The organism is Candidatus Methanogranum gryphiswaldense (assembly GCA_019262145.1).
In the GTDB taxonomy this organism is placed as follows: domain Archaea; phylum Thermoplasmatota; class Thermoplasmata; order Methanomassiliicoccales; family Methanomethylophilaceae; genus Methanogranum; species Methanogranum gryphiswaldense.
Genome location: CP076745.1, coordinates 976711 through 1092053 on the forward strand (window position 1 = coordinate 976711; position 115343 = coordinate 1092053).

Here is a 115343-nt window from a genome sequence, read left to right on the forward strand (position 1 = left end):
TATGAGGTCCAGGTCCTTTTGCGGTATCACTCCCGGTTTGTACTTTCTTATACTCCTGCGCTCCCTTATTGCAGTTCCTACATCCATCATATCACCTCAGAGACATTCCTTGAACATTTTCATGAACATGGCGACATGTTCTTGTTTCAATATAAGAGGTGGGATTAGACGAATGACCTTTCCGTGACACACATTGATGAGGATGCCGTTGTCGAGCATGTACTTCTGAATGCCGACCGCGGTCTCCGGACTGTCCATTTCCACGCCGATCAAGAATCCCTTTCCGCGTACATCCTTTATCTTCGGACTGTTTATGGCCTTGAGTTCTTTCATCCATGCATCTCCGACGGTATTCACGTTATCGAGGATGTGTTCCTTCTTCATGATATCGATCACAGCACTTCCTGCCGTGCATACCAAAGGATTACCGCCGAATGTGGTTCCATGTGTACCTGGTGTCATGACTGAAGAAAGTTCGTTGGTGGTCACTACGGCCCCTATCGGTACTCCTCCGCCGAGCCCCTTTGCCATCGTTATTATGTCCGGTATGACATTGTAATTCTGTGTGCCGAACCATTTTCCGGTGCGGCCCATTCCTGTCTGCACCTCGTCAACGATCATTATCGCACCAGTATCGTTACAGACATCTCTCACCGCCTTGTAGAACGCTGGTTTTGCCACGACAACGCCGCCCTCTCCTTGTATGGGTTCAATCATCACTGCGGCCGTATCCTTGTCCACTATGGATTTGAGTGATTCCTCATCGTCATACTCGTAATAGTGATAAGCGTGACTGATTAGAGGCTCGAAAGACTTCTGATACTTGGTCTGTCCCGTGGCTCCCAGCGATGCTGCTGTACGTCCGTGGAAACCATTCAACGCAGATGCCACCTTCGAACGTCCGGTGTAACGGACAGCTACTTTGAGGGCGCCTTCGTTTGCCTCCGCCCCGCTGTTGACGAACAGACTGCGGTTAAGATTGCCGGGAGTGATACTTGCGATCTTCTCGGCCAGTATCACCTGCTCCTCAACATTGTAAAGATTGGATACGTGGATCAGTTTACCTACCTGGTCCTGTACTCTCGCCACCCATTCCGGGTGCGAATACCCAATAGCATTCACTGCGATACCAGCTACCAGATCCAGATATTTTTTTCCGGTGGTGTCGTAGAGATATACGCCTTCACCGTGTGTGAACGAAATATCGATGCGTCCGTAGTTCTGGAAAAGATACTTCTGACCTTCATTCTTTATCTCTTCGAATTTCATTATTGTCACTTCAATATTATTGTTCCGTGAGGGACATTTTTCATTATGTCCGTCACTATGCTTCTTTTATCCTTACCGTTGACCATGCGGACGACCTGTACTCCTGCGTTCAAAGCATTGCGACAGGCCTCCACCTTCGGTATCATTCCGCCCGAGATCACTCCCGAGGCTATGAGTTCATCCACTTCCTTCAGAGTGAGTTTGTCTATCTTTGATGACGGGTCATTGATGTCTGTGAGTATTCCAGGGACGTCGGTGATCGTTATCATCTCTTTGCATTTCACCCCGGCGGCAATACCAGATGCCATTGTATCGGCATTGACGTTCAGTTTATTTCCCAACGCATCCTTGCCGATCGGGTATATGACGGGGGTTATGCCGGCCTTCAGCAGGTCGAATATCGAATCGACATCGACATCGCTGACCTCTCCGACGAGCCCCAGATCGACTGTGACCTCCTGTCCGCCCTCCATCACAGTATACGGTGCCTTCTTCTCACAAAGAGTGAACGTGTATCCTGCACAACCCAGTGCCTGGATGGATGCCTCGATAAGGCATTCGACCACGTCCGCATTGAGTTTACGGAGCACATCTTCTGCAACGTCGAGAGCATCTGCATCAGTGACCCTCACACCGCCGACCTTCTTAGGGGTCATGCCTCTCCTCTCCATCTCCTCGGAGATCTCGGGACCTCCTCCGTGAACGAGGATTATCTTGGCACCGTCATGTATGAGCTGGGCGATCTCGTTGGAGAGGCGCATCATGTCCTCCTTGCCACGTATCGCATTGCCACCGAACTTTAGGACGTAGATGTTCTTCATTCCTGACCCTCAGGTTGCATATTCCGCATTGATACGGACATAATCATAAGTGAGGTCACAGCCCCATCCAGTAGCTGATTCCTTTCCTATTCCCAGATCCAACAAGATGCATACTTCCTTGTTGTCCATGGCCATACGGACCACTTCGACCGAACGCTCTTCTTGGAACACCGGTGCGCCACTATCGAGGATCGGGACCTCCATGTCCCCTCCCTTGATCGTCAGATGCACATCCTCCAATTTGAAATTGCAACCACTGTTTCCCAGAGCCATCATGATACGACCGTAATTCGGATCGGACCCGAATATGGCAGACTTCACCAAGGGGGAGTTGATGATCTTCTTTACCGCCATGCGGGCGTCTTCCTTTGTCTCTGCTCCAGTAACCTGAACCTCAATGAGCTTCGTTGCACCTTCTCCGTCCATCGCGATCGTCTTTGCGATCTTTGTCATTATGAGCTGAAGTGCCTCTATGAAGGCTGGATCGGTATCAGCATCCTTTCCTTTTGCCATTCCGTTGGCCAAAAGGATACATGTATCGTTGGTGGACTGGTCACCGTCTACCGACACCATGTTCATACTGTCATCCAGGATCGTTTGCCAGGTCTTCTTGAACTTGGGCGAGAGCTTAGCATCTGTTGTGACCAATGACAACGTTGTACCGTGAAGCACCTTAAGATGGGGCGCGATCATTCCGCTACCCTTTGAAATGGCAGATATGTAGACCAATGTACCGTCGCCTAGACGTACGCGGGCCGATGCTTCCTTCTTTATCGTATCAGTGGTCATTATTGCTTCTGTGATCAGACTGTCCGCCTCGCGGCCCTCGTCAAGCTCATGGCAGGCACGGCTGATACCATAACGGATCTTGTGCATGTCCATGAAACGTCCGATGAGACCTGTGGACATTATGCCGACCTGTTTCTGGTCGATATTCAACTCTGCGGCGACCGCCTTCTGCATTGACATCGCATCCTCTATTCCGCGGCGTCCGGTGAGGGCATTCGCATTACCGCTGTTTATGACAACAGCGGATAATATTGGTGAGTTGTCACTCATCATCACCTGTACTGGTGCAGCTTTGACTTGATTCGATGTATATGCAGCGAAAGCTGTAGCCGGTACTTCCGAATACAGCAAACCCATGTCCAACGCACGGTATTTTACACCGCTGTGAACTCCGGCCGCTTTAAATCCCTGGGGAGTCGTTATTCCTCCGTCGATAAATTCTACCATTTCATACCCCCAATCCTGGAAGGTTGAGACCCGAGGTCTCTTTCAGCCCTAGCATGAGATTCATGCATTGGACCGCTTGCCCTGAAGCACCCTTGACAAGATTGTCAATGACACCAAAGACCACTACCTTGTCCCCGATGACCTTTGAGGCCACATGGGCATGGTTGGAACCGACCACCGCGCGGATGGATGGCTCCTCTACATAATGTACGAAGGGTTCTCCGTCGTACTGTTTCTTAAATATCTCTCCGACCTGGGCATCGTCCAGGTCCGTGTTGAGTTTGAAATAACATGATGATAGGATGCCACGCACGATCGGGATCAGCTGAGGCACGAACATCACGTTCACATGGGACCCCGAGAACATATCAACCGCCATCTCTATCTCTGGAGTGTGACGGTGGGTCCCCACGCTATACGGTATTATTGACTCGCCGCACGTTGGATGGTGCAAGCGAGGCGATGGCACCATTCCCGCTCCCGAAGTTCCACTTTTGGCATCGATGATTATATCCTGTTCCACGAACCCAGACTTCATAAGGGGAGCACAGGCTAATATTGCGGATGTCGCATAACATCCTGGATTGGCAACTATGTCCGCATTCTTGATCTTATCACGGAACAACTCTGGAAGTCCGTAAACGGCCTTCTCAAGGTGCTCCAGGTCCGTGTGCTGATGCCCATACCACTCTTCGTATGTTTTGACATCGTGCATACGATAATCGCCAGAAAGGTCGATCACCTTCACACCAGAATCGGCCAAAGCGGGAAGTTCCTGCATGGCGACACCATGAGGCGTTGCCACAAAAACAAGGTCCAGATCCTTTGTGTCCGAGATCTTCTCTGTGAACTCAAGGTCTAGATACCCTTTGAGGAACGTGTGTACGTCGGAGACCTTCTTGCCGACATTCTGACGGGACGTCAGTGCTGCAAGCTCTACCTCCGGGTGTACACACAAGATGCGTGAAAGTTCACTTCCTGTATAGCCCGTGCCTCCGATAACTCCTACTTTGGTCATATCATCACCATATCATGAGGTGTGAGTTTACCGACAAACCGATTAAAAATCTATTGTTTCATTTCAGACATGAACTTTTCAATACGTTGCAAATGATACACTTATGGCCCATCCTGTACTCAATGAGGTCACAGAGACAAAACAGACACCAGATGTAATGACGTCCAACTGTGTCCACGACAACGCACGATTTGTGTATGTTCTGTGGCCTTAGCGCTTTATAAAGAACCTCCGAAACTCTAGACGAGCATTATCCGACAACACATACAGATACTCACCTTCGCAACACCTGTTTGTCCATAGTAAAACATGTATTCAGGACAATAATATAAACATTGAAAGAATATCAAACACCGATAAACATGGCATGCAAACCAAAATGCACAACAAAAGAAGAGACCAAGGAAAAGGTAGTCCTTGCTTACTCCGGAGGATTGGACACGTCAGTGGCCATCCGCTGGCTTCAGGAAAAGTATAATCTCGACGTGATCGCTGTCGCAATAAATGTCGGACAGCCTCCGAGCAGCGATGATATTGTCGCACGTGCACTCAGAAACGGAGCTGTCAAAGCTGATTTCGTCGATGTTCAGGACGAATTCGTCAATGATTTTGTATGGCCTGCACTCAAGGCAAATGCCGAGTATCAGAACATATACCCCCTCAGTACCGCCATCGCAAGACCGATGATCGTCAAGAAACTTGTCGAGGTAGCAAAGAAAGAAGGGGCAAAATACATAGCGCACGGATGCACGGCCAAAGGTAACGACCAAGTAAGATTCGATGTGGGCATAGTATCCCTGGATCCAGACCTGAAGATCATCGCACCGATGAGAGAATGGGTCATGACACGTGAAGAGGAGATCGACTATGCACAGAAGAATGGCATCGAGATCATTGTCAAGAAGGAGAATCCCTACTCCAGAGACGAGAACCTTTGGGGAGCATCATGCGAATGCGGACTCCTGGAAGACGCATGGGCAGAACCCCCTGCAGGCGTATGGATCCATACTGTCGACCCTGAGAAAGCCCCTGACACACCCAGATACATAGAGATCGAGTTCAAGGAAGGAATCCCCGTCGCTCTCGACGGTAAGAAGATGAAAGGTGTCGACCTCATCAATGAATTGGACAAGATCGCTGGAGAGAACGGTGTCGGACGCATCGATCATGTCGAGGACCGTCTGGTAGGTATCAAGAGCAGAGAAACATACGAGTGCCCCGCAGCGGTCACATTAATCAAAGCGCACCGTGCGATGGAATCACTCACGGTCCCCAGAGATGTCATCGAATACAAAAGAGGACTGGAGCACAAATTCTCCGAAATAGTCTACTACGGCCTATGGTTCGGCGGACTACGCAAACCCATAAACGCATTCATCGATGAAACACAGAAATTCGTTACCGGTACTGTCCGTGTCAAGCTCTACAGAGGTAACTGCACGGTCGTCGGAAGAAAATCAAAATATTCTCTGTACGACACAGGCCTTGCAACATACGCCAAGGGAGATCAGTTCGACCACACTTCCGCTGTTGGGTTCATCTATTGTTGGGGACTTCCTGACCAGACCGCAGCCAGAGCACAGAAGAAGTGATCAATATGGAAAAACAGGCACTTTGGTCTGGAAGATTCGACAAAGAAATGGATGATTCCACTCTTCTTTTCACATCCTCTCTGGATGTGGACTCCGCACTTGCATTCTATGACATAATGGGCTCATTGGCCCATGTCAGGATGCTGAAGAAGTGTAAGATCATCCCGGCCAAGGATGCCGACCTTATCATCGATGGTCTGAAAAAGATCGAAATGATGCTTGAGAACGAAGAACTGGAGATGGACGGGGACCTGGAGGACATCCATACCAACATAGAGGTCAAACTCACGGCCATGATCGGTCAGGCTGGCGGAGAACTTCATACAGGAAGAAGCAGGAACGACCAGGTCGCCACTGACTTCAGGATGTACCTGAGGGATTGCGCACTTGAAGCTGCGGACAAGATCGACGACCTCATCATGAGCCTCATAAGGATGGCGGAAGAGAATGGGGCCACGATCATGCCCGGCTTCACCCATATGCAGCATGCGCAGCCGATAACCCTCGCCCAACATTTCCTCGCCCATGCATTCAGACTCGGGAGGAGTGCTGACAGGTTCATGGATGCTGTCGCAAGGATGGACAAATGTCCGCTGGGCGCAGCAGCATTGGCAGGTACCACATACCCCATCGACAGAAAGATGACCGCCGAGGCCCTTGGATTCAAAGAACCAACAGAGAACTCGATAGACACCGTTGCCTCGAGGGACAACGTGTCCGAACTTGCATTCTGTGCCGCCATGGCGGCTGTCGACATGTCATCGATATGTGAAGAACTTGTAATTTGGTCCTCCCCGGAATTCGGTTTCATCGAGATGGCCGACAAATACACCACAGGATCATCGATAATGCCCCAGAAGAAAAATCCTGATATCGCGGAACTCATCAGAGGCAGAACAGGTTCGACGGTCGGAGGATTGGTGTCCATGCTCGTAATGACCAAAGGACTCCCTCTTTCCTACAACCGCGACCTGCAGGAGGACAAAGGTGCGGTCATGGATGCACTCCAGAGCGTCACCGACTCCGCTGAGATGCTCTCCAAGGTCATACTCACCACGAACTACCACAAAGATAGGATGCTGGAGGTCACTCAGAAGGGTTTCATCAACGCCACCGACCTTGCAGACTATCTCGTGACCAAAGGTGTCCCGTTCCGTGAGGCACATGGCATAGTGGGAGAATCTGTGAGATATTGCATTGAAAATAACAAACGCCTAGAAGATCTGACCATCGAAGAATTCAAGAAATTCTGTCCAAAGATAGACAAGGATGTTTACGAATTCCTCACGGTCGAAGCATGTGTCGAAAGACGCAGGTCCTACGGAGGTACATCCTTGGCATCCACAGATGCTCAGATCTCCCTGGTTATAGGACAACTGATGAAAAGGGACGATGCGATAAGAGAGGACATGCAGTTCATCGAAAAATGCTGGGAAAAACTTCTTGAGTAAATTATTTTCTGGTCCCCTCGTGGGGACCACACTTTATCTTCAAAGGACCAACTCCATATCCAAGACCACTGTGTTGTATCCTGACCAGAATCTGACCTCTTTGAAACCTTTGCGTTTGTAGATGCGTATGCCGCCATCATTCAATTTGTTTACGTGAAGGAAAATGCGCTTAAGTTTCAGATTGCGTGCTATTGAGATCACCTGGTCCAGCACCATGGAACCTATGCCTTGTCCCCTGTGCCCATCCAAGATGTAGTACTTGCTGAACTCCATCTCGTCCCCCTCGACCACATACGAGATGTAACCTATGCGCTCACCGCCATCGATGATGAAAGCGTACTTGTAGCCGTCCGATATCTGCTTCCTTATGATATCAGGCGTTTGATTCTTGTCATAAAATCTCTGAATTCCCTCTACAGAAACGTATGTGTATACCTCGAACAAAACCTCGTGCGCCATTGCGGAAAGATTCTCCGCTTCATCGGACCCTACCCACTCCAATATCTCTGACATATTTTCAAAAAAAGATGGTCCCTCCTGTGAAGAAGGGACCGTTGGATCATAATTTATCGAACGCCTGATCGAAATCCGCAAGGATGTCTGGGATCGATTCACAGCCTATGGATAGTCTTATCGTTGTCTGCTTTATGCCTGCGGCCTCAAGGTCCTCCGGACTTAGCTGCGAATGAGTGGTGCTTGCAGGGTGTATCACCAAGGATTTCATGTCTGCGACATTCGCAAGGAATGAGAACAATTTCAGACTCTCACAGAATTTTTGAGCGTCCTCTTTTGTCCCCTTGATCTCAAACGTGAATATCGAACCAGCACCTTTAGGGAAATATTTCTGATACAAAGCATGGTTGGGATGATTCTTCAGCGAAGGATGGTTTACCTTTGCGACCTTCGGATGTTTGCTTAGATACTCTACGACTGCTAACGAGTTCTGTACATGGCGTTCTACACGCAAAGAAAGGGTCTCCAACCCCTCAAGGAGAACAAATGCCGCTATCGGCGATATGCAGGCTCCTGTATCACGGAGAAGCACGGCTCTGACCCACATGGTGAATGCGCACGGTCCAAAGGTCTTGTAGAACGGAAGGCCGTGATAACTTGGATCGGGATCGACGATCTTGTGGAACTTGCCAGCCGCTTTCCAATCGAATTTCCCACTCTCGATTATGACCCCGCCTAACACCAGTCCGTGTCCGCCAATGAACTTGGTCGCAGACTCGACACATATGTCCGCACCGTGTTCCAACGGCCTGAAAAGATACGGGGTGGCGAATGTGTTGTCCACTATCAGCGGGATATTGTGCTTGTGAACGATCTTCGCCAGTTTGTCGATATCGTACAATGTTGCATTAGGGTTACCGAACGTTTCGATCAGCACTGCCTTTGTATTTTCCTGGATCGCATTCTCGAAATTATCAAGATTGTCTGGATTGACGAATGTCGTCTTTATCCCGAACGCAGGAAGGGTGTTTGCCAGAGTGTTGTACGTACCTCCGTAGATATTATTGGAGGATACAATGTGATCGCCTGCATCCGCAAGTGCCTGGAATGTGTATGTAAGTGCTGCCGCGCCAGATGCCACGGCGAGTGCGGATGATCCGCCTTCCAACGCCGCTATGCGCTTCTCAAAAGCGAGTTGCGTATCATTTGTCAAACGACCGTATATGTTACCCCCTTCCTTGAGTGCGAACCTGTCCGCGGCCTGTTTCGCATCCTTGAAAACATAGGATGTCGACAGATAGATGGGGACCGCCCTTGCACCTGTGGTGGGATCTGGTTGTTCCTGTCCGGCATGCAGCTGAAGTGTTTCAAAACCAAGCTTATCCGTATTGTTCGGACCGCCAGGCACATTATTGAATGAAGATTCATTTGACATATGTTCGCCTCTCGCAGAATGAACTGCCGATATAACCGACATTGATTGAAGGTATTTACGGACTACTGGTGATACTATTCCGATAAGAATACCAAGGCGAACGGAGAGAGACCTGATGACAGAGATGCATAAAGAAGTATGATCAGCTGAAATCTATGTCGTTATCGGAGCTGATCTCGAACTTTATGTTAGCTGCATTCAAATAGCCGATGATGACCTGAGTTATCTTTGACATGTCCGTGGCCTTGCTGAAGCACTTTATGTAGAACTCCTTGCGGTCCATCGGGAAAACCATCCTGATCTTTCCTTTTCTGTTGTAACCTTCAGGCTTACGGTTCTGCCTGAGATCGATCATGTTCAATTCTACGAACATCTGGAAGATCTCTTCCTCATCGGGCATCTGGCCGATCTCTTGAAGGAAGGCCCTAAGGATATCGGGAAAAACTGGAACGAGGTCCTTATAGTCGGACTTCCCCTTTAGGATAAAATGATTGCTATAGACCTTCATCGATTTCCGACATACATCGCAATTATTTAATTGGTTCTGATGATCTGTTCCAAAATGGTCATTGTGCAGGCTGGATTCTCTTACATTTTAAATACGTAGTATAGAATGACCAAATATGAGGACCGCTCTGTCCATTGCAGGCTCCGATTCTATCGGTGGAGCAGGCATACAGGCCGATATAAAAGCAATGACCGCAGTGGGCGTTCACGCTACCACTGTCGTTACTGCTATTACAGCGCAGAATACCTGCAAGGTCAAAGCTATCTACCCAATACCTCCTGAGATGATACAGGAACAATTGAAGGCCGTCCTGGAAGATTGCGATGTCAAAGCGATAAAGACGGGGATGCTCTATAATGCGGAGACCGTCAAGATCATTGTCGATGTATTGGAAGAACACGAGGTCCCGCTTATTGTGGACCCTGTGATGATGGCAACGGTCGGAGACACCCTCTCAGATCAAAGCCTCGTACGTGCCCTGAAGGAACAACTCCTTCCAATATGCGAACTTGTGACCCCGAACAAACATGAGGCCGAGGTCCTGGCAAAAATGAAGATCCTCAACGAGGACGATGCCATGTTCGCATGCGAGATAATCGGCAAACAAGGTTCGTCCGTATTGTTGAAGGGGGGGCATATGGACACTAAGATGATCGTGGACTACCTTTACCTCTCTTCAGAATTCACAGAGATAAAGAATCCAAAATTGAACAAAGCAGGACACGGTAGCGGTTGCACACTGTCTGCCTACATCACAGCACACATGGCAAACGGTAACGACCTGGTCAATTCAGTGATGAAGTCCAGGGAACTCATGCAAGAGGCGATAGCTTCACAGTATGAGATCGGAAAAGGCGAAGCCGTCGTCAATCCCAATGTAAGGGGCGGCAATGACAAGGTCAAATATTCCGTCCTTGAAGCTGTGGATGAAGCCGCAAGAAGGCTTGCGGATATGATCCCGCAAGAACTTGTCCTGAGGAACGGGATCAACATCGCCTATGCGATGCCTAACGCCGCTGGACCTGAACAAATCGCTGCGGTCGATAAAAGGATGACATTCCACAACGGAATGCTCGTCAAAAATGGTGAAGCAAAACTCGGTGCGGCAGAACAGCTGTCCTATGTCCTTCTTGAGATCATGAAGGAAAATCCGGATAGCAGATGCATCATGAACATCCTCTACACGAAGGATACTGAAGATATCATGGAAGAGGTCGGATTCTCCGTCTCTAGATTCAATCGGAAGAAAAACAGTTCGATCGCCGATATGACCAAAGATGCCATCGCTCAAAAGAACAAAAAGGTCCCTGATGCAATAATCGACAGAGAAGAGAAGATGATCAGGATAATTGGAAAGGATCCAGAAGATGTCCTGAATAAACTTGAATCCGTTCTCTGATGTGACCTTGAAGGCCTATCATCCCCTAAAAAAAGAATTTTAAATCGAAAACAGCACATCATTACAAAATGATAACTGCTGAACAATTATTCCGAAAATGAAAAACAATAACTCCCGGGTTTGAACCCGGGATGAAAATTTAGTTTTATTCTATCGAGACAATCACGATCTTGAAATAAAGTACCTGGTTGTACTTCTCACCGACAGTCTTGTAGTCGAATGTGTCTGCTACACCTTCACTACTGGGATCGGTCACAGATGTGATGTAGAAACAGCTTGTTCCGAAATCGACCTTGATCATCTGGATCTCAATGTTGCCTGCAGCGTCCTCTCCAACCTTCACATAGTCAGTCACATTGTATGTGAACGTGATGGTGGATGCTGTTGTGCTAGAGACTTCAAGAGTCACTTTACCGTAATCTCCTTCATAGTTGACATAACTGCTTCCTGCCTCAGGAGAGTAATAGACGGTGACCATTCCGGTCGAAACATCATAGGAAGATGTCGCTAACCATCCGTACACGGACGTGAAGCTCATGTTGCTTCCAGTTCCGTCAAGGTCCTCGTATATTGCTTCGAATTCGGTAACCGTCATGGTCTCCGATCTTGCGACTGTTATTGCATTAGAGCAGTCTACGGTACCTGTAGTATCAGGCGCGACGTACCCTTCGCCTACGACTACTGTAACCCAAACAGTATCCCCGACCTTATGTCCAACGATTGCGTTCTGGAACGCCGCAAGGACATCATCGTCTCCGACCGTGAACTCAAGAACAGCATAGCTCGTCTTGGAATAGTCGTTTGACTTCTCGATGTTATCATCGTTTCCAATCGACGAGTAGGTGGTATCAAAAACAACAGAGTTTTCTTCTCCGTAGTAGCTGTAGAACGTTCCAACATAGTTCACTGTAACAGTGCTACCGTTGTTGACCAAGGAATCATCCTTGACCAAATATTTATCGTAAACACCCGCCCCAATCACGGCACATACGGCCAAAATGAAGACGACAAAACACACCTTCATTATTGGGTCTCTGTCCTTCTTGACCTTCCCTTCGTTACCAGTCATTGATACCAAGACTCGCAATGTATGTTTAGTATATAATTTTGTGCGACTAGCAGGCACCGATATCGCGCACATACAAGGGTTAATCTACTGACATAACTCTTCACTGGGTATGACGATGAAGGATGCTGGTCACAGAACTGCCGTCGAGGCAGCACTGAACCACGAGAGATACGAAAGAACACCGGTGAATAATTTCGCCTTAGTGACCGCCGCGAGGAGCGCCGGTATCAAAGTGGATGATGCCAGATGGCATCCTGAAGTGTCAGCTAGGGTCGCCATTGAATACTCACTGAAGACTCATTCCGATTTCGTGAAACCTGTCCTTGATTCTCAAATACCTTTTGCCGACCTTGGCATGAAGGTAAGATTTCCTGAAGATGACTACGGGTCGGTAAAATCAGAACTTGTAAAAAATGCTGAGGATATCGACGGTCTTGCATTTTTCGATCCTACCAAAGCATCGGAATGCCCCAATTTTACAAACGTCATTGTAAAAGGCATCGAAGAGACTGTGAAACAACTCAGGGAAGACCTTCATGTCTGCGGACTATCATGGGGGCCCATCAGCACTGCTGGATATCTCATGGGAACTGAGAACATGCTCATGATGACAATGATGGGTGAAGATGAAACCGTGAAAAAACTCATCAACAAGACAGCGGATTTTGTCTTGGCACAACAACTAAAGATGATCGACGCAGGTGCCACCTTGATGTGGATGGCCGACCCTACCTCTTCTGAGGACTTAATCTCTCCAGATATGTTCACCGATCTTTCCTTCGGACCCATCAAGAAGGTCATAAGCAAGACCAAAGACCAATACGACGTCAGTGCCTTCCTGCATATTTGTGGAAATACCACTGACATCTTGAAGACCCTTCCGGACACTGGATGCGATTGTTTCAGTTTCGACCACGCCGTGGACATCGGCAAGGCCAAGAAAATAGCAGGGGAAAACATCGCTCTGATGGGTAACATAGACCCCGTGGGCATGATATTGCAGGGAACGCCAGAACAGATAACCAAGAGATGCTATGAGATGATAGATGTCGCAGGACAGAACGGAGGATACATCATAGCTCCTGGATGCGAGACACCGCAGGCTAGTCCTGACGAGAATGTTGCCGCAATGGGCCTGGCAGGCATCAACTATTGGAAATACCAATAAGCAACCGTTATACGTTCACACCCCCATGCACTGTGCCATGTTCGACATATACGTGATAACTGACAGAGGCCTGTCGCACGGCCGTTCCGAAGCAGAGGTAGCGAGACTTGCCTACGAGGGCGGAGCCGATATCGTTCAACTGAGGATGAAGACAGAAGGCGGAAAGGAAATGCTCGAACAGGCCAAAGCCATAAAGGAATTGGCCGACGAATATGCCAAATTCTTCATTGTCAATGACAGGGTGGACATAGCCATGCTTTCAGATGCGGACGGCGTACATCTTGGACAGAATGATCTTCCAATACAGGAAGCAAGGAAACTTTTGGGCGACGATAAACTGATAGGGGTCTCGGTAAGGAACGTGGATCAAGCAATAGAGGCGTTCGAGGCCGGTGCCGATTATATTGGGGTCGGTTCAATATTCCAGACTAATACAAAACCCGATGCTTTACAATCCTTGGGACTTGATGCATTGTTCGAGATAAGAAACGCTGTGGACATCCCGATCGTTGCCATAGGCGGCATCAACAGAGGGAATATCAAGGATGTCATCAGATCTGGCGCTGATGCCGCTGCAGTAATTTCAGCCGTCGTAGGTCAGGATGACATATCCGGATCTGTCCATGAATTAAGGGACATGGTCCTAAAGGCGAAGAACAACATGTGACCCTGGAAGTTTGAGATATGAAGGTCAATAGCAGATCAATTCAGATAATGGGAGATATGACACTGGCAGAGATACTCGCTTCACAGGGATATGTGACATCCAGAATAGCAGTGGAGCTAAATGGCAGGATCATACCGAGATCAGAATATGAAACGACCATTGTATGCGACGACGATTCCATGGAGGTCGTCAGCATCGTTGGTGGTGGATGATGAGAATAACCGTCAACGGAACATCGATTGAGATCGAACCGTGCACCGTATTCCAACTGAGGGATGGGTCGCACAAAGGTACCGTCACGATAGTTAACGGATTCGCAACCTCCGAGGACGTGGAGATGAAAGATGGGGATTCCATATTTTTCCTTGACAAAAGAACGGTCCCGAATGAAATAGAAGCCGAGATGCTCATGCGCGCAAGGAACTCGCCGGAGATCTATGACAAGCTGAAAAGAACGACCGTCGGAATAGCTGGGCTCGGAGGATTGGGCTCCAACATAGCATCGATGCTTACAAGGACAGGTATAGGACATCTCATCCTGGCAGATATGGATATTGTGGATGCCACCAACCTCAACAGACAGAATTATTTCCAAAACGACCTAGGTTCTCCGAAGACCGACGCCACGGAAAGAATATTGCACCAGATAAATCCGCATGCGGACATAGAATGCCACACCTGCAGGGTCACACCGTGTAATGCCGAACGGATATTCTCCGGATGTGACATAGTGTGCGAAGCGTTCGATGTAGCAGAAGAAAAAGCAATGCTCATAAATACGATACTGGAAAAATGCCCCGGTACATTCGTCATATCTGGTTCCGGTATGGCTGGATATGAGGACTCCAATATCATAAGGACCGAAAGGAAGTTCAACGATCTGTGCCTATGCGGAGACGGTTTCAACGAGGCCCGTATCGGAATGGGACTTATGGCGCCCCGCGTCAACATCTGCGCCGGACACATGGCCAATGCAGTCATAAGGCACGCAATGGGTCTCGACATTTGAGAGGCGAATCAATGGAAGATATATTGAATATCGGTGGAAAGGAATTCAGATCTAGATTCATCCTCGGCTCAGGAAAATTCTCACTTGAGATGACGAATGATGTGATACGCAACGGCGGTGTTGAGATGGCCACATTGGCAATAAGACGCGCCAATGCAGGTGGAGAAGAGAATATTTTGGATTACATGCCGAAAGGCATAACACTTCTACCGAATACCTCCGGGGCAAGGAATGCAGAAGAAGCATTAAGGATCGCAAGATTGGCAAGAGAACTCGGATGCGGAGACATGGTCAAAGTGGAGATAATCAAAGATTCCAGATATCTCCTCCCTGATAATTGTGAGACGATAAGGGCGACGAAGATGCTTTCCAAAGAAGGATTCATCGTCATGCCTTACATGATGCCGGACCTTTCAGCTGCGAGGTCCATGCAAGAAGCAGGAGCATCTGCCATAATGCCATTAGGAGCTCCCATTGGCAGCAACAAAGGTCTTCTGACCAGAGATTTCATCAAGATACTTGTCGAGGAGATCGACCTCCCGATAATAGTCGACGCTGGAATAGGACGTCCGTCACAGGCATGCGAGGCGATGGAAATAGGTTGCGCTGCAGTGATGGCGAACACGGCCATTGCAACAGCCAGAGATGTGCCCGCGATGGCCACTTCATTCAAGATGGCAATAGAGGCTGGTAGGCTCGCATATCTCTCAGGACCCGGAAGGGTGCTTGACAACAAAGCGGAGGCATCCAGTCCGTTGACTGGATTCCTCGAGAGGCTCTAAAATGTCAAAAGAACAGATCGATGTGGAAGAATATCACACCACCATGGAACACATAGAATCTGGAATAATGGATGAGGTACTTTCATCCGTTGAGAGATTCGATCCGTCATCATATGTTTCCGAGGACGTTATGAAAGCACTTTCCAAGGACCATATCGATATGAATGATTTTGCTGCACTGCTATCTCCTGCGGCCGACAATTTCCTTGAACCGATGGCCATCAGGGCCAGAGAGGATACTAGAAAACATTTCGGCAACTCCGTCTGCATGTTCACTCCGATATACACCTCGAATTACTGCACCAACCAATGCACATACTGCGGTTTCAACTGCAAGAATGATATCCATCGAGCCAAACTGTCCCTGGAAGAGGTGGACGGCGAGATGAAAACGATCGCATCCACCGGACTTACAGAGATCCTCATCCTTACCGGAGAATCCCGCACAATGTCCGATGTCGAGTACATCGGTGACTGCGTGAAGATCGCTACGAGGTACTTCTCAAGCATAGGTGTTGAAGTCTATCCTATGAACAGCGACGAGTACAGATATCTACATGATTGCGGAGTGGACTATGTCACCGTTTTCCAAGAAACATATGATCCGAAAAGATATGCTGATCTGCACCTTGGAGGCCCAAAAAGAGTGTTCTCTTACAGGTTCGATGCCCAGGAACGCGCCCTTATCGGTGGCATGAGAGGCGTCGCTTTCGGTGCGCTTCTGGGACTTGGTGACTTCAGAGCTGACGCATTTGCTTGCGGGATACATGCATACCTGATCCAAAGAAAATACCCACACGCGGAGATATCATTCTCACTCCCCAGACTCAGGCCATGTATCGGCAACGGTGATGACACCAACCCGGTACATGAGAGACAGCTTCTACAAGTGGCCCTTGCTTATAGGATATTCATGCCTTTCGCAGGTGAGACCATCTCTACAAGAGAGTGCAAGGAATTCCGTGACAACATTGTTGGACTGTGCGCTACCAAGATCTCTGCTGGCGTATGCGTCGGGATCGGCGGACACAGCGGAGAGGAGAAGGGAGATGAACAATTCACGATCTCCGACCCCAGAACCGTCGAGGAGGTCCGTAAGGCACTTAAGGAACGCGGTCTGCAACCGGTATTCAACGATTATGTGAGAGTATGATAATCGCGGTCACTGATAGAAATAAAAGCTTACGTCCGTTCATGGAACAGTTCGAACTCATAGCATCCGCAAGACCCGATATGATAATACTAAGGGAGAAGGACCTGACGGAGAATGAATATCTGGAACTTGCAAAGGAATGTCAGATAATCTGCTCTAAGAACGATGTTCGCATGTGCGTGAATACCTTCTTCAAAACCGCAAAGAAACTCGGTATCAAAGACATCCAATTGCAGATGGACACATTGAGAACTTATTCCGATTCTTTTAAAGAGTATTCAGTAGGTGCTTCTGTTCACAGTGCCAGCGAAGCATATGAAGCAGAGAGTTTAGGGGCAGAGCGTCTTATTTTCGGTAATGTGTTCGAGACCGCGTGCAAACCCGGTAGGTCTGCTGCAGGGTTAGATTTATTGCATGATGTGTGCGAATGTACAAAACTTCCTGTCTGGGCAATAGGCGGTATATCGACAGACAATATCGACAGTATTATGAAAACGGGAGCATCGGGCGTCTGTATCATGTCCTCCATCATGATGGCAAATGACCCTGCAGAGATCATATCCACACTTCGTTCCAGTATCTTCATTTAATATCTCTTCAAACAAAAAACGAAACATTGAGACCTAAAAAAACGATCTCAATGACACAAATTCATCACTTCACGTTATTTATCCGCCTGTAAAACCTTAATTCTGTATGAATAAAATAGTACCAATTGCATTCCACTGTATGCAGGTACAGATTGCCGAAATGATGGATTCAGTCAAGAAAAAAAGACCATTGGTTCACCATATAACCAACTATGTAACGGTGAACGATTGTGCCAACATATGTATCTGCTCCGGCGGAGCGCCTGTTATGACCGATGAGGCCAAAGACATACCTGAGATGGTAAGGATCTCGTCGGCTGTCGTCCTGAACATCGGAACACTAAATGAGAATACCGTTGATTCCATGTTCCTTGCAGGAAAGACCGCGAAAAGATTCGGCATACCAGTCATATTAGATCCTGTGGGCGTAGGCGCCACAGAATACAGGACGGATGTGGCTTGGAAATTGATCAAGAGGGGAGAGATCACCGTGATCAAAGGAAACGGAGGAGAGATCTCCGTACTTGCCGGGATGGGGGGTATTGTCAAAGGGGTCGACTCGATATCCGGCCCCAGGGATGAGAATGCGGCCATCTCCCTTGCCAGCATGACGGGGGCGATAGTTGCCGCCACCGGAAAGACCGATTATGTATCGGACGGAAAGACGACATATATCCTGAACAATGGTTGCGACATGATGGAAAACGTATCAGGCACGGGATGCATGGCGTGTTCGGTCGTTGGTGCATATGTCGGTGCATGCGGTGCGTCCGCAGAATCGGTAGCTGCCGCAATATCCGCATTTTCCATTGCCGGAGAGATCTCAGGTGAAAAGGCATTCGGGCCTGGTTCTTTCAAAACGAAACTATTCGATTCGTTGTATAATCTGACACCTGAAGAAGCGAAAAAGAGGGCCAAGATCTCTGAAGCTTGATATCTACATCGTTCAGGGATGGCGGGATCACAATTCCCTGGAGTAGATATATACTCCAACCTCACCGAAATGCCCTGTATCGATGGATGTTTTGAAGACCAGATCGAACCCTACGTGCAGATAGAAATCGTGGTCGCTGAAACCACTCGTGAAGAGGAACGTGTTGTTTGCGCCTTTATCCTTCAAAACATATCCGATCTCTTCGAGAAGTGAACGACCGATCCCTCTGCCGTGAAATTCCGGGTCAACGGTCAAAAGGACTATTTCTGAATCATATTCCATTCCCGAATCCATAACTGCCTTTCTGTACAGATCGAACACCATACTATAGTAATCCAAATAATCCCTGCAACGGCAATCTTCATTCAATCTGTCTGCAGAAGATGCCCTGTCTCTATGCGCATCTGCTGAACCTGACCAAAGTTGTTCGGAGAAAATATGTCCGAAGATGAAACCGACAGGTATGCTATCGATCACGGCGACCCTTGAACAATTTGATTCTTCAAGGAACATCGAAAGAAAATTGAGAACCACATCATCATCTACGATCGGGTCCCCTACAAAAAACGAATGTCCCCAACAACCTGCGACAGCCTTTTTCAAGAATCTGATATCCGAAGAACGATAATCCCTGAATCTCAGCTCATTCATATGTGTGCCTCAAAGCATCTTCAGGTCGCCAGTTATCTTGTCTATCTGCGAGACTGCCGCAGGACCTATCCCCAGGCATGTATATGTGCCAGGAGCTATCTCCGTTCTTCCGGCATCGCATATTATGGATGTTGTGAATCCCTGGGCCTCTGCCATGACCTTGAACTCGAAAAGCTCCTTTTCGGAATCCACTTTAAGGACAACCTTGGCCTGCCCTGCAGCAATCCAAGCATCGAAATTCTTCTTATCATGTTTCTGTGCAGCGAGAGCACAGTTTACCGCGGCATGTCCGGCCTGAGCAGCGGCCTTGCCTTTGCTCATCTTGAGATCGTTCCTCATGAGGATGACAACCTTGCGCTCCTCGTTCTCACCGACTGCACGGCATATCATGATATTCTCAATTGTAGGTCTAATATTTCAATTCGACGAAGGATCATTACTGAACAGATACCATTCCAGGATATCCATGCCCTGGTACCTGAAGGTCTCCTCGCATACGAGCCTATACCCAGAATGTGTATAGAATCCGACGTTACAGTTACCTGTCGTGTAGAAGTAGTACCTTCCGGCCATGCCGCCTTTGAACCCCAGTTCCTTCAATAATTTCTTACCCACACCATTTCCCTGCATCGACGGAGAGACGGCAAATAACACCAATTCGGAATCAAAAGAACCACCGGCCATATTCTTGGCCTTGTCGCACATGACATCCACCCAATCATAGAAGTAGAATGCAGGTTCACACGACCCTTCCTCCTCCAAACGAGAACGTATGTTGTTCTGTTCAACGATCGCGTCCTTTGCCATCTGACCCATTGGTTCTGCAAAGATGTGCCCTCCGACAAATCCTACGATCTTTCCATCCATCAGAGCTACCTTGGCGGCGTTGGTCTGACCCAAGTAATGGTATACGAAATGCCAAACGAGGTCCTCCTCATGCTCAGGTCCGAATCCAGCTAGAACACTTGACCATATCTCCGAAACAAGGTCCTTCAGACCATTGAGGTCAGATGGCCTATATTCCCTGTATTCCAAATCACTCATGGGACGAAATAACAATGTCAGATACATATATTATCTCAGCAGACAAAACCGACCTTTTTTTCTATGTGTAACAACATTCGGTAAGCATGGCGATGATCGACATAGAGTACAGGCATTCGGCACAACCTCCCCACAGGGCGGGAGAGCTGAGAAGGACCTCCATAGGCCAGATGCACGATTACCTCAACGAGATTGTCTGCGAGATGCAGATGGCCGATATATCCTCAAAACTCATCGATACCGAAGATACTGGACCGAATATGGTCTACATTAACGGAAAGACGGTCTTCCAGATCCTTGAAGGATTGGATATAAAAATGCCGGATGCCGAAGAGTCATGCGACCACGGCAATGTCACCATAATAAAATTCGACCGCCCAACATTGGATTGGAAGAAGGACATCATAGAGGACATCCCCGACATCTTGATGAAGAACGCCATCGCAAAGGTGTTCGCAGACATTAACAAGAACAGAATCCTTTAAATCAGGATTGTCCTTGTTCTCAATTGATGTTCGAGATAGTGAAAAGGGACGGATTGGCAAGGATCGGTAAATTCGAGACAAAACATGGGATATTGGAAACACCGGCATTGTTGCCTGTAGTGAATCCAAAGATCTATACCGTCACTCCCAGAGAACTCTACGATGAGTTCGGTTTTAAGGCACTGATTACAAACTCTTACATCATAAAGAACTCACCTGAACTAAAAGCCAAGGCGCAGGAGATGGGACTTCACCAGATGTTAGATTTCCCCGGGATCATAATGACAGACTCCGGTACATTCCAGAGCCATATGTACGGGGAAGTGGAGGTCACCAACGAGGAAATGGTGGAATTCCAAAAAAGCATAGGCACCGACATAGGTACTGTATTGGACATCTTCACAGAACCATATTGGAGCAAAGAAAAGACCGCCGAATCCATTGAAGTGACCCTCGAAAGAACACAGAAAGCCTGTGAGATGAAAGGTGACATGCTGCTCAACGGTGTCGGACAAGGTTCCATCTTCACAGATCTGAGAGAAGATTGCGCCAGGAAGATGTCCACAATGGATATCGACGTTCATCCTATTGGTGGGATCGTACCGTTGATGGAACAATACCGCTATACAGATCTGGTCAATGTTGTACTTTCCTCGAAGAAAGGACTGAACCCTAACCGTCCCGTGCATCTTTTCGGCGCCGGACACCCAATGTTACTTGCACTGGCCACATTGATGGGATGCGATCTTTTCGATTCTGCTTCCTATGCCAAATTCGCAAGGGACGACAGAATGATGTTCATTGACGGAACATTCCGTCTGCAGGACATGCAATCTTTGGACTGCAACTGCCCCGCGTGCCGTGGCCACACACTCCAAACACTTAGAAAGCTTCCAGACAAAGAAAGGACCAAGGTCATCGCAAAACACAACCTTTACCAAATAACAGGAGAACTCGCACTTGTAAAGAGATACCTTTCAGAAGGCCGTCTCTGGGAACTTGCAGAAATGAGATGCAGAGCGCATCCCGCACTTTTGGATGCTTTAAGAAAACTGGAAGAATACCAAGACTTCTTGGAAAAGACAGAACCGATAAGCAGAACTGGTGCGATGTTCTACACCGGTTCCGAGACCAGAGGACGCCCGGTATTCAAGAGATATATCGAAAGGGTTAACGAAAGATATATCCCGCCGACCGACAAAGCGGTATTGTTCATCGACGAGGGTTCCAAACCATACAGCAGAGCATACGCAGAAGATTTCGATAAGGCTAGAAAGGCAGGATATACCCCGGTCGTACTGTCGCCATTCGGACCTGTACCTGCAGACCTGGATGAAATGTACCCTCTGGCACAATCGGTGTTCCCTTACAACATGGACATAGACACCGAGATCGAATCCGGAGCGACGACGAGAGAATTCCTGAAATCCAAATTCAAGAGCTTCATCAAATGCACCGAGATCCCTGAAGATGGAGAATTGGAATACGACGCAGACCTCTTGAGGGCCAAAGCGGTTTCAAGATATCAGTTCGGGATCGAAGCCACTGAGGCATTGTTCCGTGGAAAGATCGAACTTGTCGTGAGTAGGAAGACAGGAAAGATCAGAAACGTCATATCCGACGGCGAACATGTTCTTTCGATGAGGGCTCCCGACGGAATGTATTCACTGAAAGTGGAAGGTGCGAATCGTATCGTCAAGGCCGTTCCAGCACCTCACATGAGAGTGGTTCTCATGGATGACGCCGTACCTTTCGTATCGCAGGGAAGGAATGCTTTCTGTCAATTCATATTATCATGCGACGAAGCACTCGTACCGATGGACGAGGCGATACTCGTTGACGGGAAGGATAACGTGGTCGCCACAGGACGCCTCCAAGCCATCGCAGGAGAGATAGCCTCATTCAAAAAGGGTGTCGCTGTCAAGGTCCGCAGCGGATCTGGGGACGACGAGTCCTGAGGATTCCTCTGCTGTTTTTATACATGCTAGAAGGTCGTCGGCGGTGTTCTTCATCGTACCCGCCGACTCGGCCTTCATGAAAAGGATAAGGGTGTTTTCACGGAGTTCCACCTGAACATAGTCCCCATTATCGGGGACTATCGCCTTGCAGACCGCTTCCGCGATCTTCTTATCGGGATAGTTCAGGCGGAGCTCCAGTGTGATCATACTTTCACTTCTTTTGGTTGAGAACGTACTCAACGATGGCCTTTCCGACCTGTTGGGTGTTCATCTTTCCGCCGAGGTCTGGTGTTGTCTTCCCATTGTCCAGACAGTGCCTGACAGCATCATGCAGCATCTTTCCTTCTTTGGGATAGCCCTGATTCTCGAGAAGCATCTGAGCTGCGAGAACGGCCGCTATTGGATTGGCCTTGCCCTGCCCGGCGATGTCCGGTGCAGATCCGTGTATTGGCTCGAACATGCTGACACCGTTAGGGTTGATGTTACCGCTTCCGCCCATTCCGAGTCCGCCCTGGAGCTGTGCTCCCAGATCCGTCAGGATATCACCGAACAGATTGGGTACGGCTACGGTCCCGAATGTCTCCGGACGTACGATCATGGCCATTGCCATGGCATCGACGAACATGAAATCCAATTTCATGCCGTACTCGTCGGCCTTCTGCTGGAAGATCTCCCTCTGCATCCCATAGATATGGGTGCAAACATTCGCCTTATCGACGAGCGTGACCTTCTTCTCTCCCCTTGCCTCGGCATACCTGAAGGAATACTCTGCGAATCTGGTGATACCCTTCTTGGAAAGGAATCCGATCTCGAATGCGAAATCATCCGCAGGCTCGGCCTTCACATCGAGTGTGATGTCGAGATTGTACATCTCCCTCTTGACGTTGAGCTTGGACACTGTCTTTGAGTGGCCGAACTCTCCGCCCGCGCCCATGTAGAAATCCTCGGTGTTCTCTCTGAGGAAGTGTATGTCGAAGGGGACCTCCCTCTTCAGAGGCACCAATGGAAACCATGATATGACCGGCCTGAGATTGATGTACTGGTCGAAGACCGCCCTCATCTTGAGAAGGATGCCCTGTTCAAGTATCCCCGGTTTGACCTTGGGGTCTCCAATCGCTCCGAAATAGATCGCATCTTTCTTCTTAAGATCATGGATGTCCTCATCTGTCAGAAGCTCGCCGGTCTTCAGATATCTGTCTGAACCGATGTCGAAGAGCTCTCCGTCGTAATTGAACGAGGATATCTCCGATACTGCATCCAGAACATCCAATCCTACGGCTATGACCTCTTTCCCGATACCGTCACCGGGGATTATCGCCAAGTGCTTCACAGTTTACCCTCCTTTACCATATTGATGAGTCCGCCGCATTTGACCAGCTCATTGATGAACGGAGGATACTTCTGGAATGTGTATTCTTTCTTGGTGGTGATGTTCTTCACGACACCTTTTTCGATATCCACTGATATCTTGTCGCCTTCGGAGGCCTCGACCTTGCACTCTATCAGCAGGAGACCTATGTTCATGGAGTTCCTGTAGAATATACGTGCGAACGACTCTGCGATTATGCATGAGAATCCCGCCTGCATCAATGAAAGAGGGGCGTGCTCTCTGGATGACCCACATCCAAAGTTCTTTCCGGCAACGAGAATGTCACCTTTCTTGACCTGCTGTCCGAATCCTGGTCTGACCTTCTCGAATATGAAATCGTTCAGGTGGGTCAGATTCATTGACAGCAGACGCTCAGCTGGGATTATCTGATCGGTATCTACGTTGTCGCCAAACTTCCATGCCTTTGCTTCGATCTTGGACATCAGCATCCCCCCTTGTGATCTGGAGTGACTATCTTGCCTGCGATGGCGGATGCCGCTACGACCTGGGGGCCTGCGAGATAGACCTCAGAGTCCTTGTCTCCCATCCTTCCGATGAAGTTCCTGTTGGTGGAGGACACTGCCCTCTCCCCTGATGCCAGGATACCCATGTATCCGCCGAGGCATGCTCCGCAGGTAGGTCCTGATATGAACGCCCCTGCGTCCAGGAATATCTGCATGAGCCCTTCGTCCAACATCTGACGGTACACCCTCTGGGATGCGGGAACCACGAGGAACCTGACATCTGGATGGACCTTTTTGCCTTTGACTATCTTGGCTGCGATACGCATGTCCTCGATACGTCCGTTAGTACAGGACCCGAGGTATGCCTGGTCGATCTTCACATCTGTGTCCTTCACTGCATGTCCATTGCTGGGCAGGTGGGGGAAGGCCACCATGGATTCGATCTTGGAGAGGTCATATTTCAGGACGCAACAGTATTTTGCATCTGGATCGGCCTCTACGGACTTGTATTTGCCTTTCACGGTGTCCTTTATGTATTCCTTTGTGAGGTCGTCACACGGGAATATGCCTGCCTTACCTCCGGCCTCGATGGCCATGTTGGAAACTGCGAGCCTGTCGGAGACCGTTATGTTGGCTATTCCCGGCCCGTGGAACTCGAATACCTTGTAATTGGCTCCATCCACACCGATATCAGTTATAATCTTGATGATCAGGTCCTTTCCACCAACGTTCTCCTTGAACTTGCCGGTGAGTTCGACCTTTATGGTCTCAGGCACTTTGAACCAGAGGTGCCCGGTCGCAAAGGCCGCTGCGGCCTCTGTTGAACCGATACCCGTGGAGAATGCGTTGATGCCTCCATAGGTGCATGTGTGCGAATCCGCTCCAACGATGAGTCTTCCTGGTGCCGCGAATCCTTCTTCGATCATCAACTGGTGGCATACTCCGCCCCTTCCTACTTCGTAGTAGTTCTTGATGTCGTGCTTCTTCGCGAAATCCCTCATCTCCTTGGCCTGCTCGGCCGAGGCCACATCCTTGTTGGGGACGTAGTGATCAGGAATCAGAACCATGCGGTCCTTCTGAATGTTGTTCGTACCAATCTTGTCGTACTCTCTGAACGCTATAGGTCCGGTGACATCGTTCACCATGACGTAATCAACGTTAGCGACAACGATCTGTCCAGCTACCGCATCGGTCCCGGATTTCTCCGAGAGAATCTTCTCTGCAATTGTCTTTCCCATTACGCATTCCTCTGTCTAGCGAAATCCCTATTGATAGCGGCCATTGTCGCATCAACTGAAGTCTCCACGATATCCAATCCGACTGCCTTTCCGACAGACAGACCGCCATCGTTCTGAACGTTCTTCACCATTACCGTCACTTCACAGATCGAGTCGCTCTTGCCGGTTATAGCGCTGAGCTTGTACTCCTCCATCGTGATGTTCTCGTTGACCGCCTTTCTTATTGCATTTATGGCGGCATCGACGGGACCGACCCCTATGCTTGCAACGGTCCTCTTTTCCGTTCCACCTATTGTCACCGTGACGGTCGCAGTGGATGTGGTGTTCTTTCCGGTCAACACTGTCAGCTGATCCAAGGACACCTTCTTATCTGCCATTCCCTTCTTATACATCAGGTTATCGACTATTGCCATCAGTTCGGCATCGTCGATCTCTTTGCCTCCGATGGCGATATTCTTTATCATCTCCATCAGTTCAGACATGTGGTCCTCCGGGAACTTTATCCCCAGCACGTCCAGCCTTCCCTGCACGGAATGTGCGCCGGAATGCTTTCCGATCACTATGTGCCTGTCCACACCGACCAATTCCGGCAGGAACGGCTCATAGGTAGCAGTATTGTTCATGATCCCATGAACATGTATACCGGACTCATGAGCGAACGCGTTCCTTCCAACGATCGGCTTATTGTATGCCATGTTGAATCCAGTGACCCTTTCGACCACTCTGGAGGTGTTCCCTATCTTGCTGAGGTCCACTGTTTTGACGCCATAGTTGGCGAACAGGTTCAATGCGACCTCTTCCAACGCGGCGTTACCGGTCCTCTCACCTATGCCGTTCATGCACACATGACATATCGTCGCACCTGATTCTACGGCGGCGATCGTGTTGGCCACTGCCAGACCCATATCGTTGTGGCAATGGACGGCGATCGGGACCTTGATCGATTTCTTCAATTCGCCAATGAGGTATCTCATCGCTGTAGGTATGATCACACCCACGGTATCCGGGACATTGATAGCATACGCTCCTGCCTCCTCGACACCTTTGTAAACGGAGGTCATGAAGGTCAGATCGGATCTTGTGGCGTCCTCACAGGAGAACTGGACCTTCAATCCATGTGCCCTTGCATATTCCACTGAATCTATCGCTCTTGCTCTGACATCCTCAGGCTTCATCTTCAGCTTGTACTTCATATGCAATTCTGAAGTTGCGAGGAATATGTGCACATAATCCACGCCCGTGTCGACTACCGCATCTATATCTGAATGAACAGAACGGGCCAGGCTGCAAATGGTTGCATCCATGTTCGAGTCCTTGATCTTCCTTATCGTTTCCTTCTCGGTCTCTCCTGAAGCTGCAAATCCGACCTCCATTATGTCGACTCCGAGATCATCGAGGGCGATCGCTATACGAACCTTGTCATCCTGGCTCAACGCGATGCCAGGTGCTTGCTCACCGTCCCTCAGTGTAGTATCGAAGATCTTTACATCTTTAATGGGGCCCACACCGGAGAGCGCAAGCTGGTTGTATGGACTTATTGCGAGCATATCTTCCAAATTCTTAGCGCTTTCACTGGTTTGTTGCTTTTTCATAAAAACCACCAAACCGTCATAGCTACCACTGCTTACTTAAGAAGTAAAAGTCCGGTGGTTGTGCTGAAGATCATTTTAATCCTCTTTGACGGTGCTTCTCAATTAATTATGAATTATATAAAGATTAGGGACTCCAACGAGCGTACAGCACATTATCACCATTTACTAAATAACTCTGAGTATATCTTTCATTATCGATTGTATACCATCCAAGAAAACTAGTTGCTGGCATCTCTTCAAATAAACCTACTAGTTCGTTTGAGCCCGGCTGGTATAATAAAATACTTGTTCCCTCTGAATAGTAAAAAGAGATTTCATCTTCATTATCAGAATAAATTAGTCTAAATACCGTTTTAAACTCATAATCTGAAGTAACATGATACACTGTGCCCATTCCTCTATTCTCAGAAACTAAAAAACTACTTTGCAAATAATTTACAGGTAATTCATAACCAAAATTAGGAACTATCGCAATAGAATCTTCTATTGTGAGTTGTTTATTTGCTATTCCATTAAATGTTGAACCATTTATTGTATACGTGATATGTTCACCAAATTCAACATTATATTGTGTTGGAACCCAAATCGAATTGATACCCATATCATCCATAACTGTAGATGAATGACTTTCCCATCCATCAAATTCATAATAATTTCTAGAGGGAACTGATGTAGCAGATGGAACATTTTCGCCAACTATTACACAAAAAGTTTGAACAAACGAAGAATACCCCAAATACGTCACCTTATACACTGATGGTAATGAAATGTCCTCACTGAAGGTATATCTATCATTGAAGACAGATACTCCGTTCATGGAAGAGACCACAGATGAGTAATTTGAAGGCATAGAATAACCGCTGACCGCACTTATCGTCACCTTCTCACTCGAACAAACAAAGAATGATGCTCTACTGCCTCCAGAACCTACAATGATGTTCTCTCCCACTGTTATCTTGGATACCCCTGGAAATACCGAATCGTCCGATACTTTATATCCAGAACCAGAGACATGAACGGTCACGGGAAGATATGCGCCATAGTTCGAAGGTAGGACATATCCATCATACGTAAGGATACTGATCACGTCCTTGCATGTAGCGGTAGAGGCCTCGTATCCATTGACGATCAGCCTGACGTGCCCACCGGCCGTTATGTCATATGTCTTAAGTTGGACTCCGGTCACTGTGATGTTCTGTGTTGCCGTCACACCATAGACCTTGACAGTTCCGGACGAAATGTCTAGAAGATCATCGCCATTGACACGGATCTTGAAATTAGAACCCTTCTCATAATCTGTAAGTAGTGCAAATCTGAGTTCGTATGACATTCCGTAACTGACCTTTTCACTTGAAGCTGTTATGGTATACCCGACCGTGTCGTTTGGAAGTACGATATCAAAGGACCTGATATCATATACGCCGGATAAAGTTACGATCTGATCTGAACTGATATCTTCGATGCATATGCGAGACATTCCATCCAATTCCACTGCATCTCCGTTCACTTTTATGATCAATTCGTCATCCACGTATCCTGTCTTGATAGTGTAACTCAGTATGCACCTTTCTCCGTCAGATACCTCTGAAGGATCGGCGGTTAACGTGTATCCTATCTGTTCGTCGGGCAATATTATCCTATGTTTCTGAACGCCAGCCAATATATCTACAAATATCTTTGAATTCCCAGAGACGGTATATGTTGAATCACTACCCAGAACTGCTCCTTTTACATCGTAATAGAATCCGGCCTTTGCATCAGAGATGGAAAAAACATCTTCCTTGGCGAACATACCCCATGTCTTGAAACTCATGGAATATGTGGTTATGTCTGGATAATCAGAATGACCCTCACTGAGTACCAGACCTTTTCCATCACGCACCTCAAGACCGAACAAATAGATCATTCTGTATCCGAGTTCATTCGAATGGAATGTTATCTTTCCTTCAGAAATGATAAAATCAAATGTATTGCCCTCACCGACCGAGGGTCCGAACACCCTCATGTCATGATTTGACGATACTCTCACAGGTATCGTCATCCTTATCTTCCCAGAGATATCTGATAATTCTTCATCGGAGGAGTATATCTGGAAGTCCATGCCGTTATAGAATTCCTCGAACATTATATTCAAAGGTTCATCGGAAACGATATCGGTAATATCTGACACTGTACTCGCATCGAATTCTATCTCTTTCCCATCATGCAGCAATATACGAACGGTCTTTCCAGACTCTTCCATTGCATCCACGGTATCGACCGAGACCACTATTTGTTTAACATAAGAAAACGACCTGAGATCTATTACCATGCCTTCACTGATGTCGGCATTGCCGATATCAAAACTAACTATCCCATCATCAGATGTTGATATCTTGCCATCCACCATGACGGCGTACAATCTCATTTCCCCGGATACATCCACTGTATCTCCTGGAAGCATCAACTCTCCTGCGTAGGTTGACGAAAAGGACCAACCTATGAACGTCCTATCAGTACACAAGGATGAATCTATGTCCTCCAAAACTGCAACGTTACTGCAGTTCTGTTCTTGGATCAGAATATCTCCATCGTAATACAGCACCTTTGTGCCAGATGAACTTTCTTCGTCCATCATTAGGTATATCCCGCCTGCCGATGCGGCAATAAGGATGACTGCGAGTATCGCAATTACATTGGTCGACATGGTAATCTCTCAGGTTGCCACGCAGACTGTTCGCAGACCGCGGACGAAAGGAATATGAATCACACTATTTATCGCTTTGTAACAAATAACAAAAGGAAATTTTAAGAGGTTTGATGAATGGCATCTCAGTTCTTTTTATTTTTAGGTACTGAAGATTTCTTTGGCTCCTCGGAAGGAACTGCATCTGCGTCCTTCGGGACTGCCTCAACCGTGGATTCCTCTGCTGGAACCTCTTTGGAATTTTTAGAGGTCTTGTTCTTTGTGTCCGTGTCCTTCTCGGCCAGATCCTTCTTGGTCTTGGCTCTGGAAGCTTTCTTATCCTCTTTTTCGGACTCCTCTTCCTCCTCAGCCTCTATCCTTACCCTCTCAGCTGCCACATCTGCCTTGTATTTCTCTTTGGCCTCTTTGTGTGCGGCCTTTCTCCTTACAATATCCTCTTTCAGCTGAGTCTTAGCGGGACCCCTCTCTTCCTTAGGCATATCCTTGATGGCTTTTCTGCGACGCGCCTCAGCCTTCTTGGCCATGTATCTGTCGTTCGCGATCTTCTCTTTGGCAGATAATAGCTCATCCTTTCTGGACTTGGCGATCTTATCGTGCCTGACCGTCGCTTTCGGCTGATACTTATCACTCTTGATTTCTTTTGAATTTGCCTTCTGTTTTGACATTACGTTCACCTATTCGACACAGACACGTCCGTTCAATGCAAAGGTCATTATCATTATCCGATTTAAATATAGCTTGAAAAAGAAAAATTTTGATCTTAAAAGGTTTGAATTGGACGACCCGATGTTTCGTCAGCTGGATTTCCACAAATTGTGGATATTGCATAATTCCCAGGCGACTATTTTCTTCGCATCTGTCTTGAAGAACGCCTCGGGAGCATCCCCTGGTTTGAGATATTTCCTCATCAGGATGCCGTCCGCACAGATCTCAATATATACGATATAGTGCTCAGGCGTCATGGGATGCGCTGCATCCCTTCCAACCTTTACAAGTACTCCGCCGGCCTTCTTCTCGATGAATGGGACGTGTTTCTCTGTAGGTTCTCCTGTCTTGGGAACAAGTTCTTCCATTTCCTCTCCGCAACATATGGTGACGGGTGCACCTGCATAAACGATCTCGATGACCTTCTTGCACTCGTTGCATTTGAATACTGCTCTAGCTTTTGCTGCCATAACGATCACCCGGTAGTTATCGATGTCACGACTATTAATAATGTCTGCACCAAGATATTTGCTGGAATAATAATAAATGTGGGAACATAGTACCCGCTTTCAATGATAAGGACATTTTACGTCCAATCCAACAACGATGTGATATTCACTGGCCCCGTTACCATAAATAACGGAATACCTTACTTTTCAGGCGATATGGTGCCCTTAAAAGAGGCATACAACAGAGACTCTGAAAGAGGGATCACGTTGGTGGTAGACGTCATCGGCATGCAACAGAGAAATATGAACGATGAAGCGATCAAGACAAAGGTTCCTGGTTCGGATATCTGGTACATGACCTGTATAGAATCTGAGGATGATGTTTTTGACGGTTTCCTTTCCAACGGAGAGGCCTTGCTCATGCCCTATCATTTCATTATATCTGACGCTGTGCTAAGTCAAGCCTATGATCTCTCAGACAATTGCATACCTGTGCTGTTCATATCAAAAGGAAAAGTACTTGCTAAGAATGGGACTAAGGATCTTGAAGAACTTCTGAATAAGATAGAAAATCTTGGATTTGTGAACATCATCGTCTTCGATACTGATGATTCGTTATCAAAAGAAGATTGGACGACCATCCATTCGAAACACACAAATGCGATCCCTTACGTCAGAATGGATGTTATCGGGTTGGAAGATGTGGGCTTCAAGGACCTGATAATCGATGATCAATTCTTTGAATGATCTGCTATCATCTTTCCCCATTCCACACATTTACCTCTGTAGGACTCCTTGTCTGCCGTATCCGTCGAAGCTATTCTCAATTCCCCTGACCATTTACGACCCATCGTTATACTCAAGGATTTGAACTCGTGTATAACGTTATCGAAATTAGGATTATGCGAGCCCCCGCATATTATACCGGCCATGCGTCCAAATGGTTTGACATTGCTCATGTGCCAGTATGGTTGAAAACGCTCCATGAACTTCTTCGTCATAGAAGATGTTCCACTGAACCTTATCGGTGTTGCCAAAATGAAAAGGTCCGAAGTGGACATCTTTTCCATCAGACGATCCATATCGTCCTTGATGTAGCATTTGCCTGTCTCTCTGCATCTGTTGCATCCTGTACAAAATCCTATGTTGCACTGGGTCAGGTCTACGAATGTGACCGTGGCCCCCGAAGATTTCAATCCTTCGATGACCATTTCGCAGATTTGAGCCGTTATACCCTTGCTGTTACCGCCGCCACTGACGATCAGAACCTTCATATTCACTTATCGTTGAAAGCATCTTTATATCTTTTTAGAAGAATATACTCAAAGGTCGAGAATTATGAATTCGTTCAATAAAGCTAAAAATATGGAGTTTCCAAGAAGCGTAAGAATCGGCCACGACAAGATCCTTGAGTCAGGGGACATCTGCAAGGACCTTCAATTCGGCAAGAACGGAACCATAATCACCGGTGACATAACGTACAAAGCTGCTGGAAAGACGGTGGAAGACCTTATTACCGAGAAGAAATTCAATGTACAGGTAATCATAACAGATAACGCGACGCCTGAGAATGTAGAAACGGCCGTAGCCATCTGTAAAGAGAACAAATCCAAGTTCATAGTCGCCGTTGGCGGAGGAAGCAAAATTGACATTTCCAAAATAGTGGCCAGCAGACTCAACATACCTTTTGTAAGCATACCCACATCCGTCGCACATGACGGCATTGCTTCCGACAGGGCATCACTCAAGATGGATAAAGGTGCCAAATCTATTGCTGCCGTCTCGCCGATGGGCATAATAGCAGATTCGTCCATAATCAATCAGGCACCATATCGCTATCTGGCAGCGGGGTGCGCAGACGTGATATCGAATCTCACTGCGTTGAAGGACTGGGACTTTGCCGTAAAGATGAGAAATGTCGAATTCAGCAGTTCAGGTTATTATATTTCAAAATTTGCGGCTGAGAATCTGATTGATAATGCTCAGCTTATCAAACCCCACTTTGAAGAAAGTGTTTGGATGGTGATGAGGCCCATCATCGCATCTGGTGTATCCATGTGCATAGCAGGAAGTTCGAGACCCACCAGCGGTTCTGAACACATGTTCTCACATGCATTGGACCTCCTTCACCCAAGCAGTGCCCTGCATGGAGAACAATGCGGAATAGGTACAATAATGATGATGAAACTTCATGGAGACAACTGGCATAGGATAAGGGATGCTTTAGCGACCATCGGTGCACCTACGACCGCCAAACAGCTCGGCATTCCTGAACAGCACATCATCGATGCTCTTGTTGCCGCCAAAGATATCAGGAAGGACAGGTTCACCATACTCGGAGACTGGGGACTCACAGAGGAAGCTGCGGAAAATCTGGCACGTTCCACAGGCGTGATCTGAGGTATATATATGGTATTAATCACATTGATTGGAGAACCGACAGCAAAAACAGGCAACAGGTTCGTCTACCTTGGCCCACTGACCGATTGTAAAGAATGCAAATTGAGAAATGTGTGTTTTAATCTTGAACAAGGGGCCATGTATGAGGTTACCCGCATAAGGAACCAGACGCATCAGTGCATGGAAAGAGATGATCTGGTACATGTCGTTGAAGTGGAAAGGGTTCCTATATTAGCTTCGATACCCAAAAAACAGGCCATAGATGGGAGCATGATAACGTACCAGTATCCAAAATGCGGAAACATCGGATGCAAAAATCATGGAAAATGTTATCCCATAGGGGCACAGGACGGAAGGAAATATTCCATCACCGAGGTCCAGAAGGACGCAGATTGTCCCATTGGGGAGAAAATGGTTTTCGTTAAGATGCTCTGAATCTCAGAACTTCTCCCCGGTTATCCTCTCATACATATCCACGTATAGTTTGCTGACGCGGTCTATTACGTCCTGTGGCAACGGAGGTATATCGGGTTCTGGCTTTCCAGCCTCACGGGCCGCCATGAGTTTTGCGTGATATCCGGTCTCACGGTAATACTGACGAACGAATTCCTTGGAAAGTTCCACGATATTTCCCTTTGCATACTCATCCGCATCCCACCAACGATCCTCATCCAAAGTGCCGAATGTATCGAGTACCATCAATTTACGGTTCTCGTCGTATCCAAATTCCTTCTTTCCGTCACAGTGTATGAGTTTGCGCTTTGCAGCCTCTTTCTCAATGATCTTATCGACCTTCAGGACCGTGTCCATAATCTCCTTATATTCTGCATCGGTGAGTCCAGCCATCTTCTTGGCTTCCTCTTCAGTAAGGTCCATATCATGTTCCTCTAGTTTTGTGGTACATTCCATGAATGGCCTTGGAAGTTTATCTCCGCGCTTTACAATATGTCCTTTTGGAAAACCAAGCTGTTCAGCCGTTACTTTTCCTGCTTTCACACGATCAAGAAGCGACCCTGCAACGTAATATCTGCATATGACCTCAAGAGGAATCAGGTAACTGACGGTCTTATTGTTTATCTTACTATAATCTCTGATTATATTGACCCTCTTTACCCTCATCCTGTCGGAAGCTGGCTCTTCGATATAGTGGTTCCTGATACCATTGTCGCTGAGGAGTTTGAACCAATACTTTGCGGTTCTGCAAAGTGTCTCTCCCTTGTGCGGGATCTTCGATGGGATTATCTTATCGAATACCGAGATGTTGTTCGTATATGCGAATTCCAGCGTCTTATCATCAACGAGGTAGACCTCTTTGACCTTTCCGGTCATCACGTGTTGCATAGAAATGCGATTGAATGAGTGATATTAATAATAATTGAAAAAACCTCTTTAGAGGTGACCACAAACCTTGCACGATGGCCTCTTGCATATGTCCGTGACCTCAAAAACATTATTTCCGAGATCTACAGTAAGGATCTTTCCTGCCAAAGGCTCTCCCATCCCTGCAATGATCTTCAAGACCTCCATGGCCTCTATCGATCCGATGAATGCGACCGCAGCAGATATCGTTGGATTGATCTCCCTCTTCCTGTCACTTATGATGCATTCCAGACAAGGGGTCTTTCCAGGAATCACCACCGTTACCTGACCGCACATGCTTGCAACCCCTCCGTGTATCAAGGTCTTGCCACTCTTTACAGCATACCTGTTGAGGACCTTTCTGGATTCCATGTTATCAAGACAGTCCACCAAGATATCACACTCGGAAAGCATTGAGGCATTACTATCTGTCAATAGTTCGGCATGGACCTCTACCTTCACGGATGGATTCACTGACATTATCCAATATCTCATTATGTCGGCTTTTTTACCATTCTGACCTTCGTGATAGACGAACTGTCTGTTGAGATTTGTGATGTCTGGAGAATCACCATCGAATATCACCAATTTGCCGATACCGGCAGAAGATAACGCAGTTATCACATGCGTTCCCAACCCTCCGCATCCTATCACTCCGACGGTTGCGTTCGTTATCCTTTTCATTCCTTCCTCACCGACAAGCGGGAGCTGCCTATCGTAACGGGAACTCACGTCTGCGTCATCTCCAGAAGCATGGATATCGCCTCTTCGGCAGTTGCCTTTCTGATGCTTTCACGATCCCCAAAAAAATGATTTTCAGTGGCCACGGTCCTTATTCCGTCAGTCACCGCAATGAACACCAAACCGACCGGCTTGTCTTCCGAAGCACCGTCTGGACCAGCGATACCTGTGACCGAAACAGCGTAATCCGATTCGAAGAGTTCCCTGGCACCTTTGACCATCTCCACTGCTGTCTCCGGACTGACCGCCCCGCATCTCAACAATGTCTCATGAGAAACACCCAGTACCTTTTCCTTGGAATCATTGCTATATGTGACGGCACTGCCGATGAAGAAACCAGAGGAACCGGGTCTTTCCGTGAGTATGTAACCTATAAGGCCGCCGGTACAGGATTCCGCCACGGAGACCGTGATCTCCTTTTCTAAAAGTGTGTTGTGAAGAATGTCCGCCGAGTGCAATCAATCTCCTCCAGATATCGATCTTATCCTTCCGACCCCGTCGATGTTGTCGATGACCTTTGCCACCGCATCGGGAACCAATGAACGCCAGTCGTCTCCGTCGATCATCCTCTGTCTGACCGTCGTACCTGAGTAGACCTCTCTTGCATACAGTGGAGAATCCCTTAATTCGAACCCTGCTTCGCTGAATAGACGTCTCGTGAACGGATTGTTGCTGTACACACTCTTGAACGGAGGAGCCATGGATACGACGTGAGAGACCCATACAGAGTACCTGTTGAGGTCCTCTATAGGCAATAGACAGTAATTCCTCACCCCGGCCTCCTTAAGGGCCTCATCAATCATCAGGTATCTCTCTCCTGCTGTGAAAGGATTATCTGGTTCGTGCGAATATTGAGCGCTTCCGATACCAATCACGAGGCCCTTGGATTCCGCGGCACATTTGCGAATGACCTCAAGATGTCCATTATGAAACGGCTGGAATCTACCTATCACCAATGAACGATCGTCATAGCTCTTCATGTTCCTGTCAATACATTCGGCTGATATAAAATGTAATACAAGATCTATCTCAGATATCGGATGTGAACGCCTTTACACGCACATTGCTCATATAGTCATCACTGATGTCCTCCCAAGATTCGCCATCTGAACTTATGAAGCTCTGTCCTGGATATGCTACGGTCTCGAATATGAAGAATAGATTATCTTCAGCAAGACGCTCTCTAGTGTCGATCGGCAGGTACACGTCGGAATCATCGTTACTTGTGAGCGATACAACAATGGAGAATTCACTGCCTGGATTCAAATAGACATCATCATCTAGCTCTACAGTATAATATCCGCAGTATGATGTGATCCCCGATTGCGTGGACATCAATGTTCCGCTGGTGGGATCGTTTGGATCCTTCAGATCTGTGTACACGGAAACAGTATAATCCACCTCGGTGTTTTTCAGAACGTAGAACGATGCTGCCTCGAGTATCTCGCTGTCTTCAGAAGTGAATACATTGGCCATCTGACCAGTGCTTCCCAACGATACATCATGAAGTATGGACTTGCCGTTGTCATATTGGTAGTTGTTATCATATTCATCGGAAGGACCTGCTTCAAAGAACATGAATCCCGGTGAAAAAGATGCATTCTGATATGATATCCAAATCATACCGTCATTTTCCTCTGTGGTCCCCCAACTGTTCTTGCAAAGCCATGCACCGTTCTGAGTCACGTTCTCGTTCTGGAAATAGGACGCAGGGAAATCATCATCGTATCCTATCAAAGCAACAGCATGACCGTAAGCATCATCCTCACCGTCACTGTACATCGTATCGATTACCTTTCCATCAACAGTGATGCTGTTAAAATTCTCTGGATCAAGTGAAAAACCTATCAATCCGGCAAGATGTTTCTCAGTCAACATATATTTGATAGAATCCGTATCATTCTCATTTACGATGTAAGCTCCCGTAAGTCTTATCGAGTCTGAGAGGTATTGGAGGTCGCTGTCAAGTTCAGTATCATAACCAAGCTCAGAATACGTATAGCCTGTGGCCTCCTCGGTCAGATTGCCTTTCCATTGTCCATAATCAAATATCGACTCTTGGATGTAGCCTCCCTCGATAAAATTATTACCGTCGTGATATTCTATGACATCTCCCTCAGATGAGACGCCTTTATGGGAGAAATAGATGTAATCGACCTCGGAAAGATCGAGAGTATCATCCGCAAGACCTGCAGATATCGCGGCTGTCTCAAGCGCAGCAGTGGTGGCAAATGCCCAGCAAGTTCCATGATTGCCTTGGTCCTTCACGGATGTGACGTAGGAAATGCCGTCGACATCCCTTAAATCGAATGACGACTCAAAAACCGTATCTTCGACATCTACATACCCTACTTCCTCAAAGGTGTAATAAGTGGGATGGTTCTCCTCAATACATGGGGTCAAACATGTCACTATGAGGGCCGTCACAATGATGACGGATATAACACCGAGAACTTTCATAGGTCGGATATACAACTTGATAAATAAACGTTTAATGTGTTTGGGGGCAGTCGCAATGACTGCCCCTTAAAAGGAATTTAACATTCACTGTGGATTGGGTCCGATGTTGGGCACAATTTCAGAGACCAGAACGTCGCTTTCTACCTTCTCAGGCTGAACCGTCACAGGCTCCTGTTTGGGAGGCGCAACGTCTTCCTCGTGTTTCTTTACATACTCCACGGGAGGGTCGATCTTCTTGACATGGGATTTTCCATCCTCTGAAAGGGGAAGAAGCTTCTCCATGTAATCTGTCTTCTTCGGACAATCGATGAATGCGTACTCGATCACATCACGGAAATTGGACACAGTGTAGATCTCCATCGTATCGAAGTACTTCTTCGCCACCATGACATCCTGTGCATTATCCGCTGGAATGATCGCCATCTTTATTCCTGCTCTTGCCGCTGCCTCAAGCTTTGCTGTGACGGCACCGACTGGCAGGACCTTTCCCCTGACGTTCAGACTTCCGGTCATTGCCATATCCTGACGGATCGGTATGCCTTCCATCGCAGAAAGTATGACAGTGGCCATCGTGATAGATGCGCTGTCTCCTTCTACACCGTCGTATGTTCCCACATACTGCAGGTGAATATCCATCTCAGATAGGTCCTTGGCAGCGTACTTCTTGATCACTGCTGTGATGTTCTGTACAGCTTCTTTGGCTATGTCACCAAGACGTCCTGTTGCGATGAGTTGTCCGCCCTCCTTACGCTGTGCAGGGGTTACCTCTGCAACGATAGGGAGAACTATTCCCGAATACTCTGAAAGTCCTGAATCCGCGCCTATGGCCGCTAATCCATTGACCGAACCGACGGTCTGTCCTTCGGTATTGAATAGATGGTATGCTTCCATTCCCTCTATCTGACGGTCAGCGATCTGCTGTTCAAGTCCACGTGCTGAAAGCTTTGCATTCCTGACATCATCTACGGTGACGAATTCCGCGTGCCTGTTTACCGCAAGGTCACCAGCAACACGTATCAATCCTCCAAGCTCTCTGAGCCTGAGTGTCAATTTGCCCTTTCTGCCTGAACGGCGCTGAGCCTCCTTGATGATCTCTCCCACTGCATATTTATCGAAGTGGGGGATCTTCTCATCCTTGACGACCTCTTGCGCTACGAATCTTGCCAGCTTCATACGGTTATCCGAAGTGTCCACCATGGTATTGTTCATGAAGACCTCGTATCCGTATCCTCTTATCCTGGATCTGAGTGCGGGGTGCATTCCCTGTATTGCATCAAGGTTTCCTGCGCACACCAGGATGAAATCACAAGGTACTGGTTCAGACTTGACCAAGGCACCAGAAGACCTCTCGGACTGTCCGGTGATCGACATCTTCTTCTCCTGCATCGCAGTGAGTATTGCCTGCTGTGATTCCATTCTTAAGAGATTGATCTCATCGATGAACAGAACTCCTTTGTTGGCCTTGTGTATGTCTCCGGCCTCGAGCCTGTCGTGGGAGGGTGTTTCCAATCCTCCGCTCTGGAAGGGGTCATGCCTGACATCTCCTAAAAGTGCACCTGCATGGGTACCTGTAGCATCCACGAAAGGTGGCATATCTCCAGGTTCGTGACCCACTAGCACCTTAGGTACTATCATGGTCTCGATCTTCTGCCCCATCGGGTTCCTGAACAGCATTATGACTATCATAACACCGAACAAGGCGATTAGCAATACTGTGAAACCGTAAAGGAATGTTCCTATTATTCCCAAGATTATGATTGCTGCACAGACATAGAGGTACATGGAACTCTTCTGGTTCTTCATGGCCGCTGCCTGTGCCTTCTGTTCCGCAACTACAGCCTTACCCTTTCCTGCAGGGAAGGTCCTGATTCTGGGTTCGTTAACATCTTCCGGATTGTGGTATGCGACTACGTCCTGAAGATCTTCTTTGGGAAGATACTCCACCATCGAATTGGCCAGCATCGACTTACCGGTACCTGGCTCTCCAATGAGCATGACGTGTCTTTTCTGGGCCGATGCTTTCTTGATGATCTCGACAGCCTCGTCCTGACCGATGACACGGTCGGACATCTTCTTCGGTATCTCAATGTCCTTCGTGGACTTGAAAGCCTGGGCCTCTACCCATTCCTCGAGAGGTACGGTAGTTGGCTTTTCCTTTGCAACTGATCCTATATTATCCCCTCCATTTATCATTAGTTTGTTCTTGTATATAAAGGTAATTTTTACTTCTTTTTGGCAGCCAATTTCTTTTTATCTTCTCTTACCGCCAATAAGATTCCAACAACGATCGCTAGACCAATCGCTGCCATCAATGCCCACTCAATGTATGTGTTCTCATACCACGGATCAGAATCATATTTCGTTTCACTCAAAACAGGATAATCCATCAATACTCCACCATCGGATGTATACAGACCTGCCTGATGACTAGAATTGAAACTGTCTGCGGATATCAACATGTAAGCGTTATCCGATGATTTGTTCCATGTTACATCGATCGGATACCAACTTCCATTGCCCATAAGCACAACATTCCATGCATGTCCTTCCAACTCAGGGATCGAATACCCGATAATGGTGTAACAATCTATTCCATACTTATCACACAAGGCCTGGAATCCTTTGGAGAAACCATCACAGACTGCCAACTTGCTTGAGGATACCAGCGCACCGTATGCATCATGTGCATATGGGTCCTCGCTACTGGTACCAGCATTTGGATCGTATGTGAGCCTTCCGGTGAGATATGAATTTATGTTCCCGACCATGGTGCGAAGATCGGTACTGCCTACGCTGTACGCTTCTATCGCCTCATCAAGAGCGTCTATTTTCTCCTGAAGTTCATTTCTATCGGTGGTAGAGGTATCGTCAGCATAGTTCTCATCGATTATTGCGGTAAGAACCAGTTGCTCCAGACCGATCAATGTACCTGTCGTGATGAACGGAAGGGTCTCCTCAGACCATGAGACAGTACTGTCACCCCATGTACAGATCGCCAGCGGGTCATCCATCTCCATGGAATAGTAAGCTGCCTGAACAATGACCGCTACCTGCTCCATCAAATACTCCTCGGCCGCGGATTCATCCGTGCCTATCTGTGTATAGATGGCATTGGGCAGGTCCACCGTGACTGTTAGAGTATCAGCTGAATAAGCGTCTATCCCATCATAGACGGCCTTCTCGTTATCACTGAGTTGATCATAGAAAGAGGTGAATGTTGAATCATCATCCTCGGCCGTGACCGTACCTACGAATGCACACGTAAAAGATGCGAACATCATCGCAGATATGATAAGAACGGCAAATGCACTGCGTCTATAACTCATCGTACCTTCCATACCTTAATTGTTTATTAACCCTCCCGAGTAAAAAGGAGGTTATAAAGAAAATGGGTACTATATGTGGATTTAATTTACAAAATACGACCATTGTTAAGTACAATTGTAAACTTTTAACGTAGGCGAAAGGGTTTAGATCGATGATCGTTTGACATATCACATTAATAAGCAATGCGATATTCACTTCCAAATGAGATGGTTCATTAAATCCGCCACCCTGATCAACGCATCTGGACGGCTCAATGGAAAGATAATATGAACAATGCCGCATGGAGAACCGTCATGAGAATTGAAGAACTTGATATCGTTCCCAAACTGAGGGATGCACTCATCGAAGAGGGATTTGTACAATTGCACCCTCCTCAGGCACAGGCCATACCAATAGCTCTTTCAGGAAAGAACCTTGTTGCAGCGATACCTACCGCCAGCGGGAAATCCCTGATCGGATTCATACCTGCGATGAACATGGTCCTCACCAAAGGAAGGAAAGTACTCTACATCGTACCCCTCAAGGCGTTGGCTTCCGAAAAGAAAGAGGACCTCGATAAATTCTCCCACCTTGGGTTCAACGTCATGATGAGCTCCGGTGATCTGGACTCTGACGATAACAGACTGAAGGACGCTGACATAATAATAGCGACGTCCGAGAAGGCGGATTCCCTCATACGACATGGAAGCTCATGGATCAAAGGGGTAGGACTAGTCATTGCCGACGAGATCCATATGATCCATGACCCGGGAAGAGGACCTACGCTTGAGATAACACTCACAAAGATGATCAGAAGAACGAAGGACCTTCAGGTCATAGCACTTTCAGCTACGATATCCAACTCCGGCGACCTCGCACAATGGCTTGACGCAGAACTCGTGACCAGCGATTGGCGTCCCATACCGTTGAGAGAAGGTGTGTATTACAACAGCGAGATAACATTTGACGACCATTCCTCTAAGGACGTCCCGCAGGGGAGTGATCCTATCTGGCAGCTTATAAATCAGACCATCTGCGAAGGCGGACAATGTCTTGTTTTCGTCAATATGAGAAGGTCCACCGAATCGCTGGCTGTGAAGTATTCCGACAAGATGAGGAAAATATCGGGCATGGAACTCACAGAGGACGAGTTCGAAATGCTCGAAGGAGATGCTGACTCCACCGCACTGGGAAAAAAACTGGCGACCTGCGTCAAATGCGGCATGGCGTTCCACAATGCGGGACTCACATACAAACAAAGAAAATTCGTAGAGGACAACTTCAAGAATGGAAGGATAAAATGCATCATTGCCACACCTACGTTGGCCGCAGGCATCAACTTGCCGGCCAGAAGGGTGATCGTGAGGGACACCTACAGGTTCGAGTCCAATTCCGGTAATGTGCCCATCTCCGTCATGGAGGTCAAACAGATGTGCGGCCGCGCGGGGAGACCGGGATACGACCCATACGGGGAATCTGTTCTGATCGCCAAGAACTACGATGATTACGAACACCTTATGGACGATTATGTCATGCACGAAACTGAGAGGCTGACATCCAAACTCGGAAATGAGAATACATTGAGAAGCCACATTTTAGGTCTCATCGCGACGGGCGATTGCACATCTGAAGATGACATCGTGCAATTCATGCACGAGACGTTTTACGGCAATACATCTCAACTATATGGAATAGAAAGCGTAGTGGAAAATGTCGTTATGTTCCTTGCCAAGGAACAGATGGTGGAATGCGTTGGCAATAAGGTCCGTGTCCTGCCGTTCGGAAAAAGGATATCCGATCTGTATATAGACCCTAAATCGGCAATAATCCTAAGGGATGCGGTCAAGAAGATAGATGAGAAAACAGACGACTTCCTCATACTACATGCAGCGACATCCACCCCTGATGTGCTGGGAATGTATCCCAAGAAAGCGGACGAGGACCGCCTTAGCAAGATATCCACGGATTACGACGGAAGATTCCTCGTAGACCCTTACGAGGAAGATGATGAAATGATGTACGATTATTTCATGAGCGACCTGAAGACCGCTGTACTTCTGAACGACTGGATCAATGAGATATCAGAAGAAATAATGACAGATACACTCGGCGTCGGACCCGGCGATATAAGGTCCAGGGTTGACATGACCGAATGGCTGATGTATTCTATGAACGAGATAGCATTCATCTTCAATCCTTCCTCAACAAAGAAGATAAGACCTTTGCTCACCCGTGTGCGCTACGGTGTGAAACAAGAACTTCTTGAACTTGTATTCTTCAGAGGTGTTGGAAGAGTGAGGGCAAGGACCCTCTTTGAAAATGGAATAAAGAGCCAGATGGATGTCCAAAGCATAGAACAAGAAAAACTGGCTGCCATACCTAGAATAGGGCCAGCACTTGCAAGGAGCATGAAGGAACAATCCGGCAGTCCTCTGATGCGTGAGATAAAGGTAATATCGACTGAGGATGAAGAAGAAGATATGCTGGAAAAGATGGCTGCCGAACACGGCGAGACCGAAAAGAAACAAAATGAGACCTCGACCGCCACTGAAAATCAGAAGCAGTCGAAGTTGTTTGATTTTTGAGTTTACAGAGAAAGTATCCTTTCAACATCAGCGACGGAGTTACCACACTTTATGGGCGAAGGGCTATTCTCAATGATGGTATCTGGGTCTTTCAGACCGTTACCGGTACAGATACAGACTACCTTCTCATCTCTGTCGATGACCCCGATCTCTCTGAGCTTTTTCAGTCCTGCGATCGAAGCCGCAGATGCTGGTTCCACGCAGACCCCTTCTCTTCTTCCGAGTAGTTTCTGCGCAGATATTATCTCGGCATCCGTCACGGTTGCCGCGTATCCGCCGGTGTCGTAGATGGCATGTAGTGCCTTCCTTCCGCTGACCGGGTTACCGATCCTGATAGCGGTGGCTACGGTCTCAGGGTGCTCTTCTGGGATGAAGTCGTGTTTCTTAAGTGCGAATGCTTTAGCAACAGGCGAAGAACCTTCTGCCTGGATACCAGTCAGCATCGGGACTTTATCTATCCATCCGACCTCTTTCAGCTCGGTGATGGCTTTGTATATGGCCCAAATGTTCGCAGCGTTGCCCACAGGCAATATTATCCTGTCTGGCACTTCGTATTGCAACTGGTCGACGATCTCGAACAAAACAGACTTCTGTCCCTCCGGGCGATATGGATTGATTGAATTCAAAAGATACAATTTCCTCTCATCGGACATCTTCCTTGCAAGTGCCAGTGCATCATCGAAATTACCATCGATCGACAAGACCTTCGCTCCGAAGAAGAGGGCCTGTGCAAGCTTTCCTGCAGCTACTTTTCCCGAAGGAAGGAAGACCGCGCATTGTATCCCTGCTTTAGAGGCGTATGCCGCCAATGAAGCTGATGTGTTCCCGGTAGATGCACATCCAACTACCTTTGCCCCAAGCTCTTTGGCATGGGATACTCCGATCGTCATACCGCGGTCCTTGAATGAACCTGTGGGGTTGAGGCCTTCGAATTTGACGTAAGCCTGTTTTACACCTAACTCCTCGGAGATCGCATCTGTTTTGTACAGAGGGGTTCCGCCTTCCTGGATGGACACCTTGTGCGAAGGATCCACAGGCATGAATGGCGCGTATCTCCAGACACCGAGGGGGGACTTGTGAAGGTCCTTTGGTTTCATTTCCATCACAGGCTCGAGGTCCATCTTGACGGTCAACAGACCGCCACATCTGGGACACTCGTTCTCATAGGGGTCTGCGACCTCTGCGCCGCAGTCCCAACATATAACTTTGTGGTCAGCCATTTTAAAGCCTCTTGCAACCGGTACCGCATTCTGTGACCCATGTGTCACACTTCATACCGTTATCACTGTAAAGTTTCTTGATAGCATCGGCGATTATCTCGCCGTTGTGTGTATTCTTATCATAAAATGTTATGACGCAAGGTCCGGACCCTCCGAGGAAGGATGTCAGAGCACCGTGGGACATCGCAACGCCCTCAGCCTGTTTGAGATAAGGTACCAGAGGGACCCTAGCGGGCTCTACTATGATGTCCTTGACCGACCTTCCTATCATACCAAGGTCGCCCGACATCATCGCATATACGAGCGCCGATGCGTTGCCGATCTGATAGGTCATATCCCTAATGGATACTTCCCTTGGGACCACCTTTCTGGAATCCGCTGTGTAAACTATTATATCAGGAAGTGCAAGCACCACACCAAGGTCCTTGGGTGGTTCTATTTTTATGACCTCGAACGGCTCATACGACCTTATTATGGTGAATCCCCCTAAGATGCAGGGAGCTACATTATCTGCATGCAGGCCTCCGGATGTTACATCCTCGGCATGGGCAGCACAGAGCACGACCTCTTGTTTGGAGAGTTTTTCACCGCACATTATATTGGCGAGGAAAGCGCCCCCTCCTGCAGATGCGCCTGAGGAACCTATTCCGCTTCCAGGCCTGATGCCTTTCTTTATCTTTAGTTCGATACCGAAATCTGCATTGCATCTTTTCAGGACGGCCTCTGCAGCGATTGCGACAGAGTTCTTTGTTGGGTCTGTAGGTATGTATTCGCTTCCGGGTCCAGATATCTCACTTATGACTATACCGGACTTGATCTTTCTGCCCTCGATGATATCGTGGGGCTCCTTCAAGGCCAAACCGAAAATGTCGAAACCGGGTCCGATATTGGACGTTGTTGCAGGCGCTGCGACCTTTATCCATTCGTCAGTCATGTTCATGCATTCCTGGTTGTGCGTAAGATTCTTCCCATATAATACTTATCGGAAATGTACATGTGTGAACATCTCATCTTAGGTTACACATTGAAAATAACATGGATTTGAGGTCTCCAAATTATTTTTCAATTACTCTTATCTTTTGACATCCTCACAATCTGCAAGATATCCTTTGATCTTCGTTATAGGGCCAACGTCCATTGGATCTATATCCAGGATTATAGCCAAACACAAAGACATGTGGTCCCCTATCATCAAAGCGTGAATGCTACGTTCTAATACAGTATTGCCATTTATCTCCACTATAACGGGATTCACACCAACATCACTCAATGTCCTTATTGTCGCATTCAACGTGTTAGATACTACACCAGAAAGGCAATCCTTTATTATTACCGGTACGAACATGCTCCTAACACTGTCACTACACCAACCCACAACCTCATTGTGATTGAATTCGGGTATGACTCCTGAAAAAGCTATACGCTTGGAATTCTCATTTATCTGCTCTTTCCATCTAAGGGCGATGGCAGAAATATCTGGCACAGAATATATGACTGGAATCTTGTCCTTTATCTTCTCTGCCGTGTTCCATGAGACGCTATCTTCCAATTCCAACCTCTCTCTGAATTGTTTGAATGTAGGTATAAGTCCAATTATCTCTTTTCTCAATGCTGGCCCACCAGCATCTTCAATGATGGCCGCCAATATCCCGATGAACCACCCTATTGCACTACGCGGTTGCATCTTTTTACCGCCGATTTTAATGAGATTGTTGCCATTTAGGATGGATAGCTCTTCGAGTTTACCGCCTGCCGTTATGATGATCATATCCGACTTGTTATCACGAACCATCTCATACATCGCTATTGTCTCAAGCGTATTGCCTGAATAACTGCAAACAACGTAAAGAGTATCATTATCCGTCCAATGAGGAAGAGCCATTGTCTTGGCCACACTTACGTCTATTTTCGAAGAATAATACATAGAATTGGAGATAATCTCCCCGCCGATTGCAGAAGCACCCATACCGCATACGACAATACGTTTGTATTTTCTATCGAGACCAGTATCTACGACGATCGCCTCCGAGAGATCTCCAACAAAACCCCTTATCTCACAGCTCATCTGCTCGATATTCTTTGCTTTCTCAAGCCCCATCTTTTTCCCACCTATGTCGCGACACCATACGGACTATTAACTGTACAGGCAACAAGGTTTATCAATACATCTGAACTATAATTCAGTTATTCTCTGCAATCAACGATCATATTCCGTATAACTAAAATATGATAGTTATTAAGTGCACAACGAGACCGTATCTCCATTAAAATGCGGGGTACACAAATACCTGAATCCACATATTTCCAGATATCATCAGTGTTATTGTCAAAAAACTATCAACGACAACATTATTGACATTGTCCATTCTGGTAATTCCCACCTGCACTATACTACTATCATTAGGTACAGAAGAATGCGTCTAAAACAGAATCATCATGTATTGTCATTCTTAAAAGAAAAAAATCGGAAGACTTATTCTGACAGAAATTTCCAAAAAGAAATTAATATTGAATCGGTCTCTTCTGCCCATGCACAAGATCGTGGTCGTCGGTATAAGAGGCAACGCTTCTTTCGATGATATCGTGTCTCACTTCACATCCATTGGCGGGGATGTTGTACTTTTTGACCCAGACATGATATGTGGAAAGTCCCACATCATATCTGCTGCGATGCACGCAGAAAGAGCATTCTCACAGGGACATCCGCGCTCGAAGAACATCCTTACTGAAACGATACTCTATGCTGCATTTGAAAGGCAGATCGGAAAGGCTATGAAGAAGATGGGGCCCAAACCTGGAAGGAACGAGTATGTTGCCTGCATCTTCAATGCAGATGTTACCGGCATTGAAAAAATAGGAATGATGCTGGATGACAGCCTGTGTGATATATCTAAAGAAAAGATGAGGAACATAGGCATCTCTGTGAACGATGACTTTCCTCTTGAGGACCAGGTATTGGAATCCATCGCGATGGTTGACCTTTTGAAACAATAAGTGTCCTGAAAAATTAAATGAATTATATTAAAGTGATCGGGGCTTCCGCCCCGATCGGTTTCAGTTATCTGGCACGAACTTGAATCCGTAGTGGATGACACCAGCTGCACCGTCTGCGTCCAGTTTACGCAAAACCGCACGCACAGGCATGCCGATCTCGATCTTATCAAGATCAACATCGACGAGCTGTCCGGATATGAGGACACCTTCTCTGTTCTTGATCATCGCGACGGCATACGGTTTCTGCATATTATTGCACTCCGGTGCCTCGTGAATGACGGAGAACGAATAGACCTCCCCATGCCTGTCCAGCTTGACCTCTTTCATCTTGCCGATGCCTGCCCTGCGGCATGCAGGACAGAACGAACGTGAGGGGAAGAAGATCTTTCCGCAGTGCTCGCATTTGGTTCCCTGGAGGTTGTACCTTCCGGGGATCTCTCTCCACTCCTTTGCTACCGATGACATCAGATCGCCTCCATGATACTTACGGTGACAGCGGAACCGTTTCCTCCGACAGACTGTGCCAGTCCGTACTTGGCTCCTTTGACCTGTCTCTTGCCCGCTTCATTCCTGAGCTGCTCGGTGACCTCCACGATCTGTGCCACTCCTGCGGCTCCGATCGGATATCCTCTCGCCTTCAAGCCTCCGGACGTGTTGATGGCTATCTTCCCCGAATCGAAGTGCGTCTCACCGTTGAGGAATGCCTTTCCTGCCTCTCCCTTCTTGTAGAAGCCGAGGTCCTGAAGCGCCATGACACCTGCCACGGTGTAATCATCGTGGATCTCAGCGAAGTTGATGTCGTGTGCCTTGATTCCGGCCATCTCATAAGCTCTCTTGGCAGCGGCCTGTGTCGCCTTGAATTCAGTTATCGAATCCCTCTGGAACAATGCCAATGTATCGCTTGCCTGTGCGACCGCTGCGACCTTGACGTACTTGTCGGTATGCTTCTTGGCATCCTTGAGGGGACAGAGTATCACTGCTGCTGCTCCGTCGGTTATGGGTGCGCAGTCGAATACGCCGAGAGGTGTCGCGACTGGACCTGATTTCAGTACTGTGTCGAGAGGTATTCCTTTCCTGAACTGTGCGCCTGGGTTGAGTTCGCCGTGGAAGTGACTGTTGACCGCAACGGATGCTATCTCCTCACGTGTTGCCATCTTGTCGTGTATCATCCTTCTGGCGATCATCGCATAGTTCGATGCGAGTGTGATGCCCATTCCAGCCTCCCACTCTGCATCCGCCGTCGCATCCATGACCGAGTTGATCGATGCATCGTCGAGATCTGTCATCTTCTCAGCACCTCCAACCATCACGGTCTCGTGAAGGCCAGATGCAACTGCCATTACGGCCTCTCTGAATGCGACACCACCGGATGCCCCTCCAGCCTCCACTCTTGTCGCAGGTATGTGGTTGGTAGCCATTCCCGAATAATCGGCGACCAATGCATCCACATGCTGCTGATTGATGAAACGTCCCGCAGACATGTTGCCTATGAACAAACCGTCGATCTCGTCTCCCGAGAGATTTGCATCCTCGATAGCCTTCATTCCTGCCTCGATACCGATACTCCTGAACGATTTGTCCCAGAGTTCTCCGAATTTGGTGGCTCCTATTCCTATGATTGCTACGTCTCTCATGTTATCACTCCGACATTATGATCTTGCCCTTGAATTTGGCATAGGTACCGTAGTCGACATAGACTGGATTGGCCATGACCTTCTCGAGCGTGGGGGCATTCTCCCTCTTGTAATCCTTGATCGCATCTGTGACGGTTATATCGAAAGCATCGCTTCCTGCACCGGAACCGTAAGATGTGACGAAAATCCTGTCACCGGGCTTTGCATGGTCCAGTATGTTAGCGAGTCCTAACGGGACCGCTCCGCTGTATGTGTTGCCTATGTTAGGTGTCAGCAGACCGCATTCGACCTGCTCCGGTGTGAATCCCAACTGCGAAGCGACCCTCGTGGGGAATTTTCCATTGGGCTGGTGGAAGACAGCGTATGTGTAGTCCTCAGGCTTCGTGTTCGTGGCATCCAACAGCATCTTTGCTGCGGATGTTATGTGCCTGAAGTATGCTGGCTCTCCTGTGAACCTTCCTCCGTGCAGGGGATATGGCTGTCCCTCCCTCCTCCAGAAGTCAGGTGTGTCAGTGGTAAAGGACACGGTCTTGTTGATCTTGGCAATAATGTTCTCGCTTCCGATCAAAAATGCCGCTCCGCCTGCGGATGCAGAGTATTCCAAAGCATCCCCGGGTGCTCCCTGTGATGTGTCCGCTCCGATGGCGACACCATACTTCACCATGCCGAAACCTACAAGTCCCATGCATGCCTGGATGGCTGCTGTTCCTGCTTTGCAGGCGAATTCCATATCGACCGCCGTCATTGCAGGTGTAGCATCGATGGATTCTGCCACAATGGTCGCAGTCGGTTTGACCGCATAAGGATGGGATTCCGAACCGACATATACCGCTCCGATGTCCTGGGGGTCCACCTGGGGCACCCTTGCCATCATGTTCCTAGCGGCCTCTGTGGCGATGGTCACAACATCCTCATCGGGCGATGGGACCGATTTCTGATAGATCATCAGACCTTTTCCCATGCCTTTTCCGTCGACTCCCCAGATCCTTCCGATCTCCTCGGGTTTGATCCTGTAACGGGGAACATATGCTCCGTAACTTACGATTCCTACATCCATTCAATTCCCTTCCTTAAGTTTGTTCATTCTCTCCACTATCTCTTCCACCGAAAGAGTTGTTGATACGAGCGGTATGCCCTCCAATTTCGCCAGCTTGATAGCAAGCTGATCGGTCTCATCGGGACGCTGATATACCACCATCGCCGGTGTAAGGGGGTGTGCGCGGATGGCCACCATCGGAGAACGTCCGTAGTGGACATTCGTGAAAATAAGTGCCCTTTCGATGCTCCATCCGTATATCTTGAGGTAATCCTCAGAGCTAAGATTCAGTATCGCCTTTATGGAATCCACGATCGTGTATCCATATATCCTCTTCACAGGTGTCTTCTCCGTATTGAGGTTCTTTCCGTTTATTGCCTCGATGAACTTGTGTTCATCGACGCCCCCGGCAAATTCATCCATCGCCAAAATGCAGTCCATACGATAATCTGGCTGATATCTCGATATGACCAATGAACCCTTCTGAGCGTCCAGCTTTATGAAGGCCTCGACCATCTTTTTGACAACAGCAACACCTGGTGATTTTCTGCGTCCGGACTCATAATCGCTGATGACCGAATGCGAGATCCCCATGGTCTCTGCAAGTTCATGCTGCGAAAGTCCGAACTCCTCCCTCCATTTACGGATGGCCTTTCCGGGATCGGGGGATAAGGTGATCTCCCCGGCGATCTTTTCCTTTAGTTCGCCTACCATTGTCGGTAACAATCCATATCATTATTTAATGATGTCGAATCATCGATACGTCGATTAACGTAATCATAAAATATTGGAGAATCTCTTTTCGACAAGTTCCGTCCTTAATCTATCGACCACGGTCTTTATCACTTGCACCCGCGCATATTTCTTGTTGTTGCTTGGTATGACCGTCCAAGGCGCATAAGGGGTGTTGGTGGATGATATCGCACGATTCACGTATTCATCGTATTGGTCCCATTTCTCGCGATTGCGCCAATCATCATCTGTGAGTTTCCATTGTTTCAATGGGCATTGCGCCCTTTTATTGAATCTTTCAAGTTGTTCATCCGAAGAAATGTCCAACCAGAATTTTACAATGATAGTTCCGCTCCTGACCATCATGGCCTCCATATCGTTTATTTCCGACGCAGAACGTTCATACTCTTCTTTAGAACATAATTCCTCTATAGGCTCAACGATCATCCTTCCGTACCATGTACGGTCGAATATGGCCACATGACCTGCCTTCGGCATGGAACGACTGAATCTCCAAAGATGTGTATGTGCCAATTCCTCTTCGGTAGGGGCTTTGACCTGTCTCACGACATAGCCCTTCGGATTCAAAGCGTATGTGAGATGTTTTATGACTGACCCCTTCCCGGCGGCATCCCATCCCTCCAACCCTATGACCAGAGAGCGATTGCTTGCTGCAAGTACTGACTGAAGTTCGTAAAGCTTATCCGAATATTCGTCCAACTCCTTTTCATCGGAATATTTGACATGTAATTCGAGACCATCGCGGGGATTCGGATATCTCTCTTCCAATCTGACCTTGGAAGACCTCGTCCCTTTCAGATATCTCCCATTCAGACATTCCTTTATGATCTCGGCTGTCTTGATGACGGTTTTTCGGACCTCTCCCACTTCGATGACATTCCAAGGTGCATATTCCATATCCGTGGCCTTGAGCAGGCCCCCCGTGATCGTGGTCATGAACTTCACGGGATCGATCTTGTCCACAGACAGGAAGGTATTGTTCATGCATAGGGCCGGACAATAATCAGCACCGTACTTCTCAACATCCTCTGGTGTCGCATTCAAAAGGACCTTTATGACGAATGTCCCGTTATCGGTTAGATATCTTTCGAATTTGTTGCATGAATCTATCATCGTCTCGAAAGAGTTCTTATCACCGGTATAACGGTCGATGACCATGGAATACCATGATCTGTCATACAGGGAAAAAGCGCCCTTCGCAGGAGTGCCTTCAAGATAGTCGAAGATCAGTCTCGGCCCAGCGGTCTTGGGATCGAAATGATCGTATGAGACCCCTCTCGGTTCCAGACATCTGATTATCTCATTGATGACCCTGTTGATCACCCTGCCGCTGCTTCCCTCGAAAACCACCAGGACGGGTATGCCTGCGGTATAGAAATCCAGCTGTATACGATTCAGTTCCTCTGACAGCTCTTTGGGGATCAACGCTTCCATGATCGAAGTAATGACTTTCCAGTATTTTACACGAACGAACAATTATAAGACGCGAAGAACATATGCATCTATGTCTTGCAAAAAGGATGGACATTATTGCGCTATGTGCAACGAGATGGGCGATTTCGCTCCAAAAACTTTGACTGCCATCAATAAACTCGATCCTAGTTTCATGGAGACACTTCATGCCATGGATCGTTTCATGGTCGTCGACGGTCCGTTGGACAGGAAAACAAAGAGACTCATGGCCCTGTCATGTGTCTGTGTCAGAATGTGCGAGGATTGTGTATATCCTCAGGCAAGGGTCGCCAAGAACTTCGGCGCCACCAGAGAGGAGATCCTTGAGGCCATCAAGGTCGCTGTCCTTATCGGCGGAGTGCCATGCTGGTCATGCGCCAAGGAAGGGATCTCAAAACTGTTCGAAGAATGGGATGAGTGAACACTCACCAAAAAACCTTTTACCAAGAATATTTTTGATCAAATTGAAGACAATTTACAAATCTTCACACTATGTCCTTTATTGAAATCAAATAAAATATGCTCACTCTAGTGATCAGATCTCATTTAACGCCTCTACCGTATTGTCCGCGACCGCACTATGACGCTCTCTCAGCCAACGCACGAGCATATACGCGAAACATCCGCATATTATTCCGAGTATCGCACCGCCGAGTATATCTATCGGATAATGGACGAACAGATACAATCTAGAGAATGCGATCGCAGTGGCGAATATCAGTAGGATCAATGCTATCTTCTTCTCCTTGAAAAGCAACGCCACTGTCACCATCATGACCGATGACGATACATGCATCGAGGGAAAGGACGGACTTGAAGGTGTGGATATCAGTAATTCCATCGGATAATCCATGAAAGGACGCGGACTGTCGACCACATATTTTAGAGACATGCCAGAAAACTCTGAAATGACCCCTCCGACGAGGAATGTCACTCCCATCCAGCGATATTTTTTTGTAAAAAGGAACAAGAGACCGATGATGAACATCAATGTGCCGTAATTCATCGTTGATGTGAAGAAGGGCATGACTGCATCCACGGTCGGATTGCGGAGATTGTCCTGTATCCAAAGGACCACATCAAGTTCCACGCCCATAGCCCTCTCTACAACGTGTGCATAAATCATTGTATCGGTTCATTCTAATAACGACCGAAAAAGAATTAAGATTCAGGCCATATTCTCAAGCATTTGTCTAAGCTTAAGATAATGATTCTCTTCCAGTCCCTGCTCCAATGCAAGGCACCTGAGAATATCCTCTATATTCGCGTTGATGAAATCCTTCGCGGTCATGGAGATGTCATAATGGCTTTTGTCGATCGAGTTTATATTCTTAACAATGACAACAGCTGAATCCCTTTCCTGATCCTTCATGATTATCAGTCTGTTGAAACATCCTCTGCGATCGCCTCTGAATATTATTTCAGAACCGCATGTTCTCAACTCGATCTCGTAATCAGCATTAATGCAGTCAAATGTCATGTCATATCCCATCGATCTAATTTTTGGAGGAAGGGCCCTCCCTCTCGGAGTCCAGGGAGGACCTTAAGATGTTTTGAGCTTGCTGCTCAGAGGAAGAAAAATGTTTGAAATGAGAGTGGACCTCTCTCTGAAAAGTACGTATGCATTTCGTATATTTAATCTGTACGTATCATCCATCCATAACCATCCATACATTATATTACCATAACAACAGAATGTTCACCCTGCTCAAATTTCAAATATCATACGTATATACTAATGAACAGGAGACAGAGCAATGACCGGAATTGGCGACTGTACAAAGAAGATTCACACAGCTGAGGGCGAGATGACCATCTACAGCCTCAGGGAACTGGAGAAAAAAGGCATCATCAAAGACCTTTCCAAGATGCCCTATTCGATAAAGGTCATCGTAGAAGGACTCCTAAGACAGGATGACGGCATACTGATCACCGATGAGGATGTCAGAACGATAGCTTCTTGGGACCCGAAAGGGAACACCGACAGCGATATACCATGGATACCCGCGAGGGTCCTTCTTCAGGACCTCACCGGCGGGGCCGCTGTCACCGACCTTGCATCCATGAGGGAATCGGTCGCCGCCATGGGAAAGGATCCCGAACTCATCAATCCCTTAGTGCCTGTCGACCTTGTCATCGACCATTCCATCCAAACAGACTTCGCTGGCTGTGATGATGCGCAGGAACGCAACGAGGAATTGGAATTCCAGAGGAACAAAGAAAGATACGCGCTTTTCAAATGGGCACAGAAATCCTTCAAGAATTTCCGTGCGGTCCCGCCGGGGAACGGGATATGCCATCAGGTCAACCTTGAATATCTTTCACCTCTGATCCACGTCGTAAAGAAGAACGGTAAACTCATAGCTTATCCTGACTCCTGCTTTGGAACAGACTCCCACACCACACAGATCAACGGACTCGGTGTCGTCGGATGGGGTGTCGGCGGCATAGAGGCTGAAGCAGTAATGGTCGGACAGCCATCCTACATGAAACTGCCAGATGTGGTCGGATTCAAATTAGTGGGAAAATTATCGCCAGGGGTGAACGCTACCGACCTTGTCCTCACCGTCGTCCAGATGCTCAGGAAGAAAGGCGTTGTAGGAAAGTTCGTGGAATTCTACGGCCCTGGATACAAGAACCTTTGCCTCGCCGACAGGTCCACAATCGCAAATATGGGACCGGAATACGGCGCGACGATGGGATACTGTCCTATCGACGAGAAGACAATAGATTATCTAAAACTCACAGGAAGAGATCCTAAACACATCGATGCAGTGGAGAAATATGCCAAAGAGCAAACACTTTGGTACATCGATGAGCCGGAATACACCGACACATTGGAACTCGACCTTTCGACAGTGGAGCCGTGCCTTGCCGGACACAAGAGACCTCAGGACAGAATCCCCCTCTCCAAGATGAAAGAGGAATTCGACAACGCTCTCAAGGCATTGAACGTAACTCACAGGAAGATGCCTATCGGAGGCATGATGGGGGACGGTTCTCTTGCCATAGCGTCCATAACCTCGTGCACCAACACTGCCAATCCATCCGTGATGATCGCCGCAGGACTGGTCGCAAAGAAGGCATATGAACTCGGACTGAGGCCCAAAGATTACGTGAAAACATCACTCGCACCCGGCTCCAGGGTAGTGACGGAATATCTCAAGGACTCTGGACTTCAAGAATATCTTGACAAGATGGGATTCCAATGCTGCGGATACGGATGCATGACATGCATAGGCAACAGCGGACCGCTCTCAGACAAAGTGAGCAACACGATAAAGGCCAATGACCTGGTGGTCGCCGCGGTAGCATCCAGCAACAGGAACTTCGAAGGACGCATACATCCGTTGGTGAAGGCCAACTACCTTGCATCGCCCCCGCTAGTCGTCGCATTCTCCATCGCAGGACGCGTGGATATCGACATGAACAAAGAACCCCTCGCACATGTCAAAGGAAAGGACATCTACCTCAGGGATATCTGGCCATCCGACGAGGAGATCCAGAAGATCAACGATAAATATGTCACATCCGAGACCTTCACCAAGAAATACAAGGACATCTTCAAAGGCTCCAAAAGATGGGAGGACATAGTCTGCGAGGACTCCCCGCTCTTCAAATGGGATGAAGGATCCACCTACATCAAGAATCCACCGTTCTTCGATGAACTCTATGATGAACCGGATATAATGGATGTGGAAGGCGCGAGATGCCTTGTCAAATTGGGAGATTCCATAACCACTGATCATATATCTCCCGCTGGAGAATTCGGACCTTCGTCCGATGCCGGAAGATATCTTATCTCCCTCGGAGTGAAAGAAGAGGATTTCAACTCATACGGTTCAAGAAGAGCGAACCATGAAGTCATGGTCAGAGGAACATTCGCAAACATCAGACTCAAGAACCAGCTTACACCTGGAAGGGAGGGGAGTTCATCCGAATATTTCCCGGAGAAGAGACAGGACACCATATTCGAGGTCTCCAGATTGTACTACGAGGATATGACGCCGCTGATAGTCATCGCAGGCAAGGAATACGGTACTGGCAGTTCCAGGGACTGGGCGGCCAAAGGACCTCTCCTACTGGGCGTGAAAGCTGTTATAGCAGAATCCTTCGAAAGGATCCACAGGTCGAACCTCATAGGCATGGGCATCGTGCCCTTGCAATTCCTAGAAGGGCAGAACCCAGAGATATTGAAGCTCAATGGGTCGGAAACATTTGACATTGATCTTTCCGAACTTGAACCCAGAGGATACGTCAGGGTCACAGCTTACAGGGACGGACAGAAACTCGAGTTCGATACCCTATGCAGAGTTGACGTCCCCATCGAAAAGGAATACATCGCCAACGGCGGTATCCTGCAATATGTACTCAGAAAGATGATCTAAACTCTTTATGGGGCAACGTCCCCTACAATCTTTTGATGATTAGATTGCCATAAAATAGAGGACAATCACAGACCGTTCTTCGTACGTTCAATATAGTCATGCTGTAATTTTACCGGGATCTCAAAATCGGAAAAACATATTTCGCCTAAAGATCTTACCGGCATTATGCCAAACACCGAATTTGTAATGAAACAAGAATCAAAATCGATTACATCCTCGGGCAATATTGCGGTAACAGACACGTCATAATTCTCAATTATGTACTCCCTCATTATACCTGGCAAAATACCGCATGATATAGCAGGAGTTATCATTTTTCCCTTCCTGCAGAAGAATATGTTGCTGGTAGAACCTTCGCATATCTGTCCCTTGAAATTCAGAAAGATCGGCTCTTCAAAACCTAAGGACGCGGCCTTGCGCTTCTCGAATATGTTATCTCCATATTGTAGACTCTTGATGTATGTGAAAATGGAGGTCTCGTTCCTAATCACAGAGGAGTAGCACAATCTGAAGCCTTGCCTGTAATTCTCCGGTGTGTACGCAAATGCCCTATCTGTGAAGTCAATGTTCTTATCTGATACGCTCACTTTTAGGACCCTTCCGTCAAGATGACCGTCGGAAACCACAACATCGAGATCATTTTTTGAGATCCTATTCTCGATCCCCAATGTCTCAAGAGCAGATGTAATCCTATCGATGTGTCTCTCTGCCATAACGCATCTTCCCTTGTGCACATACATCGTCTCAAAGGCACCTAGACCGAAATAATATCCTTCATCGAACTCCATATCATCACTCCAATGATTCCAGCATCGCCTTGGCCTTCTGCAGGGTCTCCATATATTCCTCTTCCGGATCGGACTCGAATGTTATCCCTCCGCCGACACCTATCGTATACGCGCCATCCTTGTGTACCATCGTCCTTATGGCTATGTTCATAGTGGACCTTCCGGGAGACAGTATGCATATCGTTCCGGTGTATATTCCTCTTCTGCGGTCCTCTAGATCGTCTATGTACTTCATGGCATTCTGCTTAGGTGCTCCCGTAACAGATCCTCCCGGGAACATACAGGACACGATCTCACCGACCGTCACACCCTCCCTGACGATACCGGATATCTCCGATACTGTATGAAAGACCGTCGAGTATTCCTCGGGGATCATGAATCCTTCGACTTTGACACTTCCTGGAACACAAAATCTGTTCAGGTCGTTGCGTTCCAGATCGGATATCATCAAGAGTTCGCTGCGTTCTTTGTCGGAAGACCTCAATTTTTTAAGATTCTCCGCATCCGTCTGCGGATCACCTGTTTTTGGAACCGTGCCCTTGATGGGGCGTGTTCTGATCCTGTTGTCCTTTATCTCTGCCAATAGTTCCATCGATGAGGATATTATCTGTATCCCTTCAATATCCATATATGCGCCGAAAGGAGAGGGACTTATCTTCCTTAGCCTCAAGAATGTCCCGAAAGGATCGGAATCAGACCTCACTTCCATGGTGTGGGTCATGTTCATTACGTACATCTCGCCGTCTATCATCAATTCCTTTGCTTTCATGATGGATCTCAAATAATCTTGTTTCTTAACATCGGACACGAGCCTGTATCCTTTACCGCGGGGTATCGTATGATCTCCAACTGAACTGATGATCCCCATGATATGATCAATCTCTGAATCTGGATCTTTGACACGACCATTGCAAAATACTTCCGTTGTTTTGTTTAGATGATCTTCCACTATGACTACATCGAATCTTATGAGAACACATTCTGGCACATTGTTCTTATTATATTCTGAACGAATTCCCATGATGCTTGATCCGTGATCATACGAGATGTACCCCATCAAACAATCCGCGAATGCTGGCGATCGATCACATGATCCGATCTCATTATCCATTTCATCCAGGAAGGTCGTACCTTTCATAGTTCCATCGACCTTGGTAAAATCTTGAAAAACAATTGTTCTGTATGGTATCAGCCCAATGAAAGAAAAACGTCCCAGATCATTTCTCATTGAAGAGTCCAAGAACACTGTATTCTGACGATCGATACGTGAATATATGTCAATTATCGGAACATATGCATCGAGTCTCTTTCTTATCATTCTCTCCACCCCTTTGCTATATTGATGAAATTCTCAATTATCTCTTTTCCATATTCGGTCATGAAAGATTCCGGATGAAACTGCACTCCGAATGTAGGATGGGATCTGTGAGATACGGCCATTATGCCGCCTGTTTCATCAACAGCATCAATATTCATACACGCTGGAACAGTTATTGGGTCCACACACAGGGAATTATATCTTGTCACAAATATATCATCTGGTATTTTTGTGAATAGACCTTTTCCGTTGTGATGTATCGGTGTTACCTTTCCATGCATCGGCACAGTTCCGTTGATTATATTGGCACCGAATGCCGAACATATCGTTTGATGTCCCAGACATACTCCCAATATGGGTATTTGACCAGAAAATTCCATGACAGAACACAAAGAAACGCTTTCTTTCGATGGTCTTCCTGGACCTGGTGAAAGTATAAGCCCTTCAGGAGACTGAGACCTCACAATATCAAGAGATACACGATCTTCACGAATGACTACGACCTCATTTCCTAATTCTTCGATACATGATGACAGATTCATGACATATGAGTCAAAACTATCAACTATCAAGAACACATTTGACCACAATACAAGATGATTGGAAATAATTTATCCTCATTTATATCCCTGCGAAATAGACAACCATAGTCGATTTGACTCGCCCTTTCAAGATCGCAACATCGCTATTACCTTGAATGGTAAATCTTAAATCAATATTAACACCAAGATGAAAAACTCGCTTATTTTCGAATAATATTCTACTGAATGATCTGCCAGACCATGATAATAATTGACCAAATTTCATATTGAAATTGATTATAAATATGAACAAATTCAAAAAATACAGCTTTTTATGCTGTTAATAAAGCCAGACATTTATGGTAAAAGCCGTTTGTTTTAAATCTAGAACCCGTTTACTAACTGCCTATTCATTAATTCACATCGATAGGAAGATGGAGGAAGTGTATGAGAAAAAGTAAAGTATTACTGGCGGCAATAGTACTAACAGCCTTATTGATGTTAGTACCCGCTTATTCATCTGTCACAAGCGATGCTTCGACAGCAAATGATAATGAACAAACAACAAATTTGGAAAATATTTTAGGAATGAATGAAGAAAAGATCCTTGGATTGACATCTGTCATCACTGAAGGCGCATTCTACGCCACAACAGAAAGTGATGGCACAATCATTTCAGAGGTCATTACTATAGCTAACGGCGAAAAGGAAATGCTCCCTGAGAGCCTTACCTTCGAATCCGGCGGAAAATACATTGTAGAATCCGGCGGAGCCATAGGCATCAACATGAACGTCGATATAAACGCAGAAGGAGAGATCTTCAATTTTATGGAAGGATCTACCCTCTACATATATACTGAATCAGAGAGCGAAGATGTCTACCTGTACACATATTACTTTGACAGTGATACAGCCGTGTACTTGGATGGAACATTCGTGTCTTCAATTGAATACAATATTGCTACCGACAACGGTATGGAAGCCACAGCAACTGTCGATATCTACCTCGCCAATGGCACAGTTTTAGGTATCGATGATATCAGAATGACATCCAACGGCGTGTCCAGCATTAAGGCGGAAATGAGCCTTACAATACCTGAAACAGTATTATCTCAAATCACAGAACAAGATTATATGGGTGCGGTGCAGGCAGCGGCCACAGACTCACCCGTACTTGACCTTGACATTACAATATCGGCGAATCTGACTATCGCTATTGACGATACGATCATAAGCTACGAAGAAACCGACGCATTCAATGTACATTTCGAAGTACCTTCAGATCTTAGCAGCAGCTGTCTGACGATCGAAGGATCCTCCGATATCTCCATGAAATCCGGCAGTGATATCAGCGTGACCTCTGAGACCGATATGGCCCTGAACATTACATGTGAGAACATGATCGAGTACCTGAGATCATTGGATAGCCTCGAGACCGCAGACACTTCAGACCTTACACCTTACATTGAAGGAGAGGTCTCCTCAAAAGGAAGCCTTGACGTCAACTTACAAGAAGATGCAGGTAGCATCGTAATAAAGAACATGGACTTCGAAACATCGATGACCATTGACAGCGAAACAGGATGCGTATGCACATCCCAATTCACCTGCGACAGCATTGAGATAAAGGACGAGGACGACCAGACCTTCACCGTGGAAAACATCAACATGAAAGGGGATTTCTCCATCAATGCTGACTGGGTACCAGGAATGATAGATGTTCTCATGGAATATTATGAGACAGGAGAATTTGACATCGACATGTTCATCTCCGCGTTAGAGGAGATCGTTGGCGAGGGCAATTCCTCCATCACGATCGGCAGCATCTCGACCTACATGGCAACCGATGACCTCACCGAAAATCTCGTAATAGAGAACCTCAAAGCAACTGGTGAAATATCATTCAGTGCTGAGACAATCTCATTTGAAGGCAGCCTTAGCATAGGAAGCATCGAATATACTGAGATTGAGACCTATGAATCTGAGACATATGAATATAACTTCACACTGAAGAATTTCGTTTTGGAAGGCACTGTGGTCATGGACTCTAATGATGTCTCTGAGGAATCGGACCTTCTGACATTTGAAGCCGAGATATCGATCGGAAACATGGTCTTGAACGATAATGATGAAATGTCCGTATCAATATCGAACGCCTCAATGGCTGTCGACGGTACAATTAACTACGACTCTGAGAGCAGTGAATATGTAGCAGACATGACCGCGAACGTATCGATCGGCGATTTCAAGAGAACCATCTCATATGAGAATGAAGGATCCGTAACAGAGATCAAAAATCTCAAACTCGTCCTTGTGTTCAATGACGTGGATATAATGTCCTTGATGGAAGGTGACTGGACAGTACTCTACAACTCTTTGGATGTTGGCGAGAGCAGCATAACTGCAGATCAGATCCAATACTCCGTCCACAATGTGACACTTACTGCAAAGAACTTGTCAGGATCGGTCGATGCCGAGGATACGATCACTCTTAAGGCATCATCCTTTACAATGACAGGAAACCCAGATGTATCCTCTGCAAAGACGATATCTGTTAACCTCAAAGATATAGAGATAGTACTGACAGGATCGTCACTATCTGAATTATCGATCGAATTCAGCGGATCAACGACCATCAACTATATGGACGGCAGTTCGATGACAGTGAGTGCCACCGATGCTGTCATCAGTCTCGTCGATATCGATGATGTCACATACTTCGAACTGGAATCAGGATCTGTAGAGATCACTACATCCGGAGGTCCAGTGGACATCGGAATGTACATCGCTGTTGCGGACGGGGCCGAACTCACAATGAAAGGAACGGACCTCGAAGTATCAGCACTATATGTCTATGAAGGCGCTGATATCGAAGGCGCAATAAGCACTTCATATTACTTCGTCGATGAAGAGAACGGATATGATCTGGACTTCTCAGAATCATATTACAATGGATGCCTGCCACAGATAACCTACACTTCTTCAGAAATAACCGTTGAGATGTACCCGAACACCGGATACTCTGTGATTGACCCCTACGAAAGCGGTGTGACATATACGGTTGACAGTTTGGGAGTGGCTACGGTCACTGGAAAACTGGGCGCTGTAACTGCCACTGCAACTGCGATCGAATACGCATTGATCATCGACGGTACTCAATATGGTTTATACACCTATGGCGAATTAGTTGAATTGGATATCCCTGTCATAGCAGGTGCCGAGTTCATATGCTATAAGGACACAACCGGAAAGACCATCGGTAACATTTACGACGATACTGTATACTTCTACATGCCAGCAGAAGATTACAGCATAACAACTGTATGGGGCAACCTTGTGGAAGCCTCTGCTGAAGAGACCGTTGTTGTCGATAACGAATCCTTTGCGTTCGGAATGCCTACTGAAGAAGGTACGTACATGTTCAAACTGAGCAACGGCGTAATGGTCGAGATTGAATATTATTCCATGGACAGCGAAGTTATCCGTTTCACAGCAGAGAAGTGGAACGAGAAGTGGTCCGTAGAAAATGCCCAGGTGTATTCGATGGACCTCATCGGCGCATATGATGCCACGGTGTACATCCCTGTATCGATGGACAACCCCACGGTTTACCATGTCGATGAATATGGAAGGATCGTAGAGGTCTTCAGCGAAAGAATTACGATCGACGGTGTTGAATATGCAGTATTCGACGCTGACGAATTCTCCTTCTACTTCGTAGCAGACAACCAGACGTCCAACAACAATACCCTTTGGGCAATTGCAGCCGCGATTGTAGTCATCGTCGTAGTTGTCGGAATAGCAGCATACTACATGCATAAGAAGAAGGCATCAGCTTAAACCCTAAACTCCCGGGTCATTTTGACCCGGGTTAATTTAATATTATTTTTGAACGACTTTGTCAGATCAATTTGTCTTGCGACATATCAGAACAGGACACATGGCCATTCTTGCAACCTTCTCAGCTACGCTCCCCATCAATGCTCTTGCGATGTTGGTACGTCCCAGGGAACCGCATACCACAAGACTGTAATGTGCACTTTCCTCTACAATTACCTCGGCAGGATGACCGTAGAGAACCTTGAAATCTACTTTGATGCCTCTGTTCTCTGCTTCATCCTTAACAAAAACAAATGCATCCTTTGAAACGGTCTCCCCTAGATGCTTGATATCCTCGGCCGATGGCATATCTGGAACTATTGTAGAATAATAGTCAGAATCAAAGACATAGAGCGCTGTCACAGAAGAATTGTTGTTCTTTGCGATGTTCAATCCTATCCTCACTGCGTTCATGCTGTTCTGGCTTCCGTCAGTTGCTATCAGGATCCTGTCGAACTCCTGTTTGAATTCTTTATCACTGACCGTTCTATCAGATGACATTACCGGATTCTTCCCTACAGGCATTCTGATCAAGGACGCAACTGAACATACGACACAAACGATCAAAGCGAATATTCCTGCATATAGAAATGCCTGGGTATACGAGTTCGAAGCCTCTACCACAGGAATGATCGCCAAAGATGACGCAAAGATACCAATATTGAATGCGACGGAATAACCGCCCATTATCTTACCAGAACCTCCCGCCTGAGAAATATATGAAAGCCTCCCGACAACGGTTAGCGTTACAAGTCCCATTCCTATGCCTATCAATGCCATTGATACAATTATAAGTGCCAGATCAGTAAAATTCAATAAACAGAAACCTACACCTACGGTAGCGAATGCAACACTGTAAGCAGAGATGTCGTTCAACTTGCGTGAAGAACGTGAATATAGAAGACTGAATGCTGCTTGGGACACACCTAAGATACCCAGAAGAAGTCCGCATACGAACAGATTGGAACCAATGTCCACAATGTGGTATGGCAGATTTGTGGGAAGGATGAACATCATGAACATAGCCAGGAAGATCATGAGATAGCAGAGTGCCATCTTTCTTCCCTTGTTGGTTATTATTGCTTCGGGAAGCACCTTCTCATTTATTTCCACACGTACAGGCTCCCTAACTGAAACGATGGCCAGCAACAAGATCGGTATGCCTATTAGATATATCAGGAACGGCTCATTCCATCCTACATCCGCCAAAGCTCCACCAACGGATTCCAATAGAAGAACGCCTGCGCCCATAGCAGCCGACTGCAATGCTATGATTTTCACCCGCTGGGCGCCCTCATAGTATTCCGCTATTAGTGCAGTAGTTGCAAGAGATATTCCTGCAATACCGATACCGAGTATGAAACGGACCATCAAGATAGAGCTTAAGGAATCCAAAAAGAACCCGGCAACTCCTGCTATCGTGAAAATCACCAAAGAAACCAAGAATATCTTGGCCTTACCAAAACGGTCTGCAAGATAACCTATCCCAAAACCTGTGATCGTTACTGCCAATGCAGGAAGCGTGACAACAAGAGACACTGCCAATTTTGAAGCATCGGGAAATGCCTTGCTTATCGGTTCTAATGCAGGCGCCACAGCAGCCGCACCCATCAATATCATCATGGATGCGAACATTATTGTTACAAGCGTCACTTTGTTAGGTCTAAATTGTTTATTGCTCTTTGACATATGGATTGGTCGAAAGTAGAGACATATTTCAGTATAACTGAACAGTGCCCATACAAAATCGCACACCCTTCATATATTGAAATCACAAAAATACCCATAAATGATCGATACTGAACATATTCAATTTTAAATTCAAACAAAGATGCGCGGAAAGAACCTTTCGAAAAATCATGAAATTATCATCAAATCCGATCAATCTGACACTGTTAATAAACTGACAAAATAACACCACTTCGAAACGGATCTATCGGTAATTTCTGCAAATACACAGTTCCACAGATGCATTTATATATAAGCATAACAAAGGAGTGTTGGAATCTAAGGTAATCTGTGAAATCAACAGATCGTTTTATTTTCGTCACCAAGTGATATAATGACTTCAAGTTTCACAGATCTGGGCATACCAGAAAGTATAATTAAGGCAATGAATGAAATGGGCTGGACCGAGCCCACACCTGTTCAGGTGGAAGCCATTCCGATAGGAATGTCAGGTTACGATATGTTCGCACAAGCACAGACCGGAACAGGAAAAACTGGAACCTACGGGTCCATCGTCCTCGGACGCACCAAATCCGGCTGTAAATCTCCATCGATCCTAACACTAGTACCCACCAGAGAACTGGCCAATCAGGTTGCAGAAGAGATCGATAAACTTTCCATATACACCGGCCACAAAACAGTCGCAGTTTATGGTGGAGTTAGCATAGAGAACCAGATAAAAAAGCTCAGAAAGGGTGTTGATATGATAATCGCCACTCCCGGAAGGCTAAAGGACATAATGAACAGGAACGAGGCAGACCTCTCCAAGATATCGATTGTCGTCCTTGACGAAGCAGACCGTATGCTGGACATGGGATTCTCCAGAGACCTGGACTTCATTCTCGGCAGGGTGCCCAGCAAAAGGCAGACACTCATGTTCTCAGCAACAATGTCGCCTGAGATTAAGAAACTGACCGATCACCAGATGAAGGATCACAAAGAGATACTGGTCTCCAAGGATGAGCCGACCGTGGAACTCATAAAACAATACTATGTGATGACCACAAAAGATACTAAACTCGATGAGCTTTGTAATATTCTGGATACCCGCAACCCCAAGACGATCGTCTTCTGTCACACAAAACGCAGGGTTGACCAACTTACCAAGAAACTGACCGCTGCGAATTACTATGTCAGCGCAATTCACGGCGATGTGCCCCAGAACAGAAGGGAGAAGGCCATCAAGAACTTCAAAGATGGAACCATAAATGTGCTGGTCGCAACAGACGTAGCGGCGAGAGGACTCGACATCAAGGATGTGGACTGTGCCGTAAACTATGACATGCCCACAGACCCGGAGACCTACGTACATCGTATCGGCCGTACTGGCAGAGCCGGAAAAAGCGGTATAGCTGTAACCTTCGTCCTCGGTGAAGAGAAAGGGGACATGAAAGGAATAGAGCGTCAGGTCGACAAAAAAATACCAGTTCTGGATATGTCGGCATTCGATGACATAGATAATGCTGAGCCCACCCCCGTTGTAGAACAACCGGTCGCTGTTCAAGCCACAAGATCCAATATGAGATCCCCCAGCACAAGACCTACCGTAAGGCCCAGTGTAAGAGCTGCAAGCGAACCCCGGACCGATAACAGGAGATCGAACAGGAACACCAGAGATGATGACAAGGTGTCCATGGAGATCTGTCTAGGAAGAGTAGATGGCATAGAGAAATCTGAACTTTGTGAATTCATAAAGAAAAAGGGATCACTAAGATCCATCGATATCGGAAGGATCACCCTCAACGAAAGGAAATCCTTTGTAGAGATCGATAAGGACAAAGCAGATCTGGCCGTATGCTATCTCTCCAAATGTAGCTATGAGGGAAAGCCTCTGCAGGTCCGCATGATGCCAACCAAAATGGCAACCACACAGTGAACTAAAAACCAATTGAAACTCCTGACCCCTTCCGACCGCGTTATAACTGATCGGTGAGGGTCAGGACAATCCCGAAATTTTAATATCAGAACAGGAATCAGCATTCGTGGGCCTGTGGGGTAGCTTGGTATCCTTGTAGGTTCGGGACCTATTGACTCCGGTTCAAATCCGGGCAGGCCCACTCATTGTATTCCCCAGCATCACATTTTAAACACAGATTGTTTTAATCGCATTAACTTTTTATTTAGGCGATTCTACTATAATGCACCTTAACTATAATTAATGTCTATCTTTAACTCATTATACTATACATATTGATAAATTAATTATCATTTTTATATCAAGTAATATAATAATGTATATAATATATGATTAATTGTCTAATACTATGCCATGACCTTGGTTATGGTCCGTCTCTTGTATGAGGAAGAAAAATGAGATTAGAGGACGAGATCAGAGAAACAGCAATAAAAAACGGATTCCAACTATTCGGAGTAGCAGATATTGAAAAACTGGAAGAGATCGAATTCCCTGAAGGACGTGGACTCGAGAAACCTTCAGAATTCATGAAAAAAGCTGGAATAGAGGGTGCCAGATCAATAATAATCTTAGGTATGGTGATATGGGACGAGGGCATGAATTCTGCCGTCAACGCTGTAGGTGGAGACTTCAGCGGCGGAGCCACTGAATACTACAATCTATACTACGAAGCCATCGAGACACGTGGATGGAGGATCAGCGATTGGATCTCCCATGAAAAAGGATTCAGAACGGTCCCGTCTTTGACCGTACATCTGAAACTTGCAGCCCATTTAGCAGGATTGGGGTTCATCGGCCATAACACCCAGATAATAACCCCAGAATACGGGCCCCGCATACGTTGGATCGCATTATTCACCACAGCAGACCTTGAAAAAGGCGAACCGTTCACCAGGGACCTATGCGCTGAACAGTCTGCCTGTAGGAACGGTTCTCTATGTGTAAAAGCGTGTCCCTATCGTGCGATAATCCCCGGCCCCTCTCAGGGAGTGGAACCAGGAAAGAAGGTCGATTATGATGGATGCGTGGTTGCTCATGAATTCGATCCCAAACCAGACAAGAAATGGGAGAAATACATACGCAGGATCACAGAACGCGGATTCATGGAATGCACAATATGCAATACGGTCTGCCCATATGGTAAGATAATCGATGAGAAGATCGCTCCTAAAAAACAAGGATTGTGATTAGCCTAGGATATCAGCTTTGCTTTGAACAAATACTGAATAAACTCGAATGAAACTTAAAACAATTTCAAACCTTTTAACCAACAACCATCCTTAAGATCGTCTTATCAAGATAGTATATGCATAAATTTACCTGTAGGCACGATCACAGACCTCATAAAAGAGTCTGTTTCCTTCTGATATGTGTCATATACAGTAAAAAAAATTCTTAATGATGTTTACTTTAATAACGGTTTAAGACCGGACTGCGATGAGAATTTCACAGAAGATAACAAGAATATCAACGCTGCAACAACAAACGGTATTCCGATAACGTAATATTTCGCATCTCCTCCAAAAAGAGGATAGAATGTGATAGCAAAAAAGAGCAAGAAGACGCCGACACTTTTCAACTTCTCACCTCTGAAATACAATGTAACCGCAGAAATAAAGAACACAACACCGAATATTACATCGACCAATTCCACATCTGATTCTCCAAAAATCAATTGAGATATTGAAAAAGAAAGAGCACTGACGCCGAATAACATCATAGGTATTCCGATGGCGAATTCTCCCTCTCTTATAGCACAGAACGAAAGCATCAAGACAGATATTGAAAGTATGATCTTTGCTATATTGTATGAGTTGTATCCCGCAGTAGATAGGGCTATCACACTATCCAGATACCATATGCCCACAATAAGACAGGTTATACCCAGAACGAACATCCCAACCGATTCGGTGATTATGACGTGTACAGGATTGTGATCCACGGCATTGGGAGATATCTCTGCAGCCATCAACTGTACCGCTGCATAGGAGGACATCATTATACCCGAAAAAAGGAACATCACTCCTTCTATCGGCCAACTCGTCAGTAAACCTGAAAATATCATACCTATTCCTGAAGTGACCACCGATATGAAAAGTACCCAATCCTTATTCCGCCACAACTGCATTGCTATCACCAACATAGCAAACCCGAATGTCAGGTCAATGATCGATAACCCTACCTGACAATATATCAAATACGTCACAGCAAAGCTTAGAGAAGAAATGCCTATCAAAAAAAGCACAAGACCTTCCAAAAACACCATATTACGCAAAGCATAAGCTGCATAGATCAAGACGATGACAGACAACACCATTTTGACAACATTATATGCGTATGTATCGATAGGCATGAATTCCCAAATTTGATTTGTGTAATGGACACCCATAAAAAAGATCAATATCCCAGCAAATAAAAAACCGGCAATATGGACCGTCATACATGGGGTCGTATAATTTTGGGAATCTGATTCTACCATTATTTGGTATCCGAATCTCAAGGTTATAATTTTAACCCCTTGATATTAACATCCTGGTATCAATGAACCGTGCATTTCAAACAATAAAGATTTAAAAAACTCTTGATAATAAGTTTTAATAAGTCACTCGTATAAGCACCCCCATTACATGTTTTGGTTACCCCTTGTACTCGGAGCAGCCGCCAGCGTTTCGGTGGCAGTAATCATCTCCAAGTTCATCTCTGATAGTGTGGACCCGAAAGTAGCTATGTCCATCAGGGGTTTTGTAGTACTCTTGATGGTGGGGTCTGCAGTATTGATCAGCGGCAAATTCGAAGGCATACTCAGCATACCGATGTATTCTCTGCTATTCATTGTATTATCGGGAGCGGCCTTGGCATGGGCCCGCATATTCTACTTTGAAGCATTGGTGCAGGGTGGCGCGGGGAAGGTCTCTGCAGTGAATAAGACCAGCGCTTCTCTCGCGATTTTAATGGCATTCATATTCCTCGGAGAAGAACTGACGTATGCCACAGTACTTTCCGCAATACTCATCATTACGGGCGCTGCATTAACAATAAAAGGCGACAAGAATGCTAAAGAAAAATGGTTGATGTTGGCAGTATTCAGCGCCATTTGCGGTGCTGCCTACTCAGTTCTCGGAAAACCAGGAGCAGCAGATGTGGATCCCTTTCTAGCCACAGGACTTCGTGCAATAGTATTCTTCATGATCACCTTTAGTGCAGTATATGCTGCGGGCGAAAAGGTAAACTTGAAGAAAATCGGAGACTATGATAAAGGATTGATAATCATTTCCGGAGTTTTCTTCGGCCTCTCTTGGCTCACCCTGTATTATGCAGTACTCGTGGGTCCTGCAGGAACCGTATCTGTTCTTGACAAACTGAGCTTACCAATAATAGTTATATGCTCATACTTCCTCCTCAATGAAAGATTAGATAAACGGTCCTGGATCGGAATACTAATTATGACGATAGGAATACTCGCACCGTTGCTAGATCTTATATGATACGTCACAACAATCATCAGAAAATTACAACCATATAAAATGCCAAGTGAATATAATACGACCGAATGAGATCACATGACCACAGATTTTCCTGCTTCAGAAGTTGCAATAATTATAATATCGATTATTGGACTAATCATCGGAACTGCATTTTTGATACGTTCTGGAAAAATAATGCCCAAAGGCCCCCGTAGATGAACTGTTTTTAAATTTTATATTTACTTTGAATATCTAATAAAACTAAGATATTTCAAAAACTGTAATATTCAAAATTTCTTTACAGGATGACGTATCACAGTCCTCATCTTTGACGGGTCGCATTTGCGTGCATCACTCAAATAGATCTCATGATGACGGCGTTCTTTCGTAATATCAACATCGTATCCATTAGAACCAGCATACTGATCCATCATCTTGATCGTTGCAGGTTCATCATCATAAGGCCCTAAATGCATACATTGCACACATGGTCCCTCATTGTATGTAATGAATTGAACCTGAGAATGATCAGATCTCTTTTTTCTTGTCACTTCTTCCAACGCCCATTCAAAATCCTCCCTTTTGACAAAATCTGGAAGTCTTATCATCGATATCCAATTGAATTCTTCCTTTCTTAGATAACCCACGCCTACAATGTCGTCCATCCACCACAATCCTTCCAATGGCGGTACCACATAATCGAAGAACCCCTTCATTTCGTGACCTGCTTTACGACTCATCTTAATTGTAAAAGCAACACTGTAAAGCATACCTATGGCTTTCTCGTAATCTCCGCCCTCTATATTGGGATCGCCTTTTCCCCTTACTGAAATGAAATTCATTGACGGGATGTCTATGATCTCCGGTCTGTTCCGAGGCATATAGAACTCTTTGTATTCTTTCTTGTAATCAAATGTCATTACAATATACCGTACCGTGCAATGAACTCAGATTTTTATAATCATTCGCATAAGTCCTCTGATCTGAAATGAACAAACAAATTTACACTCTTTTCTGACATCTATTATTCCTTTTTACAAATTTTTAAACAACCATTTTGTCATTTGTATTGTATGTATGAAAGCCAATTTATTGCATATTGATAGGTATAAATATGTGCAATAACTCAAAGAATTATGAGACGGTTCGACTATTCATTTCTCAACAAACGGGTCATAGACTCTGAAATGTTGGACCGTATCTTGAATATACAGAAACTAAAGATCATGACCGACGAGAGAAAGAAACAGTTCCCGTCCGTTTTCAAAGAATTAGAATCGACATCAATACTGCAATCTGTGAAATGGTCCAACATCATGGAAGGGATAGTGGTTACAGACAAACGTATTGCAGAGATCGTCCAACACAACAGTTGTCCTTCAAACAGTGATGAAATGGAAATTGCTGGATACCACGATGCGCTCGTGAAGGTACATCAAGAGTATGAGCTATTGGACCTCGATGAGAATACCATCTTGGATCTTCAGAGGATCATGACCTCATATATCCCCGAAAAGAACATCGGATACAGAAAAGAAAACAACCCTGCTCCTGAAAACAACCCCTACAGCAACAGAAGCATGAGACTCAAACCGATACCTGCGGATGAAACAGAAGAAGCCGTACATCAATTACTGGTGGCATACAACTCCGCAAAGGATGATGATGGCATCAACACGTTCTTAGTGATCCCTTGCTTCATCTTAGACCTTATCTGCATACATCCCATGTCTGAGGATAACAGAAGACTCTCAAGACTGGTCTCGATATTGATCATGTACAAAGAAGGCCTCGATATAGGAAGGTACATATCTTTCGAAGAACAGATCAATCGTTCAAAAGATGAATACTATGCAGCACTAAAAAGATCATCCGAAGGCTGGCACAAGAACAACAACAATTATCTTCCGTTCATATACAATTTCATCAACATAATATACCAATGCTACAAAGAATTGGATAAACGCTTCAATGTCATCGGGGATAAAAAGGTCAACAAGACAAATCGTATAGAGGCCGTGATAATGAACAACGATCTTCCGATATCAAAGAAAGAGATATGCGAACTACTTCCGGACGTTAGTCCGACCACGGTGGAATCAGTATTGTCCAGAATGATGGTGGATGGAACAATAAGAAAAATAGGCGGCAACCGTAATGCGAGATACAAAAAGGTCACAAACCAATTATAAAACAACAATATCATGCAATGATCTCGATAAATCAAGGAAACAATTTTTAAAACAGTAATTCGATCATCAAACATGACCTCACCAGAAGAACCAAAGATCACTGTAACAAAGAATGGTCCCTATATTGTGTCCGGAAATGTTCCGATCTCAGAAAAGATCATAACTCCTAAAGGTGCAGGATACATCTGGACCGATGGAAGGCCTATCCCGCAGGGAGAGAAATATTCCCTCTGCCGCTGCGGTCACAGTTCTAACGCTCCATTCTGCAGCGGAGCTCATGCCAGAATAGGATTCGAGGGCACAGAGACAGCAGGACACTCAGATTACACTGACAGGTCCAAGATGTATCTCGGACCTGCACTCAACATGCTTGACGACGACAGGTGTGCATTCGCACGTTTCTGCCACAGAAGAGATGGTACGGCATGGGAACTTTTGAGAACCTCAGATAACCACAATGATAGGTCTGAAGCGATAAGAGCCGCAAGCGAATGCCCCGCAGGAAGACTCACGGCGCTTGGGTTGGACGGCTCGATGATGGAAGATGACCTGAAAAAAGAGATATTCATCGTACAAGACCCGACCAGAGATGTGTCAGGCGGACTTTACGTCAAAGGCGGGATCGAACTAGTAGGTGCCGATGGTAAGGAATATGAGCCACGCAACAGATATGTGCTATGCCGTTGCGGAGAAGCCACGATAAAGCCGTTCTGCAATGCGATGCATGTCAGCGAGGGCTACGACGACAGAAGACGTTAATGTAACATCTTAACAAACCCTTTACTTTATCTACCGGGTCATTTAGACTCGATCCTATTTATCGTCGTTGATACCTCAGATATCGATGAACGGATTATCTTCTCCTGCTCTATACGCTTGGATTTATCCTCATCATCAAGAATGAAACCGCATACTCCAAAGATCGCACCTGAATATCTCATCGGGAAATATTTCATATCAACTGAAGAAAGCGTATCGGTGTATTTTCCAGCCACAATACCGTTACGAAACACCCATTTTGCTGCCATGATATCCTTTGATGCCAATAATACCCCTTCGCTCATCATCATCAATCTAAGGTCTCCATTTCTCATCAAATAACATGTAGAACGAATGCCATAATCTTCTCCCAAATGCCGTTCTAATGCTTCTAATGCCGATTCAACGGTCTTTGCAGCTGTCAACTCATGACACAGATCATGTTGCACAGATACGAATTTGTAACGTCTCTCATATATACGATTGGCATTGCGTATTTTTGTAGAAAAGAAGCTCACGATCAGAGTAACAGGTATAAGCGTGAACAAAGAAACGATGTCCACAAAATTAGTTATCCAAATGGTCCCGAACGGATAGACAAAAAAGATGTCTATCCCTATGATTGTTATTACTGCCACATACAAAGAAGATATTATCTCCATGAAGATAGAACATATAACAACACCAATTATTGCAATAAGGAGTATGAATATCCAATACTGTTCATTCTTCGAAAAAAGTATACCTCCCAGAATAAGGATGACAGCTGATACAAATGTACCTATGATCATCTGTTTTTTAATTTCTGATAACTGAAAACCATCCTTGGAGATATTTTCTTTTTGATTTTCTTTTTGAATCCCTTTGTTTTCCTTGGAAATGGTCACAACAACAATATCCGCATTCAATGGGGTTCTGGTTAATTGCTTAATTGTACTGTTACCGAAATAGCTAAGTTTTTCAGAAAATATTGCATTCCCTACAATTATGCGCGTTGCCATCGAACTCTTTGAATATTTTAATATTCCTTCCACGACGGAAAGACCATGTATCGTATCTGTCTTGGCACCCAATGATTTTGCCAACTCCAAACTACGCAGTGCTTCTTCTGAAATGGTTTCTATCTGTTTATTCGAATGGATCTCGACATAAAGAACATCCCAATCAATTTTTGCTTCATCAGCATATCTTTTTCCTGTACTGATGAGTTTTTCATTCAACTCTTTAGAATCTCCGACACAAACAAGGACTTTTTCTTTTATTTGCCACTGTCCATCGATGAAATTAGATTTCATATATTCCATCATTTTTTCATCTACATGCTCTGCAGCAGCACGGAATGATAATTCACGAAGAGCCATCAAATTTCCTTCGTTGAAAAAATTCTTTACAGCCACTTCTGCTTGTTCTGGAACATATATCTTCCCTTCCTGGAATCTTGAAAGAAGGTCTTTTGGTGGAATGTCTACTAATTTTATGTCATCTGCTTCATTTAATATTTTATCTGGAAGGGTCTCCATAACCTTTATTTTAGTTATCTGCTCCACCATGGAATTCATACTTTCAATATGTTGGATGTTAAGGGTAGTATAGACGTCAATACCTGCATTCAATAACTCATACACATCTTGATGGCGCTTAAGATTCCTGGATCCTGGCACATTTGTATGTGCCAACTCATCTACAAGCGCAATCTCTGGCTTGATTTCCAAGAGATGATCCAAATTCAACTCTTCAATTGTGATTCCTTTATACTGAATCTTCAAAGGTTCGATTACTTCTAAACCATGTGTTAAAACCTCAGTTTCTTTACGACCGTGCGTAACCACAACACCGATAACAACATTTTTTCCTTGTCTCTTTTGACGTTTTGCAGTTTCCAACATGGCGTATGTTTTGCCCACTCCTGCAGAATATCCCAGGAATACAGTTAATTTTCCACGACCGACCTTTTTTTCCTCTTTTTTGACCATGTCAAGAAGAGAATTCGGATCTGGTCTTCCATCACCTAACATCATTCCCTCCAAAAATTAAAGGTAAAGATGTGTCCAAAAAAGAAAATCAATACGTGTTCCTGTATATATTTCAACATTTGATCACATTCCTGATAACGCCTCTGCAATCGGACCAAGTGAGATGCATAGGAAGAAACTCAATATGCCGAGCAAAAATATTATTGCCAATAACCAAACGGCAAATGTACGTGTGTTTGTAGGAAGAGTACCGGCACTCATAGGTACTATTTTCTTCTCGCTCATCGATCCAGCAAAGGCTATCACGAGTGCAATGGATCCAAATCTACCTACAAGCATACAAATGGCCAAGGATATATTGTAAAACGGTGTATTTGCATTCAACCCTGCAAAGGCACTGCCATTATTACTAGACGCTGAAGTGAATGCGTACAGGATCTCACTAAAGCCGTGTATTCCAGAATTATTTGTAGAATCCGTTGCACCTGGCCACAATATAGCTATAGCTGTTCCGCCCACAATTAGAACGACGGGGAGAATTACCGCGGCAGAAGCCAGTTTCATCTCGCGAGGTCCTATCTTTTTTCCCAGATATTCTGGAATTCTTCCGATCATCAATCCAGCAATGAATACTGCCAGAATAACGAACATGAACATTCCGTACAATCCACATCCTACCCCGCCGAAGCATATCTCGCCTATCTGCATAAGGAGCATGGGACACATTCCTCCTATCGCAGTATATGAATCGAACATTGAATTTACAGCACCACAAGAAGTCGCTGTAGAAGCGATCCCGAATAGAACCGAACCTACAACACCGAATCTGACTTCCTTTCCTTCCATATTCCCGCCAAACTGATAATTTGTATATTCTTGTGAAACACCAGATATCGATTCTACTGCAGGATTTCCTCCGAGTTCAGCTGATAAACATATCAAAAAGAACGCTACGAATATCACTACCATAACAGACATTATCACAGCGCTCTGACGCCTGTCTTTTATCATTTTACCGAATACCAAACATAAGGCGATAGGGATCAATAAAATAGAAACGATCTCGACGATGTTTGTAATGGCATTGGGATTCTCAAAAGGATGGGAAGAATTGGCGTTCATAAAACCGGCACCATTGGTACCAAGCAATTTTATGGACTCCAAGGATGCTATAGGACCAACAGATATCGTCTGCGTATCTATGTAATTCCCACTGCTATCTGTATACGGGAACGTTAGGATCGCTTCTATCGATCCATCAAGAGTTTGTGGAACGCCTTGTGAGATGAGAATTATGGAAATTATGATTGCAATGGGAAGAAGTATGAAAGTTGCTTTTGTCACATCTATCCAGAAATTACCTAGATTCTTCACAGACCTGTTACGTAGACCGCGGATAACCGCGATGAGAACGGCCAATCCAGTCGCTGCTGAAAGAAAACACTGAGCGGTCAATCCGAACATTTGAGAGAAATAACTCAACGTCGTTTCTCCTCCATATGCCTGCCAATCGGTATTTGTGACCATACTGACCGCAGTATTGAATGCCAAATATGGGTCCATTCCGTCAAATCCTTCTGGATTCAATGGAAGGTAGTCTTGGAACATCAATACCAAGAACAATGTCAAAAAACCGAACAGATTAAAGATCAAAACCGACAACAGATATGTTTTCCAAGATGTTTCCCCACCTACCTTTGCTGGACGACAAATAAGATTGACCGCTTTTCTATATTTCTCTCCAACTTTGGTTTTTTCTTCATATACGTTAAAAATGAATTTGGCTACAAAAAATGTCAACACGATCAACATCGCCAAAACGATTATGATCAACAACCAATCTGATACGGATATCCCCAAAATTATATTCGATGCATCATCCAGATCTGCTGCGGTTGAGTCAGATGCTGTGTATATCTCGCTTAGACTCAGATTAAGTTCTAAAACATTGATATATTCATTTCCCAACACATCTTTTTCCGTTGCCGCATTTACAAGTGCAATAACCTCTTCTTCTGTCAAGGAATTCCCATTATCTTTTAATTGATACTCAATGACCCTATCCACTTGGTAGATTGCCGCCGCATAACTTATATTCGAATCCAGTCCGCTGGCTGATGCGGTAACAAGGTCCGAAGGGATCGCCATTGTATTGTCAGGATCAAATTCCATTAAAAGATCTACCCGTTCTTGCACCAGTTCGGCCAATTCCTCACTGGTTGGTCCAAGATTACTGCCCCCTGACGTGGATGCATCATAATTTATCGCAGATAGTCTGGACCAGAACAATTCAGGATATTCTTCCTCATCTACATATTGCCCGATGAGGACCGAACCTATTACATTGCCGTCCTCATCATACATGAGACTACCATCGGCCTCGTCTTCGAATGCTACCTGAGCTATTGCAGTTACTGAAAGGGGATATACTATACCCGTCAAAAGAACCAGTAGTGTGAATATTACCAGAGCAGGCCTGATCTGTCCTTTGGTAGCCCTGATGAATCCATGTGAACCGTTTGAAACCTTCGTTTTGAAGCTCAAACAAACACCCCCATTGTAGATATCAACATATCGATGAGTTTGATGAAGATGAATGGCACTACCAATCCACCGAGTCCGTATATCAATAGATTCCTACGGAACATCTTTTCAGCTGGCATAGGCCTATATTTCACACCGTGAAGTGCCAGCGGTATAAGTGCCACAATGATCAATGCATTGAATATAACGGCCGAAAGAACCGCATTTTCAAGCCCCATGAAATTCAGTTTGCCCAAAGCCGGATATATACTGATAAAAGCAGCAGGTATTATGGCAAAATACTTTGCAAGATCATTTGTTATGCTGAACGCCGTAAGGGCACCCCTGGTCGTTAAGAGCTGCTTTCCAGTCTCCACGATCTCTATTAGTTTTGTCGGGTCGCTGTCCAAGTCTATCATGTTAGCAGCTTCTTTCGCTGCCTGTGTTCCACTGTTCATTGCAACCGCCACATCCGCTTGGGCAAGTGCTGGAGCATCATTTGTACCATCACCGGTCATTGCAACGGTCTTACCTTCTGCCTGGTACTTTTTTATAACTTCTATCTTATTCTCAGGAGTAGCTTCAGCAAGATAATCATCAACACCTGCCTCGGCTGCAACCGCTGCGGCAGTTATCTTATTGTCACCCGTTACCATAACGGTCGTTATTCCCATTTTACGTAACTGGGCAAATCTCACTTTAATACCTGGTTTAATGACATCTTTGAGATATATCGTACCAATAGCAGATCCGTCTTTACATATCACAAGGGGCGTACCACCTGTCTCTGCAATAGAACGAACACGGACTCTTATGGAATCTGGCATGATGTTGCCATTTGCTGCGACAATCTTTTCGATGGCATCGCCAGCTCCTTTTCTGATGGTTGTTTTTCCAATATCGACACCAGAAACTCTCGTCTGAGCTGTGAACGGAATAAACTCCATTCTATCTTCTTTTAAATCGGACTCCTTGATCCCATATTCCTTGGATAGAAGTGTAATTATGCTGCGACCTTCCGGAGTGTCGTCAGCCAATGATGAAAGGAACGCTACATTGGCCAATTCCATCTCATCTATCCCATCTGCAGGATAAATTGCAACTGCGTGACGATTTCCGTGAGTTATGGTACCTGTTTTATCCAAAAGTAAAACATCGACATCACCGGCTGCTTCGATGGCCTGCCCCGATGTCGCGATCACGTTCTTCTTCATCAAACGGTCCATTCCTGCAATTCCGATAGCATTCAAAAGTCCACTTATCGTTGTAGGTGCCAGACATACAAATAATGCCGTTACTACGGATATGGATATTACTTTTCCTTGATCCGCCGTTTCAACCGCATACATCGAATAAGGTATGAGTGCTATACAAATCACAAGGAATATTGCTGTCAGAGCCATTAAAAGTGTATTTAACGCTATTTCATTGGGCGTTTTCTTCCTTTCAGCACTCTCTACCAGATTTATCATTTTATCAATAAATCCCTCTCCTGGATCAGAAGTAACTTTAACAACTATCCAGTCAGAAAGTACTTTTGTACCTCCTGTAACAGTGTTGAAATCACTTCCTGCCTCTCTGATAACAGGCGAACTTTCTCCGGTTATGGCACTCTCATCAACGGATGCTATTCCTACTACTATTTCTCCGTCATTAGGTATTGATTCGCCTGCCTTTACAAAAAACAAATCACCTTTACGTAATTCCGCTGAAGAACATTTAACAACCTCATTTTCTCCAGGAGAAATACCCTTGCTAAGAACATATGATGAATTCACCTTATTAGCAGAGGTGGTGGCACGCATACGTCTTAATTCGTCTGCCTGAGCCTTTCCACGGTTTTCTGCCAATGCTTCCGAATAATATGAAAAAAACAAAGTGAACCATAACCATATTGCAACAAGACCAGTAAAAACCGCACCTGATCCAGAAATTTCCTTGTCAAATAAAGATATTATAAACGAGATCGTAACAATTATACTTCCGATCTCCACGATCAACATAACAGGATTGTGGATCGCTACTCTAGGATCCGTCTTCTTCAGCATCCTCCATACAATATCTTTACTGAAGAAGTTATAACCAAAACTCCGCTGTTTCGACATGTATATCTCTGGACCGTTTACTGTATCTGACATGGAAGAAATTAGCTTTCACATCTATTATGTCTGATATCAGACACTTGATATTTAATATTTAACTTTTTAACGTGGGTAAATCATTTTTTTAACATTACATAATAAAAAAATAATCTGTACGTAATATTTAGAACACTATTTTACCAAAATAACAAGAATAATCTTCTGGTAGTTTAACTAAAAAATTGAGAACGATATATCAATACGCCACATACGCATTCGATCTAAAATTATGCATTTTGACTTAGGTGAAATTTAATATCGGTTACGATATCAGAACAATACTCGCACGATGGATCAACATCATAAAAAAAACTAGATGTTATCTCTTTGACGTTTGATCAAGAGGGTCTGCAAAATGAATGAAATGCAATTGAAATATGGATGCAACCCAAACCAACAACCAGCACGGATATTTATGAAAAATGGGGAATTACCCATAAAGGTCCTAAACGGAAAACCCGGTTATATCAACTTATTAGATGCCTTCAACGGATGGCAACTTGTTACAGGTCTGAAAAAAGCAACAGGATATCCTGCAGCCGCATCATTCAAACATGTGAGTCCCGCGGGTGCAGCTATCGGAACTCCAATGAGTGAAACTCTCAAGAAAATATGTTTTGTGGATGATATGAAAATGTCCCCGATCGCCATGGCATATGCCAAAGCAAGGGGTGCTGATAGAATGTCCTCATACGGTGATTTTGTTTCATTGTCTGATGTATGTGATGTACCTACAGCCAAACTCATCTCCAGAGAAGTATCTGATGGTGTCATAGCACCCGGATACGAGGACGCGGCCCTTGAGATACTAAAGTCCAAACGTAAAGGTACCTATGCTGTGATACAAATTGATGAGAACTATGTGCCAGATACCATAGAACAAAAAGATGTCTATGGTGTTACATTCGAACAGGCAAGGAACGAGGTCGAAATATCAGATAAACTATTGAATAATATGCCGACCAAGAACAAAAATATCCCACAAAATGCAAAGAACGACCTTTTGATCTCTTTAATTGTACTGAAATACACACAATCCAACTCCGTCTGTTATGTAAAGGACGGACAGACCATAGGAATAGGGGCAGGACAACAATCTAGGGTCCACTGCACCCGTTTGGCAGGAGAAAAGGCAGATAAATGGTATCTGCGTCAAAGCCCGAAGGCCTTGAACCTTCCTTTTAGGAACGATATACACCGCCCAGACCGTGACAATGCGATCGATGTCTATCTTTCAGATTATTACGAGGATGTCCTCTCCGAAGGAAATTGGGAGAACATTTTCACTGAGAGACCGGAACCTCTAACAAGGGAAGAGAGAGAACAGTGGATCAAAACCTTAAAAGGAGTATCTGTAGGTTCCGATGCATTCTTCCCATTCGGCGACAACATCGAGAGAGCACGCAGAAGCGGAGTGGATTATGTGGCACAGACAGGAGGATCCATCCGCGATGACAATGTCATAGAAACGTGTGACAAATACAACATCGCAATGGCCTTTACCGGTGTGAGACTTTTCCATCACTGATGAATATTACATTGACTCGGACCCCATATTTTTAACACAGGTCCGAGTCGAACACTTTTGATCTAAGAACAATATATTTCAAAGAGCCAGTATACGTTTTCATAAATATGTCATGGGTTTAATTCTAACCATCAATAAATGTGCCAGATATAAATTTTGAAATACATCATTTACTAAAATATTTCAACTAAATAAATTAAAATTGAACGAAAGTATTATTTCACTGTGCTCGATTCTAAATATCATGTCAGAAACGGTCCGAAATAACATATCCATCTTGAGAAAAGTAAATCTGATTTTCAGATTCAGTTACACCATTCCTTTTTTTCTGGCATCGATATGCGGATCCATACTTGCATTGCCCTATAGTCCATCCCTATGGATGGCCGTACTGATACCTCTTGTAGTACAGATATTGGCAGTTTTTGTGAATTTCTCCAATGATTACTTTGATCATGGTTCGGGGGTCGATGCTATGCGTTTCGAAATGACGAAGAGCCATATCACCGATAGCGAAGTACTGAGCAAGATATACTGGGAAGGAAACCAATTCGATACTGGAATGATTACTGAGAAACAAGGAAAGATCATCATGGCTGTGATCGTCGCCGCAATCGTATTGATGTCTCTACCGATCATAGCATATTCTGGATGGAAAGTCATCGTCCTCGGACTCGTAGGATTGTTCTTCGCATACTTTTACACAGCTCCTCCCCTCAATCTTGGAGCCAGGGGACTGGGTGAGACAGTCGTTGGAATATCTTTCCTCATGATGGTCGCATGCACATTCTATGTTCTTACTGGAACTATCACTCAAGAAGTCTTGCTTGTCTCACTTGTGATAGGCATAGCAGTCGGTACCATGAGGATGGTCGACTCAATGTCAGCCCAAGAAGCGCACATAGCAAATCATGAGGTCAGCGTATCGGTCATACTTGGTACGAACGGCACTATCCCAGTTGCAAAATTCATGATCCTGACGATGTATGTATTGGCAGCATGCCTTTCGATATTCAACCCTATTTTCCTACTCATCTTCTTGAGCATCCCGCTATCATACAAGGCCTGGAAAACAATGGACCCAGGAAGATCAGGATGGGAAATAAGAGTGATACCATACTTCTTCGGGATATCTTTGTCGATCGAGATACTTGCAATGGCTGCCGCATTATTGTCAATGGCGATCTGAAGAGGATTTTGAAGCAGCAAAGACAGACGACATCTCCAATATGGTCGATGGATTGCCCCTACCTATCAGATAATATTCCCTTACGGCTGCATACCCACAATGCTTACAAGATTCGGTTCCCGTCATCGGGCAGCCATTCATATGTATCTCGCCAGGCAGCATGAATGCAGACATCTTCCTAGGACACTTTAGATCCCAATCCTCATGGATAAGAAGTTCCAGACCTTTATTTGAATTTAATATCGGAAAACCTTTTTTCTTCAATTCTTTAATCTCTACGATCGCAGCAGAACGTTCTTCAAAAGAGGGCATTATAGAATACGGCGGAGGCGTTATGAAATTGAAAACGATACCTGCGATATTAGGATGCTGGACAATAGTTTCTGCCATTTCACGTATATACATTATATTGTCCTTTTGCAAAACTGCATTGGCGTATATCTTACCATCAAAATCCAGATCATCGATGGTCTTCATGAGTTTATCGAATACACCTTCACCGCGTATCGAATCGTGTATCTCTTTTGGACCGTCAAGGCTGATCGATATCACATCAGAATTCGTGAACACTGTTCCGGTGGTTCCGTTGGTAGTATAACCGATATTGTAATAACCCATATCCTTGGCAGCATCTATGAGGTCTCCCAGGTCCTTTTCCCCATCCTTCCACATTGTAGGCTCCCCGCCTTCAAAATATGCGATCTTGGCACCTTTTTTATGCATTTCTTTCAGATCTTTGATTATCTGATCATAAGAAAGCGAGGTCTCTGCCTTCGGATTAGACTCTACAGCATCTGCTATCCCGCAATGCTTACACCTGAGATTGCATCCATAATGTATCCCTATGGTATCCACAAGAGGAACATCCTTACCTAACTTGAAAAGCATCCACCATTGTGCATAACCAAAGAACTCAGATATATTGCCCATTACAGTGTAAACGGCTATGGTCTAAAAAAGTATTTCTTTATTTTTCCTTTATTGAAAAAGCACACATTTCTGCGTATGTTGCGATTTGTTCATAGCTTACGCTGATAGAACCATCCTGTAAGACGAACAGACGGACTTGATGTACCCGATCACGTCCGTCAGTTCGTCTGTAGGCTCAAAGGGTTTTTGGAACAACCTCAGATTACAGGAGCTGTGTTCAGTAACGATCATCTATACAATTTTTCAAATTGCTTATGATATCGTCCCTATTGTAATCCCTGCCAATGAGAACGAGTTCGTTCTTCCTGTCTCCGTATTTCTCATCCCAGTTCTCCTTTATATCGGGATAGTAACTGAAGATCTCTTCCCTCTCCTTTTTGGAATACGCTGCCACCCATTCAGAGACACCAGTGAGCATCAGGTTCTTTCCTGCTTGTTCAAAGAGCATCATGATCTTCGGCTTATTGGAGAACCATATGTAACCTTTCGAACGGATCAATGTCTTCGGATAGTTGTCTAAGAACTTTGAGAATTTCTTGTAGTTGAGAGGTCTCTTTTCCACGAATACGAACGATGTTATCCCAAAATCGTCCATACCTTTCTTCTCGTTTGCTTGATCTCTGTCCAGGGATTTTTGATAGGTTGAAGAGGACAACACCTTGAAGAAATCGAATACGTTCGAATCGAAAATGTCTGTTGTATCAACTTTTCCTTGAACTGTCTCGATAAGTTTCGCATCTGGTTGCAATCCTTTGACCACCGATCTTACATTTTCCAGATCTTCTTTGTTCAACAGATCGCATTTGTTCAATATGAGCACATTGCAGAATTCAATCTGATCCATGACCAGATTGACTATGTCCGAGTCCTCTGTATCATTCCCCTTCTTTGAGATATCATCCAAAAATTCGGTGAAGATTCTTGAAGCATCGACGACAGAAATAACATTGTTTAGATAAAATGCCATTTCTCTTTTCTGTTGTTCATATATCATGAAACCTTGACATATCCCTGTGGGATTGCTCACTCCAGAAGCCTCTACCAGAATAGACTCGAATTTGCCAGTTACTGCGACCTGCTGCAATTCAGACATGAATTTATCCCTCAATGTACAGCAGATGCATCCCCCTGTCATCTCACGAAGAGTTTTGTTCTCGATCACATTCCCATTTTTGATCAGGTTGCTGTCGACATTGACAGTCCCAAGATCGTTGACGATGAGCGCGATCTGTTTATCCTGATTTTTTTTAAGAAAATCGTTCATTAAAGTGGTTTTTCCTGAACCTAGGTATCCAGTTATGATTGTGACAGGTGTCTTACTCATTTCTCATTTTCTCCATATTTCAATTAAGATAACAATCAGATATGACGAAAATGCAACCGTTGATTGCAAAAGTCATTTTTTTCATGTTGGGAGGCCTTAAAATTTTTCAAATAGATAACAATTTGCATAACTTTATTAAAATTACAATAAGAATAGACCTATTTATTAATAACATTACCAATCGATCGGACCGGAAGCATCAAGATACATGCCACGAAACAAGCTAATATTCGGACATGAAACGTCTACGAATGATTGCTTCGGTCCTCTTTCTCCCATATCAATACCTCTGAAAAAATGTAATTTTATAACTTTACAAAATGCCAGGTCTTACCATATTGCCTCACAAAAAAAATATAACCTACGTGACTGATATTTCAAAGATGACGGCCATCGATGATATCGATAAAGATCTGATAGCCCCATGCGGTATGAATTGCAGACTTTGCATGGCCTACCAGAGAGAAAAAAATCACTGCGATGGTTGTCGCAAAGACGACGGCCTCAAACCAAATCAATGCAAAGTGTGCATCATCAAAAACTGTACTACCATTCAGACCAACTTATCCGGGTTTTGTTTTGAATGCAACTCTTTTCCGTGCCGCAGATTGAAACAATTAGACAAAAGATACATAGGAAAATACCACATGAGCATGCTAGAAAATCTAGAATTCATAAAATCTAGTGGCATGACTGCTTTTCTTGAAAAAGAAAAAGAACGTTGGACCTGTGAAAAATGTGGCAATATCGTATGCGTCCACCGCGACTTATGTCCAATGTGTAATGAACCTAAGAAATATGAATGAAAATTGGCCTCAAACTATTATTAGAACTGTTTAGATCAAAATTCAATTGTGTTCTCCTTCACTTTCTTACATAGATTTTTCGAAAGCATGCCCAATTCCATCCATGCAACATCGAAGATCGCTGATGTTATCAAACACGGTGGAGAGATGTCACCACGTATCTCTGGTGCATTCACCTTACTTGAAGAAAAATCTATGGCATCCATCACTGTGATCCTCTCAAGCCTTTTACCATAATCCTGTATCTTCTGACAATCAGAATCTATGTGTATATCGATGTCACCGTCATCACGCAGTGTCGCTGTCACCTTATGCGTCTTACTGCATGTATTCATCTTTACCGTAACTGTTGAAGAAATATCATCACCTCGATGATCATCAGATATCCCTAAATGGCACAATATCACAGCATGTGCATTCCAAACACATTGTATTGCATGTCATAGTGGTGAGTCCATATCTTTCCATAATGGTCTTCTGCATCTTTGAGACCCTTATCGCCCTCTCCGGAGTGACCTTGGGTATATCTCCGATAGCAGACCTCAAACTTTCCCTGTTGTAAGGATTGTACCTCAACGCTCTCAGACCCGGGATCACACCCTCAGAAGCTAAGCGACCCATTATGTCCCTCAAATCTCCATCCGTCTCACCTAGCCCGTATATTATGTTAGAAGAAACTTTCCCTTTCCCAAAGACCTTGACCGCCTTCACAAGCATCTCATTTATCAGGTCATAGTCCAACTCAGGACATACCTTTGAGAATATCGTCTTATTAGCTGCCTCAATGTTCAATTTGATCTCGGTAGCACCTGCATCCTTCAAAGATCTCAAATCCTCTTCACCAGATATGTATGGCTCTACACCTATCGGTATGTTTGGAAATTCCGCCCTTATTGCTTTTACGCAAGATATGAACCTTTTGACTGTGGTCTCTGCATTTTCTATTACTCCGCTGGTAAGAGATACTGAGACGACCTTTTGATCTTCCATCGCATCCTTGATCATAGCTACAATATCCGTATCTGTTAGGCCTTTGGTGATGCTCTTATCAAGACGAGGGGACGCACAGAATGCACAATTGTATATGCACCTTTGATCTAGATTGAAAAATGCTTGTTCGGGACAATGAAATACCACAGGTTTTATCTCGACCTTTTTCAAGAAGACCTCATTGTTCTTCGTAAGAAACAATGTACCATCCTGTGAAACATTGAGTTCAAATTCTCCCACATCATAAGATATTGCTTTCTTGACCCTACAACCATCGAAAGAGAACACCGCGGATGTTGAACCGGCGCCAGGTCCTGCTGTTGATTGGGATAGTCTGTAGGGCATCACAAATCCCTTTGGTAGTTTTATGCCTCCTCCCAATGAGAGTTCGGCCTTCTTGATCGTTCTTTCATCGCATTCCATTTTTAACACCAATCCTTCTTTGAAAAATATTTGAAATTGAAAAAGTTTTGATTTGACTCATAAGAGACCTGTTTTTTCCAATGCCTGATCTATGTCTTTTATCAGATCATCAAGATCCTCTATTCCTACACTGAATCTGAAGAATCCCTTGTTGAACTCCTTCGGATATAGATACTGTCTCTCATCATTCTCTCCTAGGAATACTATCAAACTCTCATCGTGACCGAGAGATACCGCAGATGTTATGATCCTAAGGTGACTTATGAATTTGTTATGAGCGTCATGATCAGCCTTCAATCCAAAGGCCAGAACACCTCCAAATCCTGGATGCATCTGCTTCAAGGCCGTGTGATAATTCTTATGGCTTTTTAATCCTGGATATGAAACAAAACTTACACATGGCAAACATTCCAGATATTCAGCTATCTTTAACGCATTGTAATTATGTACCTTCATACGAAGAGGCAATGTGACCGAACCACGCATTATAAGCCAGGCATTGAAAGGACTTATCACTCCCCCCAAATTGATCTGCGACTGTGTACGTATGACATCCAATTGCGTCTTTTTTCCTATTATCGCACCACCCATTGCGTCACCGTGTCCATTTATGTATTTGGTCAAGCTCTCAATTGAAAAATCAGCATCCAGTTCGATTGGACGCTGGTTGAAAGGTGAGGCAAAGGTATTATCGACCGAAAGTAACGCATGATTATCGTGTGCTATTTTGGCTATTTCTGTTATGTCCGATACAGAAAGAGTGGGATTTCCTGGTGTTTCAATATGTACCAACTTAGTATTCGGACGTATGGCAGCCCTTACTGCATCAAGGTCTGTGGTATCTACAATAGTGGTCTCCACATTGAATTTACTTTTCAGAAGCTCATTCAAAAGACGATAGACCGCTATGTACGTCACACTTGAGAATACCACATGGTCTCCACTCTTCAATAATGCAAAGAAAAGTCCAGATAACGCAGAAACACCGCTAGCCAGAACTATACAATCTTCCCCGCCTTCCAGGGATGCGATCTTCTCTTCCAAATAACGTTGATTGGTACCTCCGTTACGTGTGTATAGGTTTACATCTGCATCGCTCCAATTCAAATTCGTTGGATCGTACGGAAGTTCATAGCTATTCGCCATAGTTATAGGCCTTTTTATTGCCCCTGATTCTTTATCTACATCATTACCTGTATGAACCGATCTTGTCTGAAAACCAAGTTCATTGCCATATTTTCTTTCACTCATTCAATCACATTCAATAAAAAATTACATTTAAAAACTAAAATACAACTGATACATTGATCACGCATTATAACCAGCAAACAACTTTATCTTCATTTTTGATTTAAGAAACAGATCGCAGGATATCAGGAACGCGAAATAGATATCCTGCTTGTTGACTCATTATCTAACTTTTCCAACCTTCGTTGCTTCTTTCACCTCTTTCAATTTTCCATTTCTTACATCGTACACATACCCGTATATCGGTATATCTCCCGGAACAAGCGGATGATTCCGTATCCTGTCAACATCGTCGGTTACGCTCTTCTCTAGGTTACTGAATGGAAGGAAATTGATGTATTGTCCTTCTTCTGACCCACCTTCTTCGGAGGTGTTTTTCCACTCTTTTCCATCGAACTCAGCACTCTTCAGACTTCCTTTTAATAGGTCTCCGATGACCTCATTGGTAAATGTCAACATTCCACAGTCACTGTGATGTATGACGAACCATTCTTGTGTCCCAAGCAATTTGTGAGAAACAATCAGGGAACGGATGGCGTCATCACTGGCTCTGCCTCCCGCATTCCTGATCACATGCGCGTCACCCTCCGACAATCCGGCGAACTTTGCTGGATCGAGTCTTGCATCCATACATGTCAGAACGGCAAATTTTCTTCCGGGTGGTAAAGGGAGATTCTTTTTATCTCCGAAATTCAAGGCATACTGTTTATTTGCTTCCAACACTTCATTCAAGACCTTACTCATTGTTTCATTCTCCTATTGAAAGGGATCTTCACAGATTCTCGCATATATATGTAACAATTGTTAATATTTATTATGAATTGTCTATATTATTCATTAATGAATATTATTTAAGATATTATATTATTATAATACGTTTTTAAAAGATAAAACCAAGCTTATTTGACATAATATGCAACTAATTTCAATAAAGTATAGATTTAAATGTCATATCTATGATGTATCGAACTGATATTGATGCAGGATGCCTATTCATTGTTCGGAGATTACCTAAAATCTGCGGGTAAGGTAGCGATAGCGTATTCCGGAGGATTTGACAGTGCATTCATGCTCGCAGCCGCATCTGAATTCATACCAGATGATCATATCGCTATATTCGTGGATACTCCGATGGTATCCAACCGTCAAAGAAAAAATGCAAAGATAATCGCGGAAACACTAAACTCTCCATTGATAATAGTAAATTTAGAATGGCAAGATATGCCAGAAGTTACAAAAAACAATGGACAGAGATGCTATTTTTGTAAATCAGCAATATATGATAATGTCAGATCTATTGCTTTGGATCTTGGGTGCGATGTCTCCATCTGCGGTGATAACTATGATGACCTTAGCGCAGATCGTCCAGGAAGAAAGGCCGTCGATGAATACCACATCTCAAAACCATTGGAAGACCTCAAGATTTCAAGAAAAGACATTGTAGAAAAGGTCAAATCCCTTGATCTTGGATGCACAATAATCAAAGATACTTGTCTATCAACACGTATTCCGTTTGGAACACCGATAAATGAGAATACCATGAGATCGATAGAATCCTATGAACAAGCCGTACGTGATCTATGTGGGATTGAACAAGTAAGATTCAGATATCAAGAATATCACGCCAAGATACAAACATCACCACCAGAAATATACAGACTCAAAGAAAAAGAATCAGAGCTCAGAAACTATTTCTCAAAAAAAGGAATCAGTATAGAAATCGATCCAGATGGTTACAAAGGATAAAATTAAACGGAAATGGTTTGGATTTTGAATAAAAATAAGGTCAACTGACCCTTATCGTATTCCTTGCCGCTGTTTCAGCTAGTGACTGAAGTTGCACCGACTTATCAAAAACGTAAATTTTTTCTGGGTTTGCTTCGGTTATTGGATTAGTAGGCAATATGGTGCATCCTGAAACCTGTTTTATGGAAATATCAAATGTTCCTATCTCTTTTGCTATGGCCTCAATTTCCAATTTATCATAACCGATAAGGGGACGGATGACTGGGTAATTAAGCTCTATATTTTCAGAACGTATATTCTTAAGTGTCTGCGAAGCTACTTGTCCCAAAGAATCTCCCATTATCACACCGCTGCAACCAAGTTCGGTACCAAGGATCTTTGCAGTTCTTTGCATAGCTCTTTTACACATTACGCACTGGTAATTGCGATCGCATGACTTTGATATTATATCCTGTGAAATGCCATGAGGTGCAGAATACAACGGCATTTCTTGTCCAGTTACCTCTCTAAGTCTGACTGCCAATTCTTTTACTCTCTCTATCGCACGATCATCGGCAAATGGACGATTATCCATATGTAGTAGCACAACCTCTGCGCCCATTTTGGTCATTATGTAAGATGAGACCGGAGAATCAATACCTCCTGAAATCAATGATATGAATTTTATCTGTTTGTATTCGTTAGATTCGTATTTTGAAGTTGTTCCTGACATATTTACAACCTTTACTTGACTGCTACCTGTGTTTGATATCACACGTTTATGGCCCGTATTATCTTTACAATACTTATAGGTTTAATATGTTTTGGTCTATCAACCTAAAAATTACCATCTGCAGATAACATCATTTGTAAGATATGAATGCAAAATCTTTATACTTATCAATTGTTAAGTCCTACTATGCCTATAGTTCTAATAAGATATTCGGAAATAGGTTTGAAAAGCACGCCTGTTAGAACAAGATTTGAAAACCAATTGAAGGGAAAGATAATCTCCATGCTTGCATCAGACCGTATAGAAGCATTGGTCAAAAAGGGAAATGCTAGATTTTATGTAGAGTCGAATGACACCGATGGAGCAATCCGTTCTTTGAAAAAGGTCTTCGGTATTGCATCGATCTCGATAACTGAAGTATGCGGTACGAAAATGGATGAGATCTGCTCAAAGGCCGCAGAATACTCAATAAGCAGAATATCTGAGAATCAATCCTTTGCTGTAAAGGCGAGAAGAGAAGGAACACAACCCTACACTAGCATGGATGTGGGAAGAGAGGCAGGTTCAGCGATATACGAGACCAATAAAGAAAAAAACATCAGGGTAGATCTTAGCAAACCGGATGTAAAAATATACATTGAGGTTCGGGACAATAAAACATACATTTTCGATTCATACATACAATGCCACGCTGGACTACCACTTGGAAGCCAAGGTAATGTAATGGCGGAAGTTAACGATGACCGTGGAGTCCTTTCTGCTTGGTTGATGATGAAACGTGGATGCAAGGTTTTCATAAGAGGCGATGCAGACGTATCTTTACTCAAGAACTACGACCCCAAGCTTAAGATCCTGAACGATCGTCCTAATGATCCAAAAAGCATACTTGGATTTGTTAAGGGTACCGACATCGATACAATACGCTCTATCGACACTTCCAAGTATGATTTACCTATATTCTTCCCGACCATCGGAATGAACGATGAAGATGTAAAGATCTATCTGGACAAATTGGTAGCAGAATGCGAATGAAATAAAATCTTACTTAATTCTTAGAAGTATGTAATTTTAAACTGTTTTTTCGGACGGGAAAAAATTTCTCCCGTCCGAGGATCTTACTTATCAAACTCTCAATTGTTTAGGCTTTCCAACCGCAGTGATCTTGACCTGTGTTTCCAAAATTATATCCCTCATTGTATCTGTACCAAGAGAATATTTCTTTTCTTTGAACTCGGACGATATGCATATATCTTCTGCACCAGACCTCTCAGCAGCTAAAAAGACGTATTCCTCTCCTTTTTCCTTTGCAAATCTGGTACCTTCCAAATAACTATCGAAATCGAATTTACCAAATTTGGTGAACACGGTGCATGGTGTCACCTCAGGGTCTCCATCCGAAAGAGGTTTGATCAATATGTCAAGGCTCTCAGATATCCCACCGGTTATCGCACCCAATGCATTTCCTACTTCTGAACACTCAGGTATTATCAAATCGGTATGGAATCTCTTTGCCACATCGGGCAGATATGCACCGACAGGAGCACCTATGCCGATTATAGGTTTGTTCAAAACAATAGAACATGCAAAATCTGGACCTGATCCATTCAAAACTGCTTTTGATATCAAAGATTCTGCGGTCTTATCGATCTCTTCTGTTCCCACATCCTCTATCAACAGTTTCTTCATGAGCTCAATGCAGAGTTTATCGATTATCTGTCCTTTGACCTTCTTTATGAATTCCTCTGAGGTTATCCTTAGTTTTGCTGCCTGATATGCAACACCCAAAACAGATGCGGCCCTATCATACTGGACATAACTGTTCTCTGCGTGCAACAGATCTGTTGGTGTTAGCCCGACCCTCTGTATTATCCTCTGCTCTTCCAACCTTACAACATTGAAAGATAAAGGTTGAATTCCAAATTGTTCACTTGCCTCTCTGAGCGAACGCGGTCCATCCTTAAGGAATTCAAGGAATTTCAGATCATTATCTGATATGCTCCTGCCCGAATAATCCTTTGTCAGGACGAAGAATTCGATATCCTGTACGATGTTGCTTACCTCTACAGACTCTGGTGAAGGACGGGATGGCTTCTCTGATACTACCTTGAGATGATCGGTTATACTTGGCCATTTGGAAGCTGCTATGCACAAGGGTATTACACGTATGGGCGTAAGTATAACCCTGTTACCATTGACAACTATGCGACTATCCCCTCCGATACCTGAAGTAGATATCTCAGCAGCCATCACACGTGTCCTCACACCACTTATAAGAGCGCCTTCCTTTTCTAGTCTGGGCACGCCGTTTCTCAATATGCCTATATCTGTGGTCGTCCCACCTATGTCCATTATTATCGCATCTTCTTTGCCTGTGAGCCTTTTTGCACCTATTAGACTTGCAGCAGGACCTGAAAGAATGGTCTCTATTGGCCTCTCTGCAGCTGTATCCACATTCATGACAGAACCGTCCCCTTTAACTATCATCAAAGGGGCTTTGATATCATTCTCAAGCAGAACCTTGTTGACTGATGCTATCAACTCTTTTATTATAGGTATCAAACGCGAATTCATTACTGAAGTAACTGTACGTTCATTGAACCCTAAAGTGGATGAAAGTTCATGACCACAGACCACAGGTACGTCTAATATCTCTTGCGCAAGTTCCTTTACACGTTTTTCGTGCTCTGGATTCCTGACACTGAGATATCCTGTGATGGCCAACCCATCCACCTTTCCTTTGATCGATCTCAGGAACTCTTCAGCCGCCTTCTCATCCAAAGGTTCAGTCTCAGTTCCTGACATGTTATGTCTTCCCTTGATGCACGTGTGAAGATCGACATTTATAAGATTATCAGGCTTACGATCTATGCATATCAATCCTACTCTGCACCCCTTACCCTCAACAATAGAATTTGTTGCCAGTGTTGATGATAGAGACACGATTGATATCTCCTTGAACAGTTTCTTATCGAAATTAGATATCGCATTCCTTATTCCGATTGAAAGATCTTCCCTTGTTGTCAACGCCTTTGATTTGCTTACAATTATGTCTGTATCAAAGTTCACAAGAACGGCATCCGTATATGTGCCGCCTGTATCAAATCCTAATCCGTAACTCATCTACATCACCTGTTAGCTTTTACACCTAGATCGCTGTTCCTCTCAGAGACAATTTTGCATATATGATCTGCAATCGACCTCTGTTGAGCCTCATTCTGTATGTCTGGAAATTCTCCGATTGGGAATTCATTGTCGCATTTATTGCATCTAACTTTGGGGCATCCCTTTGCTGCCTCTGAGCACCCTTGGCATGCAAACGTCCTTGCATAAACTAATGAGAACCTAAATCCGCAGAATGGACAGTCAAACTTTCTGACTGATGCGGTTGTATTGTATGAGAAGTCTTGAGCCCTCATCGATTCGTAATATCCATTTGTCATCTGTATCCCTTTACCAATTGCGTCGGGGTATCCACATTTATCACGGATTACCCCGACTAATATGTTTGAAATGTTTTCATGTAACCCGTTCAATCGAGTCTTCCATATTTTTCCACAGTTTTGACCACTGCTTCGATGTTTTCCAATTTTGTATTTATGTCAGGGGGTACCTCACAACCAGATGCGATACAGTACCTGGAATTCAGTCCACGTTTGCATAGAGCGGTCTTGACCTCTTGACATAGATCTTTTGTTACCTTCGTTATTGTTTCAACGGACCCTCTACGGAATAATTGAGGATCGATATTACCTGCAACGAGACAATTGTCCGCATATCCTGAACCGATAACCTCTGAAGCAGTTAACGATCCCTCGATATCCGGATAGTAGGCCATTGAATAAATCGCAGGCTTGAACTTATTGATCTGGGTATCGAGATGTGGAAGGTCCGCGCAATTGTGTATGGCAACAGCCATTCCATTATCCCTCGTCTCCTGGTTCAACCTCTTTGCATATACATCGCCTTCAAACTCTCCGTACTCATCGTCACCCAAACAAGAATAATTACCCCAGAGATAGTCCCAGCATAATCCATTAACGCCGGTCTGTCCGATCTCTTTAACGATCTCTGAATCAAACTCTGTCATTACTTTGAGTGCCTTATGAACAGGTGCAGGATCTGTGAACATATCCATGAATAATCTTTCCGCACTGGCACTCTGTGACAATGCAAGTAGAGGTCCTTCCAGGAATGCAGATGTCACTACCTTACCATTCAACTTGTCCGCGATTATCCTTGTGCCCTCGATTATCACTCTGGATCTTCCTTTTTTTACATCAGGAACCTCGAGTTTCTCATAATCTTCGATAGATTTTATGATCGGTCTGTTCACATAAGGTGTGTTCTCCTCATCGAATTTCACGCCTGCTCCAAGATCTCCAGCCATTACTGAAAGGTCCATCAAACCAATAGCGAAATCAAATCCGAAACGTTTCTGTCCCTGAATAAATGCCTCAGCATACAGCTTTGGATCGCTGGCCCATTCTCTGTATGTAACACCATTTTTACCAATAAGCTTCCTATTTACACCACATGCTATTGGATATGTTGGTAATCTGTCGATTTTTTCATTATTGATTGCACCGAGTGCTCTCTGTGCATGTGTTATTTCTGTCATTGCTGAACCCTCTTTAACCAAGATACACAATCTTGTGCGTTGATGTCTCTGTGGTCTGCACCTATCTCTTCCGCAAACGAATTCGATGTCGGAGGCCCTCCGATAGTGACCTTACATTTACTACGATATCCGTTCTCTTTCAATGCGTCCACTGTCACACCCATGTAATCCAATGTAGGGGTCATGATAGTACTAAGAGCGATCACATTTATTCCAAGCCTCTTTGCTTCATCAGCGATCAATTCTGATGGGACGTCTTTTCCTAGATCGGTAACATAATAACCGCCAGCTGTCAACATTGCTTTAACAATGTTTTTACCGATATCATGAACATCTCCCTCTACGACCGCGGTTATGCATGTTTTTCTGCTGACACGATCTTCCACTGGAATAGCAGGAAGAAGGACATCGAGTCCAGCATACATGCTCTTAGCCGCAGCTAATATCTGAGGAAGGAACAATTTATGAGCCGCGAATAATTCGCTCACAATTGACATTCCTCTTACCAATCCATCATTTATGGCTTCAACTGGATCTATTTCCTCTTCAAGTGCTCTCTCAGCCGCAGCTTTGGAACGGACCCAATTCAATTCCACAACGGAATCAGTCAATTCTCCAATTATTTTTTCCTTTGACATTTACTTTCCTCGATCTTTTTTTATTATTTTTCGACACATTCGTGAATTCAATGTTTAAATAAAGTTCATATTATTCATATGACCCAGATAAACAAAATGGACAATGTCCATTAAGAATTCAAGGACCTATGTATCAGTCAACTGATCACATTCTCAAAGACCCATTTTTATGAGTGATTGAGATATTCTTCGATTCGATCAGTATCAAATTAATTCTCGATACATGAATAACGACAAACACCGATGTTCTTACAACAGAAACTAAAATGCTGTTTTAATTCCACGGATACGTAATATTTTCCACTCTGGATCTTTATTTTTTTTACCATGTTATACACCTTATCGAGAGCTATTGGTCCTCTATGCTTTCGCAATATAATGTATCAATTGTTAATATTAATAAACAATTGTTAAATATATTCATTAAAGAATATAATTAGAATTATTAAGGAAAATTTTACTAAGAATAAAGTAAAATAATTAAAAATATGACAACATTTAAGAAAAAAAGAATTATATTAATTCAAATTAATTTACAAAAAATAATAATATCCAGTAAAAATAATATTTATATTTTTAATTAAAATTTGATAAATAATAAGATGATAAAAAAAAATATTCTTATATTGTCATAAAAACAAGTAATATCCTAATTGAATTGCAAAAATAATCATAGTAAACCTATATGATACCTATAAATAATAAGTTCTAAGATATATCTATTATATAGGTCATATTGACCTTAATAATTTAAACTGGTGGCAAATTTGAAAATATCAACTAAAGGAAGATATGCATTACGTATGATACTTGACCTAGCCGAACACAAAGATCAAGGATTCATTGCGTTAAAGGATATAGCTGAAAGACAAGAGATATCAAAAAAGTATTTAGAACAGATAGTGCCACTTCTCAATAATTCTAATATGCTAAAGACAAATCGCGGATATCAAGGAGGATATATGCTAGCTAGATCCCCAGATAAATATACGGTCTGGGACATACTTAGTCTTACAGAAGGAAGCATGACCTTGGTATCATGCCTTGATACTCCAGACAACACTTGCCCACGCAGCGAATACTGTATGACCCTACCTGTTTGGAAGGGCTTGAACAAAGTGATCTCCGATTATCTAAAAAGTGTCACAATACAAGATATATTGGATCAATACAAAAACCGTGAAATTAACGTCTACATCATATGATAATAATGTGACAGGGATCATCCTGTCACATCTCATCAAATATAAAGATTTTTACTGATGTAACGATCCCCACGATCGGGGAATACTACAACAATGTTCCCTTTATGAATTGTTCTTGCGAGTTCCAATGCAGCATACATTGCTGCACCTGAAGAAGATCCAGCAAACACACCTTCACGTCTAGCAAGTTCACGGCACATACCAAACGATTGTTCATCGTTGATCTTTATTACTTGATCTACCAAAGACATATCCATTGTTTTTGCAATAAAATCGTTTCCAATACCTTCGATATCATAATCTCCGTGTTCTCCTCCCCCAATCGTAGAACCGACAGGATCTGCGAGGACACCTTTGATATTCTTATTTTTCTCTTTAAGATACTTAAGAACTCCGGAATAGGTTCCACCACTACCTGCCCCAGCTACCAAATAATCTATTTGTCCATCAAGATCCTCATAGATTTCTGGACCTGTTGTCTCATAATGGGCAAGAGGATTGCTCATGTTATTGAATTGTTCCAAGGATATAGAATTAGGATGTACTTTCCTTAATTCATCTGCCTTTTTTGTCGCTCCTTGCATACCGTCCTCACGAGGCGTATTTATTATCTCTGCACCCAAGGCACGCATCAAAACTTGTTTTTCCATTGAGAACTTAAGAGGTACAACAAAAATAACATGATATCCGCGATTCAATGCTGCAAATGCTATACCTATTCCTGTGTTCCCAGCTGTTGCCTCTATTATTGTATATCCTGGTTTCAAAGACCCTTTTTTCTCTGCATCCTTGATCATATAGATTCCTACACGATCTTTGACACTGCCAGCAGGATTGGATAACTCCAATTTGGCAAATATGTTCACCCCGTCTGGAACGTCCATATTATTTAATTTCAGAAGGGGGGTGTGCCCTATCATATCCTGCATAGAATTGTAATAATGCATCAAGATCACTTCTTGCTGAGATATATCGCATTCTGAAGATCAGAAGTAATGTCTCCAATGTTCTCTATTCCAACAGATAAACGGATCAACCCCTCAGTTATCCCTACCTTCTGACGTATGTCATATGGGATAGATGCATGGGTCATGCTTGCTGGATGGCAGATCAAGGATTCAACACCACCAAGACTTTCAGCAAGTGCGATTAATTCGAGTGAAGAGAAGAATTTTTTAACATCGTAATTCTCTTTTAACTCAAAGGACAGCATTGCCCCTCCGTTCTTGGCCTGTTTTTTATTTATATCGTAGCCATGAAAATCTGGACTTCCTGGATAGAACACTTTCTCCACGGCATCATTGGATCTTAGGAATTCCACAACTGCCTTTGCATTCTCCACATGACGGTCCATACGAACAGCCAGGGTCTTGATCCCTCTTATGAGTAGAAAAGAATCGAATGGTTGAAGTATGCCGCCTGTTGCATTCTGTATGAAATGTATACGGTCTGCCAATTCTTTCGAATTTACAACCACTAGGCCAGCGATTAGATCGCTATGGCCTCCGAGATATTTCGTTGCACTGTGTACTACAATATCTGCTCCGAGATCCAAAGGACGCTGAAGATAAGGTGTCATGAACGTATTGTCGACAATTGTGTATATTCCATGCTTCTTTGTTATTTCAGATACTCCTTTTATGTCTGTAATTGACATTAGAGGATTTGCTGGACTCTCGATGAATATGGCTTTTACATCAGGACCTATCTTCTTATCCAAAGATTTGAGGTCCGTTGTATCTTCGATCGAGTATTTTATTCCAAAATTAAGGAATATCTTATCCAATACACGAAATGTCCCACCGTAAACATTACTGGATATTATTATCCTGTCTCCAGATTTGAATAGACTTAAAACCGCAGTTATGGCGGCCATGCCTGATGCGAATGCAAAACCCGCGGTACCGTTCTCGAGTTCCGATATTAATGATTCTAATGCGTCTCTCGTAGGGTTCCCGGTTCTCGAATACTCATATCCTTTATTGATCCCGAGACCCTGTTGTTGATACGTTGATGTCTGATATATCGGAACATTCACCGCACCTGTTCTCTCATCTCCGCTAATGCCTCCATGAATTAACGCAGACTCGATGTGTGTATGGTTGCTCATTGCATTATCTCCATTAATGCATACAAAACATATCTATTTAATATGTATTGTTGAACAACAATTCTATCAATTATTTTTTTTATCCTCCATGGTAAAATACAAGACTTTTTGTCTTACATTCAAAATAAAAAACACGTTAGTTGGTTGTATAAAATAAAATAACAGTACCATATTCTAGGAATATGCATAATTTTGCTCACGGAATAGATAAAAAACATCTGTTGATACTATTCGTGGCAATATTCGTAGCCCTTATTGACGGAATGGATGGAAGTATCGTAAACATCGCTCTTCCAACCTTAGCGGCTGAAATGGGCACAGATACAGGAACGATATCTTGGGTTACCGTATCGTACTTTATGATGCTGGCGGGAACAATACTTCTTTTCGGAAGAATAGCCAATAATAATGCAGTAAAGACAATATTGATCCTTGGACTCATCTTGTTCACTGTAAGTTCTCTGTTCTGTGGATTATCTGATTCCATCTCAATGATCCTTATCTCAAGGATATTGCAAGGTACAGGTGCAGCAATGATGAGCGCTGCAATGCCGATGATGTGCGTGAGATATCTGCCAGCAAATAAGTTAGGCCTTGCACTCGGCGCCATGACATTAGGTTGCTCGATCGGTTATGCTACTGGACCTGCCCTAGGCGGATTCATAATAGATGCATTGTCCTGGCATTGGGTATTTTTTATTAACATACCAATAGCGATCATCGTGTTGCCAATAATACTATTGGCAATACCAAAAGATGCTCCCAGAATTAAAAAACATATAGATCTGGCAGGAGCCCTGGCCTTCCTTCTCATGATCGTATTCGGAATATATGCACTTCAAAGATTCTGTTACGAAGGGGAATTCATAACATCAATGATAGCGGCAATACTTTTCGCCGTAATGATAGGAGCATTCATTTATCTAGAACTTAGAAGAAAGAATCCTCTTCTTAACGTGCGTGTTTTTAAAAATAGGGATTTCAACTTTGTTTTTATTTCATTCCTTATTGTTAACCTCGTATACATGGGAATATTGTATCTTATACCGTTCTACCTAGAGATCAACTTGAATTTATCTTCATCCATGAGCGGAGTCTACCTGCTAATACCATCGATCGTGACACTGATATTTGTCGTTCCTTTCTCAAGAAAATCTGATTTCATAGGAAGAAGGATATTCAGCATCATTTCTTGTTTTTTATTATTGCTTGCCTGTGTTTTTTGGGCCATATTCTCACCTTACAAAGAGGTGATACCGCTGATCATTGCTTTGATTCTAATGGGGCTTACATGGGCCACATGCGGAGGTGCTATGGCAAGTCGCATTGTTGAAAAAACTGTCAATGAAAGTCGTGAAATAGGATCATCTTTGATGAGCGAGGCCATCTACATCGGATGTGCTGTTGGCACAGCACTTTACGCAATGATGTTCGTGCTCTATACCGGTTCAGGAAATACTGATTTTAAAGACCTTCCACCAGATACATTCCTTGACGGTTTTGTCTTTACACTAATCATATCTATTGTACTCTGTATCGCAGCATTGGTAATGTCTGCAGTAGTAAGAGACAACAAAGAATGATGAAAAGCTATTTTTATTGTCATTTATACAACATAATACTGTATCATCTTAAGTATAAACAATCTAAATAATCCACAATCATAAATATGATTTACTAATCGATTAATTGAATAAAAGTACATTTCAAGAAAAATTGAAATATAAGATTAGCCCTTCAATACCTGTTAAGGATTAAAATGGCCCTAAATATTCTCTTTGATGCCCTGAACAGCGGATTGGAATACGTGATAAGCTATCTAGCTGAACATGTGATCACATGTCTGATCCCAGCATTCTTTATTGCCGGAGCCATCGCTGCATTAATCAAAAAAGACTCAGTGATAAAATATCTTGGACCTAAAGTATCAAAATACAAATCCTATTCTGTAGCATCTGTTTCAGGTACTCTATTGGCAGTGTGCAGTTGTACGATACTACCGCTCTTTGCTGGCATATATAAAAAAGGTGCAGGTTTAGGGCCTGCGATCACTTTCCTATTTGCTGGCCCAGCCATAAATGTATTGGCCATCATCTACACCGCACAGGTACTAGGTTTTAATATCGGAGTGGCCAGAGCTGTAGCTGCCATTTCTCTATCCATAGTGGTTGGACTTATAATGGCGTTCCTTTTCAAAAAAAGCGAAAAGGAAAAAGAAGAAAGTATAGGGCCAGATCCATTCTCGGTTTCAGACGAATCTGTACCAAGACCTAAATGGGTGATACCAATATTCTTTGCGTTACTTGTAGGCATATTGATCTTTGGAGCGTCGTCCTTGGATTGGATGATCAAACTACCGATCGTATACATATTCACGATATTGATAGCTGTGATATTGATCTATTATTTCACAAGAGACCAGGTCACAGAATGGGGAACAGAAACATGGATGCTCACAAAGAAGATATTCCCCATATTGATAATTGGAACATTTATTGTTGGAGTGTTTGCTTATTTTGTTCCTCCGGAAACATTTGCCCCTTATCTCGGTAGCAACAGTTTAGGCTCCACTTTCCTTGCCTCTTTGATAGGCGCCGTAATTTACATGCCGACCTTGATGGAGGTCCCGATAATCGGGGGTGTTTTCGGATACACAACCGGTGCCATGGCTAGTGGACCGGCGTTGGCACTTTTGCTCAGCGGACCGACAACCAGTCTGCCATCAATAGCCGTATTGTACAAAATAATAGGACTGAAAAAAACCCTTACTTACTGGATACTCGTGGTCATCATGGCTACCATTGCAGGAATGATATATGGGGCCATAACATAATCAAAATTTATATCTAAAAATATTATAAATTAATAGCAATGTATGTATATATGTACATATATACAATTATTATGAACCTAATAAATGCAAAGTTCTTCAAAGCTTTAGGAGACGAAACCAGATTGAATATTGTAGGTTATCTGCTAAAGAAAGATTATTGCGCATGTAATTTTGATAAGATCAGCGATAAGGATCAGACCACCATCTCTAGACATCTTAAGATACTTACAGAAGCAGGTATAATTAAGAACACAAAACATGGCAGGAACAATATTTACAGCATAAATGATGAAGAAATGAGATCCCTCCTTCTAAAGATCGGAATTGAAGAATTGGACTGCGACTGCGATTGTATTGTAAATGACAGAGAACAGTTCGTCAAAGAATCTGTAAAGGAAAGATATGGTAAGATCGCAGTATCAGACGTCCCATGTGGTTGTGGAAACAGCTGCTGTAGCGATTCGTATGATCCCATGAAACTTTCCGCATCCGTAGGATATTCTGAGGATGAGTTAAAGGTCCTACCCGGGTCCAATCTAGGACTAGGATGCGGGAATCCTGGAGCGCTAGGCAATATCAAAGAAGGCCACATTGTCCTTGATCTCGGCAGCGGGGCAGGCATGGATGCATTCCTCGCAGCCCGTCGTGTTGGAAATTCAGGTAAGGTCATTGGTGTTGATTTTACACCAGAGATGATTAAAAAGGCCGAACGTAATGCAAAAGAAAATGGTATTACCAACGTAGAATTCAGATATGGGGATATTGAAAAACTCCCTGTTGATGACAACTCGATCGACATCATACTTAGCAACTGTGTCATAAATCTTGTACCAAATAAACTGAACGTCTTCAAGGAAGCGTACAGGGTCTTGAAAGATAACGGCAAAATGTACATCTCTGACATGGTCCTATTAGAAGAACTCACTGAAGAACAAAGAAACGACAAGGACCTTATCACAGGGTGTGTTGGCGGGGCCATCCTTAAAAATGATTATCTGAACCTGATAAAACAAGCAGGATTCCACCTAGATAACATTTTAGAAGACAAAAAAATAAGTAAGGTACAATATCAAGGTCTCCCAGTAGAAAGCTTGAAGGTCGTTGCCAATAAAATTTAAAAACCTTTTTACAAACTATTTAATTGATCAGAATTCCAAAATGATATGAACCCTATTTGATCGGCGATCACAACGCACGATATGACATATAATGATAAAAATTTATTAAATATCAAAGCAGAACTTGTTTTTCTGCTTTGAATTTAATTTAAAATTTGGATCTGCAACAAGATCATTTGATACAACCGCATTTGACATTCCCAGCGATGAGATCTTGCCAATCTTTAAGGACGTCATGTGTCCAACAGTCATCAGCACCCGCTGATTCACGCATCACCAATGCCAATATGTAATTCAATTCCTTGACTGTAGCTCCTGCTTCTAAGGCACCCTTGAAATGCTTTCTCACACATGGTGCGCTCCTGGACTTTATGGACAATGCAAAACATATGAACTGGTAAGTTTTTTCGTCAATAGATCTTTTTTCACGATACATATCATCCATATCGTCCAACATCTCTGTGAATTCAGGAAAGAACTCCTCCAACATTCTTGTCATTTTTTCTCACCTTTGCTTATCAGTTCCACGATTTCCTGTGTACTAAGGACCTTGCCCACAGATACTATATCCTTGCCTATCACTAGAGCAGGCGTGACCATAACGCCATATCTAGCTATCTCGTTGATGTCTGTTACGTGGCCGACCTCAAAATCCTTTCCAGATAGCTTGACTGCTTCTTTAGCATTGGATTCCAACTGTTTACATTTCAAACATCCGGTTCCAAGCACTTTCACATAGGCATCATCATTTGCATGACCTTCACATCTACCCTCGTTCTTTCTACTGAATAATCCCATTTACATACACTCTCCGATTGATTGCTACTGACTTTAAAGAATAAAAATGTGTACTGAGACCACGCAGTCTACTTTATTAGATGTTAACTTAAAATTGATCTTGATGTCAGAGCAATTCGCCTTTCTCATCCACGAAAACAATGTCGTTCCTTTCGATCTTCTTGACCATATTTTTTGAAAGCATCCCCATTTCCAACCAAGCCGCGTTCATGACACCTGTTGGAACGAGACAGGTCAAAGACATATCTCCCCTCATATCTCTGGTATTCACCTTACTGGCCTCCAGATCTGTTATATCTACTATTGATAATGTTTTCAAACGTTCCCCATAGGCTTTTACCTTGGGACAATCCGATTCGATCGATATGTCAATGTCTCCGTCCTCCCGCATATTAGTTGTGATCCTATGTGTTTTTCCACAAACTCTCATGTTTACAATTACATTGGCCATATCTCAAACCCCCATCTTAAGATCTGAATTCAATAATTCCTTGACCTTGCCTTCAATCAAAGTAATGACTTCCACGTATTTTTGATCGGAGATGCCTTTGGGATCTGGAATATTCCATGCAACTCTTCTTTTGCACGGCATATACGGACAAGTTACACCGCAACCCATTGTGACCACAACATCCACGGGAGGCAGATCGGATATCAGTTTTGGGAATTGCTTATCGGTCATTTGAATTCCGAATATCTCCTTCAAATGACGCACAGCATCCGGATCGATGCATTCTGAAGGTTCTGATCCTGCAGAATAACATGTAAAACTTCCATCTGATAACGAATTGCCGATCGCCTCGGCTATTTGGCTTCTGCAGGAATTGTGTACGCAGATGAATGCTATCTTCATATTGATCTGTCCAATTAATTGAAAAAAGTTCAATCTTTATACTCACCCAATGTCAAATACGCCGGAAGTTCGAAACCACTTTTTGGACCGACGACCGTTTTCCATTTCGTGATCATCTCTACCTGACGCTCTATCCCTTCACAAAGTCCAGGCAGTATTATTGTGCGTCCGGTCACTTTATTGGCGATACCTGATGTTGTAATTCCTTTCATTACCGTAGCTGGCGTCATGACATGCATGATGGCGGCATGATCGATGGTGAATCCCTTGGTATCCGTTGGCACGATCCATACACTTACATCCGGGGCATTTCTGAAGATCAACTTGAGAACATAATGAGTTACCGTGCAATTACCTGTTACTATCACAGGCGAATCGGCTGTTGGAGAATTTATCTCTATCAGTGTCTCTGGTATCACGCTCATAGAATAATCGGCCTCGCGCACTTCCAATCTTATGGAAAGAGGACCCCCAAGTGATTCCATCATCATCAATGCCATCTCAGGACATTGCTCTGTTTTCACAGTACCTTCGCTCAAAGCTTTTGCAAATGCCAGACAATCAACATGCCCGCATCCGCCGCAATCCTTACCTGGCAAATATTTCACTATATCGTCAGGTGACAACCCATAGAAATCCACTGCTGCTATTACCATTATTATCTCTCCTTTACCTTCAATATCTGTATTTTTTATCAATTTTTATTTGATCTATTACGATTCTCTGCATCTGCCCTTTTTATTATCGATCCTTTTTACATGTCCTTCACTGTCATAGTATTTCCTTTGGAAATACAACGACAGATGAACGAATCCTATCATTACCGGCACCTCTACAAGAGGGCCTATAACCGCTGCGAAAGCCACTCCTGAACTGATACCGAACACTCCGACTGCAACTGCGATAGCGAGTTCGAAATTGTTACTGGAAGCGGTGAACGATTGTGCTGCTGCATGCGGATAATCAAATTTGAAACGCCATGATAGGCCGAATGACAAAAGGAACATTATCGCAAAATAGCAAAGCAGGGGTATAGCGATCCTGATCACATCGACCGGCAATTGCACAATGTAATCACTCTTAAGAGAGAACATTATCACTATCGTGAACAAAAGGGCAAGCAAGGAGATCTTTCCGGCGATAGGCATGAATTTATCATCATACCATTCCTTGCCCATGCGGGGCCTCAACAGGTACCTTGTAGCTATGCCAGAAAAGAATGGTATCCCAAGATAGATCAACACACTTATGGCTATGGATGCCATCGATATCTCTACATCCACTCCGGAACCTGGCGAGATGAAATCCGATAACACTGCTATCAAGAAATAAGCATAGAAGGAGAACATTATTATCTGGAACACAGAATTTATTGCAACAAGTATAGCTGCATATTCGTTGTCTCCCTTGGCCAATTCGTTCCACACCAGCACCATGGCTATGCATCTGGCGATACCAACAATTATGACACCTATACGATACTCTGGCATATCTGGAAGGAATATCCATGCCAGAGCGAACATCAGAAAAGGCCCCACTACATAATTCAAGAATAAGGACGTGGAGAACATCTTCTTCGCTCCTGGCATATGGGTGACCTTTCCAAGTTCCTCATACTTCACTTTGGCAAGAGGCGGATACATCATCAATATCAGACCGATGGCCAAAGGTATGGACGTCGTACCGATACTAAGAGAACCTATGAAATCAGCTAAACCTGGAATTAGTATGCCTAGCCCTATACCGAGGGCCATTGCTACGAATATCCAAATTGTAAGATATCTGCTTAGAAAGGGCAATCTTTCTGAAACTTTTAAACTCCCGTTGGATCTTGCATTACTGTTCGAACCGACCATATCTCTTCCCTACCATATTTCAAATAATATTGAAATGATATTCTCGGTATAAATATATTCTCAGTCGTGTTCCTGAAAAGAAACATGTTTGCACAATATTCAAGTCGACAGGTTTGGACAATTTACGTATGAAATGGAGAATAAGATGACAAAAAAAGAGTGCGTTAAAGAAACTTGTTGTTCGAATATAATAGACCTTCCAACAGAAATGGAGGAGATTATGTGTCTCAACGGAGGTCTCAAGGAAATAAAGAAACGTGTCCCAAAAAAAGAAGAATTGGTCAATGAATCAATGACCTTCAAAGCCCTATCCGATCCGATACGTCTACAGATAATACACGCACTTCTGATATCTGATTTGTGCCCCTGCATATTGAAGGAAATAACAGATACAACAGACTCTAAACTATCATATCATCTAAATATATTGGAAGAAGCAGGTCTAATATCAAATTCTCCTAGGAAAAAATGGCGCATTTATGGATTAACCGAATATGGTAGATCTGTGATCAACAATTATTTATCATTATCAAAATAAAAACAGATATCCTGTTTGTCGATTGAAACAAAACAATCTAAGCCCATTACAATCAAATATCGATCTGTATGACGTTGCCCGCCCTTTCCCACGAGATCAGATCGGCAAGCGTTATATTGTCTATGACTGAGGACATTGCATCATCTATCTTGGTCCACAGTTTCACTGTTGTGCAATTCTCGAATCTGTCACAATACTCCAAGCCTTCCTTTACACATGGCACTATCGAAAGATCTCCTTCGACTGCCCTAATTATGCTGCCCACTGTGTATTCTTCAGGTCTTCTAGTCAACACATATCCACCCTGAGGTCCTCTTACACTTCTGACAAACCCCGCACGGTTAAGACTCGAAATTATCGCCTCAAGATACTTTGGTGAGATATCCTGCCTATCGGATATGTCCTTGATCTTGATCGCGCCGTCCTTTTGGTAGAGTGCAATATCAAGCATCAAACGCATGGCGTACCTTCCTTTCGTAGATATCAGCTTTGACATTACTTTACACCCTTGCTATTTTTGTTTCCATCGAGATGTCTGAAATTTTCATATACGTACAAATCCTAATTTTGAATAGTCCTCTCTTGAGAACCTATGATATGTCAAATGTCCACACTCTGTAGTTATGCAATACACATAAGGGTCTGTGCCATCCTTGAAATATACAACAGAATCGAACTCTTCTCCTTCTATGTCCTTCCATATGCAATCTGCTGAGATATTCTGTAACCTTGCCTTCAATTCTTTGGTTTCCACATGTTCAAGAACAGAATCCACAAATACCTTCAGAACAGGACTAACAGGAAGAGTGCTGACATATCTGCATCCTTCTTCAGGCACTATTATTCTTACCCTGTTGTCCAAAATGGAACACTCGACTTTACCAAGCCGTTCCTTCGAGTCCTCCATGAACTCATCCAATATCTCATTCGATCCATTACAGATCCCGTCGGGAGAAAATAGACTGTCCAAAGGAATGTAAAGTGAAACAGCTCCCTTAGCGAGACCCAATTTCACCTGTGTTTCCTGAATGGTCGATATGACCGCGTTCTCCAACTCTTTTGAATCCATCTATATTCTCCCTTCTCCCGTGAGATCGTAAATAGTTTGAAAGATCGTTGCTTTTTTGTAGACTACTCAGTAACAACATGATATATTGATCCAAATATTCTCAATTGAACAAAGGCGTCGAAAGATATCTGTCTCCGTTATCAGGAAGTATCACTACTATGGTCTTGCCCTCATTCTCTTTTCTGGATGCAACTTCCAGTGCTGCCCAAAGAGCTGCACCTGATGATATCCCAACAAGCACACCTTCTGCACGTGCCACTTCTTTTCCAACAACGAATGCGTCGGTGTCCTTCACCGCGATCACCTCATTGTATATCTTCGTGTCAAGTACTTCTGGAACAAATCCGGCACCGATACCTTGTATCTTGTGTGGACCTGCGCGACCTTCGGAAAGTACAGGTGAATCTTTTGGCTCCACTGCAATGATCTTTAGATCAGGATTCTTTGATCTAAGATATTCTCCAGCACCGGTGATGGTACCGCCAGTACCTACTCCTGCTACCAGAATGTCTACCTTTCCGCCCGTATCCTTCCATATCTCAGGACCTGTTGTCTTCCTGTGGGTCTCTGGATTCGCCTGATTGACGAATTGACCTGGAATTATACTATTCGGTATCTCTTTTGCAAGTTGATTTGCCTTGTCAATGGCCCCTTTCATTCCTTTTGTGCCATCGGTCAACACGATATCCGCACCATATGCGGCTATCATCTGCCTTCTTTCTATAGACATTGTTTCTGGCATGGTCAATATGACCTTGTAACCTCTAGCGGCACCAATGGCGGCAAGTCCTATTCCAGTGTTTCCGGAAGTGGGCTCTATCAACGTTCCACCTTTCTTTATTGCGCCTTGCTTCTCTGCAGCCTCTACCATGGATAGCGCTATCCTATCCTTTACAGACCCAGAAGGATTGAACATCTCTAATTTGGCTAATATTCTGGCTTTGCTGCCGTGTGCTTTCGCTATGTTACCGAACTCTACCAACGGTGTATTGCCGACGAGTTCTGCTACCCCTGAATATATCTTGCTCATTATATCATATCCTAATTTTTTATTACTGTAACTATTATAAATTCAACTTATCTGGAACATGCGATTTCTTCATCATTTATATCAGTCTTTGGTTTCTTTAGACCCTCGATGACGATACCATTTTTTTCAGCATAGTCCCATAATGCAGCATGCACCGCCTCTTCTGCAAGAAGTGAACAGTGGATCTTTATCTGCGGAAGTCCTCCCAAAGCTTGCATAACGGCGACATTTGTCAATTCCAGTGCCTCTTGCACCGTTTTACCCTTTATCATCTCTGTCGCCATGCTACTTGTAGCTACTGCCGCTCCGCAACCAAACGTCTTGAATTTGCAATCCCGGATTATCTGATTCTCATCAATATCCAAGAATATGCGCATTATATCTCCGCACTTCGCGTTACCGACAGTTCCTACACCGCTTGCATTTGCGATCTCGCCCACATTACGTGGATTTGTAAAATGGTCGATGACCTTCTCGCTATATTCGCCGTCATACATCTTTAGTAACCTCCTTCTTAACGAAATCATCGTACAAAGGTGATAGTGATCTCAACCTCTCTACCGATGCTTTCAACACATCCACGGCATAATCTACCTCTTCAAATGTTGTGGTCGAAGAGATGGTTATTCTTATTGAACCGTGGGCCCCCTCATGTGGGAGACCTATCGCAAGCAACACATGTGATGGATCCAAGGAACCGGATGCACATGCGGACCCTGTGGAGACACATATCCCCTTTTGGCTCATGGACATCAACACGCTCTCACCTTCAACGAATTGAAAACTTATATTGACATTACCGGGCAATCTTTCGGTTCTATGACCATTAAGACTGCTGTATGGTATCTCAGAGAGAATGCGACCTATGACGTGATCCCTAATCTTGACCTCATGAGCCACCTTCTTGGACATGTCCCTCTCGGCGATCTCTGCCGCCTTTCCCATTCCTACAATGCCTGGAACATTGGATGTCCCTGCACGCTGACCCCATTCCTGGGCCCCTCCGTGAATCAAAGGTTCCATCCTTATTCCTTTCCTGATATACAGGATGCCTACGCCTTTCGGACCATAGACCTTATGACCACTGGCACTCAACAGATCGATGTTCATTTCATTGACATCGATTGGTATTTGACCGAAGGCTTGTACGGCATCTGTGTGAAACAAAATGCCGTGCTTTTTTGCAATGACCCCTATTTCTTTTATCGGTTCGATCGTCCCGATTTCATTGTTGGCGAACATGACAGAAATGAGTATCGTTCCAGGACGTATCGCCCTCTCAACATCCTTAGGATCTACGCGTCCGTATTTATCAACATCCAGATACGTTACTTCAATACCATTTTTTTCGAGGAATTTACATGTATTTATGATTGCATGATGCTCTATCTTTGTCACAATGATATGATTTCCTTTTGATTTCTGCGTGTAGGCAATCGACTTTAAGGCCCAGTTGTCGGATTCAGAACCTCCAGATGTAAAAAAGATCTCTTCATCTTTTGCATTGATCAAATGAGCTATTGAATGGCGTGCTGCATTGCATGCATCTCTTGCCCTTTTAGCCGCTATATGAAGACTCGAAGGGTTTGCCGATGCCTCGATGAAGTAGGGAAGCATGGCTTCCAAAACCTCAGGATCGACCGCTGTTGTAGCCGCATTATCCAAGTATACAGGTTTCGCGTTCTGTACGCCGTCTTGTTTCATACAATTCCCATAGAAGTAGTAGGAATTATAATAAGCTTATTGTTATTGCATGTTACAAAAATGAATAAATAAAACAAAAAATAAAAAAATTACAATTCAAGAAGCTACATAATGACCATCTGTGATCCTTAAAACTACTTTTGAACGAGCACATAAACGATCTTTATTTTCACTATGAATCGAATATATCATGCGAACAGATACATGATTTTTAGAATTTAGAGTGCCGAATCCTTGTTTCGTAACCTTTCTGATCATTATTAAGATCTTAGATGGCCTCGATACATGGGTCCGACACTCTAATTCATTGTTGCATTTATTTTCAAAGCTGTGACAATCTGTTGGAGGATCAAACATGCAATAACTATCCTTTACAAACATTCCATCCCACACATAATTAAGAACAGAGCCGCCTTTACTTTCCATTATAATAACGCTCAATAATATGTCTGGAATATCTGTTAAACAAGATATAAATAATTCTAAATTTGAGATATTGCCACGCTCTAAAAATAATACCTGAGGCCTTTCGACAGAGCTCTGATACGTGATACCGTGCCATTCCTCTGCGATTTGTTCTTCCATCTCTACTTTGATCAAAGGAACAAAAAACATATGATGTATAACATCAACGCCACTTTGTATCGCCATTCTTTCAATCGATCCGGAGATCGATATTATCCTGATGGCCCTGACCTTTGTAGATACTATCCTCATCAATAGCATATTTTGATTTATATTATTAAAATATTGCATAGATGTTAATAATATTAAACTATATTAAATGAAATAATTATTAATCATTATTAAATTTCAAACAAAATGATCAATTAGTTAACAATAAAAAAATACGGAATGCTGCCCGATATGCGAGAAAATATTGTAACCTGATGTAAAAAAAACAATTATACATGAATATCGTAAATGAAATTTAGATATTCATTGAAGTTCTTCTGGTGTCTTCACATTCCTGATCATCGAGATATCTTTATGACCTAGCCAATCGTAAAATCCGCTATCCTTCAAAAATTTAGTAAAGAAACGAACGATAAATCCGATAGATACCGCGGCAAATATTGTTCCTTCACGAATGCCGTTCAAAGCACCGAAGAAAAAGAACGAAGCAACGATCGCTATTGATATCATGGTGATATCGAACAACACCTTGACCTTTCCAAACTCTACCCCTGTCCTTATTGACACGAAACTTACCAGATACTCACCAGGCATCATCGTTACATTCGCGGCAAGCTCCAAACTTATTCCAAAAGAAAGAACAACGGCTGCCAATATGACCATACCCCATTGTACGATGTAATTTGTCAACACGATCCAATCAACAATATACGAAAAAACATCACATAATGCACTGAACATTACGACCATGACTATCTGAAAAAGATATATGGGCTTATACAAACGACCCATCATTAAGATCCCAAACGCCACCATTATAAGATTGATGATGAACATTGTCAATCCGATGCTCATATGAATGCCAAGACTGAGAACATAAGGTATGGATGATATCGGGGATGTTCCCAGAACCGCCTTGGTGGACAGGATTACACCCAATGCCATGATAGTGACCGCTAAAAAGAAAACAACTGTTTTCCTTAAAGGACGGCTGCCTACATTCATGTCATTGCGATATGCTCCGTATATTTACACCTTCACCAATTACCAGACCAATGAATGATGGAACATACATACTTCTCAGCAGCATTGATCCTTCGGCTGAAGCGATCCATATGGGTGAGATGACAATATGTTCTGTTGATGATACTAATGATATATTCACTCTTTTCGATTCACAGTTCATAGACGATGATGATAGAAAACTCTACAAAAAGAATGAAAAATTCACATTTCTATATTCTAAGAACACTTCAAAGGATATTTCTGAGACAATAATTGCTATAGATGCATTAAGACTTTTCAAATTGTCATCTCTAGGTGCAGGTCTGACCATGATCGTAGATGGGGGCTCGCACACTTATTGTCGCAGATGCATGGAAACATTTAATGAAGAATCAATGAAATTTCCTAGATTCTCACTCAATGATCATGAAAGATGTGAACTTTCCTCATTCTTTACAAAATTCTCTGAACAATACAATAACCCGGAATGGGATGGCTTCTTACCTGAATTACTTGACTTCTACAGAGAAGCTTACAGGATAGAGAACCCTCAGACCGCATTCATGAATCTTATGGTGGCGATGGAGATGTATCGTAAATGGATGGACGAATACATAGACAAATCCTCCAACACCAAAGATACTCAAATCATAGAAATTGAGACAAGAGGAAGAAATGGAAGGCCATCTGGGACCAAAAAGATAGCAGTTTTCTCATCAAGACTATTGTCGGAACATGATCCAGATATGTACCGGGACATGAAACGTCTGATATCTCAATTATATTATCAACGCAATAATTTTATCCATGGCGGAGTCCAGATAGAGGACATCTGCCATCGCATGATGTTCAACGTTGTCAGATGCGTGTTGGGAAAGATCTCTGTATGCAATTGCACCAAAGATGTGCTTTTCAAGGCCATAATGGAAAATAACGTTTCTAAAGTAGTAAAAGACTCCCACTTCTGCATATCAAAAAATGAGATCGATGCGTTCATAATGAGTTTCGATCGTTAAACAGAATAGGCAAAATAAGATCAAACTCGCTGAATGTACTCAAAAACAATGGGGAAATATTGAAAAAGATTTTAAATGGGGGCTGGCCCCCGTTGAGTTTCAGCTAATCCTTTCGGAATCCTCTTTCTTGACCTGAACGATGAAATCATCAGTCAGCATGCTTCCCAGATCGCCTTTGTCTCTGCTCCTGACTGACACAGAATTTCCATTTTCGGTCTCTTTCTCCCCGATGATGAGCATGTATGGTGCCTTCTCGAGTTGAGCCTCACGGATCTTGTATCCGATCTTTTCCTCTCTGTTGTCGAGCTCTACCCTTATGCCAGCGACTTTGCATTTATCCGCTATCTGCTTTGCATAATCATAAGATTTCTCGGAAACCGAAAGGACCTTGACCTGAACCGGAGCTAACCATGTAGGGAACCTTCCTGCATAATGTTCTATCAAAATGCCTATGAATCTCTCAATGGACCCATATATCACTCTGTGGACCATTATCGGCCTGTGCTTCTCGCCATCGGCACCGGTGTATGACATTTCAAATCTCTGCGGCATCTGGAAGTCCAGCTGTATCGTACCGCATTGCCAGGTCCTTCCGATCGTATCCTCCAGATGGAAATCGATCTTAGGTCCATAGAATGCACCGTCGCCTTCATTGACAGTATATTTCAGATTGGATGCCTCGAGAGCATGTATGAG

The 115343-nt window shown here is 44.3% G+C and carries 111 protein-coding genes and 1 tRNA gene (2 of these 112 only partly in view); 38 read left to right on the forward strand and 74 right to left on the reverse strand.

Annotated elements, in window-relative coordinates; all coding sequences use genetic code 11:
• The 5 genes in view from KRP56_05000 to argC are tightly spaced (at most 9 nt apart) and all read right to left on the reverse strand, a layout consistent with a single transcriptional unit that may run on beyond the window.
• Window positions 1–90, reverse strand: the beginning of a protein-coding gene (locus KRP56_05000; protein ID UAL07201.1) for a nitroreductase family protein. The gene continues 408 nt to the left of window position 1, outside the view; the window shows 90 of its 498 coding nt (coding positions 1–90); its start codon is at window positions 88–90; its stop codon lies beyond the left edge, outside the window.
• 6 nt (window positions 91–96) lie between these two features.
• Window positions 97–1269 (reverse strand): acetylornithine transaminase, encoded by a 1173-nt coding sequence (locus KRP56_05005; protein ID UAL07202.1) that lies wholly within the window; start codon window positions 1267–1269, stop codon window positions 97–99.
• A 5-nt stretch (window positions 1270–1274) separates the two neighbouring features.
• The gene (gene argB, locus KRP56_05010) at window positions 1275–2090 is read right to left on the reverse strand and encodes an acetylglutamate kinase (protein ID UAL07203.1); all 816 of its coding nucleotides are present in this window, start codon (window positions 2088–2090) and stop codon (window positions 1275–1277) included.
• A 9-nt stretch (window positions 2091–2099) separates the two neighbouring features.
• Window positions 2100–3326, reverse strand: a complete 1227-nt coding sequence (argJ, locus tag KRP56_05015; GenBank protein UAL07204.1) for a bifunctional ornithine acetyltransferase/N-acetylglutamate synthase — start codon at window positions 3324–3326, stop codon at window positions 2100–2102.
• A gap of 1 nt (window position 3327) precedes the next feature.
• On the reverse strand, window positions 3328–4344 hold the full coding sequence (gene argC, locus KRP56_05020) for an N-acetyl-gamma-glutamyl-phosphate reductase (GenBank protein ID UAL07205.1): 1017 nt from the start codon (window positions 4342–4344) through the stop codon (window positions 3328–3330).
• Window positions 4345–4706: 362 nt separating this feature from the next.
• On the opposite strand from argC, the gene KRP56_05025 reads away from it, so the two are divergent.
• The gene (locus KRP56_05025; GenBank protein UAL07206.1) at window positions 4707–5936 is read left to right on the forward strand and encodes an argininosuccinate synthase; all 1230 of its coding nucleotides are present in this window, start codon (window positions 4707–4709) and stop codon (window positions 5934–5936) included.
• On the forward strand, window positions 5933–7387 hold the full coding sequence (gene argH / locus KRP56_05030) for an argininosuccinate lyase (protein ID UAL07207.1): 1455 nt from the start codon (window positions 5933–5935) through the stop codon (window positions 7385–7387). Before KRP56_05025 ends, argH begins: the two co-directional genes overlap by 4 nt.
• A 39-nt stretch (window positions 7388–7426) precedes the next feature.
• On the opposite strand, the gene KRP56_05035 is transcribed toward argH, so the two are convergent.
• From KRP56_05035 to KRP56_05045, 3 genes are all read right to left on the reverse strand, one after another.
• Window positions 7427–7900, reverse strand: coding sequence for a GNAT family N-acetyltransferase (locus KRP56_05035; GenBank protein ID UAL07208.1), 474 nt, complete (start codon window positions 7898–7900; stop codon window positions 7427–7429).
• Between the two features lie 46 nt (window positions 7901–7946).
• Window positions 7947–9317 carry an O-acetylhomoserine aminocarboxypropyltransferase/cysteine synthase gene (locus KRP56_05040; protein ID UAL07209.1) on the reverse strand — a complete coding sequence of 457 codons (1371 nt, stop codon included), beginning with the start codon at window positions 9315–9317 and terminating at the stop codon, window positions 7947–7949.
• Between the two features lie 100 nt (window positions 9318–9417).
• Window positions 9418–9783 (reverse strand): hypothetical protein, encoded by a 366-nt coding sequence (locus tag KRP56_05045; GenBank protein ID UAL07210.1) that lies wholly within the window; start codon window positions 9781–9783, stop codon window positions 9418–9420.
• 115 nt (window positions 9784–9898) lie between these two features.
• On the opposite strand from KRP56_05045, the gene thiD reads away from it, so the two are divergent.
• Window positions 9899–11182 carry a bifunctional hydroxymethylpyrimidine kinase/phosphomethylpyrimidine kinase gene (gene thiD / locus KRP56_05050; GenBank protein UAL07211.1) on the forward strand — a complete coding sequence of 428 codons (1284 nt, stop codon included), beginning with the start codon at window positions 9899–9901 and terminating at the stop codon, window positions 11180–11182.
• A gap of 145 nt (window positions 11183–11327) precedes the next feature.
• On the opposite strand, the gene KRP56_05055 is transcribed toward thiD, so the two are convergent.
• Entirely contained in the window at window positions 11328–12251 is a 924-nt protein-coding gene (locus KRP56_05055) for an FKBP-type peptidyl-prolyl cis-trans isomerase (protein UAL07212.1), read from the reverse strand.
• A 115-nt stretch (window positions 12252–12366) separates the two neighbouring features.
• Between KRP56_05055 and KRP56_05060 the strand changes: the two genes are divergently transcribed.
• The 8 genes from KRP56_05060 (at window position 12367) to thiM (ending at window position 18554) form a co-directional block, all read left to right on the forward strand.
• Window positions 12367–13419 carry a uroporphyrinogen decarboxylase family protein gene (locus tag KRP56_05060; GenBank protein UAL08467.1) on the forward strand — a complete coding sequence of 351 codons (1053 nt, stop codon included), beginning with the start codon at window positions 12367–12369 and terminating at the stop codon, window positions 13417–13419.
• Window positions 13420–13456: 37 nt separating this feature from the next.
• Window positions 13457–14086, forward strand: a complete 630-nt coding sequence (gene thiE / locus KRP56_05065; GenBank protein UAL07213.1) for a thiamine phosphate synthase — start codon at window positions 13457–13459, stop codon at window positions 14084–14086.
• Between the two features lie 17 nt (window positions 14087–14103).
• Complete coding sequence (gene thiS / locus KRP56_05070; GenBank protein ID UAL07214.1) at window positions 14104–14298, forward strand: sulfur carrier protein ThiS; 195 nt, start codon at window positions 14104–14106, stop codon at window positions 14296–14298.
• On the forward strand, window positions 14295–15095 hold the full coding sequence (gene thiF / locus KRP56_05075; GenBank protein UAL07215.1) for a sulfur carrier protein ThiS adenylyltransferase ThiF: 801 nt from the start codon (window positions 14295–14297) through the stop codon (window positions 15093–15095). Before thiS ends, thiF begins: the two co-directional genes overlap by 4 nt.
• 11 nt (window positions 15096–15106) lie before the next feature.
• Window positions 15107–15877 carry a thiazole synthase gene (locus KRP56_05080; protein ID UAL07216.1) on the forward strand — a complete coding sequence of 257 codons (771 nt, stop codon included), beginning with the start codon at window positions 15107–15109 and terminating at the stop codon, window positions 15875–15877.
• A 1-nt stretch (window position 15878) separates the two neighbouring features.
• On the forward strand, window positions 15879–17030 hold the full coding sequence (thiH, locus tag KRP56_05085; GenBank protein UAL07217.1) for a 2-iminoacetate synthase ThiH: 1152 nt from the start codon (window positions 15879–15881) through the stop codon (window positions 17028–17030).
• Window positions 17027–17620: a thiamine phosphate synthase gene (locus KRP56_05090; protein ID UAL07218.1), complete on the forward strand. Its 594-nt coding sequence runs from the start codon at window positions 17027–17029 to the stop codon at window positions 17618–17620. The genes thiH and KRP56_05090 overlap by 4 nt, the downstream gene beginning before the upstream one ends.
• 160 nt (window positions 17621–17780) lie before the next feature.
• Window positions 17781–18554: a hydroxyethylthiazole kinase gene (gene thiM, locus KRP56_05095; GenBank protein UAL08468.1), complete on the forward strand. Its 774-nt coding sequence runs from the start codon at window positions 17781–17783 to the stop codon at window positions 18552–18554.
• A 27-nt stretch (window positions 18555–18581) separates the two neighbouring features.
• Here thiM and KRP56_05100 read toward each other — a convergent pair whose 3' ends face one another.
• Genes KRP56_05100 through KRP56_05110 form a run of 3 tightly spaced genes read right to left on the reverse strand, consistent with a single transcriptional unit; the run spans window position 18582 to window position 20249 of the window.
• A complete protein-coding gene (locus KRP56_05100) occupies window positions 18582–19205 on the reverse strand; it encodes a GNAT family N-acetyltransferase (protein ID UAL07219.1) in 624 nt (207 codons plus the stop codon).
• A 9-nt stretch (window positions 19206–19214) separates the two neighbouring features.
• On the reverse strand, window positions 19215–19595 hold the full coding sequence (gene pth2 / locus KRP56_05105; protein UAL07220.1) for a peptidyl-tRNA hydrolase Pth2: 381 nt from the start codon (window positions 19593–19595) through the stop codon (window positions 19215–19217).
• 27 nt (window positions 19596–19622) lie between these two features.
• Entirely contained in the window at window positions 19623–20249 is a 627-nt protein-coding gene (locus KRP56_05110; GenBank protein ID UAL07221.1) for a GNAT family N-acetyltransferase, read from the reverse strand.
• A gap of 86 nt (window positions 20250–20335) precedes the next feature.
• Between KRP56_05110 and KRP56_05115 the strand changes: the two genes are divergently transcribed.
• Both KRP56_05115 and tgtA read left to right on the forward strand, forming a co-directional pair.
• Window positions 20336–20734 carry a hypothetical protein gene (locus tag KRP56_05115; protein ID UAL07222.1) on the forward strand — a complete coding sequence of 133 codons (399 nt, stop codon included), beginning with the start codon at window positions 20336–20338 and terminating at the stop codon, window positions 20732–20734.
• A 26-nt stretch (window positions 20735–20760) separates the two neighbouring features.
• Window positions 20761–22692, forward strand: coding sequence for a tRNA guanosine(15) transglycosylase TgtA (tgtA, locus tag KRP56_05120; GenBank protein UAL07223.1), 1932 nt, complete (start codon window positions 20761–20763; stop codon window positions 22690–22692).
• Here tgtA and KRP56_05125 read toward each other — a convergent pair.
• The 8 genes from KRP56_05125 to KRP56_05160 all read right to left on the reverse strand — a co-directional run bounded on the left by KRP56_05125 (window position 22633) and on the right by KRP56_05160 (window position 31216).
• Window positions 22633–22899, reverse strand: a complete 267-nt coding sequence (locus KRP56_05125; GenBank protein UAL07224.1) for a hypothetical protein — start codon at window positions 22897–22899, stop codon at window positions 22633–22635. The two genes, tgtA and KRP56_05125, sit on opposite strands and share 60 nt — an antisense overlap.
• Before the next feature lie 4 nt (window positions 22900–22903).
• Complete coding sequence (locus tag KRP56_05130) at window positions 22904–24022, reverse strand: 3-isopropylmalate dehydrogenase (protein ID UAL07225.1); 1119 nt, start codon at window positions 24020–24022, stop codon at window positions 22904–22906.
• Complete coding sequence (locus KRP56_05135; GenBank protein ID UAL07226.1) at window positions 24019–24510, reverse strand: 3-isopropylmalate dehydratase small subunit; 492 nt, start codon at window positions 24508–24510, stop codon at window positions 24019–24021. The genes KRP56_05130 and KRP56_05135 overlap by 4 nt, the downstream gene beginning before the upstream one ends.
• On the reverse strand, window positions 24504–25763 hold the full coding sequence (locus KRP56_05140; protein ID UAL07227.1) for a 3-isopropylmalate dehydratase large subunit: 1260 nt from the start codon (window positions 25761–25763) through the stop codon (window positions 24504–24506). Before KRP56_05140 ends, KRP56_05135 begins: the two co-directional genes overlap by 7 nt.
• On the reverse strand, window positions 25763–27355 hold the full coding sequence (locus tag KRP56_05145; GenBank protein UAL07228.1) for a 2-isopropylmalate synthase: 1593 nt from the start codon (window positions 27353–27355) through the stop codon (window positions 25763–25765). The genes KRP56_05140 and KRP56_05145 overlap by 1 nt, the downstream gene beginning before the upstream one ends.
• A gap of 124 nt (window positions 27356–27479) precedes the next feature.
• Complete coding sequence (locus tag KRP56_05150; protein UAL07229.1) at window positions 27480–30041, reverse strand: hypothetical protein; 2562 nt, start codon at window positions 30039–30041, stop codon at window positions 27480–27482.
• Between the two features lie 125 nt (window positions 30042–30166).
• Window positions 30167–30706, reverse strand: a complete 540-nt coding sequence (locus KRP56_05155) for a hypothetical protein (GenBank protein ID UAL07230.1) — start codon at window positions 30704–30706, stop codon at window positions 30167–30169.
• 129 nt (window positions 30707–30835) lie between these two features.
• Window positions 30836–31216, reverse strand: coding sequence for a desulfoferrodoxin (locus tag KRP56_05160; protein UAL07231.1), 381 nt, complete (start codon window positions 31214–31216; stop codon window positions 30836–30838).
• Window positions 31217–31318: 102 nt separating this feature from the next.
• On the opposite strand from KRP56_05160, the gene KRP56_05165 reads away from it, so the two are divergent.
• A complete protein-coding gene (locus KRP56_05165; protein UAL07232.1) occupies window positions 31319–31942 on the forward strand; it encodes a hypothetical protein in 624 nt (207 codons plus the stop codon).
• Here the strand turns inward: KRP56_05165 and KRP56_05170 are convergent.
• Window positions 31927–32469, reverse strand: a complete 543-nt coding sequence (locus KRP56_05170) for a flavodoxin family protein (protein ID UAL07233.1) — start codon at window positions 32467–32469, stop codon at window positions 31927–31929. The two genes, KRP56_05165 and KRP56_05170, sit on opposite strands and share 16 nt — an antisense overlap.
• A 61-nt stretch (window positions 32470–32530) precedes the next feature.
• On the opposite strand from KRP56_05170, the gene KRP56_05175 reads away from it, so the two are divergent.
• Together KRP56_05175 and KRP56_05180 are read left to right on the forward strand one after the other, a co-directional pair.
• Window positions 32531–33595, forward strand: coding sequence for an NAD(P)-dependent glycerol-1-phosphate dehydrogenase (locus tag KRP56_05175; GenBank protein ID UAL08469.1), 1065 nt, complete (start codon window positions 32531–32533; stop codon window positions 33593–33595).
• A gap of 9 nt (window positions 33596–33604) precedes the next feature.
• Window positions 33605–34030, forward strand: coding sequence for a UPF0179 family protein (locus KRP56_05180; GenBank protein ID UAL07234.1), 426 nt, complete (start codon window positions 33605–33607; stop codon window positions 34028–34030).
• Between the two features lie 3 nt (window positions 34031–34033).
• Here KRP56_05180 and purC read toward each other — a convergent pair whose 3' ends face one another.
• The 7 genes from purC to KRP56_05215 form a co-directional block, all read right to left on the reverse strand.
• Window positions 34034–34936 (reverse strand): phosphoribosylaminoimidazolesuccinocarboxamide synthase, encoded by a 903-nt coding sequence (gene purC, locus KRP56_05185; GenBank protein ID UAL07235.1) that lies wholly within the window; start codon window positions 34934–34936, stop codon window positions 34034–34036.
• Window positions 34937–34984: 48 nt separating this feature from the next.
• Window positions 34985–35686: a HesA/MoeB/ThiF family protein gene (locus KRP56_05190; protein UAL07236.1), complete on the reverse strand. Its 702-nt coding sequence runs from the start codon at window positions 35684–35686 to the stop codon at window positions 34985–34987.
• On the reverse strand, window positions 35683–36153 hold the full coding sequence (locus tag KRP56_05195; GenBank protein ID UAL07237.1) for a CinA family protein: 471 nt from the start codon (window positions 36151–36153) through the stop codon (window positions 35683–35685). Before KRP56_05195 ends, KRP56_05190 begins: the two co-directional genes overlap by 4 nt.
• On the reverse strand, window positions 36154–36675 hold the full coding sequence (locus KRP56_05200) for a nicotinamide-nucleotide adenylyltransferase (GenBank protein ID UAL07238.1): 522 nt from the start codon (window positions 36673–36675) through the stop codon (window positions 36154–36156).
• Between the two features lie 49 nt (window positions 36676–36724).
• Window positions 36725–38155 (reverse strand): hypothetical protein, encoded by a 1431-nt coding sequence (locus KRP56_05205; protein ID UAL07239.1) that lies wholly within the window; start codon window positions 38153–38155, stop codon window positions 36725–36727.
• 84 nt (window positions 38156–38239) lie between these two features.
• Window positions 38240–40348, reverse strand: a complete 2109-nt coding sequence (gene lonB, locus KRP56_05210; protein ID UAL07240.1) for an ATP-dependent protease LonB — start codon at window positions 40346–40348, stop codon at window positions 38240–38242.
• A 29-nt stretch (window positions 40349–40377) separates the two neighbouring features.
• Window positions 40378–41481: a hypothetical protein gene (locus KRP56_05215; GenBank protein ID UAL07241.1), complete on the reverse strand. Its 1104-nt coding sequence runs from the start codon at window positions 41479–41481 to the stop codon at window positions 40378–40380.
• Window positions 41482–41775: 294 nt separating this feature from the next.
• Here KRP56_05215 and KRP56_05220 point away from each other — a divergent pair, with 294 nt between their 5' ends.
• Window positions 41776–44046, forward strand: coding sequence for a DEAD/DEAH box helicase (locus KRP56_05220; GenBank protein UAL07242.1), 2271 nt, complete (start codon window positions 41776–41778; stop codon window positions 44044–44046).
• A 2-nt stretch (window positions 44047–44048) separates the two neighbouring features.
• On the opposite strand, the gene thrC is transcribed toward KRP56_05220, so the two are convergent.
• The 3 genes from thrC to KRP56_05235 all read right to left on the reverse strand — a co-directional run bounded on the left by thrC (window position 44049) and on the right by KRP56_05235 (window position 47331).
• Entirely contained in the window at window positions 44049–45266 is a 1218-nt protein-coding gene (gene thrC, locus KRP56_05225) for a threonine synthase (protein UAL07243.1), read from the reverse strand.
• 1 nt (window position 45267) lies between these two features.
• On the reverse strand, window positions 45268–46200 hold the full coding sequence (locus KRP56_05230) for a homoserine kinase (protein ID UAL07244.1): 933 nt from the start codon (window positions 46198–46200) through the stop codon (window positions 45268–45270).
• Between the two features lie 138 nt (window positions 46201–46338).
• Entirely contained in the window at window positions 46339–47331 is a 993-nt protein-coding gene (locus KRP56_05235; GenBank protein ID UAL08470.1) for a bifunctional phosphoglucose/phosphomannose isomerase, read from the reverse strand.
• A gap of 464 nt (window positions 47332–47795) precedes the next feature.
• Here KRP56_05235 and KRP56_05240 point away from each other — a divergent pair, with 464 nt between their 5' ends.
• Window positions 47796–48260, forward strand: a complete 465-nt coding sequence (locus KRP56_05240; GenBank protein ID UAL07245.1) for a hypothetical protein — start codon at window positions 47796–47798, stop codon at window positions 48258–48260.
• Window positions 48261–48320: 60 nt separating this feature from the next.
• On the opposite strand, the gene KRP56_05245 is transcribed toward KRP56_05240, so the two are convergent.
• The 5 genes from KRP56_05245 to KRP56_05265 all read right to left on the reverse strand — a co-directional run bounded on the left by KRP56_05245 (window position 48321) and on the right by KRP56_05265 (window position 53117).
• Window positions 48321–48725 (reverse strand): Zn-ribbon domain-containing OB-fold protein, encoded by a 405-nt coding sequence (locus tag KRP56_05245; GenBank protein UAL07246.1) that lies wholly within the window; start codon window positions 48723–48725, stop codon window positions 48321–48323.
• Window positions 48725–49894, reverse strand: a complete 1170-nt coding sequence (locus KRP56_05250) for a thiolase domain-containing protein (GenBank protein ID UAL07247.1) — start codon at window positions 49892–49894, stop codon at window positions 48725–48727. Before KRP56_05250 ends, KRP56_05245 begins: the two co-directional genes overlap by 1 nt.
• A gap of 4 nt (window positions 49895–49898) precedes the next feature.
• Window positions 49899–50951, reverse strand: coding sequence for a hydroxymethylglutaryl-CoA synthase (locus KRP56_05255; protein ID UAL07248.1), 1053 nt, complete (start codon window positions 50949–50951; stop codon window positions 49899–49901).
• On the reverse strand, window positions 50952–51644 hold the full coding sequence (locus KRP56_05260; GenBank protein ID UAL07249.1) for a helix-turn-helix domain-containing protein: 693 nt from the start codon (window positions 51642–51644) through the stop codon (window positions 50952–50954).
• A 63-nt stretch (window positions 51645–51707) separates the two neighbouring features.
• A complete protein-coding gene (locus KRP56_05265; protein UAL07250.1) occupies window positions 51708–53117 on the reverse strand; it encodes a hypothetical protein in 1410 nt (469 codons plus the stop codon).
• Window positions 53118–53187: 70 nt separating this feature from the next.
• Between KRP56_05265 and KRP56_05270 the strand changes: the two genes are divergently transcribed.
• Window positions 53188–53556 carry a carboxymuconolactone decarboxylase family protein gene (locus KRP56_05270; protein ID UAL07251.1) on the forward strand — a complete coding sequence of 123 codons (369 nt, stop codon included), beginning with the start codon at window positions 53188–53190 and terminating at the stop codon, window positions 53554–53556.
• 114 nt (window positions 53557–53670) lie between these two features.
• On the opposite strand, the gene KRP56_05275 is transcribed toward KRP56_05270, so the two are convergent.
• Entirely contained in the window at window positions 53671–54231 is a 561-nt protein-coding gene (locus KRP56_05275) for a phosphatase PAP2 family protein (GenBank protein ID UAL07252.1), read from the reverse strand.
• Between the two features lie 72 nt (window positions 54232–54303).
• The gene (locus KRP56_05280) at window positions 54304–54615 is read right to left on the reverse strand and encodes a hypothetical protein (GenBank protein UAL07253.1); all 312 of its coding nucleotides are present in this window, start codon (window positions 54613–54615) and stop codon (window positions 54304–54306) included.
• 277 nt (window positions 54616–54892) lie between these two features.
• Between KRP56_05280 and acnA the strand changes: the two genes are divergently transcribed.
• The gene (acnA, locus tag KRP56_05285; protein UAL07254.1) at window positions 54893–57523 is read left to right on the forward strand and encodes an aconitate hydratase AcnA; all 2631 of its coding nucleotides are present in this window, start codon (window positions 54893–54895) and stop codon (window positions 57521–57523) included.
• A gap of 65 nt (window positions 57524–57588) precedes the next feature.
• Here acnA and KRP56_05290 read toward each other — a convergent pair whose 3' ends face one another.
• Genes KRP56_05290 through KRP56_05300 form a run of 3 tightly spaced genes read right to left on the reverse strand, consistent with a single transcriptional unit; the run spans window position 57589 to window position 60207 of the window.
• A complete protein-coding gene (locus KRP56_05290) occupies window positions 57589–58311 on the reverse strand; it encodes an aminotransferase class IV (protein ID UAL07255.1) in 723 nt (240 codons plus the stop codon).
• 4 nt (window positions 58312–58315) lie between these two features.
• Entirely contained in the window at window positions 58316–59629 is a 1314-nt protein-coding gene (locus tag KRP56_05295; GenBank protein UAL07256.1) for an anthranilate synthase component I family protein, read from the reverse strand.
• Entirely contained in the window at window positions 59626–60207 is a 582-nt protein-coding gene (locus KRP56_05300) for an aminodeoxychorismate/anthranilate synthase component II (protein ID UAL07257.1), read from the reverse strand. Before KRP56_05300 ends, KRP56_05295 begins: the two co-directional genes overlap by 4 nt.
• A gap of 390 nt (window positions 60208–60597) precedes the next feature.
• On the opposite strand from KRP56_05300, the gene KRP56_05305 reads away from it, so the two are divergent.
• On the forward strand, window positions 60598–63990 hold the full coding sequence (locus KRP56_05305) for a hypothetical protein (protein ID UAL07258.1): 3393 nt from the start codon (window positions 60598–60600) through the stop codon (window positions 63988–63990).
• A gap of 66 nt (window positions 63991–64056) precedes the next feature.
• Here KRP56_05305 and KRP56_05310 read toward each other — a convergent pair whose 3' ends face one another.
• Window positions 64057–65718: an MFS transporter gene (locus KRP56_05310; protein UAL07259.1), complete on the reverse strand. Its 1662-nt coding sequence runs from the start codon at window positions 65716–65718 to the stop codon at window positions 64057–64059.
• A gap of 373 nt (window positions 65719–66091) precedes the next feature.
• Here KRP56_05310 and KRP56_05315 point away from each other — a divergent pair, with 373 nt between their 5' ends.
• From KRP56_05315 to KRP56_05325, 3 genes are all read left to right on the forward strand, one after another.
• A complete protein-coding gene (locus KRP56_05315) occupies window positions 66092–67633 on the forward strand; it encodes a DEAD/DEAH box helicase (GenBank protein UAL07260.1) in 1542 nt (513 codons plus the stop codon).
• A gap of 108 nt (window positions 67634–67741) precedes the next feature.
• A tRNA-Pro gene (locus KRP56_05320) sits at window positions 67742–67814 on the forward strand.
• A 253-nt stretch (window positions 67815–68067) separates the two neighbouring features.
• The gene (locus tag KRP56_05325) at window positions 68068–68859 is read left to right on the forward strand and encodes an epoxyqueuosine reductase (GenBank protein ID UAL07261.1); all 792 of its coding nucleotides are present in this window, start codon (window positions 68068–68070) and stop codon (window positions 68857–68859) included.
• 218 nt (window positions 68860–69077) lie between these two features.
• Here KRP56_05325 and KRP56_05330 read toward each other — a convergent pair whose 3' ends face one another.
• Window positions 69078–70025: a hypothetical protein gene (locus KRP56_05330; GenBank protein ID UAL07262.1), complete on the reverse strand. Its 948-nt coding sequence runs from the start codon at window positions 70023–70025 to the stop codon at window positions 69078–69080.
• Between the two features lie 274 nt (window positions 70026–70299).
• On the opposite strand from KRP56_05330, the gene KRP56_05335 reads away from it, so the two are divergent.
• On the forward strand, window positions 70300–71157 hold the full coding sequence (locus KRP56_05335; protein UAL07263.1) for an EamA family transporter: 858 nt from the start codon (window positions 70300–70302) through the stop codon (window positions 71155–71157).
• Window positions 71158–71423: 266 nt separating this feature from the next.
• Here the strand turns inward: KRP56_05335 and KRP56_05340 are convergent, their stop codons facing one another.
• Complete coding sequence (locus tag KRP56_05340; GenBank protein ID UAL07264.1) at window positions 71424–72056, reverse strand: GyrI-like domain-containing protein; 633 nt, start codon at window positions 72054–72056, stop codon at window positions 71424–71426.
• 216 nt (window positions 72057–72272) lie between these two features.
• Between KRP56_05340 and KRP56_05345 the strand changes: the two genes are divergently transcribed.
• Both KRP56_05345 and KRP56_05350 read left to right on the forward strand, forming a co-directional pair.
• Window positions 72273–73328, forward strand: coding sequence for a Fic family protein (locus KRP56_05345; protein ID UAL07265.1), 1056 nt, complete (start codon window positions 72273–72275; stop codon window positions 73326–73328).
• Window positions 73329–73400: 72 nt separating this feature from the next.
• The gene (locus tag KRP56_05350; GenBank protein ID UAL07266.1) at window positions 73401–74087 is read left to right on the forward strand and encodes a CDGSH iron-sulfur domain-containing protein; all 687 of its coding nucleotides are present in this window, start codon (window positions 73401–73403) and stop codon (window positions 74085–74087) included.
• 38 nt (window positions 74088–74125) lie between these two features.
• Here KRP56_05350 and KRP56_05355 read toward each other — a convergent pair whose 3' ends face one another.
• The 3 genes from KRP56_05355 to kdpB form a co-directional block, all read right to left on the reverse strand.
• On the reverse strand, window positions 74126–76105 hold the full coding sequence (locus KRP56_05355; protein UAL07267.1) for a DUF4118 domain-containing protein: 1980 nt from the start codon (window positions 76103–76105) through the stop codon (window positions 74126–74128).
• 78 nt (window positions 76106–76183) lie between these two features.
• Window positions 76184–78625, reverse strand: a complete 2442-nt coding sequence (gene kdpA, locus KRP56_05360; GenBank protein UAL08471.1) for a potassium-transporting ATPase subunit KdpA — start codon at window positions 78623–78625, stop codon at window positions 76184–76186.
• A complete protein-coding gene (kdpB, locus tag KRP56_05365) occupies window positions 78601–80721 on the reverse strand; it encodes a potassium-transporting ATPase subunit KdpB (protein ID UAL07268.1) in 2121 nt (706 codons plus the stop codon). Before kdpB ends, kdpA begins: the two co-directional genes overlap by 25 nt.
• Window positions 80722–81079: 358 nt before the next feature.
• Here kdpB and KRP56_05370 point away from each other — a divergent pair, with 358 nt between their 5' ends.
• Together KRP56_05370 and KRP56_05375 are read left to right on the forward strand one after the other, a co-directional pair.
• Window positions 81080–82252: a phosphoribosylaminoimidazolecarboxamide formyltransferase gene (locus tag KRP56_05370; GenBank protein UAL07269.1), complete on the forward strand. Its 1173-nt coding sequence runs from the start codon at window positions 81080–81082 to the stop codon at window positions 82250–82252.
• A 244-nt stretch (window positions 82253–82496) separates the two neighbouring features.
• Complete coding sequence (locus KRP56_05375) at window positions 82497–83441, forward strand: prenyltransferase (GenBank protein UAL07270.1); 945 nt, start codon at window positions 82497–82499, stop codon at window positions 83439–83441.
• Here the strand turns inward: KRP56_05375 and KRP56_05380 are convergent.
• Together KRP56_05380 and KRP56_05385 are read right to left on the reverse strand one after the other, a co-directional pair.
• On the reverse strand, window positions 83427–84371 hold the full coding sequence (locus KRP56_05380; GenBank protein UAL07271.1) for a radical SAM protein: 945 nt from the start codon (window positions 84369–84371) through the stop codon (window positions 83427–83429). The two genes, KRP56_05375 and KRP56_05380, sit on opposite strands and share 15 nt — an antisense overlap.
• A gap of 217 nt (window positions 84372–84588) precedes the next feature.
• On the reverse strand, window positions 84589–85695 hold the full coding sequence (locus KRP56_05385; protein ID UAL07272.1) for a GTP-binding protein: 1107 nt from the start codon (window positions 85693–85695) through the stop codon (window positions 84589–84591).
• A gap of 383 nt (window positions 85696–86078) precedes the next feature.
• On the opposite strand from KRP56_05385, the gene KRP56_05390 reads away from it, so the two are divergent.
• Window positions 86079–86501, forward strand: coding sequence for a DUF3795 domain-containing protein (locus KRP56_05390; GenBank protein ID UAL07273.1), 423 nt, complete (start codon window positions 86079–86081; stop codon window positions 86499–86501).
• Window positions 86502–86536: 35 nt separating this feature from the next.
• Here KRP56_05390 and KRP56_05395 read toward each other — a convergent pair whose 3' ends face one another.
• From KRP56_05395 to KRP56_05410, 4 genes are all read right to left on the reverse strand, one after another.
• On the reverse strand, window positions 86537–86836 hold the full coding sequence (locus tag KRP56_05395) for a hypothetical protein (GenBank protein ID UAL07274.1): 300 nt from the start codon (window positions 86834–86836) through the stop codon (window positions 86537–86539).
• A 43-nt stretch (window positions 86837–86879) separates the two neighbouring features.
• On the reverse strand, window positions 86880–87914 hold the full coding sequence (locus KRP56_05400; protein ID UAL07275.1) for a radical SAM protein: 1035 nt from the start codon (window positions 87912–87914) through the stop codon (window positions 86880–86882).
• A 57-nt stretch (window positions 87915–87971) separates the two neighbouring features.
• Complete coding sequence (locus KRP56_05405) at window positions 87972–89165, reverse strand: aminotransferase class I/II-fold pyridoxal phosphate-dependent enzyme (protein UAL07276.1); 1194 nt, start codon at window positions 89163–89165, stop codon at window positions 87972–87974.
• 159 nt (window positions 89166–89324) lie between these two features.
• Window positions 89325–89906: a carbonic anhydrase gene (locus KRP56_05410; protein UAL07277.1), complete on the reverse strand. Its 582-nt coding sequence runs from the start codon at window positions 89904–89906 to the stop codon at window positions 89325–89327.
• 234 nt (window positions 89907–90140) lie between these two features.
• Here KRP56_05410 and larE point away from each other — a divergent pair, with 234 nt between their 5' ends.
• The gene (gene larE, locus KRP56_05415) at window positions 90141–90908 is read left to right on the forward strand and encodes an ATP-dependent sacrificial sulfur transferase LarE (protein UAL07278.1); all 768 of its coding nucleotides are present in this window, start codon (window positions 90141–90143) and stop codon (window positions 90906–90908) included.
• A gap of 40 nt (window positions 90909–90948) precedes the next feature.
• Here larE and KRP56_05420 read toward each other — a convergent pair whose 3' ends face one another.
• A complete protein-coding gene (locus KRP56_05420; GenBank protein ID UAL08472.1) occupies window positions 90949–91575 on the reverse strand; it encodes a tRNA 4-thiouridine(8) synthase ThiI in 627 nt (208 codons plus the stop codon).
• Window positions 91576–91806: 231 nt separating this feature from the next.
• Here KRP56_05420 and KRP56_05425 point away from each other — a divergent pair, with 231 nt between their 5' ends.
• Window positions 91807–92652, forward strand: coding sequence for a hypothetical protein (locus KRP56_05425; GenBank protein UAL07279.1), 846 nt, complete (start codon window positions 91807–91809; stop codon window positions 92650–92652).
• Window positions 92653–92742: 90 nt separating this feature from the next.
• Here the strand turns inward: KRP56_05425 and KRP56_05430 are convergent, their stop codons facing one another.
• From KRP56_05430 to KRP56_05445, 4 genes are all read right to left on the reverse strand, one after another.
• Window positions 92743–94740, reverse strand: coding sequence for a hydantoinase/oxoprolinase family protein (locus KRP56_05430; GenBank protein UAL07280.1), 1998 nt, complete (start codon window positions 94738–94740; stop codon window positions 92743–92745).
• Between the two features lie 5 nt (window positions 94741–94745).
• Window positions 94746–95060, reverse strand: coding sequence for a hypothetical protein (locus KRP56_05435; protein ID UAL07281.1), 315 nt, complete (start codon window positions 95058–95060; stop codon window positions 94746–94748).
• Window positions 95061–95149: 89 nt separating this feature from the next.
• Window positions 95150–96238 (reverse strand): uroporphyrinogen decarboxylase family protein, encoded by a 1089-nt coding sequence (locus tag KRP56_05440; protein ID UAL07282.1) that lies wholly within the window; start codon window positions 96236–96238, stop codon window positions 95150–95152.
• Complete coding sequence (locus KRP56_05445; protein ID UAL07283.1) at window positions 96235–96876, reverse strand: cobalamin-dependent protein; 642 nt, start codon at window positions 96874–96876, stop codon at window positions 96235–96237. The genes KRP56_05440 and KRP56_05445 overlap by 4 nt, the downstream gene beginning before the upstream one ends.
• Before the next feature lie 803 nt (window positions 96877–97679).
• On the opposite strand from KRP56_05445, the gene KRP56_05450 reads away from it, so the two are divergent.
• Window positions 97680–98081 carry an Rrf2 family transcriptional regulator gene (locus KRP56_05450; protein UAL07284.1) on the forward strand — a complete coding sequence of 134 codons (402 nt, stop codon included), beginning with the start codon at window positions 97680–97682 and terminating at the stop codon, window positions 98079–98081.
• A gap of 35 nt (window positions 98082–98116) precedes the next feature.
• On the opposite strand, the gene KRP56_05455 is transcribed toward KRP56_05450, so the two are convergent.
• Both KRP56_05455 and KRP56_05460 read right to left on the reverse strand, forming a co-directional pair.
• Window positions 98117–99028 (reverse strand): cysteine synthase family protein, encoded by a 912-nt coding sequence (locus tag KRP56_05455; GenBank protein UAL07285.1) that lies wholly within the window; start codon window positions 99026–99028, stop codon window positions 98117–98119.
• Between the two features lie 5 nt (window positions 99029–99033).
• Window positions 99034–100191 carry a PLP-dependent aspartate aminotransferase family protein gene (locus KRP56_05460; GenBank protein ID UAL07286.1) on the reverse strand — a complete coding sequence of 386 codons (1158 nt, stop codon included), beginning with the start codon at window positions 100189–100191 and terminating at the stop codon, window positions 99034–99036.
• 182 nt (window positions 100192–100373) lie between these two features.
• Between KRP56_05460 and KRP56_05465 the strand changes: the two genes are divergently transcribed.
• The 3 genes from KRP56_05465 to arsM all read left to right on the forward strand — a co-directional run bounded on the left by KRP56_05465 (window position 100374) and on the right by arsM (window position 104142).
• Window positions 100374–101774, forward strand: coding sequence for an MFS transporter (locus KRP56_05465; protein UAL07287.1), 1401 nt, complete (start codon window positions 100374–100376; stop codon window positions 101772–101774).
• A gap of 176 nt (window positions 101775–101950) precedes the next feature.
• Window positions 101951–103024 carry a permease gene (locus KRP56_05470; GenBank protein UAL07288.1) on the forward strand — a complete coding sequence of 358 codons (1074 nt, stop codon included), beginning with the start codon at window positions 101951–101953 and terminating at the stop codon, window positions 103022–103024.
• A gap of 71 nt (window positions 103025–103095) precedes the next feature.
• Window positions 103096–104142 (forward strand): arsenite methyltransferase, encoded by a 1047-nt coding sequence (gene arsM, locus KRP56_05475; GenBank protein UAL07289.1) that lies wholly within the window; start codon window positions 103096–103098, stop codon window positions 104140–104142.
• A 172-nt stretch (window positions 104143–104314) separates the two neighbouring features.
• Here the strand turns inward: arsM and KRP56_05480 are convergent, their stop codons facing one another.
• The 6 genes from KRP56_05480 to arsB form a co-directional block, all read right to left on the reverse strand.
• Window positions 104315–104641 (reverse strand): carboxymuconolactone decarboxylase family protein, encoded by a 327-nt coding sequence (locus tag KRP56_05480; GenBank protein UAL07290.1) that lies wholly within the window; start codon window positions 104639–104641, stop codon window positions 104315–104317.
• Complete coding sequence (locus KRP56_05485) at window positions 104638–104940, reverse strand: thioredoxin family protein (GenBank protein UAL07291.1); 303 nt, start codon at window positions 104938–104940, stop codon at window positions 104638–104640. Before KRP56_05485 ends, KRP56_05480 begins: the two co-directional genes overlap by 4 nt.
• A 106-nt stretch (window positions 104941–105046) precedes the next feature.
• Window positions 105047–105391 (reverse strand): hypothetical protein, encoded by a 345-nt coding sequence (locus tag KRP56_05490; GenBank protein ID UAL07292.1) that lies wholly within the window; start codon window positions 105389–105391, stop codon window positions 105047–105049.
• 3 nt (window positions 105392–105394) lie between these two features.
• A complete protein-coding gene (locus KRP56_05495) occupies window positions 105395–105793 on the reverse strand; it encodes an arsenate reductase ArsC (GenBank protein UAL07293.1) in 399 nt (132 codons plus the stop codon).
• A 29-nt stretch (window positions 105794–105822) separates the two neighbouring features.
• Entirely contained in the window at window positions 105823–106449 is a 627-nt protein-coding gene (locus tag KRP56_05500; protein ID UAL07294.1) for a hypothetical protein, read from the reverse strand.
• A gap of 57 nt (window positions 106450–106506) precedes the next feature.
• The gene (gene arsB, locus KRP56_05505; GenBank protein UAL07295.1) at window positions 106507–107649 is read right to left on the reverse strand and encodes an ACR3 family arsenite efflux transporter; all 1143 of its coding nucleotides are present in this window, start codon (window positions 107647–107649) and stop codon (window positions 106507–106509) included.
• A 145-nt stretch (window positions 107650–107794) separates the two neighbouring features.
• Between arsB and KRP56_05510 the strand changes: the two genes are divergently transcribed.
• Complete coding sequence (locus tag KRP56_05510; GenBank protein ID UAL07296.1) at window positions 107795–108187, forward strand: metalloregulator ArsR/SmtB family transcription factor; 393 nt, start codon at window positions 107795–107797, stop codon at window positions 108185–108187.
• A 52-nt stretch (window positions 108188–108239) separates the two neighbouring features.
• On the opposite strand, the gene KRP56_05515 is transcribed toward KRP56_05510, so the two are convergent.
• The 7 genes from KRP56_05515 to KRP56_05545 all read right to left on the reverse strand — a co-directional run bounded on the left by KRP56_05515 (window position 108240) and on the right by KRP56_05545 (window position 113631).
• Window positions 108240–108683 carry an Rrf2 family transcriptional regulator gene (locus tag KRP56_05515; protein UAL07297.1) on the reverse strand — a complete coding sequence of 148 codons (444 nt, stop codon included), beginning with the start codon at window positions 108681–108683 and terminating at the stop codon, window positions 108240–108242.
• Window positions 108684–108731: 48 nt separating this feature from the next.
• Window positions 108732–109256, reverse strand: coding sequence for a DUF3877 family protein (locus KRP56_05520; GenBank protein UAL07298.1), 525 nt, complete (start codon window positions 109254–109256; stop codon window positions 108732–108734).
• A gap of 100 nt (window positions 109257–109356) precedes the next feature.
• Window positions 109357–110286, reverse strand: coding sequence for a cysteine synthase A (gene cysK, locus KRP56_05525; GenBank protein ID UAL07299.1), 930 nt, complete (start codon window positions 110284–110286; stop codon window positions 109357–109359).
• Window positions 110287–110333: 47 nt separating this feature from the next.
• On the reverse strand, window positions 110334–110783 hold the full coding sequence (gene nifU, locus KRP56_05530; protein ID UAL07300.1) for a Fe-S cluster assembly scaffold protein NifU: 450 nt from the start codon (window positions 110781–110783) through the stop codon (window positions 110334–110336).
• Entirely contained in the window at window positions 110776–111990 is a 1215-nt protein-coding gene (nifS, locus tag KRP56_05535) for a cysteine desulfurase NifS (protein ID UAL07301.1), read from the reverse strand. The genes nifU and nifS overlap by 8 nt, the downstream gene beginning before the upstream one ends.
• Before the next feature lie 96 nt (window positions 111991–112086).
• Window positions 112087–112707, reverse strand: a complete 621-nt coding sequence (locus KRP56_05540; GenBank protein UAL07302.1) for a hypothetical protein — start codon at window positions 112705–112707, stop codon at window positions 112087–112089.
• A 222-nt stretch (window positions 112708–112929) separates the two neighbouring features.
• Complete coding sequence (locus KRP56_05545; GenBank protein ID UAL07303.1) at window positions 112930–113631, reverse strand: DUF6198 family protein; 702 nt, start codon at window positions 113629–113631, stop codon at window positions 112930–112932.
• 50 nt (window positions 113632–113681) lie between these two features.
• On the opposite strand from KRP56_05545, the gene KRP56_05550 reads away from it, so the two are divergent.
• Window positions 113682–114647, forward strand: a complete 966-nt coding sequence (locus KRP56_05550) for a hypothetical protein (GenBank protein ID UAL07304.1) — start codon at window positions 113682–113684, stop codon at window positions 114645–114647.
• A gap of 99 nt (window positions 114648–114746) precedes the next feature.
• Here the strand turns inward: KRP56_05550 and thrS are convergent, their stop codons facing one another.
• Window positions 114747–115343, reverse strand: partial view of a threonine--tRNA ligase gene (thrS, locus tag KRP56_05555; protein UAL07305.1) — the end only. 1161 nt of this gene lie beyond the right edge of the window; the window shows 597 of its 1758 coding nt (coding positions 1162–1758); the start codon falls outside the window, past its right edge — the gene reads right to left on this strand; the stop codon is at window positions 114747–114749.

Bases quoted from the DNA above. Each gene is read 5' to 3' on its own strand.
- KRP56_05005 (UAL07202.1), bottom strand. From the start codon at position 1,269: ATGAAATTCGAAGAGATAAAGAATGAAGGTCAGAAGTATCTTTTCCAG.
- argB (UAL07203.1), bottom strand. From the start codon at position 2,090: ATGAAGAACATCTACGTCCTAAAGTTCGGTGGCAATGCGATACGTGGC.
- argJ (UAL07204.1), bottom strand. From the start codon at position 3,326: ATGGTAGAATTTATCGACGGAGGAATAACGACTCCCCAGGGATTTAAA.
- argC (UAL07205.1), bottom strand. From the start codon at position 4,344: ATGACCAAAGTAGGAGTTATCGGAGGCACGGGCTATACAGGAAGTGAA.
- KRP56_05025 (UAL07206.1), top strand. From the start codon at position 4,707: ATGGCATGCAAACCAAAATGCACAACAAAAGAAGAGACCAAGGAAAAG.
- KRP56_05035 (UAL07208.1), bottom strand. From the start codon at position 7,900: ATGTCAGAGATATTGGAGTGGGTAGGGTCCGATGAAGCGGAGAATCTT.
- KRP56_05040 (UAL07209.1), bottom strand. From the start codon at position 9,317: ATGTCGGTTATATCGGCAGTTCATTCTGCGAGAGGCGAACATATGTCA.
- KRP56_05045 (UAL07210.1), bottom strand. From the start codon at position 9,783: ATGAAGGTCTATAGCAATCATTTTATCCTAAAGGGGAAGTCCGACTAT.
- thiD (UAL07211.1), top strand. From the start codon at position 9,899: ATGAGGACCGCTCTGTCCATTGCAGGCTCCGATTCTATCGGTGGAGCA.
- KRP56_05055 (UAL07212.1), bottom strand. From the start codon at position 12,251: ATGACTGGTAACGAAGGGAAGGTCAAGAAGGACAGAGACCCAATAATG.
- KRP56_05060 (UAL08467.1), top strand. From the start codon at position 12,367: ATGAAGGATGCTGGTCACAGAACTGCCGTCGAGGCAGCACTGAACCAC.
- thiE (UAL07213.1), top strand. From the start codon at position 13,457: ATGTTCGACATATACGTGATAACTGACAGAGGCCTGTCGCACGGCCGT.
- thiS (UAL07214.1), top strand. From the start codon at position 14,104: ATGAAGGTCAATAGCAGATCAATTCAGATAATGGGAGATATGACACTG.
- thiF (UAL07215.1), top strand. From the start codon at position 14,295: ATGATGAGAATAACCGTCAACGGAACATCGATTGAGATCGAACCGTGC.
- KRP56_05080 (UAL07216.1), top strand. From the start codon at position 15,107: ATGGAAGATATATTGAATATCGGTGGAAAGGAATTCAGATCTAGATTC.
- thiH (UAL07217.1), top strand. From the start codon at position 15,879: ATGTCAAAAGAACAGATCGATGTGGAAGAATATCACACCACCATGGAA.
- KRP56_05090 (UAL07218.1), top strand. From the start codon at position 17,027: ATGATAATCGCGGTCACTGATAGAAATAAAAGCTTACGTCCGTTCATG.
- thiM (UAL08468.1), top strand. From the start codon at position 17,781: ATGATGGATTCAGTCAAGAAAAAAAGACCATTGGTTCACCATATAACC.
- KRP56_05100 (UAL07219.1), bottom strand. From the start codon at position 19,205: ATGAATGAGCTGAGATTCAGGGATTATCGTTCTTCGGATATCAGATTC.
- pth2 (UAL07220.1), bottom strand. From the start codon at position 19,595: ATGATATGCCGTGCAGTCGGTGAGAACGAGGAGCGCAAGGTTGTCATC.
- KRP56_05110 (UAL07221.1), bottom strand. From the start codon at position 20,249: ATGAGTGATTTGGAATACAGGGAATATAGGCCATCTGACCTCAATGGT.
- KRP56_05115 (UAL07222.1), top strand. From the start codon at position 20,336: ATGGCGATGATCGACATAGAGTACAGGCATTCGGCACAACCTCCCCAC.
- tgtA (UAL07223.1), top strand. From the start codon at position 20,761: ATGTTCGAGATAGTGAAAAGGGACGGATTGGCAAGGATCGGTAAATTC.
- KRP56_05125 (UAL07224.1), bottom strand. From the start codon at position 22,899: ATGATCACACTGGAGCTCCGCCTGAACTATCCCGATAAGAAGATCGCG.
- KRP56_05135 (UAL07226.1), bottom strand. From the start codon at position 24,510: ATGCTGATGTCCAAGATCGAAGCAAAGGCATGGAAGTTTGGCGACAAC.
- KRP56_05140 (UAL07227.1), bottom strand. From the start codon at position 25,763: ATGGGAAAGACAATTGCAGAGAAGATTCTCTCGGAGAAATCCGGGACC.
- KRP56_05145 (UAL07228.1), bottom strand. From the start codon at position 27,355: ATGAAAAAGCAACAAACCAGTGAAAGCGCTAAGAATTTGGAAGATATG.
- KRP56_05150 (UAL07229.1), bottom strand. From the start codon at position 30,041: ATGTCGACCAATGTAATTGCGATACTCGCAGTCATCCTTATTGCCGCA.
- KRP56_05155 (UAL07230.1), bottom strand. From the start codon at position 30,706: ATGTCAAAACAGAAGGCAAATTCAAAAGAAATCAAGAGTGATAAGTAT.
- KRP56_05160 (UAL07231.1), bottom strand. From the start codon at position 31,216: ATGGCAGCAAAAGCTAGAGCAGTATTCAAATGCAACGAGTGCAAGAAG.
- KRP56_05165 (UAL07232.1), top strand. From the start codon at position 31,319: ATGATAAGGACATTTTACGTCCAATCCAACAACGATGTGATATTCACT.
- KRP56_05170 (UAL07233.1), bottom strand. From the start codon at position 32,469: ATGAAGGTTCTGATCGTCAGTGGCGGCGGTAACAGCAAGGGTATAACG.
- KRP56_05180 (UAL07234.1), top strand. From the start codon at position 33,605: ATGGTATTAATCACATTGATTGGAGAACCGACAGCAAAAACAGGCAAC.
- purC (UAL07235.1), bottom strand. From the start codon at position 34,936: ATGCAACACGTGATGACCGGAAAGGTCAAAGAGGTCTACCTCGTTGAT.
- KRP56_05200 (UAL07238.1), bottom strand. From the start codon at position 36,675: ATGAAGAGCTATGACGATCGTTCATTGGTGATAGGTAGATTCCAGCCG.
- KRP56_05205 (UAL07239.1), bottom strand. From the start codon at position 38,155: ATGAAAGTTCTCGGTGTTATATCCGTCATCATTGTGACGGCCCTCATA.
- lonB (UAL07240.1), bottom strand. From the start codon at position 40,348: ATGATAAATGGAGGGGATAATATAGGATCAGTTGCAAAGGAAAAGCCA.
- KRP56_05215 (UAL07241.1), bottom strand. From the start codon at position 41,481: ATGAGTTATAGACGCAGTGCATTTGCCGTTCTTATCATATCTGCGATG.
- KRP56_05220 (UAL07242.1), top strand. From the start codon at position 41,776: ATGAGAATTGAAGAACTTGATATCGTTCCCAAACTGAGGGATGCACTC.
- thrC (UAL07243.1), bottom strand. From the start codon at position 45,266: ATGGCTGACCACAAAGTTATATGTTGGGACTGCGGCGCAGAGGTCGCA.
- KRP56_05230 (UAL07244.1), bottom strand. From the start codon at position 46,200: ATGACTGACGAATGGATAAAGGTCGCAGCGCCTGCAACAACGTCCAAT.
- KRP56_05235 (UAL08470.1), bottom strand. From the start codon at position 47,331: ATGAGCTGTGAGATAAGGGGTTTTGTTGGAGATCTCTCGGAGGCGATC.
- KRP56_05240 (UAL07245.1), top strand. From the start codon at position 47,796: ATGCACAAGATCGTGGTCGTCGGTATAAGAGGCAACGCTTCTTTCGAT.
- KRP56_05245 (UAL07246.1), bottom strand. From the start codon at position 48,725: ATGTCATCGGTAGCAAAGGAGTGGAGAGAGATCCCCGGAAGGTACAAC.
- KRP56_05250 (UAL07247.1), bottom strand. From the start codon at position 49,894: ATGAGAGACGTAGCAATCATAGGAATAGGAGCCACCAAATTCGGAGAA.
- KRP56_05255 (UAL07248.1), bottom strand. From the start codon at position 50,951: ATGGATGTAGGAATCGTAAGTTACGGAGCATATGTTCCCCGTTACAGG.
- KRP56_05260 (UAL07249.1), bottom strand. From the start codon at position 51,644: ATGGTAGGCGAACTAAAGGAAAAGATCGCCGGGGAGATCACCTTATCC.
- KRP56_05265 (UAL07250.1), bottom strand. From the start codon at position 53,117: ATGGAAGCGTTGATCCCCAAAGAGCTGTCAGAGGAACTGAATCGTATA.
- KRP56_05270 (UAL07251.1), top strand. From the start codon at position 53,188: ATGTCTTGCAAAAAGGATGGACATTATTGCGCTATGTGCAACGAGATG.
- KRP56_05275 (UAL07252.1), bottom strand. From the start codon at position 54,231: ATGGGCGTGGAACTTGATGTGGTCCTTTGGATACAGGACAATCTCCGC.
- KRP56_05280 (UAL07253.1), bottom strand. From the start codon at position 54,615: ATGACATTTGACTGCATTAATGCTGATTACGAGATCGAGTTGAGAACA.
- acnA (UAL07254.1), top strand. From the start codon at position 54,893: ATGACCGGAATTGGCGACTGTACAAAGAAGATTCACACAGCTGAGGGC.
- KRP56_05290 (UAL07255.1), bottom strand. From the start codon at position 58,311: ATGGAGTTCGATGAAGGATATTATTTCGGTCTAGGTGCCTTTGAGACG.
- KRP56_05295 (UAL07256.1), bottom strand. From the start codon at position 59,629: ATGATAAGAAAGAGACTCGATGCATATGTTCCGATAATTGACATATAT.
- KRP56_05305 (UAL07258.1), top strand. From the start codon at position 60,598: ATGAGAAAAAGTAAAGTATTACTGGCGGCAATAGTACTAACAGCCTTA.
- KRP56_05310 (UAL07259.1), bottom strand. From the start codon at position 65,718: ATGTCAAAGAGCAATAAACAATTTAGACCTAACAAAGTGACGCTTGTA.
- KRP56_05315 (UAL07260.1), top strand. From the start codon at position 66,092: ATGACTTCAAGTTTCACAGATCTGGGCATACCAGAAAGTATAATTAAG.
- KRP56_05325 (UAL07261.1), top strand. From the start codon at position 68,068: ATGAGATTAGAGGACGAGATCAGAGAAACAGCAATAAAAAACGGATTC.
- KRP56_05330 (UAL07262.1), bottom strand. From the start codon at position 70,025: ATGCCTATCGATACATACGCATATAATGTTGTCAAAATGGTGTTGTCT.
- KRP56_05335 (UAL07263.1), top strand. From the start codon at position 70,300: ATGTTTTGGTTACCCCTTGTACTCGGAGCAGCCGCCAGCGTTTCGGTG.
- KRP56_05340 (UAL07264.1), bottom strand. From the start codon at position 72,056: ATGACATTTGATTACAAGAAAGAATACAAAGAGTTCTATATGCCTCGG.
- KRP56_05345 (UAL07265.1), top strand. From the start codon at position 72,273: ATGAGACGGTTCGACTATTCATTTCTCAACAAACGGGTCATAGACTCT.
- KRP56_05350 (UAL07266.1), top strand. From the start codon at position 73,401: ATGACCTCACCAGAAGAACCAAAGATCACTGTAACAAAGAATGGTCCC.
- KRP56_05355 (UAL07267.1), bottom strand. From the start codon at position 76,105: ATGATGTTAGGTGATGGAAGACCAGATCCGAATTCTCTTCTTGACATG.
- kdpB (UAL07268.1), bottom strand. From the start codon at position 80,721: ATGTCAGATACAGTAAACGGTCCAGAGATATACATGTCGAAACAGCGG.
- KRP56_05370 (UAL07269.1), top strand. From the start codon at position 81,080: ATGAATGAAATGCAATTGAAATATGGATGCAACCCAAACCAACAACCA.
- KRP56_05375 (UAL07270.1), top strand. From the start codon at position 82,497: ATGTCAGAAACGGTCCGAAATAACATATCCATCTTGAGAAAAGTAAAT.
- KRP56_05380 (UAL07271.1), bottom strand. From the start codon at position 84,371: ATGGGCAATATATCTGAGTTCTTTGGTTATGCACAATGGTGGATGCTT.
- KRP56_05385 (UAL07272.1), bottom strand. From the start codon at position 85,695: ATGAGTAAGACACCTGTCACAATCATAACTGGATACCTAGGTTCAGGA.
- KRP56_05390 (UAL07273.1), top strand. From the start codon at position 86,079: ATGACGGCCATCGATGATATCGATAAAGATCTGATAGCCCCATGCGGT.
- KRP56_05395 (UAL07274.1), bottom strand. From the start codon at position 86,836: ATGAATACATGCAGTAAGACGCATAAGGTGACAGCGACACTGCGTGAT.
- KRP56_05400 (UAL07275.1), bottom strand. From the start codon at position 87,914: ATGGAATGCGATGAAAGAACGATCAAGAAGGCCGAACTCTCATTGGGA.
- KRP56_05405 (UAL07276.1), bottom strand. From the start codon at position 89,165: ATGAGTGAAAGAAAATATGGCAATGAACTTGGTTTTCAGACAAGATCG.
- KRP56_05410 (UAL07277.1), bottom strand. From the start codon at position 89,906: ATGAGTAAGGTCTTGAATGAAGTGTTGGAAGCAAATAAACAGTATGCC.
- larE (UAL07278.1), top strand. From the start codon at position 90,141: ATGCAGGATGCCTATTCATTGTTCGGAGATTACCTAAAATCTGCGGGT.
- KRP56_05425 (UAL07279.1), top strand. From the start codon at position 91,807: ATGCCTATAGTTCTAATAAGATATTCGGAAATAGGTTTGAAAAGCACG.
- KRP56_05430 (UAL07280.1), bottom strand. From the start codon at position 94,740: ATGAGTTACGGATTAGGATTTGATACAGGCGGCACATATACGGATGCC.
- KRP56_05435 (UAL07281.1), bottom strand. From the start codon at position 95,060: ATGACAAATGGATATTACGAATCGATGAGGGCTCAAGACTTCTCATAC.
- KRP56_05440 (UAL07282.1), bottom strand. From the start codon at position 96,238: ATGACAGAAATAACACATGCACAGAGAGCACTCGGTGCAATCAATAAT.
- KRP56_05445 (UAL07283.1), bottom strand. From the start codon at position 96,876: ATGTCAAAGGAAAAAATAATTGGAGAATTGACTGATTCCGTTGTGGAA.
- KRP56_05450 (UAL07284.1), top strand. From the start codon at position 97,680: ATGATACTTGACCTAGCCGAACACAAAGATCAAGGATTCATTGCGTTA.
- KRP56_05455 (UAL07285.1), bottom strand. From the start codon at position 99,028: ATGCATTATTACAATTCTATGCAGGATATGATAGGGCACACCCCCCTT.
- KRP56_05460 (UAL07286.1), bottom strand. From the start codon at position 100,191: ATGAGCAACCATACACACATCGAGTCTGCGTTAATTCATGGAGGCATT.
- KRP56_05465 (UAL07287.1), top strand. From the start codon at position 100,374: ATGCATAATTTTGCTCACGGAATAGATAAAAAACATCTGTTGATACTA.
- KRP56_05470 (UAL07288.1), top strand. From the start codon at position 101,951: ATGGCCCTAAATATTCTCTTTGATGCCCTGAACAGCGGATTGGAATAC.
- arsM (UAL07289.1), top strand. From the start codon at position 103,096: ATGAACCTAATAAATGCAAAGTTCTTCAAAGCTTTAGGAGACGAAACC.
- KRP56_05480 (UAL07290.1), bottom strand. From the start codon at position 104,641: ATGACAAGAATGTTGGAGGAGTTCTTTCCTGAATTCACAGAGATGTTG.
- KRP56_05485 (UAL07291.1), bottom strand. From the start codon at position 104,940: ATGGGATTATTCAGTAGAAAGAACGAGGGTAGATGTGAAGGTCATGCA.
- KRP56_05490 (UAL07292.1), bottom strand. From the start codon at position 105,391: ATGGCCAATGTAATTGTAAACATGAGAGTTTGTGGAAAAACACATAGG.
- KRP56_05495 (UAL07293.1), bottom strand. From the start codon at position 105,793: ATGAAGATAGCATTCATCTGCGTACACAATTCCTGCAGAAGCCAAATA.
- KRP56_05500 (UAL07294.1), bottom strand. From the start codon at position 106,449: ATGGTAATAGCAGCAGTGGATTTCTATGGGTTGTCACCTGACGATATA.
- arsB (UAL07295.1), bottom strand. From the start codon at position 107,649: ATGGTCGGTTCGAACAGTAATGCAAGATCCAACGGGAGTTTAAAAGTT.
- KRP56_05510 (UAL07296.1), top strand. From the start codon at position 107,795: ATGACAAAAAAAGAGTGCGTTAAAGAAACTTGTTGTTCGAATATAATA.
- KRP56_05515 (UAL07297.1), bottom strand. From the start codon at position 108,683: ATGTCAAAGCTGATATCTACGAAAGGAAGGTACGCCATGCGTTTGATG.
- KRP56_05520 (UAL07298.1), bottom strand. From the start codon at position 109,256: ATGGATTCAAAAGAGTTGGAGAACGCGGTCATATCGACCATTCAGGAA.
- cysK (UAL07299.1), bottom strand. From the start codon at position 110,286: ATGAGCAAGATATATTCAGGGGTAGCAGAACTCGTCGGCAATACACCG.
- nifU (UAL07300.1), bottom strand. From the start codon at position 110,783: ATGTATGACGGCGAATATAGCGAGAAGGTCATCGACCATTTTACAAAT.
- nifS (UAL07301.1), bottom strand. From the start codon at position 111,990: ATGAAACAAGACGGCGTACAGAACGCGAAACCTGTATACTTGGATAAT.
- KRP56_05540 (UAL07302.1), bottom strand. From the start codon at position 112,707: ATGAGGATAGTATCTACAAAGGTCAGGGCCATCAGGATAATATCGATC.
- KRP56_05545 (UAL07303.1), bottom strand. From the start codon at position 113,631: ATGAATGTAGGCAGCCGTCCTTTAAGGAAAACAGTTGTTTTCTTTTTA.
- KRP56_05550 (UAL07304.1), top strand. From the start codon at position 113,682: ATGAATGATGGAACATACATACTTCTCAGCAGCATTGATCCTTCGGCT.